This is a genomic window from Streptomyces sp. NPDC042371 (assembly GCF_056437465.1).
Genome location: NZ_JBWKAP010000001.1, coordinates 568,310 through 683,652, shown reverse-complemented (window position 1 = coordinate 683,652; position 115,343 = coordinate 568,310). Strand labels below are relative to the sequence as shown.

Below are 115,343 nucleotides of genomic sequence, written 5' to 3'. Positions count from 1 at the left end.
TTCATCTTCCGCACCCGCGAGTTCGAGCAGATGGAGATGGAGTTCTTCGTCAAGCCGGGCGAGGACGAGAAGTGGCAGGAGTACTGGATGGAGCAGCGCTGGAACTGGTACACCGGCCTGGGCCTGCGCGAGGAGAACATGCGGTGGTACGAGCACCCGAAGGAGAAGCTCTCCCACTACTCCAAGCGCACCGCTGACATCGAGTACCGCTTCCAGTTCGGCGGCAGCGAGTGGGGCGAGCTGGAAGGCGTCGCCAACCGCACGGACTACGACCTGACCGCGCACTCCAAGGCGTCCGGCCAGGACCTGTCCTACTTCGACCAGGAGGCGGGCGAGCGCTACACGCCGTACGTCATCGAGCCCGCGGCCGGTCTCGGCCGCACCATGCTCGCCTTCCTCCTCGACTCGTACTTCGAGGACGAGGCCCCCAACGCCAAGGGCAAGCTGGAGAAGCGCACGGTCATGCGCTTCGACCACCGCATCGCCCCGGTGAAGGTCGCGGTCCTGCCGCTCTCGCGCAACCCGGAGCTGTCCCCGAAGGCCAAGGGCCTCGCCACGGCCCTGCGGCAGAACTGGAACATCGAGTTCGACGACGCGGGCGCCATCGGCCGCCGCTACCGCCGCCAGGACGAGATCGGCACGCCGTACTGCGTCACCGTCGACTTCGACACCCTCGACGACAACGCGGTGACGGTGCGCGAGCGCGACACCATGAAGCAGGAGCGCGTCTCCCTCGACCAGATCGAGGGCTACCTCGCGACGCGTCTCGTGGGCTGCTGACGCTCGTAAGCCTGTACGTGCGCTGAGGCGAGCCACGGGAAGCCCCCGGTTCCGGGTTATGGAACCGGGGGCTTCTGTGCACACTGAGCCGCATGCTTCCAAAGACCACGAGCAAGGTCAGGCGCTGGGACCAGCACGGGCGCGAGCACGTCGTCGAGGTCCAGAAGGCGGGTGTGCAACGGCAGTTGAGCTGCGGGACCTGCGGATGGAGCAGGAAGGCGCAGTTCCTTCCGTGGCTCAAGGCCGAGGAACACCTGACGGAGGAGCACCAGGCGACGGTGGATCCGTCGGCGTCCTAGCGGGGCCCTGGAGCGGCGTGGGGCGTCTGTACGAGGACCGACGTGTCCTGGGGCCGCGGGGTGAGCAGCAGCGTCATGCCGTACGGCCGCGGGGTGCGCGCGCCCTGTGGCGTGAGCTCGACGGTCCGCGAGGCGAAGTCGCCCACCGAACGGCACGCCCACCAGGCCGCCAGGTCGGGCCGCACGGAGTCGAGCCGTCCGGTGAGCCGCCGGAAGCTCTCGTCGTCGGGGCTGCGGTCCGCGCGGGTGCGCAGGTGCCGGTAGAGCTCCGTGGCGACGGACTCCCAGCCGGGCAGCACGCGCTGGTGCGAGGCGTCCCCGACCAGCAGGAGCAGCAGATTGCGCCGGTCCTCAGGAGTGCGGGCGGGGTCGGGCCACACGGCCGTGTACGCGCGGTTCCAGGCGAGGATGTCCAGGGCGGGGCCGAGGAGCAGCGCCGGGCTGTCGGGCCAACTGTCCAGCATGGCGCGGAGATCCGGGTCGTACGAGGCGGTCCTGTCCGCCGCGGCGGGGGCGAACCCGGCGAGGGCGAGGGCGTGCCGGTGGGCGGCGTCGTCGAGGCGCAGGGCACGGGCGACGGCGTCGAGCACCTGCCGGGAGGTGTCCACGCGGCCCTGCTCCAGCCACGTGTACCAGGCCACGGAGACGCCGGAGAGCGCCGCCACCTCCTCGCGGCGCAGCCCTGAGGTGCGCCTGCGCGAGGTGTGCGGCAGCCCGACGTCGCTGGGGGAGAGGTGCTCGCGGTAGGCGCGCAGGAAGCCCCCGAGTCGCTGCCGGAGGGCGCTGGTCGCCGTCGGGGTCGCCGCTGTGGTCGCCATGATCCCAGCGTATGACCTGGGGTCACCCCCATGGATGCCTGTCTGGTTGCGGCAGTTGGGCGGACGCAGGCTGGTCCCATGACTGAGACACCGACGATGTGGCGCCGCCACAACGACTCCACGGACCTGCCCGAGCCCCGCCCCCTGATCCGCGTCTACACCGGCCCCGGCACGCTGGACGACGTCGCGGCCTCCTACGAACGCCTGCTCGGCACGGAACGCGACATGTGGTTCGCGTACCCCGAGAAGAACCTCGCCCTGGCCGTGGTCGGCGCCTTCCTCCTCATCGAGGGCACGGAGGAGACCCTGGCCCCGTTCCGCGCCACGCACGGCACGCTGCTCGTGGACTCGGCCCAGAAGTACCTGGACCGCCTGGCGGCGGAGGGCGCGACCGTCACGGACCCTCTGATCAAGGTCCCCACGGGCTCGGGCTTCACGGCCCGCCACCGGGACGGCACGCTCATCGAGTACGTGGAGCACAGGCCGACGGAGGAGGGGCTGTAAGGGACCGTGGAGGTGACTGTCAGAGGCACCCCCTAGGGTCCGCCCGTGACTACTTCCTCCACCTATCTCACCGACACAGCCGACGCCTACGACGCCATCGCCACCGTGTACGCGGGGATGGCCCGCGACGACCTCCACGGCCCTTCCCTGGACCGCTCGATGATCACGGCGTTCGCCGACCACGTACGGGCCGACGGCGCGGGGACCGTCGCCGAACTGGGCTGCGGCCCGGGCCCGGTGACGGCCCTCCTCCGTGACCTGGGCCTGGATGCCTACGGCGTCGACCTGTCTCCGGCGATGATCGACCTGGCCCGCGAGGCCTACCCGGACATCCGCTTCGAGGTCGGCTCCATGGACGCCCTGGACCTGCCGGACGCGGCCCTCTCCGGCATCGTGTCCTGGTACTCGGTGATCCACACGCCACCACAGGAACTCCCGCCGTTCTTCGAGGAGTTCCACCGCCTCCTGGCCCCCGGCGGCCACCTCCTGCTCGCCTTCTTCGAGTCGGAGGGCGACCCGCTCACCCCCTTCGACCACAAGGTGACGACGGCGTACCGCTGGCCGATCGACGACCTCGCGGGGCTGGCCCGCGAGGCGGGCTTCACCGAACTGGGCCGCATGCTGCGGGAGCCGGGGGAGGGGGAGCGGTTCCGCAGGGGCCACCTGCTGATGCGAAGGGAATGAGGACCGGACAGTGTCTGCATACGTGATAGTCACCATCGACGTGCTGGACGAGGAGGCAGGCTTGGCCTACGCGCCTTTGGCCCAGAAGTCGATCCTTGCCCACGGGGGCCGCTACCTGGTGGCGGGCCCCGCCCCCGAGCCGGTCGAAGGCACGTGGAACTCCAGCCGGTTGGTGGTCCTGGAGTTCCCGGACCTGGCCCGGATCGGAAGGTGGTACGACTCCCCGGAGTACCGCGAGGCCCGCCGGATCAGGGAGGGCAAGGTGAACGTGACGATGCTGTTCGCGGAGGGCTCGCCTCCTGAGGGATTCACCCTCGGGGAGGCGGTGGCTCCTGCCCCTCGGTAGCCGCTGATCACGGAGACCCGGCCGAGTGGCCGGGTCTTTCCGGTGGACCGGCGGATTGTCGACGACTCGGGACTCCACCAGGATCTGATCCATGAAGCGCGGGAATCGCATCGAACGCTGATTCCCGCCTCATCCCCTTCTGTCGGAATCATTCCGAGATCACGAGACCACGAGGCCATGAAGAAGAAGCTCACCACCATTGTGCTCGCCGCCGCCATATTCGCGGGCGCCGCACCCGCGGCCCACGCCGTGGATGTGAACCAGGAGTACAACTCCGCGGCGTGCTACCTCGGCAAGAAGAAGGACCAGAAGGCGTGCGAGCGGCTGCTCTCGGCCAAGCCGATGTCCAAGACCGCGAAGGACTGCCTGCTCAAGGCGGGTATCGGTGGTGCGGCCGCGCTCGTCGTCGGGCGCATCAACAAGGACCTGGCCAAGAAGATCGCCACCGGCGTGGTGGCCGCCGGTGTGACCGGCTGCCTGAACTCCCTGGTCTGAGGGGGATGTCAGCCGTGGGCCGCAAAGTGGGCATCATTCTCGCGTGGGCGGCGATTCTCTGCACCGTCAACAAGTTCCTGATCGATGCCTATTGGGGCGAACTCGCAGCCACCGCAATATGCGGCGGTGCGATGGCATTCTGCCTCAGTAGGTCCGACAGGAAACCGTGACCGCCTGACGGACCCGTGACAGGGGGGGGGACGGGTCCGTCAGGCCCGCAGGCCGCGCAGGGTCAGGTCGAGTACCGCCTCGAAGGCGGTCTCGATGCCGGGGCGGGACCAGTGCGCGGCGTAGGACGGGTCGTGGAAGCGGCTCGTCGCGTCGAAGACGGCGCGGGCCGATGTGGCGGGGTCGGCGGAGGCGAAGTCGCCGTCGGCCACGCCCTCTTGGACGATCGCCGTCAGCTGGCCCGTGAGGTCGGCGATGTGGGCGTCGACCACGTCGCTGTTCTCGTCGACCAGTACCGAGTACGTGGCGAAGAGCTCGGGGTCGTCGCCCGCCTTGTGCTGCTTGGCGGCGAAGAGGCCCGCGAGCCAATGGCGGAGCTTCGTCTCGGGCGGCTCGGTGCCGGTGACGATCGACGAGAGCGTCTGCGACGTACGGTCCAGCCAGCGCCGCGTCACCGCGCCGCGCAGCTCCGCCTTCGTGCCGAAGTGGCGGTACACCGTGCCGTGGCTCACCCCGAGGGCGCGGGCCACGTCGACGACCGTGGCCTTGGCCGCGCCGTGCCTGCGCAGCACCTCCTCGGTCGCTTCGAGGATGCGCTCGGGGGTCAGGGGCGCCGCGGTTGCTGCCATGGCTAGACCGTACCCGTGGGCGGATCAGTGCTCGCTGTCGAGGTGTGCCATCTGGGAGTCCGGGTAGCGCGCCCCGGCCGCCGCACCTGCGGGGACGGCCGCCTCGATCGCCGCGAGGTCCGCCTCGTCGAGCGTCACGTCGAGCGCGCCGAGCGCCTCGGTCAGCCGGTCCCTGCGGCGGGCGCCGACCAGCGGCACGATGGCCGCGTCGTGCCGGGGGCCCTGCGCGAGCACCCAGGCGATGGCGGTCTGCGCGACGCTGACGCCCTTCTGCTCGGCGATCTTGCGCAGGGCGTCGACCAGATCGAGGTTGCGGTCGAGGTTCTCGCCCTGGAAGCGGGGGCTCATCGACCGGAAGTCGTTCGCGGCCAGCTTGCGGTCGCGGGTGAAGTGGCCGGAGATCAGGCCGCGGGACAGCACCCCGTACGCCGTCACGCCGATGCCCAGCTCGGCGGCCGTCGGCAGGATCTCCGCCTCGATGCCGCGCGAGATCAGGGAGTACTCGATCTGCAGGTCGGAGATCGGGGCGGTGGCCGCGGCGCGGCGGAGCGTGTCGGCGCCGACCTCGGAGAGGCCGATGTGCCGGACGTGCCCCTTCTCGACCAGTTCCGCGATGGCGCCCACCGTCTCCTCGACGGGCACGTCGGGGTCGATGCGGGCGATGCGGTAGACGTCGATGTGGTCGACGCCGAGGCGCTGGAGGGAGTACGCGGCGAAGTTCTTGACCGCGGCCGGGCGGCCGTCGTAACCCGACCAGCCGCCGTCCGGGTCGCGCAGGGCGCCGAACTTGACGCTGGTCAGCGCCTGTTCGCGGCGGGTGGCCGGGGCGGAGCGGAGGGCCTCGCCGATCAGCATTTCGTTGTGCCCCATGGCGTAGAAGTCGCCGGTGTCGAGGAGCGTGACGCCCGCTTCGAGTGCGGCGTGGATCGTCGCGATGGACTCCGTGCGGTCCGCGTCTCCGTAGAGCGCGGACATCCCCATGCAGCCGAGGCCGAGGGCGGAGGTCTGGGGGCCGTTGTTGCCGAGAGTGAGAGTGCGCATGCCCCCACCATGACATGACAGATGACAGATTTCAATATCTGTCATCTGTCATGTGTCATCTGTTATTCGTCATCTGTCACCTGTCACCGAAGGGAGGGTGGCGTCGCGTGTTCGTCGGCCTCCGTCGTCAGGCGCTCCGCCGTCCTCCTCGCCGTCTCCCGCGCCCACCGCCCGCTCGTCACCGCCCCCAGCACCAGCACCGCGAGTCCGCAGCCCGCGATGATCCACCAGGCGGGACGGCTCGCCTGCGTGAAGTCCTTCGCGTACGAGGAGGAGGCGACGCCCGACGCCAGGACCGCGCCGATCACCGCGACGCCGAGGGTCGTGCCGATCTGGCGGCTGGTGGAGGCGACCGCCGCGGCGACACCCGCCTGGGTGCGCGGCATCCCGGAGACCGCGGTGTTGGTGATCGGCGCGTTCACGAAGCCGAAGCCCAGGCCGAAGAGGACGTAACCGATCAGCCGTGTGCCGTCGGACGCCGCCGCGTCGAACGCGGCGAACAGGACGCCCGATGCCGTCATCGTCACCCCCGCGATCAGCAGCGGGATCCGTGGGCCCCGGCCGCCCACCAGGCGGCCCGACAGCGGCCCGCAGGCCAGGGCCAGCGCCGCGATCGGCAGCATCCACAGCCCGGCGTGCAGCGCGTCGAGGCCGAGCACGTCCTGGAGGTAGAGCGTCGACAGGAAGAGGAAGCCGCTGAGCGCGGCGAAGGCGCAGACCGCGATCACCGTCGCCCCGCTGAACGGCGCCGACCGGAAGAAGCGCAGGTCGATGAGCGGCTCGGCGCGGCGCGGCTCGTACCGGAGCAGTCCGACCAGGCCGAGCGCCGCCGCGCCCGCGAACCCGAGGATCAGCGGTGACGTCCAGCCCGCGCGGGGCGCCTCGATGATCGCGTACGTCAGCGCGCCGAGCAGCACGATCACGAGGAGCTGTCCCACCGGGTCCGGGCGGCGCGGCTTCGGGGCGCGGGACTCGGGGACGTACCGCAGGGTCAGGAAGAGCGCGGCGAGGCCCACCGGCAGGTTGACCAGGAAGATCGAGCGCCAGCCCACCGAGTCCACGAGCACCCCGCCGACCAGCGGGCCCGCCGCAAGCGAGATGCCCGCGACACCACCCCAGACGCCGATGGCGCGGGCCCGTTCGCGCGGGTCGGTGAAGGTGTTGGTGATGATCGACATCGCGACCGGGTTGAGCATGGAGCCGCCGACGGCCTGCACCATGCGGAAGACGACCAGGAGTTCGAGGCTGGGGGCGAGCGAGCAGAGCACCGAGCCGAGGGTGAAGATCACCAGGCCCGCCACGAAGATCTTGCGGCGGCCGATCCGGTCGGCGGTCGACCCCGCCAGCATCAGGAGCGAGGCGAGGACCAGCGTGTACGCGTCGACCGTCCACTGCATGCCCGAGACGCTCGCGTCGAACTCGCGCTGCAGGGTGGGCAGCGCGACGTTCAGGACCGTGTTGTCGAGGGTGACGATCAGCAGGCTCGTGCAGCAGATCGCGAGGACGAGCATCCGCCGACGGTGGTCGAGGCCGTCGGGGTGCCCGTCGGGGTGCCCGTGGGGGCGTCCGTCGCGGTGGTTGAGTTCATCGGGCATCTTTCGACGGTAGTCCGCCCGGAGGCCCGGGGCCCGGCCGCGCCGGGGGCGGCGTACGGGACCGGACCTGATCAGGTCAGCTGTCGTGGCAGCCGCAGGCTCAGCGCCGCAAGGCCGAGCAGCCCCGCGAGCTGCACCCCGAGCGCGGTCACGAACGCGTCCCGCATGCCGAGGCCGGGCACCAGCGACAGGAAGAGCGAGCCGACCGTCGCCACGCCCACGGCCAGGCACGACTGCTGCACGGTCGCCGCCAGACCGCTGCCCGCGCCCGCCCGCGCGGCGGGCACCGCCGCCAGCGCGACCCGGTAGTAGAGCGCCAGCTGTACGCCCTGGCCGAGCCCGCACAGCAGCAGCCCGGGGGCGAGCGCCAGGGGGCTCAGGGCGGACCACGGCGCCGACCACAGCACCGTCAGGCCCAGCACCGCGAGGCCCGCGGCGTGCACCAGGGCCGCCCGGGTCATCGCACGGCTGCCCCAGCGGCGCACCAGACGCGGCACGAGCAGCGCGGCCGGGATCTGCGTGAGACCCATGGGAATCACGGTCAGGCCCGCCTTCAACGCCCCGTAGCGGAGGCCCTGTTGGAGGACGATCGCGAAGCCGAACATGAAGCCGCTGAACCCGACGAAGATCGGCAGGCCGAGGACCAGGCTCTTGCGCACGCCGGGCTCCCGCAGCAGCGACGGGGGCAGCAGCGGGCTGCCGCCGGTCCGCTCGGCGCGGCTCTCCACGGCCCCGAACACCCAGCCAAGCAGCGGTGCCGCGACCAGCAGGAGCACCGACCACAGCGGCCAGCCCGTCGCCCGCCCCTCCGTCAGCGGCAGCAGGAGCGCGGTCAGCGCACCGGCGAACAGGACGGTGCCGAGGACATCGCCCCGCGCGGGCCGCTCGGCGCGGCTGTCGGGCACCGTGCGCACCCCGACGAGCAGGGCCGCCACGGCGACCGGCACGTTGACGAGGAACACCGCGCGCCAGCCGGTACCGCCCAGGTCGGCGGCGACCAGGGCACCGCCGAGGGCCTGGCCGAGCAGGCCCGCGACCCCGCTCACGGCGCCGTACAGGGCGACGGCCCGCGCCCGGCGCTCGCCCCGCGTCGTCGCGTGCAGGGTGCCGAGGACCTGCGGCAGCATCAGCGCGGACGCGGCGCCCTGCGCCACCCGCGCCCCGACAAGCCACCACGCGCCGGGCGCGAGCCCGCAGGCCAGCGAGGTCAGGCCGAAGGCGGCCACGCCCCACAGGAAGAGCTTCCTGCGCCCGTACGTGTCGCCGAGCCGCCCGCCGAGCACGAGCAGCACGGCGTACGCCACCGCGTACCCCGCGACGACCATCTCCAGCGTGGCCGGGGAGGCGTGCAGGTCGCGCTCGATGCTGGGCAGGGCGACGTTGACGATGAAGAAGTCGATGCTGGAGAGGGAGGCGCCGAGGAGGAGGGTGAGGAGGCCGAGGCGGGTGAGGGCGGGCGGTCCGGGCTCGGCGCCCGTGGCGGGGGACTTGTCGGTGCTGGTCGCAAGAGTCACGTACACGACGATGTTCCGGCTCCCAGGGGGGTACCAGAGCCTTCTTATCCTGGTACCAGGCGAACCTGGAAACAGGCTGAGCGATGGCGCAGCCTTGCTCTGTGACCGATACCGCCGACATCCGCCGCCAAGAGCTCGCCGCGTTCCTCCGCAGCCGCCGCGAGCGCGTCACGCCCGAGCAGGTGGGCCTGGTCCGCGGCAGCAGGCGCCGCACGCCGGGGCTGCGCCGCGAGGAGGTCGCGCACCTGTCGAGCGTGGGCGTCACCTGGTACACGTGGCTGGAGCAGGCCCGGCCCATCAAGGTGTCCGCTCAGGTCATCGACGCCATCGCACGGGCGCTGCTCATGGACCCCAGCGAGCGCGCGCACCTCTTCGCGCTCGCCGGGGCCATCGACACCCGCCCCGAGGCGGAGTGCAACGCCCTCTCCGCGGAGGTCCGGCGGCTGCTGCGCCGCCTCGCGCCCTACCCGGCCACCGTGCAGAACGGCCGCTACGACGTCCTCGCGCACAACCGCTCCTGGAACCACGTCTTCGGCGACTTCGACGCGATGCGGCCGCGCGACCGCAACTGCCTGTGGCTCCTCGCCACCAGCGAGAGCTGGCGGGAGACCTTCCTCGACCGCGACGAGATGCTGCGCGACCTGATCGCCAAGTTCCGGGGCTCCATGGCCGAGCACGGTGCCGAGCCCGCCTGGAAGGAGCTGCGCGACCGGCTCGTCGGGGCGTCCGCGGAGTTCCGCGAGCTGTGGGAGCGGCACGAGGTGGCGACCATGTCGCCGCACGTCAAGCGCTATCAGCACCCGCAGGTCGGGCTGCTGCGCCTGGAGCACCGGATGATGTGGATGGCCCCGCTGATGCAGGCGTACCGGCTGATCGCGTACGTCCCCGCCGACGACGCGACCGAGGAGCGCCTGGAGCGGCTTGCGGAGCTTTCGGCGGCGGACGGGACTGCCGTATGACCGTCGCGTGAGGAGGGTGGGACGACCGCTCGGGGAGTGAGGGACAATAGAGGGTCCCGTCGTCCGTCCCGGAGATCATCGATGCCGTCCCAGCCGCAGCCCCTGTCGATCGGCCCGCACACCGTGCAGCCGCCCGTCGTGCTCGCCCCCATGGCGGGGATCACGAACGCGCCGTTCCGGACGCTGTGCCGGGAGTTCAGCGGCGGCAAGGGCCTCTTCGTCAGCGAGATGATCACCACCCGCGCCCTGGTGGAGCGCAACGAGAAGACGATGCAGCTGATCCACTTCGACGAGACGGAGAAGCCCCGCTCGATCCAGCTGTACGGCGTGGACCCGGCGACCGTCGGCAAGGCCGTCCGCATGATCGCGGAGGAGGGCCTGGCCGACCACATCGACCTGAACTTCGGCTGCCCCGTCCCCAAGGTGACCCGCAAGGGCGGCGGCTCCGCCCTCCCGTACAAGCGTCCGCTGCTGCGCGCGATCCTGCGCGAGGCCGTCAGCGGCGCCGGGGACCTCCCCGTCACCATGAAGATGCGCAAGGGCATCAACGACGAGCACATCACCTTCCTCGACGCGGGCCGCATCGCGGTGGAGGAGGGCGTGACCGCCATCGCCCTGCACGGCAGGACGGCCGCGCAGCACTACGGCGGCACGGCCGACTGGGACGCCATTGCCCGCCTCAAGGAGCACGTGCCGGAGATCCCGGTCCTCGGCAACGGAGACATCTGGTCGGCGGCGGACGCGGTCCGCATGATGGACGAGACGGGCTGCGACGGCGTCGTCGTGGGCCGCGGCTGCCTCGGCCGCCCCTGGCTCTTCGGCGACCTGGTCGCCGCCTTCGAGGGCACGGGCGCGCCCAAGGCCCCGGACCTGCGCGAGGTCTCGAAGGTCATGCTGCGCCACGCGACCCTGCTCGGCGAGTGGATCGGTGACGAGGCGCGTGGCGTCATCGACTTCCGCAAGCACGTCGCCTGGTACCTGAAGGGCTTCGCGGTCGGCTCGGAGATGCGCAAGCGCCTCGCGATCACCTCGTCCCTCGCCGAACTGGAGGACGGGCTCGGCGAGTTGGACCTGGACCAGGCGTGGCCGGTCGGCGCGGACGGCCCGCGCGGCCGCACCTCCGGCAACAACCGCGTGGTCCTGCCGGACGGCTGGCTGAAGGACCCCTACGACTGCGCGGGCATCAGCGAGGACGCGGAGCTGGACACGTCGGGCGGCTGACCTTCAGGCCAGTGTCACCGTGACGGGAAGTTCCTTGATCCCGTTCACGAAGTTCGACCGCACCCGCCGCACCTCACCGGCCACGCGGATGTCCGCGAGCCGCGGCAGCAGCTCCTCGAACATGATCCGCATCTCCAGGCGGGCCAGGGAGTTGCCCAGGCAGAAGTGCGGGCTGCCCTTGCCGAAGGTGACGTGGTCGTTGTTCTCGCGGGTGACGTCGAAGCGGTACGGATCGGGGAAGACGTCCTCGTCGCGGTTGCCGGAGGCGAACCACAGCACCACCTTGTCGCCCTCCCTGATCAGCTTGGAGCCCAGCTCGACGTCGCGGGTCGCCGTCCGCCGGAAGTGATAGACGGGCGAGGCCCACCGCAGGCACTCCTCGACGGCGTCCGGGATGAGCGAGGGGTCGCGGACGAGCCGCGCACGCTCCTGCGGATGTTCGATGAGCGCGAGCATGGAGTGCGAGATGGCGTGCCGGGTGGTCTCGTTCCCCGCCACGACGAGCAGCAGGAAGTAGTTGTCGAAGTCGGTGGGGGAGAGCGGCACCCCGTCCTTGGGCGAGCTGTTCACCAGCGCGCTCACCAGGTCGTCCCCGCTGCCGCCCCGCCGCCGGGCGGCCAACTCCCGTCCGTACGCGAAGACTTCGAGGGAGGCGGGCGACCTGAAGGGCAGATTGCGGTACTGGTCGCTCTCCGCGCTCTCCAGGAGCACGTCGGCGTAGTCGGGGTCGGTGTTGCCGATGATGCGGTTGCCCCAGTCGATGAGCTGCTGCGTGTCCTCCTCGGGGACGTCGAGCATGCGGGCGAGCACGTTGATGGGGAAGTCCGCGGAGACCTCCCGCACGAAGTCGAAGGTGCCCAGGGGCAGGGCCGCGTCGAGGGTGCGCGCGGTCAGCCCGCGCAGGAACGTCTCGTACGTCGCGACGGCGCGCGGCGTGAACCGCTTCTGCAGGATGAGCCGCATGGCACGGTGCCGGAGCCCGTCGGTCTCCAGGAGGGACCGGCGCAGGGCGATGTAGTCGTCGTCCACCTCCTCCAGGTTGGTGAACATCTCGGAGGTGAAGGTCTCGGGGTCGCGGTCGACGCGCACGATGTCGGCGTGCCGGGTGACCGCCCAGAAACCGGAGTTGGGCGGGGGCTCGGGCTGCCAGTGGACGGGGTCCTCGCGGCGCAGCACGTCGAACATCCGCCAGGGCAGCGCGCGGTCGGTGAACCGGTCGTTGTCGGCGAGGTCGACGTCGGCGAGGGAGAGGGGTGGAACGGCGGCCGTACGCATGAAACGCACTCCTAGCGAGGTCAGATGAGAAACGCGTACTCCCCGAACTCCCAATCGGTGACGGCGTGTTGATAGCGGTCGATCTCGTTCCGCTTGTACGTCAGGAAGGCGCGGGTGAAGCCGTCGCCGAGGAGATCGGTGAGCGCCTCGTCGGCCTCCAGCGCGTCGAGGGCCTCGGGGAGGGTGCCGGGGAGGCGGGGCGCGGCGGTCTCGTCGTAGCCGTACCCCTCCAGCGGGGCGGGCGGGTCGGGTGTGTCGCGCAGGCCGAGCAGGACGGCGGCGACGGTGCCCGCGACGAGGAGGTACGGGTTGGCGGAGGCGTCGCCGAGGCGCAGCTCAAGGCGGGTGCCCGCACCGCGCTCGGGCGGGATGCGGACCATGGCGCTGCGGTTGTCCAGGCCCCAGTCGATCAGCCAGGGGGCGAGGGTGTCGGGCCCGAAGCGCTTGTAGGAGTTGACGGTGGGGTTGAGCAGGGCGGCGAGCGCGGGCGCGTGCCGCAGGACGCCGCCGATGGCGTGCCGGGCGGCGGCGGAGAGCCCGCCGTCGGCCCGCGGATCGTCGAACACGTTCCGCCCGTCGCCGTCGACCAGCGACAGGTGCACGTGGAACCCCGACCCGCCGAGCCCGTTGAACGGCTTGGCCATGAAGGTGGCGAGGCGGCCCTCGTGGCGCGCGGTCTCCTTGACGGCTGCCTTGAAGAAGAAGGCGCGGTCGGCGGCGTCCAGGGCGTCGGAGTGGTGGAGGTTGATCTCGAACTGCCCGCCGTCGAACTCGTGGTTCCCCGCGATGGCGCCGATGCCGAGCGAGTCCAACTGCCGCAGGGTGCGCAGCAGATGACCGTCCGGGTCGCCGCGTCGCCCGGCGCTGTACACGTTCCCTGTGGCGCCGCCGTACGGGGTCCAGCCGGACGCGGCGCCTGGGGAGGCGTCGCACAGGAAGTACTCCAGCTCGGGGCCGACGACGGGGGAGAGGGCGTCGTCGCCCGTGCACTCCCCGACGCGGGCGAGCACCCGGCGCAGCACGGCGCGCGGCGACTCCGGGGCGGGTTCGCCGGTGAGGGGATCACGGGTGTCGCCCAGGCACCAGGCGACGCCCGGCTCCCAGGGCAGCGGCTTCAGGGTGTCCAGGTCCGGGTGGACGCAGACGTCGGGCAGCCCCGCGTCGAGTCCGCCCGCGACGGGGACGACGTCGCCCCGGGGGGTGGTGTGGTAGACGGCCCGGCAGAAGGAGAGGCCGTGTCCGCAGGCGCTCGGCAGGTGGTCGACGAGGACGTCGCGGCCGCGGTCGGCGCCGATGAGGTCGGGGTAGACGACGCGGACCACGTCCGTGTGGTTCGCGCGCAGTTCCTCGACGGTCCCGGCAATGTCTGGTGCGCTCGCTTCACTCACCCGTGGTCAGCCTCTCTGCGGGGTGGAGCGGGACGGTGTCGCCGTCATGTTGTTTGACCTCAAACGGTATGGCGGGGTGGGGGGTTGTGCAAGGGGTCGCGCGGGGGTGGGGGCCGGGGCGGGTGCCGGGTCGGGCCTGCGTGGTGGAGGGTGTGGCCGCCGGGTCGGTCCTGCGCGGTGGAGAGTGTGGCCGCCCGTGACATCCTGACGGCCCCGGCGTATCGTACGGGCCCAAACGAAGAGTGAAGGGGCCTGGTCATGACCGGAGTTCAAGGATTCCTTCCGCCCAGGAGCGCGACCGGAAGGGCCGCCATCGTGCCCGCACCGCCCTGGCACTACTCCGGCGACCTCCTCACCGTCGAGTACCGCACCGACCCGGCCCGGGTCCGCGAACTCCTCCCGGAACCCCTGGAACCGGCCCCCGACGACCCCGGCGCCGTCGCCCTCGTCTGGGCCGACTGGCAGTCCTGCGGCGCCGACATGACGGAGCTCCTCGACCCCGTCCGCGCCCAGTACAAGGAGTGCTTCGCGGTCGTCCGCTGCGCCTACCGCGGCCGCACCTACTCCCGCTGCGTCTACATCTGGGTCGACAAGGACTTCGCCATCGCCCGCGGCAACCACCAGGGCTACCCGAAGAAGCTCGGCTCCATCCACCTCACCCGCCCCCATCCCTACGGCCCCGCTCCCCGCATCGAGCCCGGCGCGGTCTTCGGCGCGACGCTCGCCGCCGCCGACCGCCGCCTCGCCCAGGCGGTGGTGACCCTGCGCGAGCCCTCCGGGACCAACGGCTTCGTCAACGCCCACCCCATGGCCCACCACCGCCAGCTCCCCGCCATCGACGGCAAGGGCCTCGCTCTGGACGAGCTGATCGCCTCGGGCGCCGCGGCCTTCGAGGGCGGCGAGGCGTGGCGGGGCGACGCGGACCTCACCCTCTTCGAGGCGCCCACGGAGGAGCTGGCCACGCTGACGATCGACGAGCCGATCGGCGCGTACTACCGCCAGGTGGGCGTCACTTGGGACGGCGGGACTCTCCTTGAGCGGGGGCTCTAGGCGGAGAGGTCGCCTGCTTTCGACCCGATCCCCGCGTACGCCGCCGGTCGCGCCGCCCGCAGCCACAGCCCCCACCCGCACCCCGCCGCCGCGGCGGCGAGGATGAGGCTCGGCAGGATCCACCGCAGCGGGTTGTCCGACGAAACCCCCAGCTGGACACTGAAGTTGGTGAGCGCCAGCCAGAAGACGACGGCGAGCGCGGCGCCCGAGAGGAGCGGCGCGACCAGCCGGTGCCACAGCGGCTCGGTCAGCTCGGGGCGGCGCCTGAAGTACGCGACGACCGACGCCGACGTGGCGAACAGGAGCAGGATCACGCCGAGCGCGCCGAGGTTGGTCAGCCAGGTGAAGACGTCGGCCACGGGGTCGCGCCCCGCCAGCGCGAAGACGCCGATCACGATGACGGTGACCGCGGTCTGCAGCAGCGAGCCGCGGTGCGGCGACGTGTGCCGGGGGTGCAGCACGCCGAGCCCGCGCGGCAGCACACCCTCCCGGCCCAGTGAACGCACGTACCGGGCAACGGCGTTGTGGAAGGAGAGCAGCGCCGCGAGCAGGCTCGTGATCAGGAAGAGCTGGGCGTAGTCGGAGAAGGCCGTGCCGAGGGTCGAGGAGCTGAGGGTGAACATCATCTGCGGGCCCTCCTCGGCCGCGACCCGCGTCGCCCGGTCCGTGCCCGCGCCGGTCACCATGGCCCACGCCGTGGCCGCGTAGAAGACACCGATGAGTCCGACGGCGATGTACGTGGCCCGCGCCACGGTCCGGCGCGGATCCCGGCACTCCTCGCTGTACAGCGCGGCCGACTCGAACCCCATGTACGCGGCGAACACGCAGCACAGCGCGACGCCGAGCGAGCCGTCCGTGGCGGCGGCCCAGGTGAGCGGCGTGGTCGAGACGCCCTCCGGGGCGTGTGTGAACTGGCCGATGTCGAAGACGAGCACGGTGCCGAACTCCAGGACGAGCAGCACGGCGAGGACGCGCACGCCCACGTCGACGCGCCGGTAGCCGAGCGCCCCGACGACCGCCGTGCACGCCAGCACGAGGACCCACCAGGGGATCTCCACGCCGGTCCGGGCGTCGATGAACTCGGCGGTGGTGGCGCCGAAGAGGCCCGCGATGCCGATCTGCATCGCGTTGTACGACAGCAGCGCGACGAAGGCCGCGCCCACGCCGGGGGTACGGCCGAGCCCCTGCGCGGTGTAGGCGTAGAAGGCCCCGGCGCCGGTGATGTGCCTGCTCATCGCCGCGTATCCGGCGCTGAACAGGCCGAGGACGACGGCTATGAGCAGGTAGAGCAGCGGTATCCCGAGGACGCCCGTGACGGCGAGGGACTGCGGGACGCCGCCCGCGGCGACGGTGAGCGGCGCGGACGCGGCCACGACGACGAAGACGATGCCCGCGACGCCGATGCGGCGTTCCGGGGCGGCGGTGGCGGGGAGGGGTGGTGCGGGCGAGGCTGAGCCTTGGTGGTCGAGAGCCATGCCGGGCCTCCGGGGAGGGGAGGGCGCATCCATGCGGGACGCGTTATCGTTTGAGCCCGTACGAAGTTGAATGGCGCCGATGGTACGGACGCCCCGGTGCCCGGGCAAGAGGCCTCAAGAGGACTTGGGAGACTGAAGACCCGAGCCCCTACCGACGACGGACCACCACCGCACCACCACCCCACAGGAACAGGGAGACACACGGACGTGACGGGCAACCGCTCCATCCGCGACACCGAGAAGGCGGTCAGGGCCAAGCTCGGCGGCACGCCCGTCGAGTACGAGCAGATGGCCGCGGTGTCGAACATCTACCGCGCGGCCGCGGCCGTCCGGCAGCACTTCGAGAACTCCGTCCTGCGCGGCGCCGAACTGACGTGGACGTCGTTCGTCGTGCTCTATGTCGTCTGGATCTGGGGCGAGATGGAGACCCGGTACGTCGCCGAGGAGGCCGGTATCTCCAAGGGCACGCTGACGGGCGTCGCCCGCACGCTCATGGGCCGCGGCCTGATCGAACGCCGCGGCCACCCCGACGACGGCAGGCTCGTCCTGCTCCGGCTCACGGACGAGGGCGAGCGCCTGATGGGCGAGGTCTTCCCCGCCTTCAACGCCGAAGAGGCCTTCGTCACCGAGGGCTTGACGGACGCGGAGTGCGAGACGCTCGCGGACCTGCTGCGCAAGATCGTGGTGCGGACGGAGGACAACGGCGAGGAACGCAGGATCGAACTGCTCGCGGGCGAGGCCCCCGCCCGGCGCCGCAGCGGCCGCCGGGCGAAGCCTGCTCAGTGACTCAGCTCGCCTCCTGGATCAGGCGCCAGGCAATCCGCCCGGCCGTGTAGACGGCGGGGCCCCAGCGCCGGACCGTCTCCACCGCACGCCGCAGGCGCGGCCGTGCCGTGGAACGGGCATCGTCACTGCTGTCGTTCCGCTTCGGCTGTGCGCTCTCGGTATCCATACCTCGATGTCGCCACGTCCGAGCGGGCAGAAGCCGAAACCGAGACGTCCGAGGTGGCTTCCCGGCAGCCGCGAGTTGTCTCGGACAGCATCCTGTGCGCCTCGGACGGGGCAGGATCAGCCCCATGAGCCATCCGCCGGTGGACTCCTGGGAGTCCTTCCGCCAAGCACTGCGAGAGATGCACGAAGCTGCGGGCGCCCCGCCGTTCCGCAGGGTCAAAACCTTGTCCGGGGTGCCTGTGTCGACCGCCAACAGTTATGTGCAGGCACGCCCCAGCCGGGTCGGCAACGGCTCCTGGGAGCCCGTGGCCGCAGTGATCACCGCCTTCATCACCCATGCCGACGGCAGCGGCCACGGCGACGGCCTGTCGCGGGCCCACCGCGATCTGACGGCGTGGGAGCGCCGGTGGCAAGCCCTCGAGGACCGTTCCGCATCGGTCTCGGACGACATCCAGCGGGCGGCCGAGCTGGTGCCGGGCATCAGTGCTTCGGTGCTGGGTGAATGGGACGGAGGCAGCAGGGCCGTTCTCGCGCCCACCACCTCGTCCGAGCTGTTCGACTGGATCTCCGGGAACCCCCGGCTGGACGCCCTGGCCGACGCGATCTCCCGCTGCGCCGACCTGGGCGCTGCCCGTCAAGCCCACGGGCTGGCCCAACAGTTGTGCGGCCTCGCGGAGGAGACGCTGGCCGCCGATCACCCGGCGGCCCTGGCGGCACGGCACATGGCCGCGTACTGGACCGGTAAGGCAGGCGATCTGCACACCGCGCGCAGACTCACGGCGGCCCTCACCGACGACTGCGGAGCGGCTCTCGGGAGGGAGCATCCGCTGACCCGGCTCGCGGCGCTGCGGCACGCCGCATGGCTGAGCCGGTGCGGCCTCTGGGCCCAGGCCCGGCATACCTATGCGGGGCTCCTGCGGGACAGCGGCGCCGATACCCAGGACCGTCTGGTGCTGCTGGCCCGCCTCGGGCATGCCGAGACCACCGGTCTGAGCGGTGCGTGGGACGCCGCCAGGGAGCGCATCGGCGAACTCCTTCCCCTTCTGTCGGAGGGCTTCGGCGCCCACCACGCCGTGACCATCCAGGCGACCTGTGCGCACGCCGAGGTGATCGGTCTGGCGGGAGAACCGGCCCGCGCCTTCGCCCTGCTGAAGGAGCTTGCCGAGGCGGCCGCAGAGGTCCTGGGCCCCACGCACCCCCACACGCTCGACATCCACATCGCCAGTGCTGCCTGGAGCCAGGGGCTGGTCCCCCTCGACGTGACGCTCGAGCTGGCGCACGGCACCGCCTCCGCCGCCGAGCGCGGTCTCGGCGCCGATCACCCCACCACGCTCGACGCGCACGCCGTGTACGCCGGGGCTCTGGGCTTGCGCAGCATGCAGCAGGCCGAGGAGGTGTGGGAGCGGGTGCTGACAGCTCGCCGGCGTGTCATGGGGCCGGACCATCCCGACACGCTCGCGACCCGACGCGCACTCGCCGACGCCTGCGTCGCCCTCGAAGGAGAGCAAGCGGCGTGCGAACGGTACGAGCAGATCGAGCTCGCCCAGGAAGCCACGCTGGGCCGGGAGCACCCCGACACCCTGGTCACGCGTGCCCGCATCGCGCGGATGACCGGGAGGCTGCGGGGACCAGAGGCTGCCGTCCCCCTCTACCAGGACCTCCTGGCCACATGGGAACGCATCGCGGGTGCCCGGCACCCTTGCACGCTGGAGCTCCGCTCGGACTTCGTCGGTCTGCTCGACGATCTGAAGGGAGTCGTGGCCGCGCGCCCCCTCTACGAGGAGGTGGTCGCGGCACAGGAAGAGATCCTCGGCGCACATCACCCCCAGACGCTCAGCACCAGACTCCGACTCGCCGCCGCGGTGGCCCAGCAGGGGGACGGAAAGACGGCCGACACCATCCTGGAAGAGGCTGCCGCGGGCCTGCGTGGGCTGCTCGGACCCGAGGATCCGCGCCCTCTCCTGGTCCGGCTGCTCCAAGTGCTCCTGGCGTGCGAGCGGGGTGGTCTCCAGGCCGCTCGTGCCCATGCGCACATCCTCGGTCCTGCCCGTGCGCAACTCCTCGGTCTTGAGACGCCGGTGGCGCTTCGGGCGCGGGCTTGGTGTGCGCTGGTCACCGCCTTCGCCGAAGGGCTGGCGCCGTCCCGCGCCATGTTCGACGAAACGATCGCCGCCCAGGAGCGGGTGCTGACCGGCACGCATCCCTCGACCCTGATGACGAAGAGACTCCGGGCAGGCATCACGCTGGAACTGGGCGGTGCGGTCGAGGCATTGCCCCTCCTCGTCGAGCTCGCGGACGAATGCACACGGGCGCGCGGACGCGGCCACCCTGCCACTCTCAAGGTCCTCGCCGACCTGGCAGAAGCGGTCGAAGCCCGGTACGGCCCGCGCCGGTGTCTGCCGTTGCTGGAGGAGGTCGCGCAGGGGTGGCAGCGCCTGTACGGCCCTGGCCATCCAGAAACCCTCGACGCGTGTCTCGACGTCGTCGCGACAGTCGCCAAGACGCATGGCCGCAGGCGTGCCCGGGCGATGTGCGACGGGCTCGCTCCGTACGTGGAGCGACTCGAAACGGCTGACGACCCCGCGGAGGCCGACGTCGTTCATCTGAAGCTCCGGTTCAGGTTCGCCGACGTGCGCTGGGGGCTCAACCCCAGATCGGACGAGTGCCGATGGCAGTTCGAGGAAGCGGCGCAGAACCTGTTCGGAGTCCTGGGAAGAGAGCATCCGATTTCCCTGTACCTGCGTCGCGCTGATGCCGAGGGGATGCACCCTTCGTACGCCAAGCCGATCTACGAAGAGATCATCGAGGTGCAGGAGCGCGTGCTGGGGCCGACCCACGAAGACACACTGTTCACCCGGGTCGCTCGTGCCCACGGAATCCGGCTCATGACGAACGGCAGCTACGCCAAGCCCTTGCTCAAGGAACTCGCGACGACCTGCGAGCAGGCACACGGCCCCCGGGCCGCTGTCACCGAATGGGCGCGCTACTACACCGTCCGCGGCCGGTTGAGGCGCTGGTGCCGGAGACTGGGCCGACCACTCCGCCGCATTCTGTGAAACCGCGGGACGCATCCGGTACGAGGGTCAACTCGGAGTCAGCACCTGGGCCCCTGCCGCCCGCACCAGCCCCCCGAACAACCCCTGCTGCCCCGCGTCCACCGCCGCCGTGTCCTCCGGATGCCACTGCACCGACGCGAACCAGCCCTCCCCGTCCGGGAGTTCGAGGGCCTCGATCGTGCCGTCGGCCGCCCACGCAGTGGGGACCAGGCCCCGGCCGGGGAGGTCCACGCACTGGTGGTGGTAGCAGGACGCCTCCGTCTTCGCGGCGCCCAGCAGGCGCGCCACCGTGGAGCCCGCGGCCACCCGCACCGGGTGCACCTTGTGGCGGTGCTCCGATGCGGGGCCGCCCATGTCCTGCCGCAGCGTGCCGCCCAGGGCGACGTTCACCACCTGCATGCCGCGGCAGACCGCCAGCGTCGGCAGGCCGCGGGCCAGCGCGCAGTGGGCGAGGGCCAGGTCGAAGGCGTCCTGCGCGTCGTCGACGTCGTACACGGCGCCGTGCACGTCCGCCCCGGCCGCGTACCGCCAGGGCGCGACGTCCCCGCCGCCGGGGAGCAGCAGTCCGGCGCAGCGTGCGAGCCGTGCGGCGGCCTCGTCCGGCTCGCCGGGATGCATCATGAACGGCTCGCCGCCCGCGCGGTACACGGCGTCGGCGAGGGCGCGCGCGGTGACGACGGCGGCGTAGCGCAGGGCGGAGGTCGTGGCGGCGTACCGCTGGGGGAGGGCGATCAGGGGGCGGGGGAGCGGAGGGCGGGTGAGCGGGGGACGGGCGCGGGGCGCGGGCCGGGGCATCGGCATGGCTGGCTTCCGGAGGCAGGCCTATCGTTTGGGTTCAAACAATATCTCAACGTCGCACCCCTCGCGAGGGGTTGACCCCGCACCGGGCCCCTCCTAATGTTGTTTGGGTTCAAACGAACTGGAGGCAGTGATGGCTCCTCCCGCCCCCGCCTCTCCGGGGACACCGCACACCGGGACACCGCGTACCGACGCACCGCGCACCGGAACACCCCACACGGCGACCGTCGCCGGCGTGCCCGTCGACACCCGGCACTGGATCGGCGGCGCCCGCGTCGCTTCCCCGGCCACCTTCACCGACCACTCGCCCGTCGACGGCACCCCGCTCGCCGAGATCGCCCGCGGCACGGCCGCCGAGGCCAGGGCCGCCGTGGCCGCCGCGGACGCCGCCTTCCCCGGCTGGGCGGCGACGCCCCCGGCCGAGCGCGCCCGGCTGCTGCACGCCGTCGCCGACGGGGTCGACGCCCGCGCCGAGGAGCTCGCCGCCGTCGAGACCGCCGACAACGGCGCCCTGCTCCGCTCGCACCGCCGCGGCGTGCTGCCCCGCGTCGCCCACAACTTCCGCTACTTCGCCGACCGCCTCCTCGCCCTCACCCACGACGACTTCGACACCCGCGGCCACACGAACCACGTCACCTGGGACCCGGCGGGCCCCGCCGTCCTCATCACGCCGTGGAACGCCCCGCTGATGCTGGCCACCTGGAAGATCGCCCCGGCGCTCGCCGCGGGCGACACCGTCGTGCTCAAGCCCGCCGAGTGGACCCCGCTGACCGCCTCGCTCCTCGCCGACATCACGCACGAGGCGGGGCTGCCGCCCGGAGTCTTCAACGTCGTGCAGGGGTACGGCGACGAGGCAGGGGCGCCACTCACCGCCGACCCCGCCGTGCGCCGCATCAGCTTCACCGGCTCGGTGCCCACCGCCCACCGCATCGCCGCGGCCGCCGCCGCGCACCTCGTCCCGTGCAGCTTCGAACTCGGCGGCAAGTCACCGCTGTTGGTCCTCGCCGACGCGGACCTCGACCTCGCCGCCGACCTCGCCGTGGAGCAGTACGACAACGCGGGCCAGGTCTGCCTCGCGGCCACCCGCATCCTCGTCGAGGAGTCCGTGCGCGACGCCTTCCTCGGCCGCTTCCTCGACCGGGTGGCGAAGCTGACCCAGGGCGACCCGCGCGACGAGGCCACCGACATCGGACCGAGCATCCACGCCCGGCACGTGGACCGCGTCGACGGATTCGTGCGGCGCGCCCTCGCGGCGGGCGCGGAAGCCGTCGTCGGCGGCGGCCGCAACACCGCGCTGGACAGCGCGCTGGGCGGGCAGTACTACCTCCCCACCCTCCTCACCGGCGTCGACCAGGACTCCGAGATCGTCCAGGAAGAGGTCTTCGGCCCCGTCCTCACCCTCCAGACCTTCCCCGACGGCGACGACGACGAGGCGGTGCGCCTCGCCAACGGCACCCGCTTCGGCCTCGCCGCCACCCTCGCCGCAGGCGACCGCGAGCGCGCGGCACGGCTCGGCGCACGGCTCGTCGCGGGCACGGTCTGGGTCAACTGCTTCTACGTACGCGACCTCTCCGCACCCTTCGGCGGCTCGCGCATGTCCGGCGTCGGGCGCGAGGGCGGCGACTGGTCCTTCGACTTCTACTGCGACCTGAAGAACACAGTGGCCGCGCCGAAGGGTTGGGCCGACCATGGGTGAGATCGTCGGAGCGGGCCTCCTGGCTCACGTCCCCACCATCGTGCTGCCCGAGGCCATCCGCAAAGAGCTCAACGAGGGCCGCGAGATCAGCCTCGTCCCCGGCCTGCGCAAGCTGCGCGCCGACGTCTTCGAGACGCTCGACTACGACACCGTCGTCGTCCTCGACTCGCACTGGGCGACCACCGTCGAGTTCGTGGTCACCGCACAGCCCCGCCGCGCGGGCCTGTTCACCTCCGAAGAGCTGCCGCGCGGCATGTGCCGCATGCCGTACGACTATCCGGGCGACCCCGAACTCGCCGCCTCTGTCGCCCGTTTCGCGGAGAAGCACGACACCTGGATCACCCCGATCGACGACCCCTTCCTGCCCGTGTACTACGCCACGATCAACCTGTGGACGTACCTGGGCCACGGCCTCCCCGAGAAGAAGTGGGTCTCGATCGGGGTCTGTCAGACCGGTGACGCCGAGGACCACCTGCGGCTCGGCCGGGCGCTCGCCGACGGCATCGGCGCGCTCCCCGGGCGCAGGGTCCTGCTCATCGCGTCCGGCGCCCTCTCGCACACGTTCTGGCCGCTGCGCGAACTGCGCGCCCACGAGTCCAGCGACCCCGCCCACATCCGTACGCCCGAGGCCCGAGCCGCCGACCTCAGGCGCATCGAGTGGTTCGAGCGCGGCGACCACGCCCAAGTCCTGCGCACCATGCCGGAGTTCCTCACCCACAAGCCCGAGGCGCGCTTCGGCCACTACCTGATGATGATCGGCGCCCTCGGCGAGGAGCGCTGCACCGCCGCGGGGCGCGCCTACAGCGCGTACGAGAACTCCATCGGCACGGGCCAGATGCACCTGTGGTTCGACCGCCCGCCGACCGGGTGGACCGGCGAGGGCGCCGACACCGACCGGAACGAGGCGACGGCATGAGGGCGTCCGGGGCTACCACCATCGAGTACCGCCGCATCCTCCTTGACGGGGCAGCCGTCCAGGTCGTGCGCGAGGGCGACGAGCTGCTCGCCGCCGACGGACGCCGCCTCAAGGCGTCCGAGGCCCACCACCTCCCACCCGTACGTCCGTCCAAGGTGATCGCCGTCCACCTCAACCACCGCAGCAGGGTCACGGAGTTCGGGGTCAAGCTGCCGCCCGCACCCACCTACTTCCACAAGCCGATCTCGGCCTTGAACAGCCACGGCGGCGCCGTCGTGCGCCCCGAAGGCTGCAAGTACCTCAACTACGAGGGCGAGATCGGCATCGTCATCGGCCGCACCTGCCGCAACGTGGCACCGGACGAGGCGGGCGCGTACATCGCGGGCTACACCGTCGCCAACGACTACGGCCTGCACGACTTCCGCGACACGGACGCCGGTTCGATGCTCCGCGTAAAAGGCTCCGACACGCTCTGCCCACTCGGCCCCGGCCTGGTCACCGGCTGGAACTTCCACGGCAAGTACCTCCGGACCTACGTGAACGGCGAGCTCGCGCAGGACGGTTCGACCGACGAGATGCAGTGGGACATGCACTATCTCGTCGCCGACATCGCCCGCACGATCACCCTGGAGCCGGGCGACGTCCTGCTCTCCGGCACACCCGCGGGCTCCCGCCCGGTCCGCCCCGGCGACGTCGTCGAGGTCGAGGCCGAGGGCCTGGGGCGCCTCACCAACCGCATCGTCACAGGACCGACGGCAGTCCGTGCCGACGTCGGGGCCCAGCCGACCGAGTCCGAGGAGGTCCTCTCCACGGCCCTCGGCGGCGACTGGGAGTTCCGCGGCATCAGACCGCCGCGCCGCTGAGCACGGTTCCACCCGGCGAGCACACTTGCACCCGGCGAGCACAGTTCCACCCGATATGCACAGCAAGGGAGTTGGATCCATGAGGGTGATCGTCGACCTGGACGTCTGCCAGGACCACGGGCAGTGCGTCTTCGCCGCGCCGGACATCTTCCGGCTCGACGACGAGGGCCACCTCGCGTACGTGGACGCGCCCGACGAGGCGCTGCGCGCCGAGGTCGAGGACGCCGCCGACGTGTGCCCGTTGCAGGCGATCCGGGTCGAGGGCTGAGACGCCGTGGAACGGACCGGGCGGGCCGGGATCGCCGTCGTCGGCGCGTCCCTCGGCGGCCTGCGCTCGGCGGAACAGCTCCGTGCCGCGGGCTGGCACGGCCCGATCACCCTCTTCGGAGACGAGCTCCACCTCCCCTACAACCGCCCCCCGTTGTCGAAGGCGGTGCTGGCGGGCAACGCGCCCGCGTCCGGCACGGAACTGCGCAGGCGCCCCAGCGTCGAGGACGTCGAGTGGCGGCTCGGCTCGGCCGTCGCCGCCGCCGACCTGGGAGCCCGCACACTCACACTGACCGACGGATCGGTCCACATGTACGAGGGTCTGGTGGCCGCGACGGGGGTGCGGCCACGCAGACTCCCGATGCCCGGGGGTCCGCCCCGGCACGTCGTCCGCACGCTGGAGGACTCGGCGGCCCTGGCCGTCGGCCTGGCGGCGGGCGCCCGGGTGCTCGTGATCGGATCGGGTTTCATCGGATGCGAGGTGGCGGCCACGGCGCGCACGGCGGGTTGTGCGGTGACCGTGGTCGCCCCGGAGGCGGAACCGATGGTGCTCGCGCTCGGCCCACACCTCGCACGCGCACTGCGTCATCGCCACGAGGCGAGGGGCGTACGTTTCCTGATGGGCCGCCTGGCACGGGAACTCACCCCGGAGGGCGCGGTGCTGGACGACGGCACCGAACTCCCCGCCGACCTGGTGGTCGAAGCGGTCGGCTCCCTCCCGAACACGGAATGGCTGGCGGCAACACCGGGACTGGACCTCACGGACGGCATCCTCTGCGACGCCCACCTGCGCATAGGCGGCATCCCGCACGCGGTGGCGGTCGGTGACGTAGCCCGCTTCCCGAACCCGCGCTACGGCCCCGTGCCCCGCCGCGTCGAACACTGGTCGGTCCCCGGCGACACGGCCCGCCACGCGGCCCGCACCCTGGTCGCCGCCCTGACCGGCACGCCTCGCGACCCGGCGCCCTGCGCCCCGCTCCCGTCCTTCTGGAGCGACCAATACGCCCTGCGCCTCCAGTCCTTCGGCCAGCCCTCACTCGCCGACCGCTGCGAACTCCTGGAAGGCGACCCGGACGCCCCCGAAGGCGACCTCCTCTACGCCTACTACCGGGGCACCCGCCTCATAGGCGTGGCGGCACTGGGCGGCCCGGCGGCGACGGCAGCGGCGGGCCGCCACCGCGCCCACCTCATGACGCTGCCGGAGCCGGTGACCTGACCCGGCACAGGTATGCCAAAGGGGCAGCACCTCTGCACGGGGTGCTGCCTCGTTACCTCCCCGTCAGATGGCATCCGACCGTCGTGACCGTCGTCGCTGTGCGACAGCGTCGGTGTAGGTCTCTCGCGTCAGCCCTGCTTCGCTGATGCCCAGGTCGGCCAGGACGGCCCGGATGTCGGCCAGAGCCTGCGGCACGGCATCCTCGTCGACGAGCGTCTCGACCTCAAGGAAAGTGCCCTCGATCTCCGGCACGCGTACCAACGTGGCCAGCATCTGCCGACCGCGCGCCTCGAAGCCGTAGTTGCGGCACCGCTTTTCGAACGCGATGGCCTCGACGTATCCGAGCCCTCGCAGGATGGCGTGTGCCGCCTCCGCGTCGGCGACGTCCGTCTCGTGCTCCGGCTTGGACCCGGACGCCGCGTCGACGGCAGCGGCTTTGAAGGTGAGCACGGTACGAGTGCCGCCCCCGCCGTGGACCGTACGCACACGCAGCTCTTCGTCGGCCGCGGCGAGAGACCCGTCAGGCCGGTCGTAATACGTGTCCCGATAAACTTCGCAGCGCGCCCGAGCCAGCTCGTCCAACTGCGCCACCACAGCCTCTGGCTCCTGAACCCACGCCTTCAACTCGGCCTCGATCACGTGCCGCGCCCCCTTCACACCGTGCGCTGCGCCCCTGCCAGAATCGCCTCGAACATGCGCCGAAACCCACGGAAGAGCGGACCGTGCGGTGTCGCCATCACCTTGTACGTGGCCGACGTGTGTCCTTCCCAGCCCGCGTCGAATGCCCCCACAAAGAGGGTGCCGTCGACGCGGATCAGACGCCACGTCGGCAGCATCGTGTACCGGAACGCAGTCACGTCACGCCCTTCCGCCTGCAACTCCCGTAGCCGGGCCTCGGCCATTCGTACTCCGCCCGCCAGGGACTCGGGGGACTCGCCGATCTCGGCGGCCCGTTGGTTCAGGGCCTCACTGTCGGGGTCGAGCAGCGCGACGCGCACGCGGAGCCCCGTGCCGCCCTGTTCACGAGGGAGGCAGGCGGAGCGCAGAAGGCTGTCGTTCAGGCCGATCAGTCCCAGGCCACGTACAGCGAGGACGTCCAGTTCCTCGGCACGGCGTGCGTTCTCGCGGATCTCCTCGGCGGCGGATGCCTGTGCCGCATAGACACGTACGACCTCGGGAAACGCCGCGAGATCGAACGCGGCGCCGTCCTGCTTCCGCTCGCGGCTGGCCGCGAGGCCGAGCACATGACGTGAGCCGTCGGGCATCGACAGCCCCTCGGCGATGCGCTCGTACACAGCCAGGCGAGACACCTCCCGACGGCCGTTGATGACCTCGTTGACACGCGCCTGCGTCATACCGGAGGCCGCGGCGATACGGGCTTGGCTGGCACCGGCGTACCGCTGCACGAACCGGAAGATGGCACCCATGTCCCGCGCTCGAAGAGCTTCACGGACCTCTGCTCGCTCCCAGGCCCAGTCGGGGAGAACGATCGGCCCGATAGCGGTCACCATGGCGCGTCCTCTGTGTCTGATATCCGGAACTGGATGAGAAGTCATCCCACCGTGAGATTACCGCTGAGGGATCGCTTCGACACTGTCTGTCACAAGAAGCTGGCCAGACCGACAAAGCCCGGAAGTCCGCGCGAACGGAAAATTCAGGGCGTGGCCGACTGACCAGGAGCTGACATGAGAGAGATGACGGGCAGCGTTTTCACCAGGGGAGGTGGCGCTTCCCTGAACCTGACGAGCGCGGCTTTCGACTGGCTGGCGCGTGCGCAGCAGGAGCCGCGCCAGGCCCAACAGGCGTGGAGGGCGCAGGGCATCGCCTTGTTGCCGCTCGGGACGAGGTTCAACGCGGTGTGCCTGCCCGCCCGGCTCGTCCACGCGGCCGTGGGCACGGACGAATCGGTGGCGGTGAGGGCGACACTTGCGGAACTACTCAACGGCCCGATCATCCACAGCCACCCGCAGGAGCACTACTACGCGCTCGTCGAGTGCGCGCCCGTCCTGCGCTGGATGCGGGAGTACGGCGAGGCCCCCATGCTGGGGGCGGGCCACTTCCTGACCGTTCCCGCGTCGGACCTTCGAGGCCCGACCGGCCTGTACTGGGCAGTGCCGCCCCGAATCGTCGGTGACCTGTGCGCTGTCCAGTCCGTGGCCGCCTTGGTGCGCATCGCCCGGAGCGGGTCTCGGGGGAGGCAGTGGTGATCCCACCCGAGACGACCGCTGAGGAACGGCAGGCGCAGCGCGCGTACGGCGACCTCCTCGCCCACTTCGACGACTGCGCCCCCTGCCGGATCGAGGACTACTGCACGGCGGGAGACCGCCTGCGCCGCACGCACCGGGCCACCCGCGCCGCGCTGAGGGGCACCAGGTCACCTGACAGGGGCGGTCCACCCGTCGACGATGTCCAGGATGGTGCCCAGTGTGCGGATGGGGAAGTACTCGCGGCCCCGCGCGGACTCCTCACCGGCGTCCCGCATGGCAGCGATGCACATGTTCTCCAACTTCCGAGCCTCGGGATTGCCTTCGATCAGGCGGACGACGTGGTCGAATCCGTCACGCTCGTGTTGGGAGAGGCGCAGGCGGGGGTTGCCGGAGGTGATGCCGAACTTCACGATGCCGTTGATGTCGTCCGTGACGACGTAGAAGACGTCCCATGACTTGCCTGCGCAGGTACGGCATATACCGCCCCCGGCCCGGACGTTGCTCGGCGTGGGCGTGCCGGTGTGGCCCTTGGTGCACCGCACCCGGTGCGGCCGGTCCTTGCCGAGCCACGTGGGTTCGAGGACGATCCCTCCCAATGCGGTGACGCGGGTGCGGAACGCCGCCTCGGCGGCCTTGGGATCCTTCCCGGCACAAATCCGGCAGATGCCCCGTCCCTGCTGGACACTGGCCGGCCACGGAGCGCTCAGGTGTCCCTGGGCGCAACGGACTCGATGCGGCGTGGTCGCCCCGAGCCACGCTGGCTCCAGTACAACTCCCCCCAACTCCGTGATGCGAGCCCTGAAGTTCGCCTCGGCGACTTGCGGGTCCCGCCCGGCGCAGACGCGGCAGATGCCGTCCCCGCGCCGCACCTGGGACGGTCTGGGACGGCACTCGTGCCCGGCGGCGCACTGCACCCGGTGCGGTTCGTTCGCGCCCAGGTACATCGGCTCCAGAAGCCTGGCGCCGATTTTCGCGAGGTTGTCCCTGAAGGCCGCCTCGCTTGCCCGACTGTCGTTCCCGGCGCAGGTGGAGCAGATGCCGCACCCCTGCTGCACATGACTCGGCCTCGGAGTGCACAGGTGGCCGTTGATGCAACGGGCGCGGTGAGACTCGTGGTTACCGAGCCACTTCTCCTCGAGAACGACCCCGCCCAGTGCGGCCACACGGGCTCTGAACGCCGTCTCGGCGTCCAGGGAGCGCATGTCACCGGCACAGGTGCGGCAGATGCCGTGCCCCTGCTGGACGTTGGACGGGAACGTGGCGCTCTCGTGCCCTGCCGCGCATCGCACGCGGTGGGGCTTCCTGCTGCCCCGCCACTCCGCTTCGAGGACGTCACCCCCCAACTCGGCGATGCGCGCCCGGAACGTCGCCTCGGCCCGCATGGACAACGCGGACTGCTTCCTCGAAGCCTTCGCGGCTCTCACCATCGGCCGTCCCCCCCCCACAGATCAGATCTCCCCATGGCCGGGGATCTTTCCACGGCCTACTGACAGTCCGTGAGGCGCTCGACGAGGTACGAAGGGGTGGCACGCGTGCAGCGGGCGTACGAGCCAACTTCTCGAACAGGGCGTGGCGCTACGGTTCGAAGTCGGCCAGTCATGACGGGTCTACCACCCTTAACTGTTGACTACGTCTTAATCAACTGTCGGCATAGTTGCCAAGCGTTGCGAAACCAGTCAACCGGACTTGTTGCCACCATCACCCTCCGAAGCGCACCCAATCCGGGAAAATTTGTACGTGCGCGGACGCCGCCCAACGTATATACGCGCTAGGCGCAGCAACGGCAGACTGGTCCCATGGAGTGGAGTCAAAATTACGCAGCAACCATTGCCGCAGTGAACCCCGTATTGATCCTCGCGGGAGTTGTGGAGCTGCGCCCATTGCTTGAGTCATGGTCAGGCGCTGCGACTTCCGTAAAGCTGCACGATGCGATTGAAGGGGTTCGCGAGTCGCCTCGCGGCGGCAGCGGGCATAGTGAATCCATGGCGCAGCTCCGAGCAGCGTTGACCATATATGAGCGTAGACATGGAAAGGTAGGTGCCATCAGGCAACTGATCTTTTTTGCGTGGCTACTTGTCAACATTGGGTTGGCGTCAGGCATTGTAAGCGCGGTCAGTTTCCTCGGAGGGGGGATCCGGACGTATCAGCCAACACGGCATACGTCTGCCTGTACGCAGACATGCTGGTTTTGCTTTCCATTCCTACGTACTTCCTTGCTATTTCCGTTCTCACGGTCAGGTCGATATAGATGAAGCGCGAAGGATATTAGCGGAAGACCGAGATTCTCCGACTTGAGGAGGCCAGGCATCGACTCCACACCTACGTCTACGGGCGATCTTGAGCCCCCGTATCCGTCGACGTCGTCGAAGGCGGCGATGCGCGCCCGCTGCCGGTAGTCGCGGCGGGCGAACTGCACGTCGTCCAGGACGATCCAGTGGTCCGCCGCGAACAGCTCGGCCAGTGTGGTCAGCCGGGGCGGGAGGTTGGGCTGGTGGATGGCGCAGAGCCCGCCCGGGGCGGCGGGTTCAGGAAGCGATGAGGCGGCTGGTGAAGCCGTCGCGGACGAGGGATTCGTACGCGGCATGCACGTCCTCCGGGACCTCCTGCTCGATGGCGAACCCGAGTTTCGGATACTCGATCACCCGCTGAAGGTCACCGACGAGCATGTCCACCACCAGCCTCTCGTCACCGATGCTCTTGAGGTAGTCGTCGAACTCCAGCGGCTCGGAGGCACACATGATGTCGACCTCGGGCCACAGCTTGCGAGCGGTCGCAAAGGACCGTCGTTCCATGTAGGGCTTGGAGACCAGCAGGACGGTGGCCGGGGTGACGCCTGCGGCGGCGAGGACGTCGCGGGAGAGGGTGATGTTCTGTCCGGTGTTCTCGGCGTTCGGCTCCAGGAGGATCGCGGAGGCGGGGACGCCGAGGTCGAGGGCGTGCTCGCGGTAGTGCACGGCCTCGCCGCGCGGGAAGCGGGACCGAGTGGTGGGGCTGTTCCCACCGGTGAAGACCAGGAGCGGGAAGAGTCCCGAGCGGTACAGCTCGGCCGCACGGGTTGCTACACCGAGATCGTGACTGCCCAGCCCGATCGCCACGTCGACGGCGCGGACCTCGTGGCGCATCTGGTGGTGGTCCCAGATCAACCTCGCCTGGTGCCAATGGTCTTCGGCGATGGCCTTGCGGTTGCCGCTCACGCGTTGACCTCTCTGATCACTGTTGCCGGGGCACGGTCGGCCCCTCACTCCCAGCCTTGACGCTCTCGACACTGCGCAGCATCAGAAGGTCACGCGGCCAGCTGCGTCGGCACACTAGTGCTCCGACGCATCGCACTTGACCCTTTGGGGGACTGATGACCGAACGCTCTTGGCAGCTTATGCAGGCAGACACCTTGCTCGGAACACTCACACTCGACGAGCTCGACCAGCCGTGGTTCCACTGCCATTTCACCGGAACGCTTGAATGGGAGCACGTTCGCCCCATCCTTGAGGAGTGGACACGGTCGATAGAGGCAGAGGAACCCGACCCGCCCCGGTTGGACCAGGCCATGAGAGCCGTGGACGGCCTGCACCTGTCCTTGGTACCGGCCGACGGCGACGAGCTCATCGATGACTTCCTGATCCACGTGAGAGGGACGCAAGCAAGCTTCCGCTACTAGCTCGTCACTGAAGCCGGACCGGCTCACCAACTTGGACGTGGCTGCACGGCTATGACTCAGAGGGCGCCACTCGCCGCTCGCGTGGCACGCCGGGCGCGTGCGCCGCGTCACGGCTTCCAGGCCTCCTCGATTCTGAAGGAAACGACCGTGCCACCGAAACGACGGGGGCCGACGATCCAGTCCAGGAGCCACTACAAGATGAGTGGCCAGTACCCGAACCTCTAAGTCTCTAGATGGGTACCCATGCCGAACACCGACTTGAGCGCCGCTGGCCTCCACCGTGGCTTCTGGTGTGAGTGCTGGGTGGAAAACCTCACGACCCCGGACCACCTGACGGTGACGACAGCCTTCGACGTCTACTCGGCAGCACAGGCGGATGGCTGGCTCCCCACAGCGCTCCACGTCATCACGAAGGAACTCACCCGCATGCCCCCGCGGATACGTGGGACTGGCTCTACGAAAGCCGCATCGACACCAGACGAGCCCTCCTCAACGCCGAACCCAGCACGCTCTCCGTGACCTACTCAGGCATGCGCGTGACGTGGACGATCCGCCCAGTGCTCTTCCTGCCCCTCGCGGACCACCAGATTCCTGAACTCATGCCATGCGAAACCCACTTGGGCTCCGAGCCCCACAGGCCCGACTGAGTTACAACTTTCTCTACGGGTTCAAGGGCCCGCGCAAAGCGCGGGCTGGCCCCTTGGCCCCGGCCCTCTGCGCCTTCGGCGCCGGGCCGTGCCCCTGAGGCCGCAAGCGAGTTACAGCCCTGGGGAGAACCTGGACGCACGACGGCCACGGTCAGAACGAGCCTCCGGCGGGGGGCGCTCAGGCTCCGAGATGGACGGGGCGCCGTTCGCGAGTGCCGGCCGAATGGTGGCGTGCGCGGGGGAGCTCCCATCCCGTCTGCCATCGCCCCAGGCAGAGCCGACCAGACGCGGCCCATGGCGTCCAGGTCGTTCGTACAGTGGCGCGCTCCACCTGGACGCTATGAACCACGCCCGCTCCACGTTGTGTGGGCCGACGGCAGACGGGATGGGAGCCGGCGTGAGTGGTGGGTGTAGGTGGGAGTTCGAGCGCAGCTACCTTGCCTTCTTGAGCTGATCGGCCAAGTTGGTTAGTTCTTGCGGGGTCAACTGGAACTCGTCAGGGTCCCAGACGACCTTGTAATGAGGCTCAAGCTCGGCAATCGCCTGCCGCATCCCGTAGGTCGCCTCGAAGAACCGTTCCATCCGCCGAGTCAGAAGTTGATCTATGAACTCCTGCGCATGCGTGCTGTCGCCGATCTGACTACGGTCAACGTTCGTTGGAGCCGTGTAGGCGTACAGGCCCGCATTGACTGCGGCGATGGCCCGATCGAACGCCTGATGTCGCTCGTGACGTCGATCAAACCGAGCCTTGGCCCAAGGCGCCAGAAAACCGCCGCTCATCCCACCGATGACAGACGCCAGCAGCGTCGCCAACCAACTCGCCATCTCAACTCCGCAGGTCGTTGATCAAGACAGGGAGAGTACCGAGGGCCACTGACAGTTCGCGGCGACCGCGCCCCAGCCGTGCCCGATCGAGCGGGGAACCACGGTGAACGTCGGGGAACACCAGCGTCCGAACGTGCGAACGGCCCCTACCTGATAGCCCAGGTCAGGGGCCGGTCTCACTGCTCATCACGCGGTAGGTGCGGGATTTGAACCCACGGTGACATCGCTGCCACGACGGTTTTCAAGACCGTCGGGGCATCACGGCGGGTACCCGCTTTGACCTGCACCGCGCTCTCGGCAGCACCGTCCACTCTCAGGGTTCGGCCTTTGATACGCCTCCGACTGGGCACAAGCCAGCAGACTTACAGTCGAACCGCTTGGCGGTGTCCGGTTTGTGTAATAGTGCAGCACCTGCGACGACTGCTTCAGCCGTCCGCTGCCCGTCCACACCCAGCGCATACATCTGTCGATCGGTGGAGGCTCAGACCATCCTGAGCGCCCCTTCCCCGGCTCGCGTCAGCCCGCCTGCGCTTCAGTCGGATGCCTAGCCTCGCCAGGAAGACGATCCCGCGGCCCGCCCTCCAAGCAAGCGACACATCGTCCGCGTGTTCGATAACTGTACGTATGAGTTCCACCGTCTCCTCCTCCTGCCGGCCGCTTGATGAAGGCCGACAGGACCCTTGGTAGGCACCTGGTGGGATCTTCGACAGCAACCTCGAAGTATGAGCGAAGAACGATTGCGAGACCTGCATGCGCACCCGAATAATCGAAGTTCGCGAGCTACGAAGCGCGGGGGGAGATCTTGAGCCGAGCACTGAACCCTGTCGACCAGCACAGCCCCGAACCAGTCCGAGACCTGGCAGAGCGACTCAGGGAGATCATGTTCGCGGCGGGCTACCGCACTGCCGCTCATCTCGCAGAGGACTCCGGCGTGAACGCGAGCACCCTCTCTGAGGCCCTGAGCGGTACGAGGGCCCCTAGTTCACAGACGTTGAAGAAGGTTCTCGAGGCCTGCGGCCTTGTCTATGACCGCGTATGGGCGGGAAGGCAAGAGCGTGCGAAAAACGCAGAGGCAGCGGAAAAGGCGAACAGCCGACGAAGCCGGAGGGAGCAAAGCTCCCCGAATCCCCCAAGGCAGCGTTCTCATTCAGGTCACCATTCCAATCGCGCGACAGCAGAAACTCACCTTTCCAGCTCTCAAATTCATTCCCTTGAGCCACCACTAGGGAATCTCCCACCGGAAGTTAGGGGCAGATCATCCATCCTGGCCCATCTTCGCGATCACCTAGATGCCCCTAAAGATAAATTCGTCGTCCTTCACGGAATGGGCGGATGTGGAAAGACCACGGTGGCATTGAGTATCGCGCAAGCCGCCCGGACTCAAGGGGTCGACATATTCTGGGTCAAGACAAATAGAGACAACCTGGACAGCGCAATGCGCCAAATCGCGCGAAGGTTGGGTGCCGAACATGAGGAGATTGAAGAGGCTTGGGGAACTATTGGAAACGGGCCGGATCTACTTTGGCAGCTTCTGAATTCATCTCAGCGCCGGTGGGTGCTGGTCCTTGATGAAGTTGATGAGCCTGAATTGATCGGGAGCGCCAACGGGCAGCCAGGTGATGGGACCGGATGGATTCGCGCTAGTCGCTACGGTTTGACACTAGTTACCACCCGTCTCGGAGATCCAGAGATTTGGGGCAACTCTGCAGAGTTCCATGCCATTGAGCCGCTCACGCCCGATGACGGCGCGCAAGTATTGCTAGATCTGGCCAATGAGGCAGGGTCACGGAGTGAAGCCCAGTACCTTTCCGCAAGGTTAGGCGGACTGCCACTAGCTTTGCGACTCGCCGGGTCGCAGCTTAGTCGAGCGACGCGAGGCGCTGGCCTTTTGCGTAGAGTAAGAGACCAAGGAAGGGTTCGGAACTTCACATCCTACCTAGCCGCACTTGACGACGCGGGAATCGAATACCTAGATCGCGCAAATAGCGGCGCCCTTAGCCGCAGCAGCGCGGAGCAGCTACATCGGCACCTGATTAGCCGAACGTGGGAAATCAGTCTTGACCTCCTAGAGACCCAGGGGTTTCCGGAGGCTAGAACATTCATGCGCCTGCTCTCCTGCTTCGCCCCTTATCCCATTCCTGTGGACATCCTGGACTCCGAGGGTCTGAAGCGACACAACGCCTTTCCGCAGGACTTCAGCATTGATCGATTGGAGCTCATCATTGAGGCTCTCCAAACTCTGAGCCTGCTTGACATTATTGAGGTGCCAGACGGCGGTCACGAGACTCAGCCAGCAATAACCGTTCACAACCTGGTACTGGAAGCAAATAGGAACCATCTCGCTATTGCAGATCGGACGACTCAGGCAAAAATCACCAGAACTGCAGTGGAGCTACTAGAGCTAGCAACAGTGTTGCCCCCAGAGGACCGGGCTAATCATCATTGGTGGAGCCTCCTTTACCCGCACGTCATGCAAATTACCTGCAGCACAGAGGCTCCATCGAGAGAAATCGCCGAGCCGCTTCTGCAAGTAGGGCTACGAAATTTCTCCTACATGCATCTTGCCTTTAGGAATCCCGTAGGGGAGGCCGCCACTGCGCTTCGCGCGATTTCAGAGTCACTTGACCCCAATCACGCCCTACGCCTTGCAGCTAGGCATCGTTACGCATTCGCCCGCCTAAGCGGAACGGCGGCAGCCATGGAGTTCCGAGAGCTCTATAAACAAAAGAAGGAGATACTCGGAGACTTCCATCCAGAAACATTAATGAGTCACCATAATTGGGCGGAGCGCCTGGCCGACTCGGGCAACTTCAAGGAAGCAGAGAGAGAACTTCGAAAAGTACTCCAAGGTCGTAGGGAGATCCTCGGGAAAAGCCACCCATACACGCTTTCCACCCATCGCGTGTTGATTGACATCATACTCGCCCAGAAAAATGGAAGGGCTCGCGCGGAAAGCGAATGGGAGGAGGTTTACGAATCTGTAAACTCTGCACAAAATCCGGGTCTTGCGGATCTCGAAACCCTGCACCAACTGGGCCACTGGCTGGACAAGAAGGAGCGCTGGGCCGAAGCCGAGGATTGCTACAGAACAATCATTGACGCGCTGGATTCAACTCCAACAGAAGGGCAGCATTTCTGCGAGTCTATGCGACATTGTCTAGCACAGAATCTTATCCGTCAGGGGCGCCTCGACGAGTCAGCGAACACATACCGCGAGCGATTGAAGCTACTTGAGCAGACACGTGATGTCACGGATGGGGAGCTACTTTCCATGCGGCACGAGTATGCCGATTTACTGGTTGATCTGGGGCGGCTAGAAGAATCCGAGCCATTAATGCGCAGCGTGCTTGAAGTTCGGCTTGCTATGGATGACCGAGTGATGGACCGGCGTCTCCTGTCCGAAGCGCACTGCCTCATGCACTTGCTTGAGCGTAGGGAAAACCGCGAGGAAGCAGTATCAACCACCAAGCGGCTTCTACAGCTTCCAAAGCATGAGCTGGTCGCTTGGGCTAAGTTTAGGCAAATCAGAAAGGATCTGCTATGCATGTGCAGAACACTGTCTGACGCCGGAAACTATAATGAATCTATCGTGGGACTAGAGGCGCTTATGGAAGGGGTGCCGCCTGATAGCCGAGAGGCCCATTCTATCCAAAGGGCGTTCGCGCTCACTCTGCATATATCCGGCCGACTGACTCATTCCTCCTGCGAAGAAAGGATACTCGGCATCATAAAGTCACTTGAGGAAAAATTCGGAACGGACGATGAAGAGATTGGACGTACGCGGGACGTTCTGATGGGCCTTCGGGGCGACCCCAAAAAGCCACCTGCCCTCGAAGAGGGAGAACCTGAAGCTGTTTCAACCGAGGAAAGCGAGCCCGAAGCGAGTGACGATGGGTGATCTATCTGGCGTCAGCCTGTAGCAGGACCGCTCTCTCCGACGAATATGCGGCGCACAGCGGATGCGGCACCCCAGGAGCAACCCGAGCCAGGGTCGGGGCAGGCTGACCACACGGGTCCGGCTCCGGGGTGAGACGGTCATCTGGTCAGACCTGGTGTACCCGGGTCGCGATGGTAGGACCGTCGAGAAGATTTGCTTCCGCCTGGAGCAGTATCTGGGCGAAGTCGAGCGAGCAGACGCGGCGTTCAAAAGCGGCCTGTAGCGGCTGAACGGCAACGTCCGTCTCAGTTTCCGTCTCATTCAGCGCCGTTCACGGTCGTTCAGACGAGACCGAAGCCGGTAGCCGCTCCCACAGCCGACCATCCATGAACGCAGGTGAACGGCCCCGGCCGAGGCCCCGTGGACCACCCCCACAGTTGGAAAGCGTGTGCCTGCTTGCACTGTTCGGTGCGCGGCCAGCGCTGGCAGGTCTCTCCTTAGCCATCGGCGAAGCCCGACCGTTGGTTAGGTCCCGGGCCGTACTCGGGCCACCCCCAACAGAGCCGGGGATGCAGCTGCTCTACAGAGCTGGACACCTCGGGAGCTGGCCGTGCGTCTGAGACCTTAGTTGCACCCACTGACAACGCGCCCCGAGTGTGGTCTCGATGCCGTGCGGTCTGCACCACAAGCGCACCAGATCGACCGGGGAACAGCGGGGGATCACGGTGAAGGCCAGTGGGGCCGATGAGGCTCGGACCCGACCATTCGCGCAGGTCAGTAATCTAACCGCATCCAAATGCCCCCAGCTTCCCAAGCTGAGAGTGCGAGTTCGCGTCTCGACACCTGCGCTACGGAGAAGGCTCAGATCATCGCCCGGGCCTTGTCGTCGTCCGCACTGATCACTCGCCGCATGCGTGGTGTTCCTAGACCAACGTCGCCTGGTGTCACTGGCCTTCGGTGATGGCCTTGAGGTTGTCGCTGACGCGTTGGTTGCCCTGATCACCGCTGCCTTGGCCCTGCCCCCCCCGCCGCCAGCCTTGACGCTCTCGATACTGCGCAGTTGGCGTACGAGTCCGTACTGCGCGACAGTTCCAGCGGCCTGGTCGAGGGCGTGAAGTCCATCATCCCGGGCGGTCAGGTCCCGGCCTGTCGAGGTCTGGAGCGCCACGAGTCAGTACTGGTCGGCTGGGTCTCGTACATGTGTATCGGCATATCTGCTGCCTCCCTTGTCCCTTGAAGGAACCGCTGTCACAGGGGTTACCTGTCTGCGCCCTCTCGTCCATCCGCCGTCGGCGATCAGTCTGAATGTGTGCTTGTGGAAGACGTAGACGGAGGCAAATAATTCGGCTTCAACAAACGAGGGGGGCAATGGATCTTAACGAAATCGCGCAGCGTTCCGTGGCGATCACCGGAGAGGTGATCCTGGCATCCGCCACCGGGGCGGCCTCACAAGCGGGAACGGTCGTAACCGACATGGTGCTCGGCCGACTCGGCCGGAACAGGGAGAACGCCCCCACTCTGGCGACGCTGCAAGAGGACCCCCAAGACCCGGTCGCCCAGGCGGACACGGCCGGAGCGCTGCGCCAACTCCTGGAGCAGGATCAGGAGTTCGCGGCGAGGTTGGCGGAAGCCCTGCAGGAAGCGCAGAGGGAAGCACCGTCGATCCAGCAAGGTGCCGGAAGTGCGGCGATGGTGGGCAATCACGTCGACATGAAGGGGAGGAACCAGAATTTTGCGGTCGGGGACATTGCGATAAACCGCAGAAAGACCATTAAGAGGGGTGGAGCCTTCTGGGGCGTGGTGGCAGCCGTGATCGTCGTACTCGGCGGCGGATCCACGATTCTCCTGATCCAGGACGACTCAGACCCCAGCCTGCAAGAGCAGGCGGAGAAAACGGCAGTGGATTTCGCCAATGCGGCATCGGGCGGCGACATCGACACGACGTGCGGACTTGTCATCGAGGACGCCAGCAGGGCCGGCTTCAGCATGTGTGAAAGCGAAGCAGAGAAGAAGAAGGCCCAGGAAGATGCCGACAAGAGCAGGGCAGAGATCGAGAAGGGCGGACTCGACAGGGGCTGGCGAGTCCGCTCCGCGAAGTTTCCCAGTGACAACAATGCGCTCGTGACCGTGGTCCACGCCCACGCCCCCGCCCCCAGAACCGTGCGGATGACCCACGAGACCGGCGCCTGGCGCGTCTACAAGGCGACCTAGCCGAACTAGCAAGGTGGGGATGATTCCGGTGCCAGTGATGCAGCCGTCAATGACCTTGCTGCGGTAGTGGAGTTGTCGTTGGTCCGCAGGATGGCGGCGGTGAGCTCCTCGGGGGCTGCGAACGTACGGTTGGTCAGCCCGCCCCCCCCAACAACGAAGGAAGGGGCGACACCCCCGCACAGGGTGCCGCCCCTTCATCGTGAACCGGAACCGCCGCCGCATCGGTACTGAGGGTCGGGGACACGGAGGCGGTCCCGGGGTCTGGGTGCCGCTGGTCTACCGGTGGTCGCTCCCCGTCGAGTGGGAGGCCGCCCGCCCCGCCTCCAGGCGCGCCACCGGGATGCGGAACGGGGAGCAGGAGACGTAGTCCAGGCCCACCTCGTGGAAGAAGTGCACCGACTCGGGGTCACCCCCGTGCTCGCCGCAGACGCCGAGCTTGAGGTCGGGGCGGGTGGCACGGCCCGCCGCCACCGCGTCGCGGACCAGCTTGCCCACGCCGTCCTTGTCGATCGTCTCGAAGGGGGAGACGCCGAAGATGCCCTTCTCCAGGTACGCCGTGAAGAACGAAGCCTCCACGTCGTCGCGGGAGAAGCCCCAGACCGTCTGGGTGAGGTCGTTCGTGCCGAAGGAGAAGAACTCCGCGGCCTCCGCGATCTGGTCGGCCGTGAGCGCCGCACGCGGGAGTTCGATCATCGTGCCGAGTGCCAGCTTCAGCTCGACGCCGGTCGTCTCGACGACCTCCGCGATGACCTGCTCGGCCTCCTCGCGGACGATCTCCAGCTCCTGGACGGTGCCGACGAGCGGAATCATGATCTCCACGCGCGGGTCGCCCTTGGCGGTCTTCCGCTCGGCCGCGGCCTCGGCGATCGCACGGACCTGCATGGTGAAGAGGCCCGGGATGACCAGGCCGAGGCGCACGCCGCGCAGGCCCAGCATCGGGTTCTGCTCGTGCAGGCGGTGGACCGCCTGGAGCAGGCGCAGGTCGTTCTCGTTGGCGTCCTTGCGGGACTCGGCGAGGGCGACGCGGACCGAGAGCTCCGTGATGTCGGGGAGGAACTCGTGCAGCGGCGGGTCCAGGAGGCGGACCGTGACCGGGAGGCCGTCCATCGCCTCGAAGAGCTCCACGAAGTCCCGCTTCTGGAGGGGCAGGAGCTCCTTGAGCGCGTCCTCGCGGGCGTCGTCCGCGTCGGCCAGGATCAGCCGCTCGACCATCTCGCGGCGCTCACCGAGGAACATGTGCTCGGTGCGGCACAAGCCGATGCCCTGGGCGCCGAAGCGGCGGGCGCGCAGGGCGTCCTCGGCGTTGTCCGCGTTGGCGCGGACCCGCAGGCGGCGTACTCGGTCCGCGTACGCCATGACGCGGTGCACCGCGGCGACCAGCTCGTCGGCGTCGTCGGCGCCCGCGTGCATGCGGCCCTCGAAGTACTCGACGACGGGGGAGGGGACCACCGGCACCTCGCCGAGGTAGACCTTGCCCGTGGAGCCGTCGATGGAGACGACGTCGCCCTCCTCGACGACGGTGTCGCCCACCGTCATGCGGCGGCGCTTCGTGTCGACCTCCAGGTCCTCCGCGCCGCACACACAGGTCTTGCCCATGCCGCGCGCCACGACGGCCGCGTGCGAGGTCTTGCCGCCGCGCGAGGTCAGGATGCCCTCCGCCGCGATCATGCCGTCGAGGTCGTCGGGGTTGGTCTCGCGGCGGATCAGGATGACCTTCTCGCCCGAACGCGACCACTTGATGGCGGTGTACGAGTCGAAGACCGCCTTGCCGACCGCGGCACCCGGTGACGCGGCGATGCCGCGGCCGAGCTGCTCGACCTTCGCGGACTCGTCGAACCGCGGGAACATGAGCTGCGCGAGCTGGGCGCCGTTGACGCGCTGCAGTGCCTCGGCCTCGTCGATCAGGCCCTGGTCCACGAGCTGCGTCGCGATGCGGAAGGCGGCACCGGCGGTGCGCTTGCCGACGCGGGTCTGCAGCATCCACAGCTGGCCGCGCTCGATGGTGAACTCGATGTCGCACAGGTCCTTGTAGTGCGTTTCGAGGGTCTCCATGATCTGCATGAGCTGGTCGTACGACTTCTTGTCGATCTGCTCGAGATCGGCGAGCGCGACCGTGTTGCGGATGCCCGCCACCACGTCCTCGCCCTGCGCGTTCGTCAGGTAGTCGCCGTACACGCCCTGGTGGCCGGAGGCCGGGTCGCGGGTGAACGCGACGCCCGTGCCGGAGTCGGGGCCGAGGTTGCCGAAGACCATCGAGCAGATGTTGACCGCGGTGCCGAGGTCGCCGGGGATGCGCTCCTGGCGGCGGTAGAGCTTGGCGCGGTCGGTGTTCCACGACTCGAAGACCGAGCGGATCGCGAGGTCCATCTGCTCGCGCGGGTCCTGCGGGAAGTCGCGCCCGGCCTCGGTCTTGACGATCTTCTTGAACTTCGTGACCAGCTTCTTGAGGTCGGCGGCCTCGAGGTCGGTGTCGACCGTGACCTTCTTGGCGGCCTTGGCCGCCTCGAGCGCGTCCTCGAAGAGCTCGCCGTCGACGTCCATGACGGTCTTGCCGAACATCTGGATGAGGCGGCGGTAGGAGTCCCACGCGAAGCGGTCGTCGCCGGACTGCTTGGCGAGCCCTGTCACCGACTTGTCGGAGAGGCCGATGTTCAGGACCGTGTCCATCATGCCCGGCATCGAGAACTTGGCGCCCGAGCGGACCGAGACGAGCAGCGGGTCGTTCGCCTGACCGAGCTTCTTGCCCATGGTCTTCTCGAGGGCGTCGAGGTGCGCACTCACCTCGTCACGCAGCTCGACGGGCTCGTCACCGCTGTCGAGGTACGTCTTGCAGGCCTCTGTGGTGATCGTGAAGCCCGGAGGGACGGGCAGCCCGAGGTTGGTCATCTCGGCGAGGTTCGCGCCCTTCCCGCCGAGAAGGTCCTTGAGCTCCTTGTTGCCCTCGGTGAAGTCGTAGACGAACTTCACGCTCTCGCTCGTGTGAGCTACGTGGGGATCTTTGTTTTCCGACACGGGTCTCGACTCCTCGAGAGCTCGGTGGCTGCCCTGACGGCGAGGAACATACCCAGATCGAAGGCACCTGGGTACGTCCACTTGTGCGTCATGCGGCCGTAACCACCCGTCCGCCGCTAGATCGAAAGTGACTGAGCGGTAGCCGAGGAGGAGCGTGTGTGTTCAAGACTTGAACACACACCCCTCTCAGTGCCCACAAAACGCTCAGATGAGCGGGATGAACTCAGATGTGAGTTCACCTCATGAATGATCGAGCAGTGGCACTGAGTGCCACCCCTTGGAGAAGTGCAGTCGCCCACGAACCGCTCATCTGAGCGCAACCCCTATCAGGGGTGGCGAGAATCACGCCGTTTGAAGCGGTCGGATGTCAGCATCCGGACCCTCCCGAGGGGGTCCGGCGGTTCCCGGAGGACGCGTCGACGTCCCGCTACACGCCCAGCGCGACGAGCCGCTCCTCCACCCGCTCCGGCGCGTACAGGTGCTCGACCACCAGCGTTGCCGCCCCGACCAGCGCCGCGCGCTCGCCGAGGCGTGAGGTGACGACCTCCAGATGGGCGGTGGAGCGGGGCAGGGCCCGTTGGTAGAGCAGCTCGCGTACGCCGGTGAGGAAAGGTGTTCCGGCCAGATCTCCGGCGATGACCAGAACGCCCGGGTTCAGGAGGGTCACGACGGTCGCCAGGACCTCGCCGACGTGTCGCCCGGCCTCCCGCGCGAACCCGACCGCGGTGGGGTGCCCCGCCGCCAGGAGCCCCCGCACGTCCCAGCCCGACTCCGCGGGGACACCCGCCTCCGTCAGCCTGCGGGCCACCGCCCGGCCGCCCGCCACCGCGGCCAGGCAGCCGTAGGACCCGCACCTGCAGAGCGCGTCCGCACCCTCCGGCACCCGGATGTGGCCGATGTCGCCCGCGCCCCCGTCGATGCCCCGGTAGACGTCCCCGCCGACCACCACGCCCGCCCCGATCCCCGTGGAGACCTTGACCAGGGCGAAGGCCGAGCAGTCCGGATAGTGGGTGCGCTGTTCCCCGTACGCCATGAGGTTGGCGTCGTTGTCGACGAGGACCGGCACCTCGGCGGGCCCGCCGGTCCGCTCCGCGAACGCGCGGCGCAGCCGCCCCCGTATGTCGTAGCCGTCCCAGCCCGGCATGATCGGCGGCTGCACGACGCGCCCCGTCTCGCTGTCGACGGGCCCCGGCACGGCGAGCCCGATGCCGCACACGGACCCGGCCGGACGCCCCGAATCGCGCAGCAGCCCGGCGAAGCGGGCACCCAGCTCGCCGAGGACCGCGTCGGGCCCGTCCTCGACGGAGAGGGGCGCCGCGTGCTCGGCGAGGATCTCGCCGCCGAGGGTCAGCAGGGCGGTGCGGGCGTGCCGGGTCTCCAGGTCGGCGGCGAGGACGACGGCGTGGGCGTCGTCGAACTCGAGGCGGAGCGCGGGCCGCCCGCCGAGCGGCGACCCCACCGGGCCCCCGGCCCCCTCCCGCAGCCACCCCGCACGGAAGAGCCGGTCGAGCCGCTGCCCGACCGTCGCCCGGGACAGGCCCGTGGCCTGCTGCAGGGCGCCGCGGGTGGTGGCGCGGCCGCTGCGCACCAGATGGAGGAGGTCTCCGGCGCCCTCGGCCCGCAGATGGCTCCGCGTCCCCGGGCGTGCCCCCGCCCGCCCCCGGTGTCCCGTCGTCATGCGCCCTCCCGCGCTCCTGTGCACCTTGTGCGCCCCAACTCGACACCACACACTGGGTTTTGCGTGTCGAGCAGACGTAACTCTAAGGTGGAAAGCACCGAACTGACAGGGTGCTGCCGAAGCGCTCGCAGGGCGCCGAGTCTCCCGGGGAGAACCGCGTGGACCGCAGTACGACCACCCGGCCGTCCGCCTCCCGCGCCGCCGCGTCGCGGCGTGTGCTGCGGGAGCGGGCGGCCGCGGTGCTCCGGGCCAACTGGACGGGGACGTCCACCGTGCCGTCCCGTGCGCTCTATCCCCACCAGTGGTCCTGGGACTCCGCGTTCATCGCGATCGGGCTCCGTCATCTCTCGCCGCTGCGCGCCCAGTTGGAGCTGGACACGCTCCTCGCCGCCCAGTGGGGCGACGGCCGCGTCCCGCACATCGTCTTCGACGACACCGTCCCGCCCGGCGCGTACTTCCCGAGCCCCGACTTCTGGCGCTCCACGGAGGCGGGCCGTGCCGCGGGCGCGCCCGCCGCCGTCCAGACCTCGGGCATCGTGCAGCCGCCGGTGCACGCGCTCGCCGCCTGGCTGGTGCACCGCGCCGCCCCCGGCCTGTCCAGGGCCCGCTCCTTCCTCGCCCGCGTCCACCCGCGTCTGGCCGCCTGGCACCACTACCTGCTGTCCGCGCGCGACGCGGGCGGCGCGGGACTCGCCGCCGTGCTGCACCCCTGGGAGCAGGGCATGGACAACAGCCCTTGCTGGGACGCCCCGTTGAGCCGCGTCGAGCCCGCGGAGCCGGGCGCCTTCCGCCGCGCGGACCTGGACCACGGGGCGCCGGAGGACCGGCCGACCGATACGGACTACGGCAGATACGTGCGGCTCGCGGCGGAGTACCGGGACCGGGGGTACGCGGACGGCGGCGGCCTCGGCGCCTTCGCGGTCGAGGACCCCGCGTTCAACGCGCTGCTGATCGCCTCGGAACGCGCGCTGGCCCGCATCGAGGACGAGCTGGCCGTGGAGGCGAACGGTGAACGGCCCACCAAGAGAGCTCAGTTGAGGAAGCAGGCCCGCGCGCGGCGCGAGCGCACAGAGATGCTGACCGAGGCCCTCGTCGCCCGCCTCTGGGACCCGCGGCGCGAGCTCTTCCTCTGCCGCGACCTGCGCGCCCCGGGCGCCGACGGAGAGCTCGTCCCCGAGCGCGGCGTCACCGGCCTCGTCCCCCTCGTACTGCCCGCGCTCCCGCCCGGCACGGCCGCCGCCCTGGTGCGCACGGCGTGCGGCCCGCACTTCGGCCTGGGCGGGGCGTCGCGGCTCGTGCCGAGCTACGACCTGAAGGGGCCCGCCTTCGATCCGCGGCGGTACTGGCGCGGGCCCGCCTGGTTCAACACCAACTGGCTCGTGGTGAAGGGCCTGCGGCTGCACGGCGAGCACGAGCGGGCGGACGGGCTGCGGGACGCGCTGCTCGACGCGGCGGTGACCTCGGGATTCGCCGAGTACGTCGATCCGCGCACCGCCCGGGGGAGCGGCGCGCGCGGCTTCGGCTGGACCGCGGCGCTGGCGCTGGATCTGCTGCACGACGACGGCCGGACCGAACGGGGCGGGCTCCCGGAAGAAGAGGTGTGGGCATGAGCGATCGGCATCGGCTGCTGGTGCGGGGACGGACCTTCGTGGCCGTCGGCGCGGGCGGCGACATCAGCGGCGTCGACTTGGCGCGCGGCGCGGCGGCGGGCCCCGGCGGCCTGTTCGTGCGGGACGCGCGGCACCTGAGCCGCTGGCAGCTCACCGTTGACGGGGCGGTGCCCGAGACCCTTGCCCCCGTGGCGGCGTCGGCCGAAGCCGCCGACGCGGCGCGCTGTGTCCTGGTGCCGCGCGGCGGCCGCCAGGAGCCGCCCGCGTACACGCTCTTCCGCGAACAGGCCGTCGCCGACGGGGTGTTCCTGGAGACGCTCCGGTTCCTGAACAACCGTCCCGTGCCGACCCGGGTGGCGCTCGCGCTGACCGTGGACGCGGACTTCACCGACCAGTTCGAGCTGCGCGCCGACCACCGCACGTACGCGAAGCCGGGCGCCGTCAGGTCGCGGCTGCCGCTCGACGGGGGCGAGGGCGTCGAGTTCACCTACCGGCGGGGCGAGTGGTGCTCCCGCACGACGGTGACCGCCGACCCCGCGCCGGACGGCATCGAGGAGACGGGCACCGGCGCGCGACGCCTCGTATGGACCCTGGAGCTCGACGCCCATGGATCCCTGGAGGTGGCACTGCGTGCCGTGGCGCGGCCGCACGGGGAGCCCGAGCCGCACGCCCCGCGGTCCCCGGCGGAGGCCGTGCGCCAACTCGCCGCCATCGAGGAGGAGTACACGTCCGTGGTGCTGCCCACCTCCTGGCCCGAGCTCGCGGCGGCCTGTGCGCGCGGCCTCGCGGACCTGGCCGCGCTGCAGGTCCCGGCGCGGGGTCCGGACGGGGAGGAGCTGCGGGTGCCCGGCGCCGGGGTGCCGTGGTTCCTCACGCTGCTCGGCCGCGACGCCCTGCTGACCTCCCTCTTCGCCCTGCCCTATCTGCCGGGTCTGGCGGCCGCGACGCTGCCCGCACTCGCCGCGACGCAGGCCACGGAGGCCGTGGACGGTGCGGTCGCCGAGCCGGGCAAGATCGTCCACGAGGTGCGGCACGGCGAGCTCGCGCACTTCGGCCAGGTCCCGTTCGGCCGCTACTACGGCTCGGTCGACGCGACGCCCCTCTTCCTGGTGCTGCTCGGCACGTACACCGAACAGACCGGCGACACCGCGCCCGCCCGCCGCCTGGAGGCGCACGCGCGGGCCGCCGTCGGCTGGCTGCTCGACCACGGCGGGCTGGCCTCCCGCGGCTACCTCGTCCACCGCCCGGTCGCGGGCGGTCTCGCCCACCAGAGCTGGAAGGACTCGCCCGGCGCGATCTGCTCCGCCGACGGCAGCGGCGCGACGGGGCCCGTCATGGCGGCGGGCGCGCAGGGCTACGCGTACGACGCCCTGCGGCGCACCGCCCGGCTCGCCAGGACCGTCTGGTCCGACAAGGTGTACGCGGACCTGCTCACGCAGACCGCGGCCGACCTGCGGGACCGCTTCCGGCGCGACTTCTGGATGCCGGAGCACGGCTTCCCCGCGCTCGCGCTCGACGGCGAAGGCCGCCAGGTCGATGCGCTCGCCTCGGACGCGGGCCATCTGCTGTGGTCCGGGCTGCTCGACAAGGAGTACGGGGAGACGGTGGGCAGGCGGCTGCTGGAGCCCGACTTCTTCTCCGGGTGGGGCGTACGGACGATCGCGGCCGGTCAGCCCGCGTTCCATCCCCTCGCCAGCCACCGCGGCTCGGTATGGCCGCACGACAACGCCCTGATCGCCCTCGGCCTGGCCCGCTACGGCCTCCACGACGAGGCCCGCGCCCTGGCCCGAGGCCTCGCCGCGGCGGCCACGGCGGGCGACGGCCGCCTCCCGGAGGTCCTCGCGGGCTACGACAGGGGGGCGTATCCGGTGCCGATGCGATATCCGTACGCGTGCCTGCCCGAATCGCGTTCGGCGGCGGCGCCGTTGGCCTTGTTGGCCGCGGTGGGCGGGGCGTAGCCCCCTCAGTCGTCGATCCCCGACCTCTCCACCCCCGCCACGATCCACCGCTGGAAGAACAGGAACACCACGAGCAGCGGCACGATCGACACCGCCGCCGCGATGAACAGCACGTGCAGACGGATGACCTGGGACGTGGTGAACGTGGCCAGGGCCACCTGGACCGTCCAGGCCTCGCGGTCCTGGCCGATGACCAGGGGCCACAGGAAGGAGTTCCACGCGCCGATGAACACGATCGTGCCGACGGCCGCGAAGACGGGGCGGGAGTTGGGCACGACCACCCGCCAGTACGTGCGCCAGTAGCCGAGCCCGTCCACCCGCGCCGCGTCCTCCAGCTCCCGGGGGAAGCCCAGGAAGTACTGGCGGAAGATGAAGCAGGCGAAGGCGGAGAACAGGGTCGGGACGATCAGGCCGCGCAGGGTCGAGACCCAGCCGAGCGACGAGACCAGGACGAAGCTCGGTACGAAGGTGACGGCCGCCGGGACCATCATCGTGCCGAGGATCGCGTAGAAGACGTGGTCGGCGTAGCGGTAGGGGATGCGGGCCAGACCGTACCCGGCGAGGGAGGCGAGGAGGAGCGTGCCGAGCGTCGTCGCGACCGCGATCAGCGAGGAGTTGAGCAGCGCGCGTGCCATCGGCACCGTCGGGTCGTCGAAGAGCTCGGAGACGTTCGACCAGTGCAGCGTGGACGGGAAGAACGTCCAGTCGGGGGAGGTGATGTCGTCCTCGGACGCGAGGCCGTTGCGTAGGAGGAGGTAGAAGGGGATCAGGAAGAGGAGCGCCAGGGCGATGAGGAGGGCCACGCGCAGGGCGCGGCCCGCTCTGACCAGGGAGTCGTCCTTGGACCTGTTCGGGGGTGCGGTCATGGGGGTCAGTCCTCCTTCCTGCCGAGGCCGAACCAGCGCGCCTGGCCGATCGTCACCACCGCGATGATCAGCGCGAGGAGCACCGCGCCCGCGCTGCCGAGCCCGAGGTTCTGCTCCCGGCCGAGCGCCGTGTAGTAGAGGTAGACGAGCGGTGGCCGGGCGTGCGGCGGATAGCCGCTCGAGGTCGAGAGCAGGTTGTAGAACTCGTCGAAGGCCTGGAAGGCGTTGATGACGAGCAGCAGCGTGACGGCGACCGAGGTCGCGCGCAGCTGGGGCAGCGTGATGTGGCGCAGGACCTGCCAGCCGGGCCGGGCGCCGTCCACCGCCGCCGCCTCGTAGAGGGTGGGGGAGATCCGCTGGAGGCCCGCCAGGAACAGGATCATGTAGAAGCCCGCCTGGAGCCAGAGCCGCACGGTGACGATCACCAGCCAGTACCAGGGCGGGTCCGTGGTCGAGAGCCAGGCGGTCTGGTCGGCGCCGAACCAGCCGAGGACGGTGTTGGCGAGCCCGAACCGCACCCCGTTGAAGATCGACAGCTTCCAGATCATCGCCGCCACGACATAGCTGCACGCCGCGGGGAGGAAGAAGACGGAGCGGAAGAACGCCTGGGCGCGGCGCAGCCGGTTCACCATCAGCGCGAGCGCGAGCGACAGGACGAAGGTGGTGGGCACGATGAACGCCGAGAAGACCGCGAAGGTGACGAGGCTGTCGGTGAACGCGTCGTTCCGCAGCATCGACGCGTAGTTGTCGAAGCCGATGAAGTCGTCGGGCGAGACGGTGTTGTGGGCGTCGAAGAAGCTGAGGTACACGCTCCAGGCGAGCGGCACGTACGTGAAGACGATCAGGCCCAGCGCGAAGGGGCCGACGAAGACCCAGAACCACAGGGTGCGGTTCTGGGTGCCAAGGAGCCTGCTCACGACTTCTTCTTGACCCGGTCCAGCTCCGCCCGCACCTTGCGCACGACGGATTTGAGCTCGCTCGCGGGGTTCGCGCCGGACTTGATGATCCGGCTCAGCGCGTCCTGGTACGCGGTGCGGCTGGCCGGTGTCCACAGCAGCGGCTCGGAGTAGCCGTAATCGGTGGAGTAGCGCACCGCGTCCGCCGCCGCGCCCTCCTTCAGCTTGTCGGCCTTCTTCGCGAGGGAGAGCCTGGCGGGGATGTGGAAGCCGTAGGAGAGCGCGAAGTCCTCCTGGTACTCCGTCCGGTCGATCCACAGCCACTTGAGGAAGTCCTTCGCCGCCTCCTTGTGGTCGCTGCGGGCGCTCACCGCCGCGCCGTACGACCCCACGGGCAGCGACGGTTTGCCGTTCGGGCCGTCGGCGGGCAGCGCCAGTACGCCGAAGTCGTCGCCCAGTTCCTTCTTCACGGCGGGCAGCGCCCACAGACCGCACCACTGCATCGCGGTCAGCTCCTGGACGAACGCCGACGGGTCCGACCAGTCGGCGGGCGCGCCGAGCAGCAGCGACTTGTCGGCGTACAGCTGGTGCAGCTTGCCGAGGGTGCGGGCGGCCGCCGGGTCGTCGAAGCCGACCTCCCCGTCCTCCGTGACGGCGCTCAGGCCCGCCGCGTACAGGGGCGTGATGCCGAGGGCGCCCGCGCCGCCGTCGTTGCCGAGGAAGAGGCCCTTCACGTCCTTCGTGGTGAGCGCCTTCGCCGCGTCGACCAGCTCGTCCAGACTCTTCGGCGGCCGCACGCCCGCGTCGTCGAGCAGGCTCTTGCGGTAGTAGAGCAGATGCATGTCGACGACCTGCGGGACCGCCCAGATCTTCCCGTCGTGCGTCTTGGGAGCCAGCACCGCCGGGTTGAAGTCGCCCTTCACGCCGTCGAACAGGTCGGTGAGGTCGACGACCTGGCCGTTCATGATCTGGTCCAGGGAAGGGCCGTTGACCTCGAAGACGTCGGGTCCCGAGTCGGTGAGGAGCGCCGCCGCGGTCTGCTCGTCGTAGTTGCCCGGGCGCCACTGGACGCTGACGTTCGCCTTCTTGTACGCGGCGGCGTACCGCTTCACGGCCTGCTCGGTGCCCGCCTCGCCGTACTGGTGGTACCACTGCGCGAGCTGCGGGCCCTTGCCTCCCGAGCCGCCGCCGTCGCGCCCTGTGTTGGACCCGCACGCGGTGAGCAGTCCGAGCGCGGCGCCCGTCGCACCCGTCCCGAGCAGTGTCCTGCGGCTGATGGCCATGCTGGTCGTCCCCCTGGGTGACGTAGGTGTGTGCCGGGCCCAACGATCAACCATGCAGAGGGATTACGACAGGGGTGTTGCGGCCGAGTGTCGGCTCGTCAGCGCTCCGTGAAGCCGCCCGGACTCCGTGCCCGGCTCCGTGAATCCGTCAGCACTCCGTAAAGGCGGGCCCATCGCGTGTATGCACCACGTCAAGGGGGACGACGTGGCGCGGCGGACGTTCTACGGTGCCGCACATGGGACACAACAGGACGAGACAGGGCGACGCGCGGTCCGTGGCGGGAGGGCCCTACGGGCGGGAGACTCCGGACGCGACCCTCTCGGACCGCAGCTGGGCGCCCGACGTGCGGGCCGCCGTCTTCTGCGCGGTCGCGCTCTTCGGGCTCGTACTCCTCATCGACTGGGCCAACGGCACGCTCAGCCCCGTCCGTGTCTGCCTGTGGGTCCCGCTCTCCGGGCTGCTCTACCTGGTGCTGCACCCCATACGGGTGACGGCGGGGCCCGGCTGGCTGGCGGTGCGGGGCCTCGGCCGCCGCAGGCACGTCTGCACCTGCCTGCTCACCGCCGTGCGGTACAGCGAGGGCGTCGCCGCGCGCCTCGTCCTGAGCGACTCGCTGGGCAACCGCGTCGAGCTCGACCCGCAGATCCTCGTCGACAACCCGCTGCTCCTGCACCGCCTCGACACCGGAGCACGCTTCGCGCTTGAGGCCGGGCTGCTCAGGACGGGCCACACCGAACTGCAACGGCTCACCGAGCGCGCCGACAACGCGGTGGCGAAGGGCGTCTTCGAGGCGTCGGACCTGTACTGAGCGGGACCTTCGGCCCTGGGAGCGGCCGGGCGGGGGGGGGCGGACCGTGGAGACATGGACGCCCCGCACCTTCCGCACACCCGGCGCATCCCGGACGGCCCGCGCCCCCCACGCGCTCCGTACGCCCCGTATGCCCCGGGAATCCCGCATTCCGTCGACGTCCCACCCGCGGCCCGTGTCACAGTCGTGGGTGTGGACATCGCTTCCCGCGCCGACCTCGGTGTGCTGCTCCGCCGCTTCTACACGGCGGCTTTTGCCGACCCGCTGATCGGCCCCTTCTTCACGGAGATCGCAGGCACCGACCTCGACGTGCACCTGCCGCGGATCACCGACTTCTGGGAGCGTGCGCTCTTCCGCTCCGCCGACTACCGCCGCAACGCGTTCGCGCCGCACGCCGCGCTGCACTCCGCCCGCCCCCTCACCGCCGAGCACTTCGGCCGCTGGGTGCAGCTGTGGCACGCCACGGTCGACGGTCTGCACCAGGGGCCGAACGCGGAGCGCGCGAAGGCGCAGGGGGAGCGGATCGCGGTCGCCATGCTGCGTCGCCTCGGTGGCAAGGACGCGCCGACCGCGAGTGAGGGCGAGGGCCCCGGGTTCATCCCGCTGGCGGCGCTGGAGCTGCGCAGGGCGGCGTAGCGGCTCAGCCCTTGAGCCCCTCGTACCGCACGCCCGTCAGCCCCTCGGACGCCGCCCAGAGCCGCTCCCCGGCCACGTCGTTCAGCGTCCACTTCGCCCGCCAGGACCGCGCGGGCGCCCCGCGGAGCCCGAGTGGGCCCGGTCCCGTGAACGAGTCGGGCCGCACGCGGGGCGCCGTGGCCGCGTACAGCGTGGGCAGCGCACCGGCCGCCGCGGACTGGGCGAAGATCCGGTTGCCGAGTGCCACGATGCGTTCGGCGCCCTTGCGGCCCTCCAGCCTGACGCCCGCGGTCTGGAGATTGGTCGAGGCGTAGCCCGGGTGGGCGGCGGCCGCCACGGTGTCGGCGCCGGACAGGGACAGGCGGCGCGCCAGCTCGTGGACGAAGAGGAGGTTGGCCGTCTTGGAGCGGCTGTAGGCGATCCAACGGCGGTAGTTCCGCTCGCTGTTGAGGTCGCCGATGTCGATGTTGGCGAGCGCGTGCAGGCCGGACGAGACGGTGACGACGCGCGCGTCGGAGGTGTCAAGGAGGCGGGGGAGCAGCAGCCCGGTGAGGGCGAAGTGCCCGAGGTGGTTGACGCCGAACTGCGTCTCGAAGCCGTCGGCGGTGCGGTGGTAGGGGAGCGCCATCACCCCCGCGTTGTTGATCAGCAGGTCGAGGCGCGCGCTGTCGTACGCGGTCGCGAACTGTCGTACGGACGCCAGGTCCCCGAGGTCGAGTGCCCTGAACTCGACGTCCGCGTCCGGCACTTCGCCGAGCAGTCGGTCCACCGCCGCGACGCCGCGTTCCGCGCTGCGGCAGGCGAGGATCACGTGGGCGCCGCGGCGGGCGAGCTCACGCGCGGTGACATAGCCGAGGCCGCTGTTCGCGCCGGTGACCACCGCGGTGCGGCCGCTCTGGTCGGGGATGTCGTTCGCGGTCCAGGCCGCCATGGTCGGGCTCCCTCTCCACGGGCTTCTTGATCAGAAGTGGCTTCTTACCCAAGAGTAGGTCGGAGTGGGAGTCCGCGGCAGGGGGCCGCCGTTCAGGCCGCGGCGCCGCCGTCGATCACCAGGTCGGCGCCGACCACCGAGCCGGATTCGTCGGAGGCCAGGTACAGCACGGCCGCGGCGACCTCCTCCGTCGTCGACACGCGGCCCAGCGGCGTCGACTCCTTCATGCGGGCCGCGCGGTCGGCCTCGGTCTCGCCGGGGCGGAACGACATGGTGGTGTCGGAGGAGCCGGGGCTGACGGTGTTGATGCGGACGCCGTCCCTGATGTGCTCGGCGGCGGCCGCGCGGCTCAGCGCGGAGACGGCGGCCTTGGTCGCTCCGTAGGCGGCCGTGCCCGGCGCGCTGGTGTGCGCGCCGAGGGTCGAGCCGATGTTGACGACGGCGCCGCCCGCGGGCTGGGTGCGCATCTGCTTCACCTCGGCCTGCAGGGCGAGCAGTACGCCGGTGACGTTGATGTCGAGCATCGTGCGCCAGTCCTCCTCGGCCAGCTCGGCGACCGGCTTTCCGGCGCGCAGGATGCCCGCGTTGTTCACGGCCACGTCGAGCGAGCCGAAGCGGTCGACGGTGGCGGCGACGAGCGCGGCGAGGTCGGCGGAGCGGGAGACGTCGGCGGTGACGACGAGCGCCTTGCCCCCGGCGCCCTCTATGAGGTCCGCGGTCTCCTTCAGGGGGCCCTCGGTGCGCCCGGCCACCACGACGTTCGCGCCCTCGGCGGCGAAGGCGAGCGCGATGGCACGGCCGAGGCCCGAGCCGCCGCCGGTGACGAGCGCGGTGCGGCCGGTGAAGCGGGTGCGAGGGGTGTGAGCAGTCATGACGGACTCTTTTCTTGACCGATCGGTTCAGTATTAGGGCAGATAAAAGATGGCTGTACGTGGGTGGGTGAAGAAAGCGGCGGGCGGCCGGTCAGTCGAGCAGCGCCAGCGTCTGCTCCACCGCGTCCCGCACCCGCGCGGGGTCCTTGGAGGCCTTGCCGACCACTCGAACGCCCTGCAGCATGACGAGCAGCATGCGGGCCAGCGTCAGCGGATCGCGGCCCTCGGGCAGCTCGCCCTGCGCCTGCGCCCGGACGAGCGCGGAGTGCAGCAGGGTCTCGATGTGGTCCCAGCTGCGCTCGACGCAGCGGGCGGCGGACTCGTCGTGCGGGCCGAGCTCGGCTGCCGTGTTGGTGATGAAACAGCCGCTCAGGCGGCCTTCGCCGGTGGACGCCTCGGCTCCGAAGCGGCGCACCACCGCGCGCACGGCGGGCAGCGCGGGGCCCGGCTGCGCCAGCTCCGCGAGCAGGCGCGGGTTCTGGATCTCGCCGTACCGCTCCAGCGCCTTCAGGTACAGCTCGTGCTTGTTCCCGAAGGTCGCGTAGATGCTGGCGCGCCCGATGCCGAGCGCCTCGACGAGGTCCGCCATCGACGTCGCCTCGTAGCCACGCCGCCAGAACAGCTCGAGGGCCGACTGCAGCGCGGCGTCCGGATCGAATTCCTTGGTCCTGGCCACGAGGGGAACGTTACGTCTTACTGGAACGAACGGTCAAGCAATCTCAACCAACCTCAGGCAACCCGTACCGGATGCACCGCGACCGACACCTCCTCGTCGTCCAGGCACCGCCCCGTCTCCAGGTCGAACCGCTGCTTCAGGAGCGGTGAGGCGACGAACGGCCGCCCCTGCTCCGTCCCGAGCAGCCCCCGGGAGAGGACCGCGGCGCCCGTGAACGGGTCGCGGTTGTCGATCGCGTACGCACGGCCCTCGCGGTCGAGGAAGAGCGCGGCCTGCCTGCCGTCGGGCAGCAGGGCCGCGAGCCCCCGGCCCGGCACGAGCTGCGTACGGTCGCAGATCTCCAACCAGTCCTCTTCGAGGCGGAGTTGGATGCTGACGGAGGTCGAGCCGCTCATCGGGTGGCTCCTTCCAGGGGGCGGGGGCCGATGGACAGAAGGGGAAGGTCGGGCTTGATCTGGTCGCGCTCGGGGATGAAGCCGACCGTGGGGTCCGGCACGCCCGGCGCGTTCACGAAGGACACGAAGCGCGCGAGCCGCTCCGGGTCGTCCAGGGTCTCCGCCCACTCGTCGCGGTAGTGGGTGACGTGCGCGGCCATCAGCGACTCCAGCTCGTCACAGATGCCCAGCGAGTCGTGGACGACGACGTCCCGCACGTGGTCGAGGCCGCCGTCGATCCGGTCGAGCCAGGCGGCGGTGCGCTCCAGCCGGTCCGCGGTGCGGATGTAGAACATCAGGAACCGGTCGATGAGGCGCACCAGTTCGGCGTCGCTCAGATCCTGCGCGAGCAGGTCCGCGTGGCGCGGGGTCGCGCCGCCGTTCCCGCCGACGTACAGGTTCCAGCCGCTCGCCGTGGCGATGACGCCGAAGTCCTTGGACTGGGCCTCCGCGCACTCGCGGGCGCACCCGGACACCGCCGACTTCAGCTTGTGCGGGGCGCGCAGACCCCGGTAGCGCAGCTCCAGGTCGATGGCCATGCGCACGGAGTCCTGCACGCCGTACCGGCACCAGGTCTGCCCGACGCACGACTTCACGGTGCGCAGCGCCTTGCCGTACGCGTGCCCTGACTCGAAGCCCGCGTCCACCAACCTCGTCCAGATCATCGGGAGTTGCTCGACGCGCGCCCCGAACAGGTCGATGCGCTGTCCGCCGGTGATCTTCGTATAGAGCCCGAAGTCCCGCGCCACCTCGCCGATGACGATCAGCTTCTCGGGGGTGATCTCGCCGCCGGGGATGCGCGGCACCACCGAATAGGAGCCGTTCTTCTGGAGGTTGGCGAGGAAGTGGTCGTTGGTGTCCTGGAGTGCGGCCTGCTCGCCGTCCAGGACGTACCCCTTCGCGCCGATCGACGGCGCGAGCGACGCGATGATCGAGCCGACCGCGGGCTTGCACTCGTCACAGCCCTCGCCGCCGCGCGCCCCCTCGCGTCCGTGCCCGTCGAGCAGCTCACGGAAGGAGGTGATCCGCAGGGCGCGCACGATTTCGTACAGCTCCTGGCGGGTCTGCCCGAAGCAGCCGCACAGCCCGTCGTCGCCGCTCTTCGGCAGCAGCTGCCCGATCACCTTCAGGCAACTGCCGCAGCCCGTACCCGCCTTGGTGCACTTCTTCACCTCGGGCAGGCTGGAGCAGGCGCAGATGGCGTCCTTGGTGACGTTGTGGCAGTTGCAGATCACCGCGGATCCCGGCAGCGCCTCGGGGCCGAGCGCGACGGGGGCGCCCGCGCCCGCGGGCAGCACCAACTGCTCGGCGGGCACCGGCGGCACGGACCCGGTGAGCGGCCGCAGCACCCCGTACTGCTCCGCGTCGCCGACGAGGATGCCGCCGAGCAGCTCGCCCTCGGGCGACATCACCAGCTTCTTGTACGTTCCCGAGCGCGAGTCCGTGTAGACGACGTCGAGGCAGCCCTCCGCCGTGCCGTGCGCGTCGCCGAACGACGCGACGTCGACGCCGAGGAGCTTCAGCTTGGTGGAGAGGTCGGCGCCGGTGAAGCTCGCCTCCTGGGCGGCGATGTCGGCGGCCGCCGTCTGGGCCATCTCGTAGCCCGGCGCGACCAGTCCGTAGACCCGGCCGTCCGCCGCCAGCGCGCACTCGCCGATCGCGTACACGTCCGGGTCGCTGGTGCGGCACTGCTCGTCGACCGTGATGCCGCCGCGCTCGCCGACGGTCAGGCCGTGGTCGCGGGCCAGCTGGTCACGCGGCCGCACCCCCGCGGAGAACACCACCAGATCCGTGGCGACCTCGCTCCCGTCGGACAGCTTCATGCCCGACACTGCACCGTCCTCGCCCGTCACGATCTCCTGCGTGCCGGTGCCGGTGTGCACGGTCAGACCCATGCCCGTGATGGTCCGCAGGAGCGCCGCGCCGCCGCCCTCGTCGACCTGCACCGGCATCAGCCGCGGCGCGAACTCCACGACGTGCGTGGCGAGTCCGAGCCCCTTGAGCGCGCCCGCGGCCTCCAGGCCGAGCAGCCCGCCGCCGACGACCGCGCCGGTCGTCGCCCGCCGCTTCGCGTACTCCTCGATGGCCAGCAGGTCCTCGATGGTGCGGTAGACGAAACAGCCCGTCGCGTCCTTGCCCGGCACCGGCGGCACGAAGGGGTAGGAGCCGGTGGCGAGCACGAGCTTGTCGTACGTGAAGACGGCGCCCGAGCGTGCGGTGACCGTCCTCGCCCCGCGGTCGAAGCTCTGCGCCGCGTCGCCGACGTACAGCTCGATGCCGTGCTCGTCGAGGAACTCCCGGTCGGTCAGGGAGAGGTCGTCGGGCGTGCGGCCCGAGAAGTACGAGGTGAGCTGCACGCGGTCGTAGGCCGGGCGCGGCTCCTCGCACAGCACCACGATGCGGTGGCTCGTCGTGAGCCCCTGCGCGGCGGCGGCCTCCAGGAACCGCTGGCCGACCATGCCGTGGCCGACGAGCACGAGGGTGGGGCGGGGGAGCGGGTTCGTTGGCATGTCAGCGGCCTCCGTCATATGTGAGCAGGTGGAGCAGGGGGCTGTCGTCGTCGGGCAGCGGGTCGTCGGCCTCCCAGGCGCGGGCGAGCACGCCGACCGCGGTGAGCTCGCCCAGCAGCACCCCGCCGACGAGGCGGCCGCCGCGGACGACGACCTTGCGGTACGTGCCGCGGGTGGCGTCGGCGAGCTGGACGACGTCGTCGTCGGGGCGCGGCTCCGGGTCCCCGAAGGCCGCGAGGTCCAGCGGGCCAGGGCCCGGCAGGGTGAGGCGGGTCAGTGTGCGGGTGCCGGTGTAGGGGCGCGGGGCGGTCCCGTCGGCCGGTGCGTGACCGAGCGCCGCGGCGAGCGCGTCGGCCTGCTCGACGGCGGGCGTCGCCAGGCCGTAGACCCGGCCCGCGTGCTCCGCGCAGTCCCCGACGGCCCGGATGTGCGGGTCGGACGTCCGCAGCAGGTCGTCCACGACGACGCCCCTGCGCACGTCGAGCCCGGCGGCCAGCGCCAGACCGGTGCGGGGCCGCACGCCGCAGGCGAGGACGGTCACATCGGTGTCCAGCAGATAGCCGTCGGCGAGTTCGACGCGGCGCACGGCCCCGTCGGCGACGCCGACCCCGCGCACCCGGCACTCGGTGTGCACCTCGACACCGAGGTCCGTGAGGTGGCGCCGCACCAGCTCGGACGAGGCCGGGTCGAGCTGGCGCTCCATGAGCCGCTCGGCCTGCTGGACCAGGACGACCTGGGCGCCCCGCACGGCGAGGGCGCGGGCCGCCGACACCCCGAGGAGGCCGCCGCCGATGACGACGGCACGGACGCCCGGCGTCAGCGCCGCCGACAGCGCGAGGCAGTCGTCCATGGTCCGGAACGCGTGCACGCCGCCGGGGAGTTCACGGGCCCCCGGCGCGAACAGGCCGCGCAGCGGCGGCAGGACGGGGTTCGAGCCCGTCGCGAGGACGAGGGTGCCGTAAGGGACGACGCTGCCGTCCGCGCAGTGCACACGGCGCTCGGCGCGGTCGACACGGACCGCGCGGGTGCGGAGCACCGGACCCGGCGGACTCGGCAGGGCGATCACGTCGGGCCCGTACCGTCCCGCGAGGACCTCGGCGAGCAGCACGCGGTTGTACGGGGCGTGCTCCTCCTCGCCGATCAGTACGGTGCCCGCGCCGAGGCGCTGCGCCACGCGGGTACCGGCCAGGCCCGTGCCGATCACCACCACACCGTCGGCAGGTGCGGCGCCGGTGCCGGGTCCTGCGGCGGTCGGCTGTGCCGCTCGCGGCTGCGGTGAGGAGGTCATGTTCCGAAGCGTGCGACGCCGGTGTTACCCGGCAGGATCGGCCCTGTTTCCCTGGCGGAACGCTGCCCTCAGAGGGATCCGTGAACGGCTGTGAGGGCCCGTTGCTTAACCCCCGTTGAGCCGATCCTCAAGGCCGCCTTAAAGAACGGGCGGACGCCGCTGGCCAGGAACTTCCAGGCCCTCACGGCGCCTAGTGTGCGGCCGTGACCACCGAGGCAGCCGACCCCCGAATCGACGCGTACCCAGCGCTGGCCGCGTACCTGCGCCAGATGGACGCCCCGCTGGACCAGGGCATTCCGCCGATGCCCCAGGAGCCGCCGCGCACGACCGGCGGCGGGCCGCGCCGCGTCCGCGCGACGCCCCGCGCCACCCCCGCCCCACCCGTCCGCATCACCTTCCGGACCCTGCGCATCGGGATCATCGACGGGGTCCTTGCCATCACCGCGCTGTGGGCCGTGCAGGCGGAGCCGTCCGCCCGGCTCGACGTGCTGTTCGCCACCGGGGCGCACCTGACGGGACTGCTCGCCGGGTACGGCATCCTCGTCATGCTCTTCCTGATGGCCCGCGTCCCCGCCGTCGAACACGGTGTCGGCGCCGACCGGCTCGCGCGGAGCCACGCCCTCGGCGGCCGGTACGTGCTGAGCCTCTGCGCCGCCCACGCCCTCCTCGCCCTCTGCGGCTACGCGGCCCACGCCGACACCGACCTCCTGCACGCCGCCCTCGACCTGCTCGGCTACCCGGGCCTCGCCGCCGCCACCGTCGGCACCGCCCTGCTCGCCGCCGTCGGCGTCACCTCCGCCCGCACCCTGCGCCGCCGCATCCCGCACGAGACCTGGCGCGCCGTGCACCTGCTGACCTACCTCGGCGCCGCCCTCGCCTTCGCGCACCAGCTCGCGGGCCCCGACGTCGCGGGTGGCGTCCTGTCCCTCGGGCTCTGGTCGCTGCTGCACGCCACCGTCGCCGTCCTCCTCGTCTGGTACCGCCTCGTCGTCCCCGTACGGCAGGCGCTGCGGCACAGCCTGCGCGTCATCGGCGTGCACGACGAAGGCCCCGGCGTCGTCTCCGTCGTCGTGCAGGGCATCGGCGTCGACCACCTGCGCGCCGAACCCGGGCAGTTCTTCCGGTGGCGCTTCCTCCAGCGCAGGCTCTGGCACACCGCGCTGCCCTTCTCGCTCTCCGCGCCCGTCCGCGACGACACGCTGCGCATCACCGTCAAGGCGGCGGGCGACCACACCCGGCGGATGCGGCGCCTCAGGCCCGGCACGCGCGTCCTAGCCACCGGCCCCTTCGGCGCGCTCACCGCGCACCGGCGCACCCGGCGCAAGGTGCTGCTCCTCGCGGGCGGCGTCGGCATCACCCCGATGCGGGCCCTCTTCGAGACGCTGCCCGGCGGCCCCGGTGACATCACCCTGCTCTACCGCGCGGGCAGCGCCGAACAGCTCGTCCTCAGGGAGGAGCTGGAGGCCATCGCGCGGAGGCGGCAGGCCGGGCTGCACTATCTGCTCGGCCGCTCCGACGCGTCGTTCGACCCCCTCGCCCCGCAGGCCCTGCGCAACCTCATCCCCGACCTCGCCGACCACGACGTCTACCTGTGCGGCCCGCCCGGCATGTCCGCCGCTGCGACCACGGCACTCGTCCGCGCGGGCGTCCCGGAGGAACGCATCCACGCGGAGTGCTTCACGTTCTGAGCGCCGCCGTTCATCTCACCGCCAGCCCGCCCACCCCGAGCCCGAGAAAGCAGGCCATGGGACGCCACCGCAGACCCCTCGCCCCCGCCCAGGGACCCACCCTCCAGGCCCGCAGGAAGCTCGCCGCGGGACTGGCCGGGGCGAGCGCGCTCGTCGCCACGGCCCTCTCCCTCGCGGTCGACCCGGCGGCGCCCCCGGCCCCCGACCGCCCCTCGGCAGGCGTACCCGCACCACAAGCGGCTCCCTGACCCCCTGACCTCAGAAGTCGCTAAACTTTCACCTATTCGATGGACTGCGTGATCACCGCGTCCTTAAGGTCGCGATCATGCCTGACATATCCCTGACCACGGTCGTCGTCCTCTGTCTCGCCGCCCTCGCGGCCGGGTGGATCGACGCCGTGGTCGGCGGCGGCGGACTGCTGCTCCTCCCCGCCCTGCTCCTCGGCCTGCCGGGCGGCACCCCGGCCGCGCACGCCCTCGGCACGAACAAGGCGGTCGCGATCGTCGGCACGACGGGCGCCGCGGTGACCTACGTCAGGAAGACACCGGTCGACGTGCCGACGGCGGTGCGGATCGGCCTCGCCGCGCTCGCCGGTTCCATGGGCGGCGCGTTCTTCGCGGCGGGCATGAGCACCGACGTGCTGAAGCCCGTGATCATGGTGGTGCTGCTCGCCGTCGGCGCCTTCGTGATCCTCAGGCCCGCCTTCGGCACGGCGCCCGCCACCGGGCCCGCGTCCCCGAAGCGGATCCTCGCCGCGATCGGCCTCGCGGGCCTCGGCATCGGCTTCTACGACGGGCTCATCGGGCCCGGCACCGGCACGTTCCTCGTCCTCGCCCTGACCGCCGTGCTCCACCTCGACCTCGTCGCGGCGTCCGCCACCGCGAAGATCGTGAACTGCTGCACCAACGCGGGCGCCCTCGCGATGTTCAGCTGGCAGGGCGCGGTCCTGTGGCAGCTGGCCGGTCTCATGGCCGCCTTCAACCTCGCGGGCGCCATGTTCGGCGCGCGCACGGCCTTGAAGAAGGGCAGCGGCTTCGTCCGCGTCGTGCTCCTGACCACCGTCTTCGGGCTCGTGGTGAAGATGGCGTACGAGCAGTGGGTGGCGTGAGCGGTGTGTGGGAGGAGAGGGATCCTCAGCGGACCGCGGTGAGGTGGGCGAAGACCACCACGTTGCCCTGGTAGCCCGTCCGCTTCGAGTACTTCCCGCCGCAGGTGATGACCCGCAGCTCCGGCCGGTTCGCGGCGCCGTACACCTTCTCGTCGGGGAAGTCCGCGGCGTCGTACACCTCGTTCGCGTGCACGGTGAAGACGGCGACGCTGCCGTCCCTGCGCTCCACCTCGATCGTGCGGCCCTTCTTCAGCGCGCCCAGCTCGTAGAAGACGGCGGGTCCCTCCTTGTTGTCGACGTGGCCCGCCACGATCGCGGTGCCGCGCTCGCCAGGCGTGGTGCCCGCCTCGTACCAGCCCGCGAGGTTCTTGCGCTCCGGCGGCGGCACGTCGAGGCTGCCCTGCCGGGTCAGGCCGAGGCCCATCAGGGGGGTGTCGACGCCGATCGCGGGGATCCGCACGCGGTCGGGCGGGGAGGGCGGGAGCGGTGTGGTGCCGGAGTCGGGGTCGATGCCGGGGCCGGTGCCCGGGGCCGTCGACGGGTCCTGCGCGGCCTGCGCGGCGGACGGCTGGGGCGGCGGGTGCGACTCGGCGCCGTTGCTGAGCAGCCACGCCCCGGAGCACAGGGCCACGGCGGTGACGGCACCTATGACGGCGTTGCCGGTCTTCCTGCCCGTACGGCGCATACGGCGGCCTCCTCGTGGTCACGGCGGACAGGGCCCTCGTCCCCCTCCCCGCCCGCGAGGGGACACGGGCCGGGAGGGGGCAGGGGTGGCGGTACCGGTGGACAGCGGAGGGTGTCCGTCAGATCCTGTCGCCTCTCGCCCGGCGATGCAGGAGCCAGGTACCGCCCGCGGCGGCGACGGCCAGGGCCGCCACTCCCGCCGCGGTCTGCACGGGGTCGGGGCCGAGTGCGCCGCCGACCCCCGTCTTCACATGCCCCTTGGGGAGCTGCTGCTGCCGTTCACCGGCAGCGGCGGTGGAGGTGATCGTGACCATGAGATCGCCCGCGACCTTCTTGTTCTTCGCCCCCGAGCCGCCGGACCCGGAGCACTTCGCGACGATCTCGTACGTGCCGGGCTGCGCGGACGGCGGCACCTCGAACCGTCCGGCCGCGGTCTCGCTGCCCTCCGGGTGGTTGCTCGGCGCCAGCGTGAACGTGCCCGCGCCCACCGCGCTCGCGTCCCCCGTCGCGGTCCCGCCCGGGCCGCAGGCGGTCGTGTCCACGGTGACGGTGGAGCCGGGGGTGACGGTGGCGGGGCGGATCTCCAGACCCCCGGCCGGTGGGCCGGGAGCGGCGGAGGCGGGGACGGCCAGAGCGCCCGCCGCCACGGCGAGAGCGGTACCGGTCAGCAGACGGGCGTAGCGCATGTGGTCGTTCCTCCGAGGGCCATCGCACGGGCACGGCCCGCGGCACCCCCAAGTGCCGCTGCGTCGGTCGAACCCCGCTCTACCGAGGTAAGTGGCACTCGGCGCCCAGCGCCTCCTGATGGGACATCAGAAAGGCCGGGTGCGGGGGTCTTCCGGCGCGGTGGGAGGAACGTTCCAGCAGGTCACCGGCGTGTCGGCGGACCGTGTCCGAAGGGTGCGCGGCTCGCCTGTGAATGGGTGACCCGATGCGCCAGGCGGGGGCGCGGGGCGGGGCGCCGAGAGGTGCGGCGCGAGGCGACAGGTCAGCGGCGGCGGGTGCCTCGGAGGGGCATCGGACGGTCGGTCATCGGAGGGTCAGAGGGTGTCCCACGGCACCTCCTCGTACGCCCCCGCCACCGTCGCCATCAGCTTCTCGTCGACCCCGTACACGACCTCGTCGATCCGCCGCACGGGACGGACCCCCCACGCGTTGGTGACGAAGGCCGCCGCGTACGAGGGGAGGTCCGCGAGGGTGACCGAAGCCTGCCGGGTGGGCAGCCCCGCGGCGGGCAGGCGCGACCGGACCAGCTGCATCGTGATGCCGGACAGGTGCGGCGCGTCCGGCCACACGACGTCCGTGCCGTCGAAGAAGGCGATGTTCGTGACCGCGCCCTCGCTGACCTCCCCGCCGGGACCGGTGAGCAGCACCTCGTCGAAACCCGCGGCCCGCGCGAGCTCGGCGTGTCGGGCCTGGCCGAAGCCGCCCAGATGCTTGATGTGGGCGAAGGGCCGCTGGTACGCCACCGAGCGCAGCGACTGCGCGCGGGCCTCCATCGTGGCGGGCAGCTCCGTGGGCGGCCGGACGGTGACCAGGTGGGACGGCTTGCCGTCCGGGGCGTGGACGTAGACCCGTACGGACGCCTCGGTGGTGTCGTCGCGCAGGATGTGCCGGACCAGGCCGCGCACGTGCTCCCCGTCGACACCGTGCCCGAAGAGCTCCCGCGTGGCCGCGTCGAGCCGGGCCAGATGACGGTCCAGGCCGCGCACCTTGCCGCCCCTGACCTGCATCGCGGTGAAGTGCCCCGTCTGGACGAGGGCGGGCCACAGCAGGTTCTCGGCGGTCGCGGGACGCCCGTCGACCTCGATGCGCTGTGCCAGTGCGGCGGTTGTCGTGGCAGTTGTCCCGGCGCTTGTCATACGCACGCGTCCTCCTGGTCTTCCGCCGTCGTCCCGCAGGCCCCGGTGGCGCACGGAACCTGCTTCTCGACGAGGCGGCGCGGTCCTGGGCCGCGTGTGCCGAGCGCGTCCAAGGCGTTGGAGAGCGAGCACCGGGACAGCGAGAGGCAGCCGCAGCCGATGCAGTCGTCGAGGTTGTCGCGCAGCCGCTGGAGGGTCCGTATCCGGGTGTCGAGGTCCTCGCGCCAGCACTCGGAGATCCGCGCCCAGTCCGCGCGGTTCGGCGTGCGGTCCTCGGGGAGCATGGCGAGCACCTCGCGGATCGCGGCGAGCGGCATGCCGAGCTGCTGCGAGGTGCGGATGAAGGCGACCCGGCGCAGGGTGTCCCGGCTGTAGCGGCGCTGATTGCCCGTGGTGCGACGGGACTTGATGAGCCCTTCGGTCTCGTAGAACCGCAGGGCCGAAGGGGCGACTCCGCTGCGCGCAGCGAGCTCGCCGATGGTGGCTTCCTTGGCTTTCGGTGCGAGGCGGTGCGTCATGCGGTCAGCGTAATGACCCTCGGCTCACGCTTCGGGCAAGCGCACCACCGCCACCGCCCCGCCGTCCGCCGCGTTGGAGAACTCCACGCGGGCGCCGATCACCTGGGCCTGGCCGCACGCGATGGTCAGGCCGAGACCGGTGCCCTGGCCGCGCTCCCGCGCGCCGGTCTGGAAGCGCCGCGGGCCGTCCTCAAGGAGGTGGTCGGGGAAGCCGGGTCCGTGGTCGCGGACCGTGACCTCGACGCCGTCGACGCGCACCTCGACCGGATCGCCGCCGTGCTTGCGCGCGTTGCCGACGAGATTGGCGAAGATGCGCTCCAGACGACGCGCGTCCGTCCGTACGAAGGTCTCGTACGCGCGGTCCGCACCCACCGGGGTGAAACCGGCCGTCGACCCGCCCGCCCGCTCCGCGATGGCCTCGACGAGCCGCCCCAGCGGATGCACCTCCAGGTCGGGCTTCTCCACCTCCGCGTCGAGGCGCGCCACTTCGAGTAGGTCCTCGGTGAGGGTGCGCAGGGCGCGGACCCGGTCGCGCACGAGCTCGGTGGGGCGGCTCGGCGGCAGCAGCTCGGCCGCCGTGTGCAGGCCCGTCAGCGGGGTGCGCAGCTCGTGGGCGACGTCCGCGGTGAAGCGCTGCTCGGCCTCCAGGCGCTGCTGCAGGGACGCGGCCATCGTGTCGACGGCCGTGGCCAGTTCGGCCACCTCGTCTTTGCCGTGCCGCACGCCGGGCGGGCGCGGATGGTCGATGCGGGCGTCGAGGTCGCCCTGGCTGATGCGGCGCGCGATGGCCGCCGCGGTGCGCAGCTCGCGGCTCAGCCTGCTGGAAAGTCCGGCGCCGCCGAGCGCGGCGAGGCCTACGACGACGGCGCCCGAGACCAGCAGCTGCCGGTCGAACTCGGCCATGTCGTCGGCCTGTTCGTGCAGCGGCTCGCGGATGGACAGGACGTGGCGGGGGTGGTCGCCGACCGGCCGTGCCGCCCAGACGCACGGGTCGTCCGATGTCAGGTCGAGGTAGGTGGTGCGCTGCCCGGCCAGCGCAGCCCGCCGCAGCGGCGCGGGGAGGCGGGGGTCGTCGATGGCGGCGTCCGTGTCGGTCTGGTCGACCTGGCCCGTCAGCTCGTACAGCTGGCGCAGCCGGACGAGTTGCGCCACCGCGCCGGAGCGGGCCCCCGAGGAGATCTGGTCGAGCCGCGCGTGGTGGACGAGCAGACCGATGGCGACGGCGACGACCGCACAGCCCACGGCGAGCAACGCGGTGATCTTCCAGCGCAGCCCGAGACTGTTGAGCGCGGCACGGGTCCTGGCCGTGGTCCTGGCCCTGGGCCTGCGCGGCATCAAGGGCTCCATGGGGAGGGGGAGTCGGAGGGGCCCGAGGGGGAGCCGGAGGGGCCGGGGTGCTGGTCGGTCGTCCCGGGCGTCCCGGTCGGCCGGGGCGACCTCTTGTAGTTCTTGATGTCGCTGACCGTGGACATCCGCGCGCCGTCCCAGTGGAAGCGCACGGCCTGCTCGCCGCCCTCCGAGCACGGGGTGCGCACCAGCAGGTCGGGACCGATCGTCTCCACGCTCAGGCTCCTGCCGGAGGTGAACAGGATCGGGTAGACCTTGCCGCCGCGCTCGGTGTAGACGGCGAGCACCGACCGGCCGCTCTCCGTGTCGGCGGCCACGAGCATGTCGGGCTTCTTGTCGCCGGTGAGGTCCAGGAACATCGGCGGCCGTATCCCGGCCTGTCCCGGCCGGTCGATCATTCCGCGGTCGGCGAGCGGTTTCGTGCGGGGGTCGGCCCGCAGGATCTCGTGCACGTCCATCGAGGTGAGCCCTCCCGAACCGACCTTCAGGCCCCTCAACGGCTGCGGGGGCGGCTGGCGCGTGGCGGCCTCGGCGCCCGGCGCCCGCGAGGTATTCCCGGCCCAGGCGGGCCAGACCGCCTCGGGGTGCGGCTGCACGGAGACGGACGGCGCGGAGTCGCCGTGACCGAGGCCGTCCGTACTGGCGCACCCGGTCAGTGCGAGGGCCGCCAGGGCGGCGGAGGGTGCGCCCAGGAGGAGCAGGCGGCGAGGCATCGGATTCATGGGGTGGCTGACCGTCACGTGGGGGGCGCTGGTGGTGGCCGGTCCAGGGGGCTGCACCGGGGATTCGGCAGAGGACCGGCCACCGCTTTCGAAGGTAGGAACCCTCCATCACGGAAAACGGGAGGTTGTGTAACAGCTACGCCTAAGACCATCGAAAACGCGCCACTCGGGACCTTCGCCCTGGCCGCTCGACCCGGGCGCCCTGCACTAAGCCGCCGCTGTGCACAATCGGCCCATGGAAGACGAACGCGGCACGGCCCGGCTACCGTTCTTCGTGTACGGCACGCTGCGCCCGGGGGAGCCCAACCACGCCGTCCACCTGCGCGGCCGGACCGCGACGGAGGCGCCCGCCTTGCTGCCGGACGCCGTCCTCTACGACGGCCCCGGATACCCGTACGCCGTCGAGCGCCCCGGCGAGGGCCCGGTGCGCGGAGAACTGGTGACCGCGCTCCCCACCGCCTACGACCGCCTCCTCGTCACCTTGGACCTCCTGGAGGAGTACGCCCCGGGCGACCCCCGCAACCTCTACGAGCGGGTCGTACGCGACGTACTCGACCACGCCGGGTCCGCGGTGCGCGCCTGGGTCTACGTCGCGGCCCCGCGTGTGGCGGCCGGACTGCGCACCTCCGGCTTGGTGATCGGGGGCGGGGACTGGGCGTCCCACCGGCGGATCCGGCGGAGCAGCCACCTCCCGCCCCGCTGATCAACCCCCGCCCCACAACGGCAAATGTGCAGTTCAAACGCTTACACACCCGAACCGGTGATCTGAATCACCCGTGAGAGCGAGTTGGCGTGACTACGGATGGTGATCGAAGTGAAGCTCTCCGTGTGCACCTGTAGGTGTGCGAGTCGGTGCCTTTGCACCTTTTCTTAGAAGGAGTCGCTCATGCGAGTTCGCCGTTCCCTGCCGGCCCTCATCGGTGCCCTGGCCGTCGGCCTCGGGATGACCCTGGCGTCCTCGGCCTCCGCCGAGCCCGCGGCCGTCCAGAACCCCTGCGGGTTCTACGAGACGGGCAGCGACGCCTACTACAACCACTGCACGAGCGACGGCTCGCACATCGTGATCGAGATCGACGACTGGGGCCCCAACAGCGAGCAGTGCGTGGGCCCCGGCGTGACCTGGATCGGTTCCGCCTCGGGTGTCGACGGCGCCTGGTACACGGGCCGCACCTGCTGATCCCCGCCCTTTGCACGACCGCGGGCCCGGGGCTTCGGCTCCGGGCCCGCGCCACCCGGCCTCACAACCGCTCCACCCGCACCGCGCACACCTTGAACTCCGGCATCCGCGACACGGGATCCAGCGCGGGATGCGTCAGGGTGTTGGCCCGCCCCTCGCCCGGCCAGTGGAACGGCATGAAGACCGTGTCGGCGCGGATCGCCGACGTCACCCGCGCCGGAGCCACCGCCCGGCCGCGCCGTGAGACGACGGCGACCGGATCGTCCTCCTCGACCCCCAGACGCGCGGCGAGCCGCGGATGCAGCTCCACGAAGGGCCCCGGAGCCGCTGAGTTGAGCTCGTCGACGCGCCGCGTCTGGGCCCCGGACTGGTACTGCGCGAGCACCCGCCCCGTCGTGAGCAGCACGGGATACTCCGCGTCCGGCTCCTCCGCCGCATCCCGGTGCACCACCGGCACGAACCGCGCCCGCCCGTCCTCGGTGGCGAACCGCTCCAGGAACAACCGCGGCGTCCCGCGACGCCCCACACGGTCCCCTGCTCCGTCCCCCGCCCCGGCGTCACTCCCGGCCTCCGCCTCCGCATCCGCCTCCGCCTCCGCGGGACACGGCCAGAACACCCCCTCCCCGTCGTCCTCCCGCAGCCGCTCGTAGCTGATCCCCGAGTAGTCCGCGGGCCCGCCCGCGCTCGCCCGGCGCAACTCCTCGAAGACCTCCTCCGGTTCGGTGGGGAACCCCTTCGCGTGCCCGAGCCGCGCCGCCAGCCCGTGCAGCACGTCGAGATCGCTGCGCACCCCGCCCGGCGCGGACACCGCCCGCTGTCGCAGCAGCACCCGGCCCTCCAGATTCGTCACCGTCCCCGTCTCCTCGGCCCACTGCGTCACCGGCAGCACCACGTCCGCCAGTCGAGCCGTCTCGGACAGCACCACGTCCGCCACCGCCAGGAAGTCGAGCGACCGCAGCCGCTCCTCCACATGCGCGGCCCGCGGCGCGGAGACGACCGGGTTGGAACCCATCAGGAGCAGCGACTTGATGTCCCCGCCCAACGCGTCGAGCAGTTCGTACGCCGACCTGCCGGGCCCCGGCAGCGCATCCGGGTCCACCCCCCAGACCCCCGCCACATGGGCCCGCGCCGCCGGGTCGGTCAGCTTGCGGTAGCCCGGCAGCTGGTCCGCCTTCTGGCCGTGCTCCCGCCCGCCCTGCCCGTTGCCCTGGCCCGTCAGGCAGCCGTACCCGGACAGCGGCCGCCCGGCCCGCCCCGTGGCGAGGCACAGGTTGATCCACGCCCCCACGGTGTCCGTGCCCTTCGACTGCTGCTCGGGACCGCGTGCGGTGAGCACCATCGCCGCGTCCGCGCCGCAGAAGAGCCGCACGGCATCGCGCAGTTGGGGCACCGCCACGCCGGTGATCCGCTCGACGTGCTCCGGCCAGTGCGCCATCGCCGCCGCCCGTGCCTCCCCCCATCCGCTCGTCCGCTCCTCGATGTACGCGTCGTCCGTGCGCCCCTCCGCCACGATCAGGTGCAGCAGGCCGAGCGCCAGGGCGAGATCCGTGCCGGGCCGCGGCGCCAGGTGCAGATCGGCCTGCTCGGCGGTCCGGGTCCGCCGGGGGTCGACGACGATCAACGTGCCGCCGTTCTCCCGCAGTTCCGTCAGATACCGCAGCGCGGGCGGCATCGTCTCGGCGAGGTTCGACCCGACGAGGACCACGCACCCAGTGCGCGGGATGTCCTCCAACGGAAACGGCAGCCCCCGGTCGAGCCCGAACGCCCGCTGACCGGCGGCCGCGGCCGACGACATGCAGAACCGTCCGTTGTAGTCGATCTGCGACGTGCCGAGCGCGACCCTCGCGAACTTGCCCAGCGCGTACGCCTTCTCGTTGGTCAGTCCGCCCCCGCCGAACACCCCGCACGCGTCCGCGCCGTGCTCGGACCGGGTGCGGGACAGCCCGTCGGCGATCCGGTCGAGGGCCTCCTCCCAGGTGGCCGGCGTGAGCCTGCCCGTGGCGTGGGACCGGATGAGTGGCTCCGTCAGCCGCACCCGGGAGGAGAGCACCGCGGGCGCCGTGCGCCCCTTGCCGCACAGGGCTCCCTTGTTCACGGGGAACCCGGCACGCTCCACGACCTCCACATCGCCACCGGGGCCCGTCGTCAGGCCCATCCCGCACTGCAGCGCGCAGTACGGACAGTGGGTCGCCGTCACCCCGACCGGAGCAGCCGTGGACGTGGCCGCGGCCGCGGCCGAAGGGGTCGCCGGTGGCACCGGTGTCGCCGATGTCGCTGTGGAGTGCATACCGTCCAGCGTCCGCCGCGGTTGTTACGCGCCCGGGCGTGATCACGTTACGCACGCGGTAATCCGACCTCAGCGACCGCCGAACCCCGCTGTGAGGGCCGCGCGACTCACAGCCGTGTGACTCACAGCCGCGCGACTCACAGCCGTGTGACTCAGGGCCGCGAGGCCAGTGCCCGTTCCACGCCCGGCTCCCGCGGACCCAGGAAGTGCGGGTCCGGCCGGAACGTCGCGTCGAGTGCCGCCTTGCCCGCCGCAAGGACCTCGCGTGCGCCGCCGTAGTACCAGGTCGTGTCGTGCACCGCGTCCACCGCGACCCCGTACGACGACACGCCCGCCGCGTCGCACAGCGCGACCGCCCTGCGTATGTGGAAGCCCTGGCTGATCAGCACCGCCCGGTCCACGCCGAATATCTTCTTGGCGCGGACGCAGGAGTCCCATGTGTCAAACCCGGCGTAGTCACTCACGATCCGCCGGTCCGGCACGCCGTGCTTCTTCAGATAGGCGCGCATGGCATCCGGCTCGTCGTACTCCTCGCGGCTGTTGTCACCCGTCACCAGCACGACCTTTATGCGGCCCGTGCGGTACAACTCCGCTGCCGCGTCGAGCCGGTGCGCCAGATACGGTGACGGCTCGCCCTGCCAGAGCCCGGCGCCGAAGACCACCGCGACCCGGGTGCGCGGCGCCTCGGCGACCGTCCCGATCTTGTCGTCCGTCGACACGAACAGCCAGGTCGCGGGCAGCAGCGCGAGCACGCACAGCACCATCACGGCCTGCACGGTCCGCCGCTGCTCCTTCCGCGTGCGCGGCATCCTCAGCCACGCCGGTCCCCGAAGCCACGCAGGCGTCGACGCCTGCCACCGCAACCGCGACCGGAACCGCTCCCGAGCCGCCCCTCGCGCCCCGTCCCCACGTCTCTTCATCGGCGATCCGCCCCCGTGCCCCGCCGGATCTCCCCCGATCCGATCATTGCCTCAACGGTAAGCCGCCCCGCCGACCGCGTCAGCGACCCGTGCCCCCGAAACACCCCCGAGACCGCCCCCCACCCCACCCCGAACCCCACCCCGCCCCCACCCCTGACAGCGCCCCGCCACCCGCCGTGAGCCCGGCGCAAACAGTCGTCACTGCCGCGCAACGCCCCCGCAACACGTCCCGGCCATCCTCGGTTCATGACGCCGTCGAACCCTCTTCGCGACGAGTCCGGCAGCACTCACCTCGACAGTACGGCGCAGATCATGGACCGCATTTCCAGCCAGCTCGGCACCCAGCTCAGCCTCGTCGCGCCCGACGGCAGACGCCGTCCCGCGCCCCGATCGAACCCCGGCCCGGCCCCCCGCCCCACCCTCGTCCTGGTCGCCCACGGCAGCCGCGACCCCCGCGCCCTCGCCACCGTCACGGCCCTCGCCGAGCGGATCCGCGAACAGCGGCCCGGGCTCGCCGTCCGGCTCGGGCACATCGAGCTGAACGAGCCGCTGCTCACCGACACCCTCGACGAGCTCGCCACACACACCCGCACCCGCACCCAAGCCGTCCTCGTCCCCCTCCTCCTGAGCCGGGGCCAGCACGTCAAGGGCGACATCCCCGCGGCCGCCGCCCGCTTCCCCGCCCTCGAAACCCGCGTCGCCGCACCGCTCGGCCCCCACCCGCTGCTCGCCGAGGCACTGCACGCCCAGCTCGTCCAGGCGGGCTGGCCCGCACGGCCGCCCGGCGCGAGCGCCCGGCGCAGGCATGCGGTGGTCCTCGCCGCCGCGGGCTCCCGCGACCCGGAGTCGGCCGCCGACACGGAGACCGCGGCCGGGCTGCTCGCCGAACGCCTGGGCGTCCCCGTTGTGCCCGCCTACGCCGCGCCCACGGCCGCCTGCCCCCGCACCGTGCCGGAAGCCGTCGCGATGCTGGCCGCGGAAGGGCGGACGCACACCGCCGTCGCCTCCTACTTCACCGCGCCCGGCCGCTTCGCCACGCAGAGCGCGGCCGCCGCCCCCTGGATCGCCGCGGCCCCCCTCGGCCCCCACGCGGCACTCGCCCACCTCGTCCTGCACCGCTACGACCAGGCACGCACCGCCCCGGCAGCAGCCCGCCGACGCAGCCTCAGCAGCGTCTGACGGAGGCCGAATCCATGAGGCCAGATCCCTGTTTGTCAGTGCTTGCGTCTACTGTCGGTGCATGGAAGGCACAGCACCGAACGCGCGATACGAGGCGTACAGCGCCTATGACGAGGCAGCCGCGGAGCGGTGGGCGGCCGAGCCCGACAAGAGGCCGGGGCGCACGGCCTTCCAGCGCGACCGCGCGCGCGTCCTGCACTCCGCGGCCCTGCGCCGCCTCGCGGGAAAGACCCAGGTCGTCACGCCGGGCACCAGGAGCCAGGCCTGGGACGCCAGCGCCCGCACCCGTCTGACGCACTCTCTGGAGTGTGCCCAGGTGGGCCGGGAGCTCGGTGCCGCGCTGGGCTGCGACCCCGATCTGGTGGAGACGGCCTGCCTCTCCCACGACCTCGGCCACCCCCCGTTCGGGCACAACGGCGAGCAGGCGCTGAACGAAGTGGCGCGGGACTGCGGCGGCTTCGAGGGCAACGCCCAGTCGCTCAGGCTCCTCACCCGCATCGAGCCGAAGCGCTTCATCCGCTCCGAGTCCACCGACGAACTCGTCAGCGTGGGACTCAACCTCACGCGTGCCGCCCTGGACGCCGCCACCAAGTACCCCTGGCCGCTCGGCGCCCACCCCACCGGCCCGGCATCCACCAAGTTCGGTGTCTACGAAGACGACCGCCCCGTCTTCGACTGGGTCCGCAAAGAGGCCCCTGGGCAGCGCACCTGCTTCGAGGCGCAGGTCATGGACTGGTCCGACGACGTGGCGTACTCGGTCCACGACTTCGAGGACGGCCTGCACGCCGGTCACATCGATCCGAACGCGCTGCACGCCGAGCCCGAGCGCCAGGACGTCTACGCCGTGGCGCTGGGCCGCTATGTCCCCGAGGACACCGACCCCGAAGAGCTCGCCCAGGCCCTCGACCGCCTCCTGGACCAGGAGTGGTGGCCGCACGGGTACGACGGATCGGCCGTCGCCCAGGCCCGGTTGAAGGACGCCACCAGCCAGCTCATCGGCCGCTTCTGTCTGGCCGCGGAGACAGCCACCCGCGCGCGGTACGGCACGGGCCCCCTCACGCGGTACGCCGCCGAGCTCGTCGTCCCGCGCGCGGCGCGCCACGAATGCGCGGTGCTCAAGGCCGTGGCCGATCGCTATGTGATGCAGCGCCCCGCTCAGGAGCGGCTCCGCGCGGATCAGCGCATCGTCGTCGCCGAGCTCGCCGAGGCGCTGACCACCCGCGCCCCCGACGGACTCGACCCGCAGTTCCGCGCGCTGTACGACGCGGCGCCCGACGACCGCGCCGCGCAGCGCGTCGTCATCGACCAGATCGCGTCCCTCACGGACGCCGCGGCCCGCGCCCTGCACACCCGGCTGACGGCGAGGCCCTGACCCGAGGTCCCTGACAAATCGAGAGCAAGTGACCATGGAAAGGCCGTGGCAGGGCCGTGGAGTGACCATGGAGTGACCACGGGGCGTGACGTGATGTGGCCAGTTGGGGGCAGGCCCCCTTCCCCCATCACGCTGCGTGCGGGACGCTCCCAGTGGCGGCAAGCCCAGTTGGCAAGTGTGGCAAGAACGTGTTCTTCCGGGGCACACCCCCGGTACCCCGGGCAAGGAGGCATCAAGTGGTCGACGCGGATCAGACGTTCGTCATTGTCGGAGGAGGGCTGGCCGGCGCCAAGGCGGCCGAGATGCTCCGCTCCGAAGGATTCACCGGCCGGGTGATCCTCATCGGCGACGAGCGGGACCACCCCTACGAGCGCCCGCCCCTGTCCAAGGGATACCTCCTGGGCAAGGAGGACCGCGACAGCGTCTTCGTCCACGAGCCGGGGTGGTACGCGCAGGCCGACGTCGAGCTGCACCTGGGCCAGACCGTCGTCGCCATCGACCGCAAGACGAAGGCCGTGCGCCTGGGCGACGGCGCCGTCATCCGCTACGACAAGCTCCTGCTCGTCACCGGCGCCGAGCCCCGCCGCCTGGAGGTCCCCGGCACCGACCTGGCCGGCGTCCACCACCTGCGCCGCCTCGCGCACGCCGACCGCCTCCGGCACGTCCTGTCCGCCCTCGGCAGGGACAACGGGCACCTGGTGATCGCGGGCGCGGGCTGGATCGGCCTGGAGATCGCGGCGGCCGCCAGGGAGTACGGCGCGGAGGTCACCGTCGTCGAGTCCGAGCAGACCCCGCTGCACGCCGTCCTCGGCCCCGAGATCGGCCAGATGTTCGCCGACCTGCACGCCGAGCACGGCGTCCGCTTCCACTTCGGCGCGCGGCTCACCGAGATCACCGGCCAGGACGGCATGGTCCTCGCCGCCCGCACGGACGACGGCGAGGAGCACCCGGCGCACGACGTCCTCGCGGCCATCGGCGCGGCCCCCCGCACGGCCCTCGCCGAGTCCGCGGGCCTCGACCTGGTCGACCGTGCCGACGGCGGCGGCATCGCCGTCGACGCGTCGCTGCGCACCTCCGACCCCGACATCTACGCGGCGGGTGACGTGGCCGCAGTCCACCACGCGCTCTTTGACACGCGCCTGCGCGTCGAGCACTGGGCCAACGCCCTCAACGGAGGCCCCGCCGCCGCCCGCGCGATGCTCGGCAAGGACGTCACCTACGACCGCGTGCCCTACTTCTTCTCCGACCAGTACGACGTCGGCCTGGAGTACTCGGGCTGGGCGCCCCCGGGCTCGTACGACCAAGTGGTGGTGCGCGGCGACGCGGGCAAGCGGGAGTTCATCGCCTTCTGGCTGCGCGACGGGCAGGTCCTCGCGGGGATGAACGTGAATGTGTGGGACGTCACTGACCCCATCCAGCAGCTGATCCGGCAGGGCACACGGCCCGACCCGGACGCCCTCGCGGACCCGTCGACCCCCCTGGCGTCGCTCCTGGCGTGACCGGCCGGGCGGGAGTGTCACAGGGGAGCCGTAGTATTCCTACGTGGCAGGAAGGATCAATGACGAAGACGTGAAGGCGGTTCGGGACGCGGTCCCGATCGACGCCGTGGTCTCCGACTACCTCCAGCTGCGCAACGCGGGGGGCGGAAACCTCAAGGGCCTGTGCCCCTTCCACGACGAGAAGTCCCCGTCCTTCCAGGTCAGCCCGAGCAAGGGTCTCTTCCACTGCTTCGGCTGCCAGGAAGGCGGCGACACGATCGCCTTCGTGATGAAGATCGACCACCTCACGTTCTCGGAGACGGTCGAGCGCCTCGCCGCCCAGGCAGGCATCACGCTGCGCTACGAAGAGGGTGGGTACAACCCCGCGCACCAGCGCGGCGAGCGGATCCGCCTGGTCGAGGCCCACAAGATCGCCGCGCAGTTCTACGTGGACCAGCTGGAGAGCCCCGAGGCCGAGATCGGCCGGAAGTTCCTCGCCGAGCGCGGCTTCGACCAGGCGGCGGCCGCGCACTTCGGCGTGGGCTACAGCCCGGCGGGCTGGGACCACCTCACCCGCTATCTGCGCGGCAAGGGCTTCACCGACAAGGAGCTCACCCTCTCCGGCATCTCCCAGGAGGGCCGCCGCGGCCCCATCGACCGCTTCCGGGGCCGCCTCATGTGGCCGATCCGCGACATCGGCGGCGACGTGGTCGGCTTCGGCGCCCGCAAGCTCCGCGACGACGACAACGGCCCGAAGTACCTGAACACGCCCGAGACGGCGATCTACAAGAAGTCCCAGGTCCTTTACGGCATCGACCTCGCCAAGAAGGACATCGCCAAGTCCAGCCGCGCCGTCGTCGTCGAGGGCTACACGGACGTGATGGCCTGCCACCTCGCGGGCATCACCACCGCCATCGCGACCTGCGGCACGGCCTTCGGCGGCGACCACATCAAGATCCTCCGCCGCCTCCTGATGGACAACGGCTCGGCCCGGGTGATCTTCACCTTCGACGGCGACGCGGCGGGCCAGAAGGCCGCCCTGCGCGCCTTCGAGGACGACCAGAAGTTCGCCGCGGAGACGTACATCGCGATCGCCCCCGACGGCATGGACCCCTGCGACCTGCGCCTCGCCAAGGGCGACGCCGCAGTCGCCGACCTGGTCGAACCGCGCACGCCGCTCTTCGAGTTCGCGCTCCGCCAGATCGTCGCCAGGTACGACCTGGAGACCCCCGCGGGCCGCGCGTCCGCCCTGGACGAGGCCGCCCCCGTGGTGGCCCGCATCAAGAACACCGGCGCACAGCACGAGGTCGCCGTGCAGCTCGCGGGCATGCTCGGCATCCTCGACACGCAGTTCGTCGTCAAGCGCGTCGCCCAGCTGGCCCGCTGGGCCCGCGACCGCGGCGGCCGCGGCCCCGCCCCCGCGGCCCAGCGCTCCTCCCCGGCGTACGAGAGCGCGCCGCAGGGCTTCAGCGGCCCCGCGCTCAACCTGCGCAGCCCCGCCCACCGCACCGAGCGCGAACTGATCAAGCTGGCCCTGCAGTACCCGCAGTTGGTCTCCCCGGCCTTCGACGCGTACGGCCTGGACGAGTTCACCGCCCCGCCCTACGCCGCGGTGCGCCGCGCCATCGAGGAGGCGGGCGGCGCGGAGTACGGCGCACAGGACCCGCAGGAGTACCTCGTACGCGTCCGCGACGCCGCGCCCGACGACGCGGTCCGCTCGATGGTCACCGAGCTCGCGGTAGAGGCGATCCTGCGCAAGACCGTCGACGAGATGTACGCGGGCATCCAGCTGGTGCAGGTCCGGCTGCGCGCCGTCGACCGGCGCATCCGTGACGTCCAGGGCAGCCTCGCCCGGCTCGGCGCGGGCGGCGACCCACAGCATCTGACCGCCGTGCAGAACGAGTTGTGGGTCCTGCAGCAGTACGGCCAGGCACTGCGCGAGCGGGGCGCGGACGCGCTCTGAGCCGACCTTCCGCGCCTGCGGGGGACTCCCTTCGGGCACGCGGGGGACTTCCCTCCGGGCACGCGAGGAGGCTCCCTCCGGACAGCGTGCGGGATTCGTCCCGGAGGCCGGGGTTACCCGACGGGTAACCACGCGGTTACGGACCGGACTCAAAAAGTCACCGCACGCCCCTCGTGGCGGCCGTGTGTCGTGCCCCACACTGGGTTCCGGTGCCTGAGTCCTCGGAGCGCGGCCGACCCGCCGACAGCGGGTCCGACACCCCCGCGGTTCCACAATTCGTGATCGGGACGGACAGCGGCGAGGCCGTCGTCCCTCTCCCGTTGCCGCACGCCTCAGATGCGATCACCCTGGAGGTCGCCCCCGTGCAGACCCAGACCCTCACTCAGACCGACACCGCCCCGCGCGCGGATGCGGATACGGACGTCCTGGAGTCGGTCCCGCCACAGAGCCGAGCCACCCGGCACCCCGAGGCCTCGGCAGCGCAGGAAACGGCCCGGGAAACCGCACAGACCCCCGAGACACCCGCCTCACAGGACGACACCCCCGAGGCGCCGGACGCCCCCGAGGCCCTCGCGCCCGAGATCCTCGATCTCCCCGCGCCCCGCAGCCGCGCCGACACCGGCGGCCCCTCGTCCGACCTGTTCCGCCAGTACCTGCGCGAAATAGGGCGTATCCCGCTGCTCACCGCGGCCGAGGAGGTGGAGCTCGCCCGTGCCGTAGAGGCAGGCCTCTTCGCGGAGGAGAAGCTGAGCAACACCCCCGACCTGGACTCCCAACTCGCCCTGGACCTCGACAAGCTGGTCGTCCTGGGCCGGATGGCCAAGCGCCGCCTCATCGAGGCCAACCTCCGCCTGGTCGTCTCCGTCGCCAAGCGGTACGTGGGCCGCGGGCTCACCATGCTCGACCTCGTCCAGGAGGGCAACCTCGGCCTGATCAGGGCGGTCGAGAAGTTCGACTACGCCCGTGGCTACAAGTTCTCGACGTACGCGACCTGGTGGATCCGCCAGGCCATGTCCCGCGCCCTCGCGGACCAGGCCCGCACGATCCGCGTGCCCGTGCACGTCGTGGAGCTCATCAACCGCGTCGTACGCGTCCAGCGCCGCATGCTCCAGGAGCGCGGGTACGAGCCCACGCCCGAAGAGGTGGCCGCCCACCTGGACCTCCCGCACGAGCGCGTCAGCGAAGTCCTGCGCCTGGCCCAGGAGCCCGTCTCGCTGCACGCCCCCGTCGGCGAGGAGGACGACGTCGCGCTCGGCGACCTCATCGAGGACGGCGACGCCACCAGTCCCGTGGAATCGGCGGCGTTCCTGCTGCTCCGCGAGCACCTGGAAGCCGTCCTCTCGACGCTCGGCGAACGCGAACGCAAAGTCGTCCAGCTGCGCTACGGCCTCGCGGACGGCAGGCCCCGCACCCTGGAGGAGATAGGCCGGATCTTCGGCGTGACGCGCGAACGCATCCGCCAGATCGAGTCCAAGACCCTCAACAAGCTGCGGGACCACGCCTTCGCGGACCAGCTCAGGGGCTACCTGGACTGAGGCAGCCCCCGAACCGGCAGCGTCGCTAGTCCACCTCGGCCACGGCCTGCGCGAACTGAGCCGCGTACAACCGCGCGTACGCACCGTCCGCGGCCAGCAGCGCGTCGTGCGTGCCCTGCTCCACGATCGACCCGTTCTCCATCACCAGGATGGTGTCCGCATCCCGGATCGTGGAGAGCCGGTGCGCGATGACGAACGACGTACGCCCGTGCGCGAGGCGTGCCATCGCCTTCTGGATGAGCACCTCAGTCCGGGTGTCGACGGAGCTCGTCGCCTCGTCGAGCACCAGGATCACCGGGTCGGAGAGGAACGCCCGCGCGATGGTGATGAGCTGCTTCTCGCCCGCGCTCACACCCGTGCCGTCGTCGTCGATCACCGTGTCGTAGCCGTCGGGGAGCGTGCGCACGAAGCGGTCGGCGTGGGCGGCGCGCGCCGCCTCCTCGATCTCCTCGCGCGTGACGTCCTTCGGCGCGCCGTACGCGATGTTCTCCGCGATGGTGCCGCCGAACAGCCAGGTGTCCTGGAGCACCATGCCGATCCCGGACCGCAGTTCGTCGCGCGACATCGCCGCGATGTCGACCCCGTCCAGGGCGATCCGCCCGCCCGTCACTTCGTAGAAGCGCATCAGCAGGTTCACCAGCGTCGTCTTGCCCGCGCCCGTGGGTCCCACGATGGCGACCGTGTGCCCCGGCTCGACGTCCAGCGACAGGTCCTCGATGAGCGGCTTGTCCTTGTCGTAGCGGAAGGAGACGTGCTCCATCGCGACGTGCCCGCGCGACTTCTCGGGCCGCTCGCCGGGCACCGGGTCGGCCTCCTGCTCCTCCGCGTCGAGGACCTCGAAGATCCGCTCGGCGGACGCGACGCCCGACTGCACCAGGTTCGCCATCGAGGCGACCTGCGTCAGCGGCATCGAGAACTGCCGCGAGTACTGGATGAACGCCTGCACGTCACCGATCGACAGCGACCCCGAGGCGACCCGCAGACCGCCCACCACGGCCACCAGGACGTAGTTCAGGTTCGAGATGAAGAACATCAGCGGCTGCATGACACCGCTGTTGAACTGCGCCTTGAACGAGGCCTCGTACAGCTGCTCGTTCTGCTCGGCGAACGCCTTCGCCGACTCCTCCTGCCGCCCGAAGACCTTCACCAGGGTGTGCCCGGTGTACATCTCCTCCACATGGGCGTTGAGCGCGCCGGTGGTCTTCCACTGCTGCACGAACTGCGGCTGCGACCGCTTGCCGACCTTCGTCGCCACGAAGAACGACAGCGGCACCGTCACCAGCGCCACCAGCGCGAGCAGCGGCGACACCCAGAACATCATCACCAGGACGCCGATGATGGTCAGCAGCGAGTTGATGAGCTGGCCCATCGTCTGCTGCAGCGTCTGGTTGATGTTGTCGAGGTCGTTCGTGGCGCGGCTCAGCACCTCACCGCGCTGCCGCTTGTCGAAGTACGACAGCGGGAGCCGCGACAGCTTCGCCTGTACGTCGCCACGCATCCGGAAGACGGTCTTGTTGATGGCGCGGTTCGAAAGCCGCGTCGCCACCGCCATCAGCAGGCCCGCCACCAGGAACGTGCCGAGCGCGAGCAGCAGGACCTCGCCCACCGCGTCGAAGTCGATGCCCTTGCCGGGCGTGAAGTCGACGCCGGAGAGCATGTCGGCCATGCCGCCGTGGCCCTTGGCGCGCAGGCCGTCGAGGGCCTGTTCCTTCGTCGTCCCCTCGGGCATGTCACGGCCGACGATGCCCGCGAAGAGCAGGTCGGTCGCGCGGCCGAGGATCTTGGGGCCGAGCACGGAGAGGGCGACGCTCAGGACTCCGGCCACGAGCATCGCGTACATCGTGGCGCGCTCGGGTCTGAACTGCGTGAGCAGCCGCTTGCCCGAGCCTTTGAAGTTCATGGACCGGGAGTCGGGGCCCATCATCGGTCCACCGATGCCAGGGGGCATTACGCGGCCTCCGCTTCCGTCAGCTGGGAGAGCACGATCTCCCGGTAGGTCTCATTGCTCTCCATCAGCTCGTGATGGCGGCCGGTGCCCACGACGCGGCCCTCGTCGAGGACCACGATGCGGTCGGCGTCCCGGATGGTCGACACGCGCTGGGCGACGATGACGACGGTCGCCTCGGCGGTCTCCTGGCCGAGCGCGGAGCGCAGCGCGGCGTCGGTGGCGTAGTCGAGCGCGGAGAACGAGTCGTCGAAGAGGTAGATCTCCGGGCGCTGCACGAGCGTGCGGGCGATGGACAGGCGCTGGCGCTGACCGCCGGAGACGTTCGTGCCGCCCTGCGAGATGGGCGCGTCGAGCCCCTCGTCGAGGCCCGTGACGAACTCCTTGGCCTGGGCGACCTCCAGCGCGTGCCAGAGCTCCTCGTCGGTGGCGTCCGGGTTGCCGTAGCGCAGGTTGGTCGCGACGGTGCCTGCGAACAGGTACGGCTTCTGCGGGACGAGGCTCACGGTCTTCGCGAGCAGCGCGGGGTCGATGGTGCCCACGTCCACCCCGCCGACCAGGACCTCTCCCTCCGTCGCGTCGATCAGTCGCGGTACGAGGCTCAGCAGCGTCGACTTGCCGCTGCCGGTCGACCCGATCACGGCGGTCGTCTCGCCGGGCCTGGCGACCAGGTGGACGGACTTGAGGACGGGCTCCTCGGCACCGGGGTAGCGGAAGCCGGTGTCCCGGATCTCCAGGTGGCCGTGGCTGCGCAGCCGGTGCACCGGGGCGGCCGGGGGCACCACGCTGCTCTCGGTGTCCAGGACCTCCTCGATGCGCTCGGCACAGACCTCCGCGCGCGGCACCATCATGAACATGAAGGTGGCCATCATCACGGACATCACGATCTGCATCAGATAGGCGAGGAACGCGGTGAGCGCGCCGATCTGCATGCCGCCGCTGTCGATGCGGTGCGCGCCGAACCACACGACCGCGATCGAGGAGACGTTCACGACGGTCATGACGATCGGGAACATCAGCGCGAGCAGCTTGCCGGTGCCGAGCGAGACCTCGGTCAGGTCGGCGTTGGCCTTCCGGAAGCGCTCCTTCTCGTAGTCGTCCCGGACGAAGGCGCGGATGACGCGGTTGCCGGTGATCTGCTCGCGCAGCACGCGGTTCACGGTGTCGAGCCGCACCTGCATGGTGCGGAACAGGGGCCGCAGCCGCCGCACGATGAGGCTGACGCTGATGCCGAGGACGGGCACGACGGCGACCAGGACCGCGGAGAGCGGCACGTCCTGGCCGAGCGCCATCACGATGCCGCCGATGCACATGATCGGCGCGGACACCATCAGCGTGAACGACATCAGGACCAGCATCTGCACCTGCTGGACGTCGTTGGTCGTCCGCGTGATCAGGGACGGAGCGCCGAACTGGCCCACTTCGCGCGCCGAGAACGACTGCACCCGGTCGAAGACGGCGGCCCGCACGTCACGGCCGAGGGCGGCCGCGGTCCGCGCGCCGTAGAAGACGGCGCCGATGTTGCAGACCATCTGCACGATGGTGACGGCGATCATGATGCCGCCGAAGCTGAGGATGTAGCCCGTGTCGCCGTCGACGACACCGTTGTCAATGATGTCGGCGTTCAGGCTGGGCAGGTAGAGCGCGGCGCAGGTCTGCAGGAACTGCAGCAGCACCAGCAGGGCGATGGGCTTCTGGTACGGACGCAGATACGTCCGCAGGAGTCGTATGAGCACGCTCGGTCTCTCGAGGAGTCGGGTCTCGGGGCGCGGATCTCGGGTCGCGGGTGTCGGCAGGGTGGATGGGCGGGCAAGGCCGCCCCCATCCTCCGACACCCGACCCATGGCCGTGCAACCGATTAACCCATGACCCGGTCAAATTTCAGCCCGGGTCAAGAACTAGTCTCACTCAAGAATCATGAAAGGTGTGGCTCAGAAGGTGTGGCTCAGGACGTGAAGGCCCCGGGATGGGACTGCTCCCGCACCGTCGCGTACTGCTGGCGCACGGCCTGCCCCACCGCGAGCTCCTCGCCCGGCTCGAAGACCTGCGCGGCGGCCCCCTGCCAGTGCGGCAGCTGCCCGGTCAGCGCCCACGCGGCCTGCCGCGCCGCACCGATCGCCGCGTAGTCCGCGGGCTGCGGCACGACGACCTGCGTACCGAACAGCATCGGAGCCGCGGCCTGCACGGCGGGCAGCTCGGCGGCGGCGCCCAGCAGGAACACGCGCCGGACGTCCACCCCCCGGCTCCGTAGTACGTCGAGCGCGTCCCCGAGCCCGCACAGCATGCCCTCGAAGGCGGCGCGCGCCAGGTGCTCGGGCTTCATCGACTCCCGCCGCAGCCCGGTCAGCGTCCCCGCGGCGTGCGGCAGGTTCGGCGTCTTCTCGCCCTCCAGATACGGCAGGAACACCAGGCCGTGGGCGCCCGGCGTCGACTTCATGGCGAGCGCGGAGAGCTCCTCCAGGTCGGTGACCCCGAGCATCTCGGCGGAGCCGCGCAGCACCCGCACGGCGTTCGACGTGTGGACGACCGGCAGGTGCATCCCGGTGGCGTCCGCGAGCGAGGTGATGCTGCCGCTCGCATCGGGCAGCGCCTCGTGGTGCACGGCCATCACGGAACCCGACGCCCCGAGCGACACCACGGCGTCGCCCTGCTGGACCCCGAGCCCGAACGCCGCCGCCATCGTCTCGCCCGTACCTGCCGAGATCAGCAGCCCCTCGGGCGTCGTCCCCGCGGCCTCGGCGGGCCCGATCACCTCGGGCAGCATCGCCTGGTGCCCCAGGGCCATTTCAACGATCTCCGGGCGGTACGTTCCGTTCGCCGCCGACCAGTACCCGGTGCCCGATGCGCCGCCGCGGTCGGTCGTGCGCCGGGCGGGCCGCCCGAGGAGCTGCCACACGAGCCAGTCGGGCGCCTGCAGAAGGCTGGCCACGCGCCGCGCGGCCTCCGGCTCCGTCTTCGCCAGCCAGCGCAGCTTCGTCACCGGCAGCGAGGACTGCGGCACGCATCCGACGGCCTGCGCCCAGGCCTCACGGCCGCCGAGCCCGTCGATGAGATCCACGGCGGCCACCTGCGCCCGCCGGTCGTTGCCGACGAGCGCGGGCCGCACGGTGTTGCCGTGCTGGTCGAGCGGTACGAGCGCGTTCTGCTGGGCGGACACGCCGATGGCCTGCACGCCTTCGAGCAGCCCGCCCCCGGCGGCTTCGCCGAGGGAGAGCAGCCAGGCCTGTGGATCGACGTCGGAGGGTCGTCCGCCACCCTCGGCGTTCTCCAGCGGATGAGGGGCGTACCCCTGCTTGAGCACGGCGCCCGTGTCCGTGTCACAGACCACGATGCGCGTGAAATCGGGCGAACTGTCCAACCCTGCGACTATCCCCATGCCAGGAATTCTGCCGCACGGCGGGCGGTGTCCCGTACCCGTGTTCGCTGTCCGCGTTCTGCTGTCCGTGATCCGGCGGCTAGGTGTTGCTGGTGCCCCAGTCGTCCTCGACGCCCCCCTGGCCCCGCTCGCGCAGGGACCGGACCCGGTCGGCGACCGAGTCGGGCATCTTGTCCCCGACCTTCTCGGAGACGGAGTGGAAGGCCTTGCCCGCCACCTCGCGCCCCTGCTGCGTCGCGGACTCGACGGTGTTGCGCACGGCCGGGTTCTGCGAGATCTCGCGGGCGGACTTCTTCAACTGCTCGTAGCGCTCGCGTCCGGCCCGGGTCCCGAGCACGTACCCGAGGGCCAGTCCCGCCACGAATGTGAGCCGGTACCGCATGGCTGCCACCCTTCCCTTGCGTCGGCGTCGCACGTCTGTCACTCGTGTGTCAGTCGTCTGTCAGGCGTCCGTCAGTCGTCTGTCGCTCGCCCGCTGATCCACCGAGGGATACCGATTGGCGGAGCACCCCCCTGCTTGCGCTAATGTATGTGTCGCAGCGAGCGCGCGCCGCCCGGAGAGTTCCCAGGTAGGTGCGTTCGATGCAACGAGACGATCCCCTGTAGCTCAATTGGCAGAGCAGCCGGCTGTTAACCGGCAGGTTACTGGTTCGAGTCCAGTCGGGGGAGCTCGGTCTCCTGTAGCTCAATTGGCAGAGCAGCCGGCTGTTAACCGGCAGGTTACTGGTTCGAGTCCAGTCGGGAGAGCTGTGACGAAGGACCCTCGAGATGCCTCTCGGGGGTCCTTTTTCGTGCCTGTTCCGTTCTTGTTCCGCTCCTGATGGAACCATGCGGGCAGCCCTGCGGTCCTCATGGTCGAGCGATGCCGACCATCCGAAGCAGGAGATCGTATGAGCGGCTATGCTGCGGCAGACGGCGCGCACAAATGTGCGCGACGCGCCGTTAGGGGCGGTAGCTCAGCCGGTTAGAGCAGCGGACTCATAATCCGTCGGCCGTGGGTTCGAGTCCCACCCGCCCCACCACAGCGCTAGGCCGCAGGAACGTTTCCACCTGCGTCAACTGCGCAAACCTTCGGGTCCCGCCCTTTCGGGCGACACAGGGGTCTCTCGTACCCCGTGAGGCTGCCGACGGCGGAGCCGTTTGCGGGTGCCGCACCCAGTCACCGAGTAGGTCTCGCGCCGGGCCCGGCGACGGCTCCTGGAGGTTGTCCAGGACCTTGCGATCGCCGATTCTCCGACTCGCTCAGGTCAGGGGGCCCCCGCGCTCTGCAAGGCAGTGTTTCGGCCAACCCCCTTCAGGCGAGCAACCGGGCGTCCGGAGCGACGCAGTCCCTCCGCTTTGCGATCCCGGGTGCGTCCGAGGAGTCGTGGAGGGTGGGCGGCGGGCGTCTGGCCCCGATCGCGCCGGGCGGCATGTTTGCGTTCGGTGGGCCAACGCCCGTGCATTCCGGAGGGCTACGGAATGCGTCATTCGGTGTCTCTGACGTGTACGTCGCATATTGACGGCTGGTGTCCGGCCCTGTTGCCTCAGCCCACTTGTGAGGAACCTGTGACTCTGGGGTGGGGACTGTGGGGTTGGGGCGGAGTGTGCCCATGTGCACACGGCTGTTCGGCGTGGGGATGGGGACGGTGCTCATCGTCGCTGCCGGGGCGTTCACGTTGGGGACATCGCCGGCGGTGGCAGCCGGGTGTACGGCGGGCACGGAGTCGGACTTCAACGGCGACGGGGTGCGAGACATAGCGATCGCCGACCCTCAGGCCGCCGTGGAGGGGCGGTCGGGCGCGGGCCTGGTGCGCGTGGTGATGGGCGCGGACAAGGGCACGTTCGAGATCTCCCAAGCCCTGAGTCAGATGAGCGCCAACCCGGAGGCCGGGGATCAGTTCGGTTACTCGATCGCCGTGTACGACGCGGACTCCGACGGCTGCACGGACCTGGTGGTCGGTGCCCCGTACGAAGACGTCACCACGACCGACGGCGCGCAGCAGGACGCCGGGTCGGTGTACGTCATCCATGGCACACCGGCGGGGATCGGGACCGGCTCCGTCGTGGACAGCTACACGCAGGCCGGGCTGGACGGGTCGACCACGACGGAGGCGAATGACCTGTTCGGGTTCTCGCTGGCGGCCACCAAGGCGACGGACAGCAAGCCCACGCTGGCGATCGGAGTGCCGGGTGAGGCGATCGGGTCGCTCAAGGACGCCGGGTGTGTGCACTACGTACAGGGCACCAAGAGGGCGACGGTCAATCAGGATGATCCGGGAGTCCCCGGAACCGCGGAGGCGAACGACCGCTTCGGCTACTCGCTCGCGGCACGCTACAGATATCTCGTGGTGGGCGCGCCGGGTGAAGCGATCGGTTCGGAGTCCTTCGCCGGGAACGTGACGGTCTTCAGTCACACCATGACGGACGGGCGCCCGACGTCCCTGGGTGCCATCGACGAGAACCAGCCCGAGCTGACCTCGGGCACGGCGGAGAAGGACGACCGGTTCGGCACCTCGCTGGCCGTCGTCTCCTACCGCCCGCAGGGCGCCTCTTCCGAGACGGACGCCCTGGTGGCCGTCGGCACGCCGAGCGAGGACGTGGGCAACGTCGCCGACGCGGGTGCGGTGACCGTGCTGCACATCAAACCCACCGGTGCGGTCAAGGAGGTCAACCTCATCGACCGCCTGTCTCCTGACGTGGCGGGTGACCCCGTGGTCGGCGACTTCTTCGGTCAGCGGGTCGTGATCTCCAACACCGAACCTGGCGAGGTCGGCACCGCGGCGAACATGCGGCTGGCCGTGAGTGTGCCCAACCAGGAGGTGGGGCCCGCGGAGAACGCCGGTGCCGTGCAGGTGTTTCCCGGCCTCGGCGCACCGGGCAACGGGGACGTCCTGCTCGCCAGAGGTGCGGGGCTGCCGGATACCGCCGAGGCACGCGACTTCGCAGGCCTCGGCCTGTGGGGGACAGGTACGCGGCTGTACGTGGGCGTGCCGTACAGCAAGGCGTCCGGCGCGCAGAAGGGCGTCGTGTACTCGCTGCCCTGGTCGGCGGCCGACGGGGGCACCGGGACGGTGGCCACGATCAAACCCGGGGCCGACGGCATCCCGGACGAGGGCAAGGCGTTCGGTTCGGCCATCCGCTGAGTGCTGAGCGGCACAGGGGTGTAGCGGCACGGCGGAGACAACAGGGGCGGGGAGCATGAAGAGCCGAGCACACAGACGCAGACGGTGGAGCATCCGGCACCGGGCGGGGATGGCGGTCAGCGCGCTGGCCGCGACGCTGGCCGTCGGCACCGCGGGGATCTCTCCCGTGGCAGCGGCGGACGCCGCGTCGGCCGTTTCGGCGGGGGACAGCGGCGACACGAAGAAGAAGGCGCCGAAGTCCGCCGTGTCCGAGACGGCGGCAGCCGAGGCCGCAGCCGAGGCGGGCAGGCGGGTGGAGGTCGCCGCACTTCGCGACGAGCGCAGTCAGACCTTCGCGAATCCGGACGGAACATTCACCGTCAAGGAGTTCGCGCAGCCGGTACGCACCAGGCGGAACGGCAAGTGGGTCGACATCGACACCACCCTGGTGAAGCAGCCGGGCGGACGCCTGGCGCCGCGGGCGGCGAGCGCGGCGATGAGTATCTCCGGAGGCGGGGACAAGGTCTTCGCCACGTTGGTGCGCGACGGCAAGACGATGTCTCTCGCCTGGCCCGGCAAGCTGCCGAAGCCCGCGGTGGAGCGGGACACGGCCACGTACCCGTCCGTCCTGCCCGGCGTCGACCTGGTCGTGCGGGCGCAGGCGGACGGCTTCTCGCACGTGCTGGTCGTCAAGTCGGCCGAGGCGGCGGCCAATCCGAAGCTCACCTCGATCTCGTTGCCGGTGCGCACCGAAGGCGTATCGGTGGGTGAGGACGACGGCGGTGGTCTGACCGTCAAGGACGAGGCGTCGGGCGGGACGGTGTTCGAGGCACCGCAGCCGGTGATGTGGGATGCGGGCGGAGCGCCGCCCCACGGGACGGAACACCCGGTTCAGGCCGGCCCCGGGCCGCCCGAGGGCGCGAAGGTTGCTGATGTCGACCTGTCCGTGCGCCGCGGAGCGATGGTCCTGAAGCCCGACACCGGCCTGCTGCGCGGTGAGCACACCCGCTACCCGGTCTTCATCGACCCGGTCACCAAGACTGCCTCGCGCACCGGTTGGACCTGGGTCTCCTCCGCGAATCCCGGCCTGGAGGGCTGGAAGTTCCCCAACTCGGACGACGGAATCGAGTCCGGAAAAGGCGTGGGGCGCTGTCCCGCCGACTTCTCGGTGCGCTGTACCGGCTCCAATGACGTGCAGCGCCAGTACTACGCACTGCCCACGGCGAGCTACGAGGGCAAGACCATCCTCGAAGCCGAGTTCTCCATCACGTTGGTGCACACGTACAACAGCGAGGCGCGTTCGGTGCAGCTGCACCGAATGAACAACTCGGGCGCCAGCGCCATCAGTTCGCGTACGAATTGGTCCAACAAGCCTTCCAGCAAGGACCACATCACCTCCGAATCACCCGCCAACCCCGCCGGATCATGCACGGCGACGAACCAGAACGTCCGGTTCAACGTCGCGAGCACTTTGAAGAAGTCGGCCTCCAGCGGCTGGGACACCACCACATTCGGCCTGCAGGCGGCCTCCGAGGACTCGTACGGGTCCTGGAAGCGGTTCTGCAACAACGCCGCTCTGGAGGTGAAGTACAACCGCCCGCCGTACCAGCCGAAACTCAGCGAGCTGGACATGGACCCCGGGGGCAAGTGCACGGTGGGGCAGGCCACCAAGCACTACACCAAGAAGCTGCCGGTGCTGTCCGCGAAGATCTGGGATCCCGACCACGGCGACACGGGCGGGAGCAGCGAGAAACTCAAGGCTCAGTTCGAGGTCTTCTGGACCGGGCCCGACGGCAGGGAAGTCAGCTACACCGTCACCACTCATCAGTTGTCGAGCGGCACGGTCAAGGGCCGCGACAGCGGCATGGCCGAGTTCGAGTACACCGTCGGCACGGACATCACGGGAGACGGGACGGGGGAATTCACCCCGCCGCAGAACACGGTCATCGGCTGGTGGGTACGGGGCAGCGACGGCGAGGCGTGGGGACCCTGGAGCCACGAGGGATCCGGGCACCGCTGTGAGTTCATCTACGACAAGACCAAGCCGGAGGCACCCACCGTCACTTCCTCGGAGTATCCGAACGACGGTCTCTGGCACTCGGGCGTCGGCGACTACGGCACCTTCTCCCTCTACTCGCCGGGAACCGATGTGGCCCGGTACCGCTACGAGTTCGCGGGGGAGGGCGAGAAGACCGTGGTGCCCGATGAACCGGGGCGGCCCGCCCTCGTGCGGTGGATGCCGACCTCGGCCCGAACGACGACCTTGTACGTCGAGGCCGTCGACACCGCGGGCAACAGCAGGCAGATCACCAGGTCCTACCGGTTCCGGGTGGACCTGGGGCGGGCGCCGAAGTCCTCGTGGGCCTTGGCGGACCCGCTCGGTTCCACCACGGCGGCCGGCGGCGACGGCGCGCCGGACGCACAGGCCGGTACCGGCGTGTCCTTCGGCGCCAAGGGGCCGCACGGCTCGGTGCTGACCGCCGCCCGACTGGACGGCACCGCCGACGCGTACCTGAACACGGGGAAGCACGTGGTGGACACGGACAGGACGTTCTCGGTGGGGGCCTGGGTGCTGCTGCCCCAGTTGCCCACGAAGTCCATGAGCGTGGTCAGCCAGGACGGCTCGGCACAGTCCGGGTTCTCTCTCGGTTACGACGCCACGTCGCAGAAGTGGTCGTTCCAGGCTCCGGACAGCGAGATCGACTCGATGGTGTCGTGGCAGGTCCTCGGGCCGAAACCGGTGCCCGGCGAATGGACCCACCTGGTGGGCGTCTACGACCGGGACGAGGGCGGTCCGCCGGGAAAGATGCGCATGTACATCAATGGGCGACTGGTCTCGGGCGACATCCAGGAACGCAGCACGACGTGGAACGCCACCGGGGCCCTGCAGATAGGCCGGGCACTGGAACCGGCCGGATACACCGCCAACCTGAAGGGCTCCGTGGCCGGGATCCAGGTCCTGGACCGGGTGCTGACGCCGGACGAGACCAAGAGCCTGGGAGGCCTGCCGCCCCTGCAGCTCGCCTACTGGGGCATGGAAGAGGTCGATGAAGCGACCGGCCGGGTGCCCGAGAACTCCGGTGGCACGAGCCTGACCCTGCACGGCGGCGCCGGTGTCTTCCGGCCGGACGAGTCGTGCGATCCGCTCGACCCCGAGTGTGTGCCGCAGACGCCTCTGGCGGGTGACGGGCACCTGGCGTTGGCGGGCAGGGACGGATACGCGTCCCGGTCGGCAGGGCTGCTGAAGTCTAAGGCCAGCTTCACCGTCACCGCACGGGCCCGCCTGTCCTCGTTGAGCGGCGAGAAGGACCAGACGGTGCTCTCCCTGCCAGGTGGTGCGACATCGGCCGCGCTCGTGCGTTTCGACGCAGGCAAGGACCGTTGGCAGCTCGCGCTGACCAGCAAGGACACGTCCGATGCCGCCGTCGTCGAATCGCAGGCCGAAGGCTTCCTGCCCAGTACCTCGGACAATGGCGATCACTTGGCTCTGTCGTACAACGCACTCTTCGGTGAGGTGCGGTTGTACGTGAACGGCCAGTGGACCGGCGAGGCGGTGAAGTGGTCCGGCAGTCAATGGGATCTTGCCGAGGCCGGACTGCAGGTGGGCCGTTCGGGCACCGGCGCCCATGGCACCGACTTCTTCTCGGGCGCCGTCGATGAGGTACGGGTCTTCGAAGGGGCGCTGGACGAGCCGCTCGTCGGGGCCGTCTCGCTGCTGGAGCCAGGGCTGGACATGGGCGGCGGGACAGTGCCGTAGATCCCCGGCGTGCGGCCTGATCCGGCCGCACGCCGCTCATCTCGCCCGCCCTGCTCTCTCACGTCTCTCACGTTGCGAACACACGGAGATACCCCATGTCTTCATCCTCCTGGTTCCGTTCGTCCCTGCACCGCAAGGGCCGCGCCTTGCGTCTGCAGATCGCCGGTGCTCTCGGGATCGCGCTCACGGTCGGTCTGCTGCCCCAGTACGTGCCGGAAGCGCGCGCCGAGGGCGCGGGCAAGGGGCGCACGCTCCAGCAGGACCTGGGCGAACCGGTGCCGGGCACGACGCTGAAGGCGAAGCCGCACGGCCCCAACCCGGCGGCCAAGGCCAAGGTCACCACTCCGGCCGACGTGACCTGGCCCGCCCCCGGCAGCGTGCAGGTGTCCCTGAGCGGCACGAAGCGTGTCAAGGCGGACGGCCTGCCCGTCGAACTGGGCCCACCCCGAAGACAGAGCAGATCCAGACCGGCCGCCGAGGCCGTCCATGTGAAGGTCCTCGACCGCAAGCGGACCAAGGCGGCGGGTGTCGACGGTGTCTTGCTCACCGTTGCTCCTGGCGGGCGGAGCCGCACCGCGGAAAGCACCCGGCTCACCCTGGACTACGCGGGTTTCGCAGACGCCTACGGCGCGAATTACGGCCATCGGCTGCGCCTGGTGCAGTACCCCCGGTGTGTGCTGACCACCCCGGACGCCGACCGCTGCAAGGCCGGTGAACCACTGGCGACGACGAACGACACGGCAGCGCAGACGCTGAGCGCGGATGTTCCCGTGGCTGAGGCTCCGGCTGCGGGGCAGGGCGCCGACGCCTCGGCCGAAGCCACCGTGCTGGCGGCTGAGGCCGGGGCCTCGGGGGACCAGGGCAGCTATGGGGCGACGCCGCTGTCCCTCGCGGCCGAGTGGAGCGTCTCGAACTCCTCGGGCGGCTTCAACTGGTCCTACCCGATGCGGGTGCCGCCGGCGCCCGGCGGCCTGGTTCCCTCGGTCTCGCTCGGCTACAACTCCCAGTCGGTGGACGGACAGACCGCGGCCACCAACAACCAGGGCTCCTGGGCGGGAACGGGCTTCGGCTACGAACCCGGGTACATCGAGCGCCGCTACAAGGCGTGCGCGGACGACGGGCACGACAAGGCCAACGGTGACCAGTGCTGGGCGTACGACAACGCCACCATCCAGCTGGCGGGCGGCCCGTCCGGGCAGCTGATCCTCGACGGCAAGAACCCCGACAACACCGACAGATGGCGTCTGAGCAGCGACGACAACTCGAAGGTGGAGAAGCTCACCGGTGCGTCCAACGGGGATGACGACGGCGAGCACTGGCGCCTGACCACCACCGACGGCACCCAGTACTACTTCGGTCTGGACAACCTGCCCGGTTACACCTCCGGCAAGGAACAGACGGGTTCGACCTGGACCGTTCCCGTCTACGGCGACGACAAGGACGAGCCCTGCCACAAGGCGGCGTTCGCGGACTCCCACTGCAAGCAGGCCTGGCGCTGGAACCTGGACTACGTCGTCGACCCGCACGGCAACGCCATGTCGTACTACTACGGCAAGGAGACCAACTACTACACCCAGGGTCTCAAGACCGGCGAGAACGGCAAGTCCTACACCCGGGGCGGCTATCTCAAGCGCATCGACTACGGTCAGCGCGATCAGAAGGTCTACGAGAATCCCGCGCCCGCCCGTGTGGTCTTCGACACCGACGAGCGCTGCCTGGCCGCGGCTCAGGACTGCGAACCCGGCGACCTCACCGACTCGACGGCGACGCGCTGGCCCGATGTGCCGTGGGACCTGAACTGCAAGGCGGACACCAAGTGCAAGGGGCAGAACTCACCGACGTTCTGGACCCGTAAGAAGCTGTCCGAGGTCACCACCCAGATCCGCTACGGCAGCGGCTACGCGGACACCGATTCCTGGACGCTGCGGCACCAGTTCAACGACAACGGCGACAGCTCCAAGTCCCTCTGGCTCGACACCATCAAGCAGACCGGCCACGCGGGTACCGGTACGGCCAGCACGTCGGCGGTCACCCTGGTCGGCGAGCAGCGCCCCAACCGGGTGGACAAGCAGGGCGACAACATCCAGGCGATGAACCGCTACCGCCTGACGCGTGTCGACAACGACAGCGGTGGGGAACTGCACGTCAATTACCGCAAGAGTGAGTGCAGCCCAGCGGATCTGCCCCCGGCTGACGCCCCCACGAAGGCCTGCTATCCGGTCAAGTGGAATCCGCCCGGCGCCACCGATCCGATCACCGACTGGTTCCACAAGCATCTGGTGGCGCAGGTCGTGGAGAGGGACCTGACCGGCGGCTCACCGCAAATGATGAGTGCCTACGAGTACCTGGGCGACGCGGGCTGGAAGAAGGCCAAGGCCGACGGCATCACCAAGGACGAGTACCGCACCCACAGCGACTGGCGCGGCTACGGCAAGGTGCGGGTCACGAAGTCCGCGGGCACCAGCGACGTCTCCAACCAGCGGACCGAGCACGTGTTTCTGCGTGGCCTGGGCGGCGACGTCACGGACTCCGAGGGCGTCAAGCACTCCGACGACGACGAGCTGTCCGGTCAGGAACTGGAGACGGTCACCTACAACGGCGGCTACCGCAGCGACGACGTCGTCTCCAAGAACATCAGCACGACCTGGCAGCACACCACCGCGACCCGCAAGCAGAGCTGGGGAACCAGCAACGCGTTCTACGTGCGCCCGGCGACGACGGCTTCCTACACGGCCCTGAAGAAGGGCGGCTGGCAGGTCGTCAAATCCACCACACGCTACGACGACACAACCGGTCGGCCGGTCCAGACGGACGACTACGGCAAGGACGGTGACAGCGGCGACAACCAGTGCGTCCGCACCGAGTACGCGGACAATGCGAAGCAGAACATGTACGCGCTGGTCTCGCGGGTGGAGAAGGTCGCCGTCTCCTGCGCGAGCGCGCCGGACCGCAAGACACAGGTCATCTCCGACGACCTGACGTTCTACGACGGCAAGGCGCTCGGCGCGGCGCCCACCAAGGGCGACACGACCAAGGTGCAGCGCCTGGCCACACATGACGGCGCCAAGGCCACGTACGAAACCGTCACTTCCTCCGCGACCGCGGACTTCGACGGCTTCGGCCGTCCCCTCAAGGTGACCGACGCGGCAGGCAAAGCGACATCGATCGACTACACCGAGACCGACGGGCTGACCACCAAGAAGGTGGAGACCAACCCCCTGGGCTGGACCACGGACACGGAGTACTTCCGTTCCTGGGGCGTCGCCGCCGCGCAGACCGACATGAACGGCAAGCGAACCGATCTCGCGTACGACGCCCTGGGCCGCCTCACCTCCGTCTGGCTGCCCGACCGCGACAAGGCGAACCGGACGCCGTCGATCAAGTACACCTATGTGATCCGTGAGGACCAGGCGAACGCCGTCAGGACCGAGAAGATCGAGAACGACGGAACTTCGTACGGCACTGAGTACGCCCTGTATGACGGACTGTTGAGGCCGCGTCAGCAGCAGGCCGAGGGTCCGGACGGCGGCACGCTCGTCGCCGACACCTTCTACGACGGCCTCGGCAACATCGCCGAGGCGAACTCCGACTACTACACCGAAAACGCCCCGACCAGCACCTTCTTCAAGCCCACTGAAGAAGTGGACGGGCACACCGTCACTCAGTACGACGGAGCCGGGCGCAAGACCGCCGAGATCTTCAAGGTGCAGGACGTCGAGAAATGGCGTACGACCTTCGCCTACGACGGAGACCGCGTCCACACCGATCCGCCCGCGGGCACCGCGCCCACCACGGTGGTCACGGACGCCCGTGGTCAGACGACGGAGATCCGCCGGTACAAGGGCGACAAGCCGCTGCCGTCGGGGACGGCCGAGGACTACGAGTCGACCTCCTACACCTATACGCCCGCCGGTCAGGTGAAGACCGTCGAGGACGCGGCGGGCAACGAATGGTCCTACGGCTACGACCAACGTGGTCGGAAGTCGACCTTCAGCGACCCGGACGTGGGGACGACCCGCTACACGTACGACGGCCTTGACCGGCTGACGAGCACCACCGACGCCCGGGACAAGAAGCTGTCCACGCAGTACGACGTGCTGGGCCGCCCCGTCTCCACGTGGGAGGGCGAGCCCGACACCGGCACCAAGCTGACCCTCAACAGCTACGACAAGAAGGCGAAGGGCCAGCTGTACGGCAGCTACCGCTACGAGAACGGAGCCGTCACCACCGCCTCGCTGATCACCCAGCTGGACGACATGTACCAGCCGGAGCAGACCCAGGTGATCCTCGGCGACGCGGCCGACAAGGAACTGCGCGGCACGTACACCTACAACACCGCGTACAACAACGACGGCACCATCAAGGGACAGACGCTGCCTGCCGCCGGCGGCCTGCCGAGCGAGACGCTGACCTACACGTACGACGACCTGCAGCGCCCCACGTCGCTGATGACGCTGCTGGGCGGCCAGGCGGGCGGTGCCTACGTCAAGAAGGCGCACTACGCCTCGACTTCGCAGCTCCTGGGCCTGGATCTCGGGCCGATCGGCACCGACGGCAAACTGCCGCGTCTCTTCTACGAGTACGAGAAGGGCACCGACCGCCTCATCGGATCGGGCGCCGACATCGTGGGCGTCAACGCCTTCGTCGCGGACGCGAACTACTCGTACGACGACTCAGGCAACGTCACTTCCATAGCCGACACGCCCCAGGGCGGGCAGAGCGACGTCCAGTGCTTCACCTATGACTGGCAGCAGCGCCTCAAGGAAGCCTGGTCCACCTCCAACACCCCGGACGGCAAAGCCGGTTCCGGCCGCCAGGACGCGGCGTGCTCGGGGGGCGCCGCCACCGGCACCATCGGTGGCGCGGCCCCGTACTGGCAGTCCTTCGACTACGACACCGCGGGCAACCGCACGTCGCAGGTGCGGCACGGTGCGGCCGGTGCCCCGGACGTCACCCGCACCTACAGCTACGGCAAGGACGCGGCTGGCAACGGCGGCCCGCACACCCTGACCAAGGTCGTCGAGAAGACCCCGGCGTCCGGCAGCGACCCCGCCGTCACCCGCCAGGACACCTACACCTATGACGAAGTGGGCAACACCCGTCAACGCGTCCTCAACGGCACGACCCAGGACCTCAAGTGGAACGCCGAGGGCAAGCTGAAGGAGGCGGGGCCGGACACCACGTACGACTACGACGCCGCCGGGGCTCGTCTGGTGCGCAAGGAGAAGGGCCAGCACACCCTCTACCTGCCGGGCATGGAGCTCAGCCTCGACACTGCCACCCGCACGGTCGAGGCCACCCGCTACTACACCTTCGGCGCCCAGACGGTGGCGATGCGCACGGCGGAGGGCGTGCAGTTCCTGGCGGGCGATCACCAGGGCACGATGTCGGCGGCCATCGACGCCGATTCGGGCGCGGTCACCCGGCGTCGTATGGACCCCTTCGGCAATGAGCGCGGCAAGGCCAGTGGCCCGTGGGTCGACGACAAGGGTTTCCTCGGCAAGTCCGTCGACTCGTCCACGGGGCTGACGCATGTCGGAGCGCGGGAGTACGAACCGGAGAACGGCCGGTTCATCACCGCCGACCCCATCATCGACTTCAACGACCCACAGCAGATCAACGGCTATGCGTACGCGTCCAACAACCCGGTGACCCGGAGCGATCCGTCGGGTCTCAAGGACGACGGGTGCATGCTGGTCGGCGTCCAGTGCTCGGCCGGCTACAACGGCGGTTGGGACATCAAGGTCACCAAGACGTACTACACGTACTACCAGGTGCACGCGACCCCGGCCCAGAAGCGTGCGACCGCCGCCCGCTCGGAGGCCAGCGCCCGTGAGACCCGTATGAAGCGGGCGGCCAAGGAACTCGCCGGAATCCTCGCGGACGAACTCGGCATCACCGACGCCCTGGACTGCTTCACCACCGGAAGCCTGGGTTCCTGCGGCGCGACGATCGCCAACATCGCGACGAGCATGGTCGGCGGAGTCGTCGCCAAACTCGCCAAGAAGTACGGCATGCCCTGGAACTGGAAGAAGGGACTCGCCCTCGCCAAGAAGGTCGGCGGCATGGTGAAGAGCCTGTTCAAGGACTTCAAGGCCTGGGCGAAGCTGGACAAGAAGGCGGACAGGCTGGAGGAGGCGGCGGAGGACGGTGCCAGCTGCCTGAAGAACAGTTTCAGACCCAAGACCAGGGTGCGGATGGCCGACGGCACGACGAAGGCCATCAGGGATGTCGATATCGGCGACAAGGTGCTGGCCACCGACCCCAAGACGGGTAAGACGGTCGCCAAGACCGTGACCGCCGAAATCAAGGGAACCGGTGTCAAGCAGCTCGTCAAGGTCACCGTCGACCCGGATGGCAAGCAGGGCCCGAAGAACCCGGCCTCGGTCACGGCGACGGCCGGACACCCCTTCTGGGTCCCGGAGTTGCACGAATGGATCGATGCCACCGACCTCCGACCGGGCGAGCGGCTGCGTACGAGCACCGGCGCGGATGGGTACGTCACCGCGATCAAGCGCTGGACCACGCAACAGGACACCGTTCACAATCTGACTGTTGCTGATGTGCACACGTACTATGTGGTGGCGGGAGCCACGCCGGTACTCGTTCACAATTGCAATGAGTCGATGGACTTCGTGCATGGAACGAGCTCTACCCATGCCGACAACATCGAGGCGAATGGGCTCAGTGGTGATGCGGCTCGCGCGAATTCGAGTGGCGGATCTGTTGGGCAGCCAGGGAATCTGTTTACGTATCGGGTGAGTCCCGGGGATTCGGACACTCTCAGCGCTGCTGCGACATTCGGTGGGAGTCGCACCGCTTCCGGAGATCGTCCAGCCATTCTCATCTTCCGTACGTGTAAGTGCACGTACGATCGATCGACGGCAGAAGGTCATATAACTACACGGGTCACTGACGAGGTGAGTGGGCGGGTCGAGCACATCTTCGGCCCAGGAGCCCTGTCGCACCTGCAGCAGGTCTATCGCAGGAACCTATGAGCGTCGTGTGGTTATGAAAGTGATAGGTGGTGACGTTCGCATGGCCGATCCCGCAGAGTACGACAAGGATATTCCTCGCGTTCAAGAGCATTTGCGTAAATTTGAACGCGCCTTTGGGAAGGTCCGCGGGACCCACAAGGGGCGCCCGGTGGACGAAATTCTGCAGGCCCTCCTGGAAGAATTCGAATCCGAGGGGTTGATCGTGTGGAGTGAAGTTGCGGATGACGCGGCTCGCCGCATTGCCGAAGAGCAGGCGGATGAGGCGTAAGGTCTCCCGCGCGTAGGCTGCATCGGCTTCGTAGGGTTGGGACAGCAAACCTGAGGCCTTGCACGTGGGGCTCCAAGGGAGCTTGACGGCAGTAGTTGACGGCAACGGCGGCGGACACCTGGTGTCCGCCGCCGTTGCCATACGTATTTCAGGGGTGGTCGAGGGCGCGGCCGAGGAGGTCGATGGCATCGCGCTGGAGGCGGAGTCGGACGTGAGCGTAGACGGTGGCGGTGACGCCAACGTGGGCGAGGCGGAGGGAACCGCAGGGCGATCACCCGCACGCTGTGGTGCAGGAGCGGGCGGGCTGGCTGCTCACCCACGACAGCGCGCATGGCGGCGACCACGTGGCAGGCGCGGCCATCCAGGTGTGGCACGCGGAGCGATCGAGGATCTCCGGCGGAGACAAGGCACAACTGGCTGTCGTCGCCGAACTCGCCAAGATCGCCGGTTGGTTACTGTTCGACGCGGCTCGCCCTGGAGAGGCGCGGGCGGACTGGACGGAATCCCTGCGTCTCGCGCATGCCGCCGGGGGCCGGACCCTGCAGTGGTTCGCCATGGGCCTGCTGGCCATGGAAGCCACGGAGAGCGGCCGCCCGGGCGAGGCACTCGCCCTCTGCGCCGCGCTCACCGGCCGTGGAATCCCGCCGCGGGTGGCCCTGCTCCTGGCGGAGCCCGCCCGCGCGGTGCCGCACTTCGCGCGGACCCGCGAAATGGTCGAGGCGATCGATCCGACGGGCCGCGGGGCGCTGTACTGCATCACGGCCGAGCTGGACGCTCTTGTACGTCTCGGGGCCTGGAGGGAAGCCGAAGGGCTACTCACCCGGCTGGGACCGCTCCTGCGCAATGTGACCTCGTCGCGCCATCGCAGGCGCCTTCGCGAGGTGCTGCGGTCCATTGTCCGTGGCGGGCCGCGGCGGTTGGCTGATGCCGCACGCGAGGTGGGTGGGTGGGCTGAGGGCAGGCTCTCTCCGAGGCCAAGGGACGCCAGGAGGGATCCCCTCCCCGCATGCGCGGGGACCATCCGACCACGGTGAGGTCCGCTGCGCGGGTGATGGGACCACCCCCGCACGTGCGGGGACCATGGACGGCTGTACACCGTCCTCGGTCAAGGACCGGGACCACCCCCGCACGCGCGGGGACCACCCGAACCCGACAGGGATCCCGTTGAGGAAGGTGGGACCACCCCCGCACCGCGGGGACCACAGTGGGCGACGTGCGTGTTTGTGGGCTGGGGTGTCCGTTTTTGCTTGCTACCCAAGATTCCGTCATGTAGGTGTGAATGGTGATTTAGGCATATGTGGACGCAAGCCCAGCCCTCCTCCATTCCCGTCAGCCGCCGAACCGTCGTCTCTTCGACGCCTTGCTCCAGCCCGAGCGAGGCGGTGACGGCTGTTTGTCAGCGGGGCGTGGGGCTGTGTGGGACGGGCGGTGGATCAGGGTCAGGCCTTCGTGGTCCACCGGGTGCCACGCGTGGTCGTGGGTTTTGAAGGTGAAGCCCTGTTCGGTGTCCGTTTGGTAGGCTAGGAGGGCGCGGCCCTGGCCGGAGTATTCGCGTACCTTTGCCCACAGGATGTCTCGTACGCGAGCGCTGGGGGCGCCCAGGAAGACGCCGGGGGAGATCTCCAGGAGCCAGCGGGTGAGGAACCCTCTGAGCCCGGAGGGGCAGTTGGCGAGCACGATGACCGTCACCAGATCGGCTCCTCGCTGCCGTAGTTCCGTCCGCCCTCCACGTGCCCGTCGCCGTCCGACTGCAAGGTCATGCGGTCTTCCTCGACGGCCTCCGTGGCCGTGGGAGGGGTGGTGTAGCCCAGCAAGCTTTTGATGTCGCGTACGCAGCGATCGAGCAGGTTCGTCTGGTTGATGCGGTCGCGCAGAGCCCTGCGCGTTCGGGACGCGACGTCCTCTGCCCCTTCCGCAGCCGCATCGAACGCCGCCGGGATCGCCAGCTCCGTCTTGTAGAGGTCGGCCACGTCGAGGACGAAAGTTCTTTCGTGGCCGGAGTGCACGAAGCCGAGGCCGGGGGAGCAGCCGAGGGCGGAGACGACGGAGTGGGCGACGCCGTACATGCACTGCGCCGCGGCTGTGACCGCTTGGTTGGGCGGATCGCCCGCCGAGAAGTCGTCACGGTGGTATTCGCGCCGCCGCCAGGGAACTCCGGTGCGGGCCGACTCACGGCGGTAGCACTCCTTGAGCCGACGCCCCTCCATGCTCAAGAGCTCTTGGCGGGAGTGGCCTGCGGGGCCCTCGTCGGGGAACCGGAGGCGGTACATCGCGCGGGCCACCTCCAGCCGGGTGCGTCGGTTCGCCCACACCGTGGCCTGGGCCTCGATCAGTCCTGATGAGCGGGTAAGGGCACGTCCGCCCGCGTAGAAGCGCACGCCGAGTTCGCCCACCCAGGCGGCACCGGCGCCGCACTCACCGAGCAGGGCCATGGCTTGGTGCGTGACGCACGTACCGGGGCCGAGGAGCAGGACGCCGATGGTTGCGGACGGGACATGGGTGACCCCGTCCGCGTCCGTCACAGTGATCGCGTTGTCGTCCCGGTGCACGGTGCACCGCTCCAGGTAGACGAAGGACAACCGGTCCCCGACCCGGGTGAGTTCGCGGGGCGTGGATGTCGGCCTGCGGCCCACGGTGCTCATTGCTTGCTCACCGGGGCGATCGTCATCAGCCCGCAGCCGTAGGCCTTGGCTTTGCCGAGGCCGTGGGTGAGGGTGCGGCGGAAGGTCTCCGGCTCGGTGATCCGCAGCCGACCGTCGAACGTCACTCGGGTGAGGCGGACGTCCTGACGGGTCCGCTCCGCCGGGGGCCGGTGGAACTGGAGCGGAGACTGGTCCCGGACGATCAGCTCGAATTCGTCGCCGAATTCCGTCAGTTGTCGTTCGGTGGCTTTGCGGACCACTTCGAATCCCGCCCGCTCCTGCCGCTCCAGCAGCCACCGCATCTGATGACGTGGTGTGCGATGCGCCGTGCGCCTGGTGCGGGCGCCTGGTTTGTCCTGCGGCAGGCGGATGTTGTGCACGGGGTTGGCCGCGAGCCTGAAACTCCAGGTGTCACCGGCCGTGAGTGCGTCGAGGAAGCTGCCGTAGGCGAAGGTGGCCCACCCGGGTTCGTTCAATGTCGGCCACCCGGCCTGCTCGACGAGATGGGTCAGGTCCGGCTGGTCGGGGCTGACGACGTAGAGCTTGATCTGCGACTGGTGGTCGCGGTCGATGCGCCAGAGTACGCGCGGCCCCTCACCGTCCCGTGCCGGTCGTACGGGGAACGCCGCGCTCACGGCGCCGTGCAGCAGGTGGGGTGAGCCGAGCAGCCGTCGGGCCCCGGAACGCGCGGTGTTGAAGCCGAAGCGGGTCAGATACATCAGTGGATCCTCGGGAGTCCAGATTCCGGTGGTGTCGTGTGCGTGGTCCAGGAGGGCTCGGGCGTCCCGTCGGCCGGCGGGAGCGTGCTGGTCGGGTCGTGAGGTGGGGGAGCCGGTGCGGAGGGGGCTGCGGGTGCGTGGGACCGGCCGGAGCGGATGCCGCGCAGGCCGTACTGACGGTGCCTGGGGTCGAAGCTCAGCGGGGTGTCCCGTACGGAGAAGTCGGGCGCTTCGGCCGGCAGGCAGTCGATCAGTATGTCCAGGGCCGGAGCCGCGGCAGGCGCAGCCGCGTGCCGCGTCCTCGCACGGGTCTGCCTGACGTACCAGTCGGAGGCCTGCCACGCGGTCTCGCTCAGCGCCTGCTCCAGCGCCACCTCCTGCGGCGGCCCGGTGGTGATGGGGCGCGAGGGCGGGCAGGACCGGCGGCCGAGGTACGGCAGGAAGTGCGGGGCGAGGAGCGCGTCGTAGAGCTGTTGGAGCAGGTGGGTGCCGCCTTCGACCCCTGCCAGGAAGACCGCGTCGGCAAGGTAGAACCGTTCGGACACCGGCATGGCCCGGCCGGTGTCGTCGTGGTGGGCTGTGTGGAAGTCCCGTAGCCGGGCACCGGGCTGGTCGATGCGTACGCCGAACCGGAGTGCCGCCAGGTCGGAAAGATCCTCTTCCCGGCTTCGGCCCAGGGCCCCGGCGAGCAGGCCGAGGACGCCGCTCTTGGTCGGGGCGTTCTCCGTGCTGCGCCGGGCGAACCGGGCCGCGGATCCCCACGATTGAAGAGGGCCCGCCAGCCGGAGTAGCAGCACGCTCATGTCGCCGACCTCGGCGTACCCAGTCGCTGCGCGATGGCGTCCTCGACGGCTGCCAGCAGGGCACTCAGGGTCACCTCGGTGCCCAGCGCCGTGAGCGCTCCGGTCTCCTCGCCGACGCGGAGAACCCATGTCTGCTGGCCCTCGGAGACCCCGTACTGGCGCTCAAGGCCGGGTACGTAGGTGGCGACGCGCTTGCAGCTCTCCCGGACGAAGCCACCCTCCGTGCCCTGGCGCACCGGTTCCTCGAACGCGCCGACGAAGCTGATGGGTCGCTTCTCGCGGAGCTTGACGACGACGGCAGCCGGGAGGGTGTGGTTGCCGAACGTGTTGATCTTTCCGGTCGGCAGGGAGGTGATGAATGCTTCGAGGAAGGCGCTCGCCGCCTTCTGTGTCGGCGTCGTCGGGTGTTCGTCCTCCTGGAGCCCGGTGCCGAGGTTGCGGTGGAGGTCGTCGATGTCGACAGCGGCATACCGGTAGAGCGTCGCCGAGTTGAAATCGATGGTGCCGATCATTCCGGCGCCGGATTCGTCGTCGGCGTTCCGGTCGTCCACCGCCGTGTAGTAGTCCGACTCGATCTCGGACGGGTGCACTCCGATCGCGTGGGCGACCTGCGTGGCTCCTTCGACATTGAGGTTCGGAGAGTCCGCGACCATACGCCCGAACAGCGCGATGTCCACGGAGTGACGACTGTCGACCGCCTCCTTGAGGCGCGCCTTGTACCCCTTGTGCTCCTTGTCCTTCAGGGCCTCCTTGAAGGCCTTGAGGTCGCCGCCTGGACTGAGCTCCAGAGCGAGCGCCGCCAGCGCGTCGAGTTGGCGGCCGCTGAGAAACATCAAGTACGAGGACTCTGGGCTCGGCTCGCGCTCTCCCGCCGCGTCGTCCTTCGCTCGCCGCTTCGGCACGCTGATCTTGGAGCCGGTGGCAGCCTGCATGACCTCGGCTGCCAGTTCCACGGCTGCGGATGCCGTCAACGAGGGTTCCAGCGCGGTGATGTGCTCGGCGAGAGCATCGGCGACCTTCTTCGTCCGTACGCCGAGCTCGGACGGCTGCAGCAGTTCGGCGAAGGCCTTGCGGGTGGCCCGTTTCCAGGCCTGGCTGGAGACGCGGGCCCGGCGGACCCCTCCGTAGACGGCGGACTTGGGAGTGCCGGTGTCGTCGCGATTCAGGTTGCTCGGCGGCACGGACTGCAGAATGTGGATGTCAAGAATGGTGCGTGTCAACGGGAATCCCCCTTGGCGTGCCAACAGGTGGTGCAACAGAGCTCAGTTGTGGGCGCCGGACAGATGGAAGTCACGGCCCCAGGTGCGGCGGACCTCGGCCCGCCGGGACGTTTCCTGCCAGTCGGAGAGCTGGTCGGCCAGGCGGGCGTAGTCGAGCGGGATCTGTGCTCCCCGGAGCAGGAGCACCACCTCGCGGAGCCTCACTCCGAGCATTTCGAACGACGTCGAGGTGCCGATCCGGACGAACCTCTTGCGAAGGGTCTCGCTCAGTTCCCCGTCCAACTTCGTGTCGGCGGCGGCCTCGGCCTCCGGGTCTGCCGCGGCAGGGTGCGCCTGTGCCAGGTACCGGACCGATCTGCCCAGACCCCAGTCGTGCCCGTGCATGCTGGCGTCCCGAATGGACTGCTGGTGAAGGGCCCACAAGGTGATCGCGAGGAACACGGCCCTTTCCTCGGCGAGTTCGCGTCGCTCACCCCACCGGCGGGCGTCGGCAGAGTAGAACTTCGCCGATGCGACGTCCCCGGACTCGGCCCCACCAGCGAGGTCGTGCTCCGCCCGGACGGAGTTCAGCTCCTCCAGCCCGTCGGTTCCCCAGCACTCGGGGGCCTCGTGCGCGGCCTTGCCGACTCCCCGCCGCAGACGCGCCAGTGCCGCCACGGCGCTTGAGTTGTCCTGCCGGTACAGGGCCTGAAGTCGGCTGATGCAGCGGTCGGTCGCGCGCCCGGGGGCCTTCAGGGAGGGACGGCGCATGCCGCCGACGTTTGGAGACCCCTTCGGTCCGTTCGGCCCGTTCGGTCCGCTCTCCGGCGATGACGACGTGACGGTGCTCATTCGGCTACCTCGTCCGATTCTCGTTGCGATCGCGGAAGTACCTGGTTCAGCCGCCGCCGGAACCATTGCTCCGCGCGTGCGTCATTGATCCAGTGGCGCCCCGAGCCGGGGACGTCGGTGACTCGTCCCTCGGACGCTACGGGTCCCGCGGAGTCGAGCAGCCGCAGGCCGAGCCCCATGACCTGTTCCCGGACACTCGCCTGCCAGAGTTTCCGGGCCGCGTGCGGATCAACGCCTGGACGCAGTCCGGCGAGCCACTTCCGGTACGGCCCGTCGAGCGCTCCGAATCCGAGGTCGCGAGCGGTGTCGCTTGCCGGTTCGGGATTCGAGCCGATGGCACGCGCCAGATTCCCGGCCAACTGCCCCAGCGCCGCCACCGCGCCCTGCGCGTCGTGCACCGCATCGACCGCGGTGGCGCCGAAGGCCGGGTTCTCCTCGTGCAGGAGGACCACGGGCAGGACCACCGAGTCGTCCACGACCTCGTCCACGACGGACTGCTGGGTGCCGTACACCGCGCCCACGAGCCGCACCCGGATCAGTGACTGCTGCTCGATCACGCCCTCCGTGGCGAGCATCGAGCACCAGGAGACGATCCCGGCAGGGAGTGATTCGGCGGTGCCGCGTCCGGTGTCCTCCGTGTCCGTGCGTCGTGCGGGGAGCAGAGCGCCGAGTCCTCGCCAGGCGGCCCGGCTCGGATCGTGCTGGCGTGGCATGTAGACCAGCGGCTGCCCCTGCTTCTTCTCCTGCGCCGGGCTGCGCCGCCAGCCGGACATGGGCTCCAGCTTCCAGGGCGCGTGCGGGGTCAGCGGATCCCCGTACCCGAGGACGACACCCGTCACATCCGAGGCATCGAGGTGCAGGCGCAGCCGTCGCGACTGCCAGGTGTAGAGGTCGCGCAGTCCGACGGGGCCGCTGACGAGCCGCTGTTCGTCGGCGGCTGCTGTGGACGGTGGACGGCGCCAGACCGGCAGATCGTCCCTCTGTTGCTCGACCTGCCGCTCGACCCGTTGTTCGACCCTTTGTTCGACAATGCCTTCGTCGAAGGCGATCAGATTCAGGAGCAGGGTCTGCTGCAGGGTGGTGCCCTCGGCGAAGATGCCACCGAGGTTGCCGACGGAACCGACACCGAGCGGATATACCTTGCCGGACCTGGCCCTTGGGTCGCCCACCATCCCGGACTTGATCCCTGAGGGGTCGTAGGCATGTGCATGGACGAGCCAGCGTGCGGCCTCGGCGTAGGAAAGGCGGTCGACGCCGGGGCTGCGCATGGTGAAGAACGGCTCCCCGTTCGGCACGTCGGCGACGAGCCGGTTGAGGGAGGCTATTTCGTCCTTCGCCGTACTCAGGCCCGCCACTTGGTAGAAGGGCGCGTCCGGGTGGAAGAGGTCGAAGCGGTCGCGATGCCGGTCGAGGTAGCCGGAGACCTCCGCGAAAGGGTCGTCCGACTCCCACAGTTCCGCCCAGTCGTCGAGCTCCGCCGGGCCGTCGACCGCATCGTGCACGATGGCCAGCAACAGCCGCAGGAGGGCGAAGTCCTGTGTCGGCAGGTCGCCCATGAGGCGACGTACCTCCCGGGCCTGGGCGAAGAGCTCCAGAAGCGACAGCTCGTCCGTACTCCCGTCGAGGCGCTGGACCGGTAACCAGGCAGACGTCACGAGGTTGAAAGAGGGCGGATCCGGGGGAGCGGCCGACACCGGTGGCATGGGGCTCAGCTCCTTGCCGGGAGCGGAGGGTGGGGCAACTGCGTACGTTGCCGGATCATGGTCGTCCTCCTTCGTGTGCTCGGTTCCGCTTGACGGCGCGGTTGTGGTTGCGGCTGCGGCGCGCGGTGCCTTGGAGTTGTCGCTCACACGCAGCCCGTCGGCACTGCTGTACCTGAGGTCGTAGCCTCCCAGGCGGGTCTGACAATCCGCGTCCAGGATCATCACTAACTCGCCTGCGAGCCAAGGGCATTCCTTCACCTGCCAGGCAGGGACGAGGAAGCCCTCCAGCTCGTCGATGGTCCGGTCGATCGCCCCGCGATGGGAGAACAGTCGGGGCAGCGTGATCGCACTCGATGCCACAGCTTGGGCGGCACGCCGGTTGGGGGCGAAGTCCGTCGGCAGCGGCAGACCGCCTCGCCCGCGTGTCAGCCAGGGCACTGTGGCGAGCGTGCCGTCACGGAGCCGCTGGACCACCAGCACCTCCAGACCTTCCTCGCTGTCACGGACCTGGGCCCTGCCGTCCCGGTTGTCGTCGGCGTCGCCGGCGTTGGCCCCGAGCCAGCCGTAGATCGGACGCCCGGCTCGTCTGACGGGTCCGAGCAGAAATGCCTCCGCCTTCAGGCGCTTGTCCGCGAGAAGCCGGAAGTGGTCGGTCCGCGCCGTGTCCAAGGGCCCTGCCCACTGCGACGGGCCGACCGCTGCCTCTCCGTAGGCCGCCTGCACGAGTGGGCTGATGTGGTCGGGAAGCACCAGCGGCTCGCCGTCGAGGTGGGGCCCGAGCACGGCCAAGGAACGCAGCAGGGCATGTCGCCGGTAGATGAACTCCGATCCGGGCGCGGGCAGGGGAGGGCCCGACTCCCATCCGGCGCCGGTCACGAGGCAGCGTGCCTGAGCCAACCTCCGTGGACGTTGCCGCGGGTGCCGGTGCAGGCGGCCCATCCGCTGGAGCATCAGGTCCACCGGCGCCAAGTCGCTGACCAGCAGGTCGAAGTCCACGTCGAGGGACTGCTCGATCACCTGGCTGGCGACCACGATGTGTGGCCCTGTGGGTCGTTTCCCGGGCGGTCCGATTCCGGGCGGCCCGTTCCCGTGTGGTCCGGTCCCGTGTGGTCCGGTCCCGTGCGGTCCGGTCCCGTGCGGTCCGAAGGAGTCGCGCAGTTCGGCATCCCGGGTGGCCCGGTCGGCGGCCAGAAAGCGGGAGTGGGTGACGGTCACGTTCTCCGCGCCGAACCGGCTGCGCAGCGCGTCTGCCGTGTCCAGCACCCGCTGGACGGTGTTCCGTACGACCAGCGCGCAGCCGCCGTCTTGTAGCTCGTACGCCATACGGTCGGCGAGGCGATCAAGGTCGTCGTCCAGGCGTTCGAGCGCCACCTCGGTGCGGCGCTCCGGAGAGATGGGAGGCCGTGCAGAGCGGACCCGGACCCCTGGGGAAACGGCGGTGATCAGTGGGTACGCGGCAGGATCGCGCTCAACATCGGTGTCCGCGAGGGTTGTTCCCGCGTAACTGGCCGCGAGCGCTTGTCTGCGGTCCGCCGGGAGGGTTGCGGAGAGCATGATCACTGGTACGCGGTACGCGGCGAGCCATTCCAGGACGCGGTCGAGATAGCGGCCCATGTAGGCGTCGTACGCGTGCACCTCGTCGATGACGACGACCTTGCCCGCCACGGCCAGATGTCTCAGTGCCAAGTGTCGGCTCTTGAGACCGGCGAAGAGCACCTGGTCGATGGTTCCCACCGCGAATGAGGCGAGCAAGGACTTCTTCCGACCGCGCAGCCATTGATGAGCCTGTAGCCCGGCAGGTTCGGAACGAGGGGACCGTACGGAACTCAACTGCTGTGATCGGTCGGGCTCGACCGCGGCGATGGTCCGATGCCCGCGTCGCATGAGTCCGGACCAGAGCTCATCGAGCGAGGCCTTCGCGTGTGCGAGTACGACAGACCACGAGCCGTTCGACGGCTGCCGATCGAGCCAATGCAACAACCGCGGAAACATGGCATCTCCAGTGGCGCGGGTAGGCAGCGCCACGAGACATCCACCGGCTCCACTTCTCGCGGCAAGGATCTCCGCCGCCGCGAATGCCGCCTCGGTTTTCCCCTCTCCCATAGGGGCTTCGATCATCAATAGACCGGGGGATTCCATTTCGCGTGCCATGCGAACGGCTTCTACCTGGACTGGTCGGATCCGCGCCCCGACAGGCAGATCGAATCGCTCTGCGAAGAGAGCTTCGGCGGATGCGGATTGGTCCGGTTCTTCGGGCGCCCACGGGCCAGGGAGATCCAATCCCTCCCAAGCCGCTCTTAGTCGACGCGCCTCGCCGACCGAGCCGATTGGCAGCCAGGAGGCCGGATCGTACGGAAACAGTTCGGCAGAGCTGGCTATCCAATCCGAGAGGATCACTATCGCCGTCAGGAGGACCTGCACCGGCTGTGTCAGCCGTACCTCTTTCCATGCGTCCAACCGCTCATTGATGCCAGCCAGTTCGGCGCATCCGTCCATCAACTCGTACTGCACGCGGCGCCAAGTATTCTCGGCATCGCCCGTGGGACGGAGCAGCCACGGGCGGAGCTGAAGATCGTGAATCTGCTGGTGCTCGGGCGGCGTACCGTGGTGCCCGCCCACGACGACCGCGAACTGCCCGGACACCCGCGCGCTCATGCCGTAGCGCTCACCGAGCCATTCCTGAAGAAGCAGCTGCCCGGCGAGCCCGTGCGGGGCCATGCGGCGATCGGTTCCGAACTGCTCGACAGTGGGCATCTCGAGGCCGACATCGCGCATCCGGTCCGCGAGCGAATCGACCTGACAGGCGAATGCGCAGGTCGCCTTGCCGGTGTCATGAGCTCCCGCTAGGAACACCACGAGTCGCCGCGCGTCGTCCTCGTTGCCCGAAAGGGCTTCTGTGACGAGGCATTTGATGTTGGCAGGCAGCCATTCGTCCCACAGCTTCCCCGCCACGGCGGAGCTGTCGGCCATGTGTCTCCAGAGTGGGAGATAGCCGCTGTTGTTCTGGTCATGCTTCGCCCATGCGGTGCGGGCGGCCGCGGAAAGGTGAAGGAAGGGCGCTCCGCCTGCCGGTGGTGTTCGCATCACAGGTACATGAGACATGTCCTTGCCCTCGCAGAGGCGGTATTTGTGCAAGGAGAGGGGATCGCGGTGGGCGGTGTAGTAAGGCGCAGGCAATGGCCGACTACAGTCGACCAACCGCGTCTGTCCGCTCATGGAACGGGCGGCCGGTGCCGGGCACTGCTTGACACCGACCGCAGCGGAACCGTCGTTAGGCCTGGCATCCGTTCAATTTCGGCGGCGCAACCGCCAGAACGACGATGACCACGACCACGACCACTACGGCGCCCCATACCCAGGGATTAGGGGGCGTACGGAGAAGGCGCGGCGGGGCAGGCGGCGAGGAGTGCGGCGAGCAGTGTGTAAGCGGAGCTGGGTGGTGTGGGTGGGCCGTCTGAGCTGTGGTGTGAGGGTAATGCCATGAGCCAGTTCCTAACGATCACTAGGTGGCTGGGGACAGGCCGGGCCCGCTCTCCTCGTGGGGCGAGGAGGCACAGCGGGTCCGGCCGTTGTGCGGTGGGCCGCTGTGGGGTGGGCCGCTGTGGGGCTGGCCGTGTATCAGGCTTCCATGCGGGTCCTGTGGTCGGCTGGGCACCGGCCAACTTCGAGGGCGTAATTGATGTACGCCTCGCGACTTCGACGTACCTTCGTACCTTCCGCGACCTCCAGTTGAGGAGACGGAGGTTTCAGTGAGTCACGTCGTTTGATGCTCAGGCATGGCGGCTCCCGGGCCTTGGCGGCTGAAGCCCCGCACGAGCGGGGACCACGTAACCCTTCGCGATCTCCAGGGGGCATCCCCGCATGCGCGGGGACCACTCCAACGCCGTCGTGGGCGGAGGCCTGTTCGGGGGACCAACCCCGCATGCGCGGGCCCCCAGTCCGGCAGGGCATGCTGCCAGGCCTGGGGACCAACCCTGCATGCGCGGGGACCACAACCGTTTTGTAACCCACCCCCTTCGCCTACCGGGACCAACCCCGCATGCGCGGGGGCCACAAGTCTGTTCCCTATGGGGTGACGATGATTCCGGGACCAACCCCGCATGCGCGGGGACCACGGCGAAGTGCCAGGCGTGCTGCGAGCCGTCCGGGGGACCAACCCCGCATGCGCGGGGACCACGGCGCCGAGATCCTCGGCCTGCGTGCCGAACAGGGACCAACCCCGCATGCGCGGGGACCACAACTCACCGAGCCGTGGAAGTCGACGGGGACCAACCCCGCATGCGCGGGGACCCCCCGGCCCACTGGCGTTGATCAGCATCGCGGGACCAACCCCGCATGCGCGGGGACCACTCAGACCCCAACGCCCCCGCCACCACGGGGGCGGGACCAACCCCGCATGCGCGGGGACCACCTCGCGGTGGGGGCCAGCCTCGGGGAACGCGCGGGACCAACCCCGCATGCGCGGGGACCACCTCTGCGCCGCCCAGGACGACGAACACCAGGCGGGACCAACCCCGCATGCGCGGGGACCACTGCTCCTGGGGCTGGCCGCCGTTGCACTGTCCGGGACCAACCCCGCATGCGCGGGGACCACTGCTTCTCGTCCTGGTCGGCCATGCGGCTCATGGGACCAACCCCGCATGCGCGGGGACCACGGACAGATGCCGCGCGACGGGCTTGCCTTCGCGGGACCAACCCCGCATGCGCGGGGACCACCCGACGATCAAGCCGAGGAACTTCAGATCTGGGGGACCAACCCCGCATGCGCGGGGACCACGACGATCGCGAGCGCATGCACTCGCTGCGGAAGGGACCAACCCCGCATGCGCGGGGACCACCGACTTGAGGCAGTGGTGGGCGTGGTCGCTGTGGGACCAACCTCGCATGCGCGGGGACCACAGCCCGGGCCGTCCGCCGACCTTGATGAGGAAGGGACCAACCCCGCATGCGCGGGGACCACCCCCACGTGTGCCGGTGGTCCTGTGCGGCCCGGGGACCAACCCCGCATGCGCGGGGACCACCCTTCGCCACGAACCCGGCCATGAAACGGGCCGGGACCAACCCCGCATGCGCGGGGACCACAGCACGGCCCGCCGCTCCTTCTCTGCCCGCCGGGGACCAACCCCGCATGCGCGGGGACCACTTCCGGTACAGCTCGACTCCGATGTCGTGGTAGGGACCAACCCCGCATGCGCGGGGACCACGCCATTGTCCGTCGGCCCGAGAATCGTGACGTGGGACCAACCCCGCATGCGCGGGGACCACCGCGCTTGTAGCAGTCCAGGATGGCGGTGCGAAGGACCAACCCCGCATGCGCGGGGACCACCGGGTACGCCGTGACCTGGTTGTCCAGGTGCGTGGGACCAACCCCGCATGCGCGGGGACCACGAGATGGGCAAGGCCACCGCGCTGAACGAGGAGGGACCAACCCCGCATGCGCGGGGACCACGCCCCCCCCCAACCGGCGGGCCGCACTTTTGAGGGACCAACCCCGCATGCGCGGGGACCACGTCGGCTGCATCGAGCCGAGCTTCCCCGTCCCGGGACCAACCCCGCATGCGCGGGGACCACCTGGTCACGGCGGGCAACTCCGCGGCGGTGACGGGACCAACCCCGCATGCGCGGGGACCACCGGCACGGCACACAGAGCGCATGGCCAAGGGCGGGACCAACCCCGCATGCGCGGGGACCACGCCCTCGACGGACTCGTACAGGGCACGGCGCAGGGACCAACCCCGCATGCGCGGGGACCACGGCGAAGCTCATGGCCCGGCCGATCTCGTGGGGGGACCAACCCCGCATGCGCGGGGACCACAGGGAGCGACCTGGGCTTTTACGGGCTGAGGAGGTCGATTTTACTTACTAGCGTGGAAATCGACATTTAGGTCATCTGCCTTCAGATGGCGTAACTAAGAGGATGTCTTGATGCCGCGCGGCCACCAGGGCGCAGCTTGGGAAAGACTCTAGGGCAACGACCGTATCGAGTAGGGCCACGCGGGCGCCGTCCCCGACGATCTGGTCCGCATTGCCGACGCCCCTGGTATCCCGCTTAGGGAGCTCGTCCAGTGGGGGAGGCCCGGCCGTGGGGCCGAGCCTCCCTTTAGCGGCGAGGTCCGAGGCGGCTCAGGTCGCCAGTCCGCCTTCACGCCAGTACGGGTTGTCCAGGATCGTGTTCTGCCTGTGCACGATCGCGGCGGTGTGCGCGGGGGTCGGTCCGAGGGGTGTGCAGAGCGGGCAGATGCTGGTGCCCGCCGAGCTGTGGATGGTGCGAAGTGGTGGCCCCTGGTGTGCCGAGCAGATCGGGCCGCTCGTCAATGAGCGGGAGTTGTCGTGCGGCGCCTGCCGGGTGTCGCGGGTCTCGCCGCCCGGGTCAGGCTGTGGCGTCTGCCGCGGCGGCTTCGAGCTCGTCCGCGTTCGCCCGGAACTCGTCGAATTCACCCGCGATCACCCCGTCGAAGAACTTGCTGATCTCCACCCGGCTCATGAGCAGCACCGGGGCGGCCGGGTCCTTGTCGTCGCTGATGGCGACCATGCGCGTGCCGTCGGGGATGCTGTGGTGCGGGTGGTCCTGGGCGGGCGGCGCGGCTGCGAGGATCACGCAGTCCTTCAGGGTCGGGTTGAGGTCGGTGTGGCCCGCCTTGCGCCAGGCGAGCCTCGGTGCGGTCCAGTTGTCGTAGGGGATCGTGGTCCGGGCGTTGGTGAGCGTGCCCATCGGGTGCCTCCTGTCGGGATGGTCCCTGGCCTGGCCAGGGCAGGGTTGCCCGCCGCGTGCGTGGCGGGAGTTCAGGGGGCGGATGGTCAGTCCGCTGACGGAGTGCTGGGCGACGCGAGGGCTCGGGCCTGGGCCCGCGCCGCCTTCAGGGCTGCGCTCTCCTCGGTACGCCGGTCCGGGCAGAAGCACGGGCAGCCTTCCGTGATGCCTGCGACGAGCCGTTCGCCCTCGACGCCGACCGAGGTGACCTCGTGGCAGTGGTGGGCGTCCTTGTTGCCTCGCAGCAGGGCGTGCAGGCACGGAGGGCATGGAACGAGCACCAGCCGGGGGCAGCGGACGTGCACCACTCCGGGCACGGGAGGTCCGGAGGTGGTCTCGACCAGGCCCTTCTCGTGGGATTCGCCCTCGCGAATCGTGTGTCGGCACCTGATGCACTTCAGTGGGATGTCCAGCGGCGTCATGATGCCTCCTGCGGCGGCGAGGCCGGGTCGGTGGCTGTCACGGTTCGCGGGAGGGCGGAGCGGGTGGCCCGGTGTGCGCGGCGCAGTCGCTCGCCCGTCTCGCAGTAGTTCTCGACCCGGCAGGGGGCGCAGCCGTCGAAGTGGGCGAGGAGACCCTCGTACGCCTGCTGCGCCTGCCGTTCCTCGGGGGGCGTCTCCACGAAGGTCACCGCTGACGCCGCTGAAGCTCGCTGCGGGCGATGCGGATCAGTGCCGCGACCGACTGGACGGGGCACAGGTCGCCGACGATGCGGGGGCGCACCGCCCAGTACAGGCCGGTCGGGCCCGTGAGGTCGGACGCCGGGACCGAGAGATGGTGGCCGGTGCCCAGCATCGGGGCCTCGCTGTACTCCTGCATCCACCGCATTGGGGGTGAGGGCTCGACGAGCGCGGAGTACAGGTGCTTCGGTCGGTTGTGGATGACCGGGCCGTTGAGAAGCTCGGCCAGCGTGGCGGTCACGCGCTCCAGATCGTCTGTTCCGACTGCTGTGTGTACGAGCGGTGAGGGCAGGCACACCGTGTTGAACCTCGTGCCGAGTGGCAGCAGGGCGATTCCGCGCTCTGCCCACTCTCGGTGGGCTTGGTTCGGCGCGGCCTGCGAGCGCGCGAGCCAGTCGAACGCGGCGCTCCTCAAGCTCGGCGATTCACTACTCCCCACGCCGAGCGCGCTGTTGTCTTCCCGTCCGGTCATCATCCGCCTACCCCTACGGCCGCAGTGACGTGTCTCACGTGTGTGACCGTATGGGTGGAAGGCGAGGGCAGAGGACCGGAATCCGGTCCCCTCTATGCCGCCAAGATGCCGATGTCTACTGCCAGTTCAGACGCCCGTCGACGGCGCTCGGCCAGTTTCGACTCGACCTCTTCGAGGATGATCCGGCGCGCGTATCCGTTGAACGCGATCGTTTCCGGCGCAGCGCGAAAAGCCTTCTCCAGGGTGGCGATGGCGACATCGGGCTGCCCGTCGAGATGGAACGCGCGCGCCTCCTCGATCCGGTGCCGGGCCCGGCGCGGGCGGGACTTGATGACGGCCTCGTCCGCCTTCGCGGACTGGCGTACGGATTCCCCGCCCTGGCGAAGCTCGACAGCGACCGTCACGGCGTGCGCGCCCATGATCGCGCGGGAGAAGGACGTCACTGGGTGGTAGTAGTCGTGCGGCAGCTGTTGGGCCATCGTGCTGGCCTTGTTCCAGTGCCGCCACGCGGTACCGGTCTCCCGGCGCCGTGCCGCGGTGTAGCCGAGTTCGAACTGGAGGGCTCCGGCGACGGCGAGGACGTCGTCCGAGGCGTCCGGCAGCAGCGGTTCGAGGAAGCGGAGGGCTTCGAGGTTCACGGCGTCGGCCGCGTCGAAGTACCGCGGGCCGCTGTCGCGGTGGGCCTGCGCGAGGAGCCACGCCGCCACGCCGATCGCGTGAGGGTCCTCCGACTCCTGGGCGGCGGTCATGCCGCGCTCGGCGACGCGCCACAACAGGCTGGAGTCGGGCTGGTAGGCGGCGAAGAACTGGGTCAGGGAGTAGGTCTCGGCAAGCAGCGCCTGAGCGGTCCGCCGGTCTGCTGCGGTGTCCGCGTGGCGCACGAGGGACTGGCCGTCGCGGATGAGGTCGGGCAGCAGTCGACCGATGACCTCACGGTGGTTGGGGGCTTGGTGGCGGGCCTTCCACGCGGCGTGAATGCGTGCCTTCAGGTGGGCGACGGGTGGTGGCTCGACGTCGGATCCCAGGGTGAAGGAGTCGACCGCGGCTTTCACGGAAGCGAGCCGTGGGTGGCCGGGGCCGACGAAAAGGCTGATGTGCATGTCTTCTGGATGGCCTGTCAGGTCGCCGAGATCGCGCACTCGTAGTGCCTCGGCGAGGCGCAGCACCATGTCCAGGCCGGGGGCCCGTTGCTGCCCGTTCTCGATCTTCTTCAGGGTGTGTGGCGATACACCCACGAAGTCGGCTAGCTGCAGCCGAGTCATGCCGCGGCGCTCGCGAAGAATTTGGACGCGTTGCCCGAAGCGCAGCGGGTCGGCGTACGGGTCCGGGGTAGCACCTGGAGACATTGG

General features: G+C 70.0%; 89 protein-coding genes, 4 tRNA genes, 2 pseudogenes and 1 CRISPR repeat array (1 of these 96 cut by a window edge). Of the genes and pseudogenes, 43 read left to right on the top strand and 52 right to left on the bottom strand.

The features are described 5' to 3' along the window. On the top strand, positions 1-780 hold the 3' portion of the coding sequence (locus AC068B_RS03010; protein ID WP_478668599.1) for a glycine--tRNA ligase. Its footprint begins 603 nt before the window's first position; only the last 780 of its 1,383 coding nucleotides appear in the window; the start codon falls outside the window, past its left edge; it ends in the stop codon at positions 778-780. A 92-nt stretch (positions 781-872) separates the two neighbouring features. Further along, positions 873-1,079 (top strand): hypothetical protein, encoded by a 207-nt coding sequence (locus AC068B_RS03005; RefSeq protein ID WP_478668598.1) that lies wholly within the window; start codon positions 873-875, stop codon positions 1,077-1,079. Here the strand turns inward: AC068B_RS03005 and AC068B_RS03000 are convergent. Further along, complete coding sequence (locus AC068B_RS03000; RefSeq protein ID WP_478668596.1) at positions 1,076-1,897, bottom strand: helix-turn-helix domain-containing protein; 822 nt, start codon at positions 1,895-1,897, stop codon at positions 1,076-1,078. The genes AC068B_RS03005 and AC068B_RS03000 overlap by 4 nt on opposite strands. A gap of 78 nt (positions 1,898-1,975) precedes the next feature. On the opposite strand from AC068B_RS03000, the gene AC068B_RS02995 reads away from it, so the two are divergent. The 4 genes from AC068B_RS02995 to AC068B_RS02980 all read left to right on the top strand — a co-directional run bounded on the left by AC068B_RS02995 (position 1,976) and on the right by AC068B_RS02980 (position 3,926). After that, positions 1,976-2,401 carry a hypothetical protein gene (locus AC068B_RS02995; protein WP_478668595.1) on the top strand — a complete coding sequence of 142 codons (426 nt, stop codon included), beginning with the start codon at positions 1,976-1,978 and terminating at the stop codon, positions 2,399-2,401. Positions 2,402-2,446: 45 nt separating this feature from the next. Further along, entirely contained in the window at positions 2,447-3,085 is a 639-nt protein-coding gene (locus AC068B_RS02990; RefSeq protein WP_478668594.1) for a class I SAM-dependent DNA methyltransferase, read from the top strand. A 10-nt stretch (positions 3,086-3,095) separates the two neighbouring features. Beyond that, complete coding sequence (locus AC068B_RS02985) at positions 3,096-3,431, top strand: DUF1330 domain-containing protein (protein WP_478668592.1); 336 nt, start codon at positions 3,096-3,098, stop codon at positions 3,429-3,431. Positions 3,432-3,608: 177 nt separating this feature from the next. Next, entirely contained in the window at positions 3,609-3,926 is a 318-nt protein-coding gene (locus AC068B_RS02980) for a hypothetical protein (protein ID WP_478668591.1), read from the top strand. A 209-nt stretch (positions 3,927-4,135) separates the two neighbouring features. Here AC068B_RS02980 and AC068B_RS02975 read toward each other — a convergent pair whose 3' ends face one another. The 4 genes from AC068B_RS02975 to AC068B_RS02960 all read right to left on the bottom strand — a co-directional run bounded on the left by AC068B_RS02975 (position 4,136) and on the right by AC068B_RS02960 (position 8,873). After that, positions 4,136-4,723 carry a TetR/AcrR family transcriptional regulator gene (locus tag AC068B_RS02975; protein ID WP_478668589.1) on the bottom strand — a complete coding sequence of 196 codons (588 nt, stop codon included), beginning with the start codon at positions 4,721-4,723 and terminating at the stop codon, positions 4,136-4,138. 24 nt (positions 4,724-4,747) lie between these two features. After that, a complete protein-coding gene (locus AC068B_RS02970) occupies positions 4,748-5,764 on the bottom strand; it encodes an aldo/keto reductase (protein WP_478668588.1) in 1,017 nt (338 codons plus the stop codon). 83 nt (positions 5,765-5,847) lie between these two features. Then, entirely contained in the window at positions 5,848-7,275 is a 1,428-nt protein-coding gene (locus tag AC068B_RS02965; protein WP_478669228.1) for an MFS transporter, read from the bottom strand. A gap of 155 nt (positions 7,276-7,430) precedes the next feature. Further along, positions 7,431-8,873 (bottom strand): MFS transporter, encoded by a 1,443-nt coding sequence (locus AC068B_RS02960; RefSeq protein ID WP_478668587.1) that lies wholly within the window; start codon positions 8,871-8,873, stop codon positions 7,431-7,433. Positions 8,874-8,956: 83 nt separating this feature from the next. On the opposite strand from AC068B_RS02960, the gene AC068B_RS02955 reads away from it, so the two are divergent. Together AC068B_RS02955 and dusB are read left to right on the top strand one after the other, a co-directional pair. Beyond that, positions 8,957-9,832: a helix-turn-helix transcriptional regulator gene (locus tag AC068B_RS02955; protein ID WP_478668585.1), complete on the top strand. Its 876-nt coding sequence runs from the start codon at positions 8,957-8,959 to the stop codon at positions 9,830-9,832. A gap of 81 nt (positions 9,833-9,913) precedes the next feature. After that, a complete protein-coding gene (gene dusB / locus AC068B_RS02950) occupies positions 9,914-11,053 on the top strand; it encodes a tRNA dihydrouridine synthase DusB (protein WP_466136837.1) in 1,140 nt (379 codons plus the stop codon). Positions 11,054-11,056: 3 nt separating this feature from the next. Here dusB and AC068B_RS02945 read toward each other — a convergent pair whose 3' ends face one another. Both AC068B_RS02945 and AC068B_RS02940 read right to left on the bottom strand, forming a co-directional pair. After that, positions 11,057-12,328, bottom strand: coding sequence for a cytochrome P450 (locus AC068B_RS02945; RefSeq protein ID WP_478668584.1), 1,272 nt, complete (start codon positions 12,326-12,328; stop codon positions 11,057-11,059). A 20-nt stretch (positions 12,329-12,348) separates the two neighbouring features. Then, positions 12,349-13,716 carry a glutamine synthetase family protein gene (locus AC068B_RS02940; protein WP_478668582.1) on the bottom strand — a complete coding sequence of 456 codons (1,368 nt, stop codon included), beginning with the start codon at positions 13,714-13,716 and terminating at the stop codon, positions 12,349-12,351. 258 nt (positions 13,717-13,974) lie between these two features. Here AC068B_RS02940 and AC068B_RS02935 point away from each other — a divergent pair, with 258 nt between their 5' ends. Further along, positions 13,975-14,766, top strand: coding sequence for an acetoacetate decarboxylase family protein (locus tag AC068B_RS02935; protein WP_478668581.1), 792 nt, complete (start codon positions 13,975-13,977; stop codon positions 14,764-14,766). Here AC068B_RS02935 and AC068B_RS02930 read toward each other — a convergent pair. Further along, the gene (locus tag AC068B_RS02930; RefSeq protein ID WP_478668579.1) at positions 14,763-16,241 is read right to left on the bottom strand and encodes an APC family permease; all 1,479 of its coding nucleotides are present in this window, start codon (positions 16,239-16,241) and stop codon (positions 14,763-14,765) included. The genes AC068B_RS02935 and AC068B_RS02930 overlap by 4 nt on opposite strands. A gap of 207 nt (positions 16,242-16,448) precedes the next feature. Here AC068B_RS02930 and AC068B_RS02925 point away from each other — a divergent pair, with 207 nt between their 5' ends. Further along, complete coding sequence (locus tag AC068B_RS02925; protein ID WP_478668578.1) at positions 16,449-17,027, top strand: MarR family winged helix-turn-helix transcriptional regulator; 579 nt, start codon at positions 16,449-16,451, stop codon at positions 17,025-17,027. A gap of 1 nt (position 17,028) precedes the next feature. Here AC068B_RS02925 and AC068B_RS02920 read toward each other — a convergent pair whose 3' ends face one another. Next, positions 17,029-17,193: a hypothetical protein gene (locus AC068B_RS02920; RefSeq protein WP_478668577.1), complete on the bottom strand. Its 165-nt coding sequence runs from the start codon at positions 17,191-17,193 to the stop codon at positions 17,029-17,031. 124 nt (positions 17,194-17,317) lie between these two features. Here AC068B_RS02920 and AC068B_RS02915 point away from each other — a divergent pair, with 124 nt between their 5' ends. Further along, positions 17,318-20,248 (top strand): tetratricopeptide repeat protein, encoded by a 2,931-nt coding sequence (locus AC068B_RS02915; RefSeq protein ID WP_478668575.1) that lies wholly within the window; start codon positions 17,318-17,320, stop codon positions 20,246-20,248. A gap of 27 nt (positions 20,249-20,275) precedes the next feature. Here the strand turns inward: AC068B_RS02915 and AC068B_RS02910 are convergent, their stop codons facing one another. Further along, the gene (locus AC068B_RS02910) at positions 20,276-21,049 is read right to left on the bottom strand and encodes a gamma-glutamyl-gamma-aminobutyrate hydrolase family protein (protein ID WP_478668574.1); all 774 of its coding nucleotides are present in this window, start codon (positions 21,047-21,049) and stop codon (positions 20,276-20,278) included. Positions 21,050-21,281: 232 nt separating this feature from the next. On the opposite strand from AC068B_RS02910, the gene AC068B_RS02905 reads away from it, so the two are divergent. The 5 genes from AC068B_RS02905 to AC068B_RS02885 all read left to right on the top strand — a co-directional run bounded on the left by AC068B_RS02905 (position 21,282) and on the right by AC068B_RS02885 (position 26,004). Beyond that, positions 21,282-22,742, top strand: coding sequence for an aldehyde dehydrogenase (locus AC068B_RS02905; RefSeq protein WP_478668573.1), 1,461 nt, complete (start codon positions 21,282-21,284; stop codon positions 22,740-22,742). After that, the gene (locus AC068B_RS02900) at positions 22,735-23,658 is read left to right on the top strand and encodes a 3,4-dihydroxyphenylacetate 2,3-dioxygenase (protein ID WP_478668571.1); all 924 of its coding nucleotides are present in this window, start codon (positions 22,735-22,737) and stop codon (positions 23,656-23,658) included. Before AC068B_RS02905 ends, AC068B_RS02900 begins: the two co-directional genes overlap by 8 nt. After that, complete coding sequence (locus tag AC068B_RS02895) at positions 23,655-24,521, top strand: fumarylacetoacetate hydrolase family protein (protein WP_478668570.1); 867 nt, start codon at positions 23,655-23,657, stop codon at positions 24,519-24,521. Before AC068B_RS02900 ends, AC068B_RS02895 begins: the two co-directional genes overlap by 4 nt. A 79-nt stretch (positions 24,522-24,600) precedes the next feature. Continuing rightward, complete coding sequence (locus tag AC068B_RS02890) at positions 24,601-24,789, top strand: ferredoxin (RefSeq protein WP_478668568.1); 189 nt, start codon at positions 24,601-24,603, stop codon at positions 24,787-24,789. A gap of 6 nt (positions 24,790-24,795) precedes the next feature. Beyond that, positions 24,796-26,004 (top strand): NAD(P)/FAD-dependent oxidoreductase, encoded by a 1,209-nt coding sequence (locus AC068B_RS02885; protein ID WP_478668567.1) that lies wholly within the window; start codon positions 24,796-24,798, stop codon positions 26,002-26,004. Between the two features lie 63 nt (positions 26,005-26,067). Here the strand turns inward: AC068B_RS02885 and cyaB are convergent, their stop codons facing one another. Beyond that, positions 26,068-26,643 (bottom strand): class IV adenylate cyclase, encoded by a 576-nt coding sequence (gene cyaB, locus AC068B_RS02880; protein ID WP_478668565.1) that lies wholly within the window; start codon positions 26,641-26,643, stop codon positions 26,068-26,070. 14 nt (positions 26,644-26,657) lie between these two features. After that, complete coding sequence (locus AC068B_RS02875; protein ID WP_478668564.1) at positions 26,658-27,410, bottom strand: helix-turn-helix domain-containing protein; 753 nt, start codon at positions 27,408-27,410, stop codon at positions 26,658-26,660. Positions 27,411-27,689: 279 nt separating this feature from the next. Between AC068B_RS02875 and AC068B_RS02870 the strand changes: the two genes are divergently transcribed. Beyond that, the gene (locus AC068B_RS02870) at positions 27,690-28,211 is read left to right on the top strand and encodes a hypothetical protein (protein ID WP_478668563.1); all 522 of its coding nucleotides are present in this window, start codon (positions 27,690-27,692) and stop codon (positions 28,209-28,211) included. A gap of 167 nt (positions 28,212-28,378) precedes the next feature. Here AC068B_RS02870 and AC068B_RS02865 read toward each other — a convergent pair whose 3' ends face one another. The 3 genes and pseudogenes from AC068B_RS02865 to AC068B_RS02855 form a co-directional block, all read right to left on the bottom strand. Next, the gene (locus AC068B_RS02865) at positions 28,379-29,638 is read right to left on the bottom strand and encodes a hypothetical protein (RefSeq protein ID WP_478668561.1); all 1,260 of its coding nucleotides are present in this window, start codon (positions 29,636-29,638) and stop codon (positions 28,379-28,381) included. 932 nt (positions 29,639-30,570) lie between these two features. Beyond that, positions 30,571-30,795 (bottom strand): annotated as a pseudogene (locus tag AC068B_RS02860) (WbqC family protein); the annotation flags it as partial. Further along, the gene (locus AC068B_RS02855; protein WP_478668560.1) at positions 30,737-31,405 is read right to left on the bottom strand and encodes a YdcF family protein; all 669 of its coding nucleotides are present in this window, start codon (positions 31,403-31,405) and stop codon (positions 30,737-30,739) included. The pseudogene AC068B_RS02860 and the gene AC068B_RS02855, both read right to left, overlap by 59 nt. Positions 31,406-31,560: 155 nt before the next feature. On the opposite strand from AC068B_RS02855, the gene AC068B_RS02850 reads away from it, so the two are divergent. Further along, positions 31,561-31,866 carry a hypothetical protein gene (locus tag AC068B_RS02850; RefSeq protein WP_478668559.1) on the top strand — a complete coding sequence of 102 codons (306 nt, stop codon included), beginning with the start codon at positions 31,561-31,563 and terminating at the stop codon, positions 31,864-31,866. Positions 31,867-32,945: 1,079 nt separating this feature from the next. Here AC068B_RS02850 and AC068B_RS02845 read toward each other — a convergent pair. Together AC068B_RS02845 and AC068B_RS02840 are read right to left on the bottom strand one after the other, a co-directional pair. Further along, positions 32,946-33,326 carry a hypothetical protein gene (locus AC068B_RS02845; protein WP_478668557.1) on the bottom strand — a complete coding sequence of 127 codons (381 nt, stop codon included), beginning with the start codon at positions 33,324-33,326 and terminating at the stop codon, positions 32,946-32,948. 200 nt (positions 33,327-33,526) lie between these two features. Then, a tRNA-Ser gene (locus tag AC068B_RS02840) sits at positions 33,527-33,629 on the bottom strand. Between the two features lie 589 nt (positions 33,630-34,218). Between AC068B_RS02840 and AC068B_RS02835 the strand changes: the two are divergent. From AC068B_RS02835 to AC068B_RS02825, 3 genes and pseudogenes are all read left to right on the top strand, one after another. Further along, positions 34,219-35,073: pseudogene (locus AC068B_RS02835) on the top strand (helix-turn-helix domain-containing protein); the annotation flags it as partial. A 405-nt stretch (positions 35,074-35,478) separates the two neighbouring features. Continuing rightward, the gene (locus AC068B_RS02830; RefSeq protein ID WP_478669227.1) at positions 35,479-37,236 is read left to right on the top strand and encodes a tetratricopeptide repeat protein; all 1,758 of its coding nucleotides are present in this window, start codon (positions 35,479-35,481) and stop codon (positions 37,234-37,236) included. Positions 37,237-38,583: 1,347 nt separating this feature from the next. Next, positions 38,584-39,426 carry a hypothetical protein gene (locus tag AC068B_RS02825; protein WP_478668556.1) on the top strand — a complete coding sequence of 281 codons (843 nt, stop codon included), beginning with the start codon at positions 38,584-38,586 and terminating at the stop codon, positions 39,424-39,426. Between the two features lie 276 nt (positions 39,427-39,702). Here the strand turns inward: AC068B_RS02825 and ppdK are convergent, their stop codons facing one another. After that, positions 39,703-42,438 carry a pyruvate, phosphate dikinase gene (gene ppdK / locus AC068B_RS02820; protein WP_478668554.1) on the bottom strand — a complete coding sequence of 912 codons (2,736 nt, stop codon included), beginning with the start codon at positions 42,436-42,438 and terminating at the stop codon, positions 39,703-39,705. A gap of 427 nt (positions 42,439-42,865) precedes the next feature. Further along, the gene (locus AC068B_RS02815; RefSeq protein ID WP_478668553.1) at positions 42,866-44,116 is read right to left on the bottom strand and encodes an ROK family transcriptional regulator; all 1,251 of its coding nucleotides are present in this window, start codon (positions 44,114-44,116) and stop codon (positions 42,866-42,868) included. Positions 44,117-44,274: 158 nt separating this feature from the next. Between AC068B_RS02815 and AC068B_RS02810 the strand changes: the two genes are divergently transcribed. Both AC068B_RS02810 and AC068B_RS02805 read left to right on the top strand, forming a co-directional pair. After that, complete coding sequence (locus tag AC068B_RS02810; RefSeq protein ID WP_478668552.1) at positions 44,275-45,726, top strand: MGH1-like glycoside hydrolase domain-containing protein; 1,452 nt, start codon at positions 44,275-44,277, stop codon at positions 45,724-45,726. Next, positions 45,723-47,684: an amylo-alpha-1,6-glucosidase gene (locus tag AC068B_RS02805; RefSeq protein ID WP_478668551.1), complete on the top strand. Its 1,962-nt coding sequence runs from the start codon at positions 45,723-45,725 to the stop codon at positions 47,682-47,684. Before AC068B_RS02810 ends, AC068B_RS02805 begins: the two co-directional genes overlap by 4 nt. 5 nt (positions 47,685-47,689) lie before the next feature. Here AC068B_RS02805 and AC068B_RS02800 read toward each other — a convergent pair whose 3' ends face one another. From AC068B_RS02800 to AC068B_RS02790, 3 genes are read right to left on the bottom strand one after another with little or no spacing between them, the layout of a single operon-like run. Then, entirely contained in the window at positions 47,690-48,550 is an 861-nt protein-coding gene (locus tag AC068B_RS02800) for a carbohydrate ABC transporter permease (protein WP_478668550.1), read from the bottom strand. A gap of 5 nt (positions 48,551-48,555) precedes the next feature. Further along, positions 48,556-49,467, bottom strand: a complete 912-nt coding sequence (locus AC068B_RS02795) for a carbohydrate ABC transporter permease (protein WP_478668548.1) — start codon at positions 49,465-49,467, stop codon at positions 48,556-48,558. After that, positions 49,464-50,729 carry an ABC transporter substrate-binding protein gene (locus tag AC068B_RS02790; protein ID WP_478668547.1) on the bottom strand — a complete coding sequence of 422 codons (1,266 nt, stop codon included), beginning with the start codon at positions 50,727-50,729 and terminating at the stop codon, positions 49,464-49,466. The genes AC068B_RS02795 and AC068B_RS02790 overlap by 4 nt, the downstream gene beginning before the upstream one ends. A gap of 236 nt (positions 50,730-50,965) precedes the next feature. Between AC068B_RS02790 and AC068B_RS02785 the strand changes: the two genes are divergently transcribed. Together AC068B_RS02785 and AC068B_RS02780 are read left to right on the top strand one after the other, a co-directional pair. After that, complete coding sequence (locus tag AC068B_RS02785) at positions 50,966-51,538, top strand: hypothetical protein (RefSeq protein WP_478668546.1); 573 nt, start codon at positions 50,966-50,968, stop codon at positions 51,536-51,538. 192 nt (positions 51,539-51,730) lie between these two features. Continuing rightward, positions 51,731-52,174 carry a group III truncated hemoglobin gene (locus AC068B_RS02780; RefSeq protein WP_478668545.1) on the top strand — a complete coding sequence of 148 codons (444 nt, stop codon included), beginning with the start codon at positions 51,731-51,733 and terminating at the stop codon, positions 52,172-52,174. Positions 52,175-52,178: 4 nt separating this feature from the next. Here AC068B_RS02780 and AC068B_RS02775 read toward each other — a convergent pair whose 3' ends face one another. From AC068B_RS02775 to AC068B_RS02750, 6 genes are all read right to left on the bottom strand, one after another. Further along, positions 52,179-53,105 carry an oxidoreductase gene (locus tag AC068B_RS02775; RefSeq protein ID WP_478668543.1) on the bottom strand — a complete coding sequence of 309 codons (927 nt, stop codon included), beginning with the start codon at positions 53,103-53,105 and terminating at the stop codon, positions 52,179-52,181. Positions 53,106-53,197: 92 nt separating this feature from the next. Further along, positions 53,198-53,977: an SDR family NAD(P)-dependent oxidoreductase gene (locus AC068B_RS02770; RefSeq protein ID WP_478668542.1), complete on the bottom strand. Its 780-nt coding sequence runs from the start codon at positions 53,975-53,977 to the stop codon at positions 53,198-53,200. A 91-nt stretch (positions 53,978-54,068) separates the two neighbouring features. Next, positions 54,069-54,653, bottom strand: coding sequence for a TetR/AcrR family transcriptional regulator (locus AC068B_RS02765; RefSeq protein ID WP_478668540.1), 585 nt, complete (start codon positions 54,651-54,653; stop codon positions 54,069-54,071). Positions 54,654-54,706: 53 nt separating this feature from the next. Continuing rightward, positions 54,707-55,048: a nitrite reductase small subunit NirD gene (gene nirD, locus AC068B_RS02760; RefSeq protein ID WP_468562148.1), complete on the bottom strand. Its 342-nt coding sequence runs from the start codon at positions 55,046-55,048 to the stop codon at positions 54,707-54,709. Then, entirely contained in the window at positions 55,045-57,597 is a 2,553-nt protein-coding gene (nirB, locus tag AC068B_RS02755) for a nitrite reductase large subunit NirB (RefSeq protein ID WP_478668538.1), read from the bottom strand. The genes nirD and nirB overlap by 4 nt, the downstream gene beginning before the upstream one ends. 1 nt (position 57,598) lies before the next feature. Continuing rightward, positions 57,599-58,807: an NAD(P)/FAD-dependent oxidoreductase gene (locus AC068B_RS02750; RefSeq protein WP_478669225.1), complete on the bottom strand. Its 1,209-nt coding sequence runs from the start codon at positions 58,805-58,807 to the stop codon at positions 57,599-57,601. A gap of 281 nt (positions 58,808-59,088) precedes the next feature. Between AC068B_RS02750 and AC068B_RS02745 the strand changes: the two genes are divergently transcribed. From AC068B_RS02745 to AC068B_RS02735, 3 genes are all read left to right on the top strand, one after another. After that, positions 59,089-60,573 (top strand): ferredoxin reductase family protein, encoded by a 1,485-nt coding sequence (locus AC068B_RS02745; protein WP_478668537.1) that lies wholly within the window; start codon positions 59,089-59,091, stop codon positions 60,571-60,573. A 56-nt stretch (positions 60,574-60,629) separates the two neighbouring features. Beyond that, positions 60,630-60,821: a hypothetical protein gene (locus AC068B_RS02740; protein ID WP_478668536.1), complete on the top strand. Its 192-nt coding sequence runs from the start codon at positions 60,630-60,632 to the stop codon at positions 60,819-60,821. A gap of 77 nt (positions 60,822-60,898) precedes the next feature. Next, positions 60,899-61,681, top strand: coding sequence for a sulfite exporter TauE/SafE family protein (locus AC068B_RS02735; protein ID WP_468562142.1), 783 nt, complete (start codon positions 60,899-60,901; stop codon positions 61,679-61,681). A gap of 25 nt (positions 61,682-61,706) precedes the next feature. On the opposite strand, the gene AC068B_RS02730 is transcribed toward AC068B_RS02735, so the two are convergent. From AC068B_RS02730 to AC068B_RS02705, 6 genes are all read right to left on the bottom strand, one after another. Further along, positions 61,707-62,366: a class F sortase gene (locus AC068B_RS02730; protein ID WP_478668534.1), complete on the bottom strand. Its 660-nt coding sequence runs from the start codon at positions 62,364-62,366 to the stop codon at positions 61,707-61,709. A 118-nt stretch (positions 62,367-62,484) separates the two neighbouring features. Beyond that, positions 62,485-63,051, bottom strand: coding sequence for a hypothetical protein (locus AC068B_RS02725; protein WP_478668533.1), 567 nt, complete (start codon positions 63,049-63,051; stop codon positions 62,485-62,487). Positions 63,052-63,405: 354 nt separating this feature from the next. Beyond that, entirely contained in the window at positions 63,406-64,227 is an 822-nt protein-coding gene (locus tag AC068B_RS02720; protein ID WP_478669224.1) for an aminotransferase class IV, read from the bottom strand. Further along, positions 64,224-64,745, bottom strand: a complete 522-nt coding sequence (gene soxR / locus AC068B_RS02715; RefSeq protein ID WP_478668532.1) for a redox-sensitive transcriptional activator SoxR — start codon at positions 64,743-64,745, stop codon at positions 64,224-64,226. Before soxR ends, AC068B_RS02720 begins: the two co-directional genes overlap by 4 nt. Before the next feature lie 24 nt (positions 64,746-64,769). Then, entirely contained in the window at positions 64,770-66,080 is a 1,311-nt protein-coding gene (locus tag AC068B_RS02710; RefSeq protein WP_478668530.1) for an ATP-binding protein, read from the bottom strand. Further along, a complete protein-coding gene (locus tag AC068B_RS02705) occupies positions 66,080-66,814 on the bottom strand; it encodes a hypothetical protein (protein WP_478668529.1) in 735 nt (244 codons plus the stop codon). Before AC068B_RS02705 ends, AC068B_RS02710 begins: the two co-directional genes overlap by 1 nt. A 235-nt stretch (positions 66,815-67,049) precedes the next feature. Here AC068B_RS02705 and AC068B_RS02700 point away from each other — a divergent pair, with 235 nt between their 5' ends. Beyond that, positions 67,050-67,517: a gamma-glutamylcyclotransferase family protein gene (locus AC068B_RS02700; RefSeq protein WP_478668528.1), complete on the top strand. Its 468-nt coding sequence runs from the start codon at positions 67,050-67,052 to the stop codon at positions 67,515-67,517. A gap of 183 nt (positions 67,518-67,700) precedes the next feature. Further along, the gene (locus AC068B_RS02695) at positions 67,701-67,991 is read left to right on the top strand and encodes a DUF6355 family natural product biosynthesis protein (RefSeq protein ID WP_055570181.1); all 291 of its coding nucleotides are present in this window, start codon (positions 67,701-67,703) and stop codon (positions 67,989-67,991) included. A 61-nt stretch (positions 67,992-68,052) separates the two neighbouring features. Here the strand turns inward: AC068B_RS02695 and AC068B_RS02690 are convergent, their stop codons facing one another. Both AC068B_RS02690 and AC068B_RS02685 read right to left on the bottom strand, forming a co-directional pair. Beyond that, positions 68,053-70,146, bottom strand: coding sequence for a molybdopterin oxidoreductase family protein (locus AC068B_RS02690; RefSeq protein WP_478669222.1), 2,094 nt, complete (start codon positions 70,144-70,146; stop codon positions 68,053-68,055). A gap of 284 nt (positions 70,147-70,430) precedes the next feature. Then, positions 70,431-71,087 (bottom strand): SanA/YdcF family protein, encoded by a 657-nt coding sequence (locus AC068B_RS02685; protein ID WP_468562126.1) that lies wholly within the window; start codon positions 71,085-71,087, stop codon positions 70,431-70,433. A 357-nt stretch (positions 71,088-71,444) separates the two neighbouring features. Between AC068B_RS02685 and AC068B_RS02680 the strand changes: the two genes are divergently transcribed. From AC068B_RS02680 to AC068B_RS02660, 5 genes are all read left to right on the top strand, one after another. Beyond that, positions 71,445-72,377 carry a sirohydrochlorin chelatase gene (locus AC068B_RS02680; RefSeq protein ID WP_478668526.1) on the top strand — a complete coding sequence of 311 codons (933 nt, stop codon included), beginning with the start codon at positions 71,445-71,447 and terminating at the stop codon, positions 72,375-72,377. 61 nt (positions 72,378-72,438) lie between these two features. After that, positions 72,439-73,749, top strand: coding sequence for a deoxyguanosinetriphosphate triphosphohydrolase (locus AC068B_RS02675; RefSeq protein ID WP_478668525.1), 1,311 nt, complete (start codon positions 72,439-72,441; stop codon positions 73,747-73,749). 236 nt (positions 73,750-73,985) lie between these two features. After that, positions 73,986-75,248, top strand: a complete 1,263-nt coding sequence (locus tag AC068B_RS02670; RefSeq protein ID WP_478668523.1) for an NAD(P)/FAD-dependent oxidoreductase — start codon at positions 73,986-73,988, stop codon at positions 75,246-75,248. Positions 75,249-75,291: 43 nt separating this feature from the next. Then, complete coding sequence (dnaG, locus tag AC068B_RS02665) at positions 75,292-77,190, top strand: DNA primase (RefSeq protein ID WP_478668522.1); 1,899 nt, start codon at positions 75,292-75,294, stop codon at positions 77,188-77,190. Between the two features lie 209 nt (positions 77,191-77,399). Beyond that, positions 77,400-78,725: an RNA polymerase sigma factor gene (locus AC068B_RS02660; RefSeq protein ID WP_478668521.1), complete on the top strand. Its 1,326-nt coding sequence runs from the start codon at positions 77,400-77,402 to the stop codon at positions 78,723-78,725. A 25-nt stretch (positions 78,726-78,750) separates the two neighbouring features. On the opposite strand, the gene AC068B_RS02655 is transcribed toward AC068B_RS02660, so the two are convergent. From AC068B_RS02655 to AC068B_RS02640, 4 genes are all read right to left on the bottom strand, one after another. Then, positions 78,751-80,673: an ABC transporter ATP-binding protein gene (locus tag AC068B_RS02655; RefSeq protein WP_478668519.1), complete on the bottom strand. Its 1,923-nt coding sequence runs from the start codon at positions 80,671-80,673 to the stop codon at positions 78,751-78,753. After that, positions 80,673-82,406, bottom strand: coding sequence for an ABC transporter ATP-binding protein (locus AC068B_RS02650; protein WP_478668518.1), 1,734 nt, complete (start codon positions 82,404-82,406; stop codon positions 80,673-80,675). Before AC068B_RS02650 ends, AC068B_RS02655 begins: the two co-directional genes overlap by 1 nt. A gap of 209 nt (positions 82,407-82,615) precedes the next feature. Beyond that, positions 82,616-84,046 carry a xylulokinase gene (locus tag AC068B_RS02645; RefSeq protein ID WP_478668517.1) on the bottom strand — a complete coding sequence of 477 codons (1,431 nt, stop codon included), beginning with the start codon at positions 84,044-84,046 and terminating at the stop codon, positions 82,616-82,618. A 79-nt stretch (positions 84,047-84,125) separates the two neighbouring features. Then, a complete protein-coding gene (locus AC068B_RS02640; protein WP_356262072.1) occupies positions 84,126-84,428 on the bottom strand; it encodes a YtxH domain-containing protein in 303 nt (100 codons plus the stop codon). 214 nt (positions 84,429-84,642) lie between these two features. On the opposite strand from AC068B_RS02640, the gene AC068B_RS02635 reads away from it, so the two are divergent. From AC068B_RS02635 to AC068B_RS02600, 8 genes are all read left to right on the top strand, one after another. Continuing rightward, positions 84,643-84,715: transfer RNA gene (locus tag AC068B_RS02635), tRNA-Asn, on the top strand. Between the two features lie 5 nt (positions 84,716-84,720). After that, positions 84,721-84,793, top strand: a tRNA-Asn gene (locus AC068B_RS02630). A 198-nt stretch (positions 84,794-84,991) separates the two neighbouring features. After that, positions 84,992-85,068: transfer RNA gene (locus AC068B_RS02625), tRNA-Ile, on the top strand. Positions 85,069-85,638: 570 nt separating this feature from the next. Continuing rightward, positions 85,639-87,171: a VCBS repeat-containing protein gene (locus tag AC068B_RS02620; protein WP_478668515.1), complete on the top strand. Its 1,533-nt coding sequence runs from the start codon at positions 85,639-85,641 to the stop codon at positions 87,169-87,171. Between the two features lie 55 nt (positions 87,172-87,226). Next, positions 87,227-90,907, top strand: a complete 3,681-nt coding sequence (locus AC068B_RS02615) for a LamG domain-containing protein (RefSeq protein WP_478668514.1) — start codon at positions 87,227-87,229, stop codon at positions 90,905-90,907. 95 nt (positions 90,908-91,002) lie between these two features. Then, positions 91,003-97,905 (top strand): polymorphic toxin-type HINT domain-containing protein, encoded by a 6,903-nt coding sequence (locus AC068B_RS02610; protein WP_478668513.1) that lies wholly within the window; start codon positions 91,003-91,005, stop codon positions 97,903-97,905. Positions 97,906-97,945: 40 nt separating this feature from the next. Then, positions 97,946-98,173, top strand: a complete 228-nt coding sequence (locus tag AC068B_RS02605) for a hypothetical protein (RefSeq protein ID WP_478668512.1) — start codon at positions 97,946-97,948, stop codon at positions 98,171-98,173. A gap of 284 nt (positions 98,174-98,457) precedes the next feature. Then, positions 98,458-99,207 carry a hypothetical protein gene (locus AC068B_RS02600; RefSeq protein ID WP_478668510.1) on the top strand — a complete coding sequence of 250 codons (750 nt, stop codon included), beginning with the start codon at positions 98,458-98,460 and terminating at the stop codon, positions 99,205-99,207. A gap of 295 nt (positions 99,208-99,502) precedes the next feature. Here AC068B_RS02600 and cas2e read toward each other — a convergent pair whose 3' ends face one another. The 12 genes from cas2e to AC068B_RS02540 form a co-directional block, all read right to left on the bottom strand. Next, positions 99,503-99,862: a type I-E CRISPR-associated endoribonuclease Cas2e gene (gene cas2e, locus AC068B_RS02595; protein ID WP_478668509.1), complete on the bottom strand. Its 360-nt coding sequence runs from the start codon at positions 99,860-99,862 to the stop codon at positions 99,503-99,505. Then, the gene (gene cas1e / locus AC068B_RS02590; protein ID WP_478668508.1) at positions 99,859-100,815 is read right to left on the bottom strand and encodes a type I-E CRISPR-associated endonuclease Cas1e; all 957 of its coding nucleotides are present in this window, start codon (positions 100,813-100,815) and stop codon (positions 99,859-99,861) included. The genes cas2e and cas1e overlap by 4 nt, the downstream gene beginning before the upstream one ends. Further along, complete coding sequence (gene cas6e / locus AC068B_RS02585; RefSeq protein ID WP_478668506.1) at positions 100,812-101,534, bottom strand: type I-E CRISPR-associated protein Cas6/Cse3/CasE; 723 nt, start codon at positions 101,532-101,534, stop codon at positions 100,812-100,814. The genes cas1e and cas6e overlap by 4 nt, the downstream gene beginning before the upstream one ends. Next, positions 101,534-102,337 (bottom strand): type I-E CRISPR-associated protein Cas5/CasD, encoded by an 804-nt coding sequence (gene cas5e, locus AC068B_RS02580; protein WP_478668505.1) that lies wholly within the window; start codon positions 102,335-102,337, stop codon positions 101,534-101,536. Before cas5e ends, cas6e begins: the two co-directional genes overlap by 1 nt. Next, positions 102,334-103,557, bottom strand: a complete 1,224-nt coding sequence (cas7e, locus tag AC068B_RS02575) for a type I-E CRISPR-associated protein Cas7/Cse4/CasC (protein WP_478668504.1) — start codon at positions 103,555-103,557, stop codon at positions 102,334-102,336. Before cas7e ends, cas5e begins: the two co-directional genes overlap by 4 nt. 42 nt (positions 103,558-103,599) lie before the next feature. Further along, positions 103,600-104,307 carry a type I-E CRISPR-associated protein Cse2/CasB gene (casB, locus tag AC068B_RS02570; protein WP_478668502.1) on the bottom strand — a complete coding sequence of 236 codons (708 nt, stop codon included), beginning with the start codon at positions 104,305-104,307 and terminating at the stop codon, positions 103,600-103,602. Positions 104,308-104,384: 77 nt separating this feature from the next. Further along, complete coding sequence (gene casA, locus AC068B_RS02565) at positions 104,385-109,175, bottom strand: type I-E CRISPR-associated protein Cse1/CasA (protein WP_478668501.1); 4,791 nt, start codon at positions 109,173-109,175, stop codon at positions 104,385-104,387. 763 nt (positions 109,176-109,938) lie between these two features. After that, positions 109,939-111,906: direct repeats of the CRISPR family, unit length 29 nt; unit sequence GGGACCAACCCCGCATGCGCGGGGACCAC. 555 nt (positions 111,907-112,461) lie between these two features. Further along, positions 112,462-112,803, bottom strand: coding sequence for a DUF397 domain-containing protein (locus AC068B_RS02560; protein WP_478668500.1), 342 nt, complete (start codon positions 112,801-112,803; stop codon positions 112,462-112,464). Between the two features lie 86 nt (positions 112,804-112,889). Further along, on the bottom strand, positions 112,890-113,264 hold the full coding sequence (locus tag AC068B_RS02555; protein ID WP_478668498.1) for a hypothetical protein: 375 nt from the start codon (positions 113,262-113,264) through the stop codon (positions 112,890-112,892). Then, the gene (locus AC068B_RS02550) at positions 113,261-113,464 is read right to left on the bottom strand and encodes a hypothetical protein (RefSeq protein ID WP_478668497.1); all 204 of its coding nucleotides are present in this window, start codon (positions 113,462-113,464) and stop codon (positions 113,261-113,263) included. Before AC068B_RS02550 ends, AC068B_RS02555 begins: the two co-directional genes overlap by 4 nt. Before the next feature lie 5 nt (positions 113,465-113,469). Continuing rightward, positions 113,470-113,763: a hypothetical protein gene (locus AC068B_RS02545; RefSeq protein WP_478668496.1), complete on the bottom strand. Its 294-nt coding sequence runs from the start codon at positions 113,761-113,763 to the stop codon at positions 113,470-113,472. A gap of 323 nt (positions 113,764-114,086) precedes the next feature. Continuing rightward, positions 114,087-115,340 carry a helix-turn-helix transcriptional regulator gene (locus AC068B_RS02540; RefSeq protein ID WP_478668494.1) on the bottom strand — a complete coding sequence of 418 codons (1,254 nt, stop codon included), beginning with the start codon at positions 115,338-115,340 and terminating at the stop codon, positions 114,087-114,089. Positions 115,341-115,343: the final 3 nt, after the last annotated feature.

What these genes read in the sequence shown, in the direction of transcription:
- AC068B_RS02900 (WP_478668571.1), top strand. Translation starts at nt 22,735, where the DNA reads ATGGGTGAGATCGTCGGAGCGGGCCTCCTGGCTCACGTCCCCACCATC.
- AC068B_RS02645 (WP_478668517.1), bottom strand. Translation starts at nt 84,046, where the DNA reads ATGGGGATAGTCGCAGGGTTGGACAGTTCGCCCGATTTCACGCGCATC.
- AC068B_RS02870 (WP_478668563.1), top strand. Translation starts at nt 27,690, where the DNA reads ATGAGAGAGATGACGGGCAGCGTTTTCACCAGGGGAGGTGGCGCTTCC.
- AC068B_RS02800 (WP_478668550.1), bottom strand. Translation starts at nt 48,550, where the DNA reads ATGACCGCACCCCCGAACAGGTCCAAGGACGACTCCCTGGTCAGAGCG.
- nirD (WP_468562148.1), bottom strand. Translation starts at nt 55,048, where the DNA reads ATGAGCGGCTCGACCTCCGTCAGCATCCAACTCCGCCTCGAAGAGGAC.
- AC068B_RS02675 (WP_478668525.1), top strand. Translation starts at nt 72,439, where the DNA reads ATGGAAGGCACAGCACCGAACGCGCGATACGAGGCGTACAGCGCCTAT.
- AC068B_RS02975 (WP_478668589.1), bottom strand. Translation starts at nt 4,723, where the DNA reads ATGGCAGCAACCGCGGCGCCCCTGACCCCCGAGCGCATCCTCGAAGCG.
- AC068B_RS02735 (WP_468562142.1), top strand. Translation starts at nt 60,899, where the DNA reads ATGCCTGACATATCCCTGACCACGGTCGTCGTCCTCTGTCTCGCCGCC.
- AC068B_RS02955 (WP_478668585.1), top strand. Translation starts at nt 8,957, where the DNA reads ATGGCGCAGCCTTGCTCTGTGACCGATACCGCCGACATCCGCCGCCAA.
- AC068B_RS03000 (WP_478668596.1), bottom strand. Translation starts at nt 1,897, where the DNA reads ATGGCGACCACAGCGGCGACCCCGACGGCGACCAGCGCCCTCCGGCAG.
- AC068B_RS02790 (WP_478668547.1), bottom strand. Translation starts at nt 50,729, where the DNA reads ATGGCCATCAGCCGCAGGACACTGCTCGGGACGGGTGCGACGGGCGCC.
- AC068B_RS02850 (WP_478668559.1), top strand. Translation starts at nt 31,561, where the DNA reads ATGACCGAACGCTCTTGGCAGCTTATGCAGGCAGACACCTTGCTCGGA.
- AC068B_RS02995 (WP_478668595.1), top strand. Translation starts at nt 1,976, where the DNA reads ATGACTGAGACACCGACGATGTGGCGCCGCCACAACGACTCCACGGAC.
- AC068B_RS02540 (WP_478668494.1), bottom strand. Translation starts at nt 115,340, where the DNA reads ATGTCTCCAGGTGCTACCCCGGACCCGTACGCCGACCCGCTGCGCTTC.
- AC068B_RS02605 (WP_478668512.1), top strand. Translation starts at nt 97,946, where the DNA reads ATGGCCGATCCCGCAGAGTACGACAAGGATATTCCTCGCGTTCAAGAG.
- AC068B_RS02720 (WP_478669224.1), bottom strand. Translation starts at nt 64,227, where the DNA reads ATGACAAGCGCCGGGACAACTGCCACGACAACCGCCGCACTGGCACAG.
- AC068B_RS03005 (WP_478668598.1), top strand. Translation starts at nt 873, where the DNA reads ATGCTTCCAAAGACCACGAGCAAGGTCAGGCGCTGGGACCAGCACGGG.
- nirB (WP_478668538.1), bottom strand. Translation starts at nt 57,597, where the DNA reads ATGCCAACGAACCCGCTCCCCCGCCCCACCCTCGTGCTCGTCGGCCAC.
- AC068B_RS02935 (WP_478668581.1), top strand. Translation starts at nt 13,975, where the DNA reads ATGACCGGAGTTCAAGGATTCCTTCCGCCCAGGAGCGCGACCGGAAGG.
- AC068B_RS02685 (WP_468562126.1), bottom strand. Translation starts at nt 71,087, where the DNA reads ATGCCGCGCACGCGGAAGGAGCAGCGGCGGACCGTGCAGGCCGTGATG.
- AC068B_RS02965 (WP_478669228.1), bottom strand. Translation starts at nt 7,275, where the DNA reads ATGCTCGTCCTCGCGATCTGCTGCACGAGCCTGCTGATCGTCACCCTC.
- cas5e (WP_478668505.1), bottom strand. Translation starts at nt 102,337, where the DNA reads ATGAGCGTGCTGCTACTCCGGCTGGCGGGCCCTCTTCAATCGTGGGGA.
- AC068B_RS02615 (WP_478668514.1), top strand. Translation starts at nt 87,227, where the DNA reads ATGAAGAGCCGAGCACACAGACGCAGACGGTGGAGCATCCGGCACCGG.
- AC068B_RS02680 (WP_478668526.1), top strand. Translation starts at nt 71,445, where the DNA reads ATGACGCCGTCGAACCCTCTTCGCGACGAGTCCGGCAGCACTCACCTC.
- AC068B_RS02695 (WP_055570181.1), top strand. Translation starts at nt 67,701, where the DNA reads ATGCGAGTTCGCCGTTCCCTGCCGGCCCTCATCGGTGCCCTGGCCGTC.
- AC068B_RS02910 (WP_478668574.1), bottom strand. Translation starts at nt 21,049, where the DNA reads ATGCCGATGCCCCGGCCCGCGCCCCGCGCCCGTCCCCCGCTCACCCGC.
- AC068B_RS02980 (WP_478668591.1), top strand. Translation starts at nt 3,609, where the DNA reads ATGAAGAAGAAGCTCACCACCATTGTGCTCGCCGCCGCCATATTCGCG.
- AC068B_RS02815 (WP_478668553.1), bottom strand. Translation starts at nt 44,116, where the DNA reads ATGACGACGGGACACCGGGGGCGGGCGGGGGCACGCCCGGGGACGCGG.
- AC068B_RS02705 (WP_478668529.1), bottom strand. Translation starts at nt 66,814, where the DNA reads ATGAATCCGATGCCTCGCCGCCTGCTCCTCCTGGGCGCACCCTCCGCC.
- AC068B_RS02640 (WP_356262072.1), bottom strand. Translation starts at nt 84,428, where the DNA reads ATGCGGTACCGGCTCACATTCGTGGCGGGACTGGCCCTCGGGTACGTG.
- AC068B_RS02690 (WP_478669222.1), bottom strand. Translation starts at nt 70,146, where the DNA reads ATGGGCCTGACGACGGGCCCCGGTGGCGATGTGGAGGTCGTGGAGCGT.
- casB (WP_478668502.1), bottom strand. Translation starts at nt 104,307, where the DNA reads ATGCGCCGTCCCTCCCTGAAGGCCCCCGGGCGCGCGACCGACCGCTGC.
- AC068B_RS02775 (WP_478668543.1), bottom strand. Translation starts at nt 53,105, where the DNA reads ATGGCGGCCTGGACCGCGAACGACATCCCCGACCAGAGCGGCCGCACC.
- AC068B_RS02700 (WP_478668528.1), top strand. Translation starts at nt 67,050, where the DNA reads ATGGAAGACGAACGCGGCACGGCCCGGCTACCGTTCTTCGTGTACGGC.
- AC068B_RS02805 (WP_478668551.1), top strand. Translation starts at nt 45,723, where the DNA reads ATGAGCGATCGGCATCGGCTGCTGGTGCGGGGACGGACCTTCGTGGCC.
- AC068B_RS02915 (WP_478668575.1), top strand. Translation starts at nt 17,318, where the DNA reads ATGAGCCATCCGCCGGTGGACTCCTGGGAGTCCTTCCGCCAAGCACTG.
- AC068B_RS02930 (WP_478668579.1), bottom strand. Translation starts at nt 16,241, where the DNA reads ATGGCTCTCGACCACCAAGGCTCAGCCTCGCCCGCACCACCCCTCCCC.
- AC068B_RS02710 (WP_478668530.1), bottom strand. Translation starts at nt 66,080, where the DNA reads ATGCCGCGCAGGCCCAGGGCCAGGACCACGGCCAGGACCCGTGCCGCG.
- AC068B_RS02730 (WP_478668534.1), bottom strand. Translation starts at nt 62,366, where the DNA reads ATGCGCCGTACGGGCAGGAAGACCGGCAACGCCGTCATAGGTGCCGTC.
- cas6e (WP_478668506.1), bottom strand. Translation starts at nt 101,534, where the DNA reads ATGTATCTGACCCGCTTCGGCTTCAACACCGCGCGTTCCGGGGCCCGA.
- AC068B_RS02785 (WP_478668546.1), top strand. Translation starts at nt 50,966, where the DNA reads ATGGGACACAACAGGACGAGACAGGGCGACGCGCGGTCCGTGGCGGGA.
- AC068B_RS02655 (WP_478668519.1), bottom strand. Translation starts at nt 80,673, where the DNA reads ATGCCCCCTGGCATCGGTGGACCGATGATGGGCCCCGACTCCCGGTCC.
- AC068B_RS02920 (WP_478668577.1), bottom strand. Translation starts at nt 17,193, where the DNA reads ATGGATACCGAGAGCGCACAGCCGAAGCGGAACGACAGCAGTGACGAT.
- AC068B_RS02865 (WP_478668561.1), bottom strand. Translation starts at nt 29,638, where the DNA reads ATGGTGAGAGCCGCGAAGGCTTCGAGGAAGCAGTCCGCGTTGTCCATG.
- AC068B_RS02945 (WP_478668584.1), bottom strand. Translation starts at nt 12,328, where the DNA reads ATGCGTACGGCCGCCGTTCCACCCCTCTCCCTCGCCGACGTCGACCTC.
- AC068B_RS02555 (WP_478668498.1), bottom strand. Translation starts at nt 113,264, where the DNA reads ATGACGCCGCTGGACATCCCACTGAAGTGCATCAGGTGCCGACACACG.
- AC068B_RS02890 (WP_478668568.1), top strand. Translation starts at nt 24,601, where the DNA reads ATGAGGGTGATCGTCGACCTGGACGTCTGCCAGGACCACGGGCAGTGC.
- AC068B_RS02770 (WP_478668542.1), bottom strand. Translation starts at nt 53,977, where the DNA reads ATGACTGCTCACACCCCTCGCACCCGCTTCACCGGCCGCACCGCGCTC.
- dusB (WP_466136837.1), top strand. Translation starts at nt 9,914, where the DNA reads ATGCCGTCCCAGCCGCAGCCCCTGTCGATCGGCCCGCACACCGTGCAG.
- AC068B_RS02825 (WP_478668556.1), top strand. Translation starts at nt 38,584, where the DNA reads ATGGATCTTAACGAAATCGCGCAGCGTTCCGTGGCGATCACCGGAGAG.
- AC068B_RS02970 (WP_478668588.1), bottom strand. Translation starts at nt 5,764, where the DNA reads ATGCGCACTCTCACTCTCGGCAACAACGGCCCCCAGACCTCCGCCCTC.
- soxR (WP_478668532.1), bottom strand. Translation starts at nt 64,745, where the DNA reads ATGACGCACCGCCTCGCACCGAAAGCCAAGGAAGCCACCATCGGCGAG.
- AC068B_RS02610 (WP_478668513.1), top strand. Translation starts at nt 91,003, where the DNA reads ATGTCTTCATCCTCCTGGTTCCGTTCGTCCCTGCACCGCAAGGGCCGC.
- cas1e (WP_478668508.1), bottom strand. Translation starts at nt 100,815, where the DNA reads ATGAGCACCGTGGGCCGCAGGCCGACATCCACGCCCCGCGAACTCACC.
- AC068B_RS02560 (WP_478668500.1), bottom strand. Translation starts at nt 112,803, where the DNA reads ATGGGCACGCTCACCAACGCCCGGACCACGATCCCCTACGACAACTGG.
- AC068B_RS02740 (WP_478668536.1), top strand. Translation starts at nt 60,630, where the DNA reads ATGGGACGCCACCGCAGACCCCTCGCCCCCGCCCAGGGACCCACCCTC.
- AC068B_RS02725 (WP_478668533.1), bottom strand. Translation starts at nt 63,051, where the DNA reads ATGCGCTACGCCCGTCTGCTGACCGGTACCGCTCTCGCCGTGGCGGCG.
- AC068B_RS02620 (WP_478668515.1), top strand. Translation starts at nt 85,639, where the DNA reads ATGTGCACACGGCTGTTCGGCGTGGGGATGGGGACGGTGCTCATCGTC.
- AC068B_RS02895 (WP_478668570.1), top strand. Translation starts at nt 23,655, where the DNA reads ATGAGGGCGTCCGGGGCTACCACCATCGAGTACCGCCGCATCCTCCTT.
- casA (WP_478668501.1), bottom strand. Translation starts at nt 109,175, where the DNA reads ATGCGAACACCACCGGCAGGCGGAGCGCCCTTCCTTCACCTTTCCGCG.